This is a genomic window from Brevibacillus sp. SIMBA_040, from assembly GCF_046535075.1.
In the GTDB taxonomy this organism is placed as follows: Bacteria; Bacillota; Bacilli; order Brevibacillales; family Brevibacillaceae; genus Brevibacillus.
Genome location: NZ_JAWRXI010000017.1, coordinates 1 through 115,343, shown reverse-complemented (window position 1 = coordinate 115,343; position 115,343 = coordinate 1). Strand labels below are relative to the sequence as shown.

The window sequence follows — 115,343 nt, the reverse complement described above, 5'->3', positions numbered from 1 at the left end:
TAGAAGTGGCTGAGAAGCTGTGTGAACTGACTAATGACATTTGTTCATTGATACAGATGAAGGTCTTTTCCTCTCTCTATCAGTCCAAGCAAATACTACTTCCTCAGCTGCATAGGCGGGGATATGTGACTGCCTCATCAAGAATTCGACAACAATTACTAGCCAAGCACTTTAAAGACTTTCATGGAGACGAACTATTAGAGATACTAGACAGTGCTTTTTTGGAAAACCATGAATCATCGTGGCTTACGTTTTCTACTCGTAAAGAGCGGAGATCGATACATCCGATTCGACAGTTACTACTTATAAGGTTTCTTTACGGCTCTTTCCAATCTTTTGTTTCTCAGCCGGACAAAATATACTCTCCTTTTGGGAATGCTCTATGGCCATGTTTAAACAAAGCTGCTGATCATTTTAGGGAGCGTATTGTCCAGGAATGCCAAATAACGAGATGTTCAGTTACAGGGCGTCCAGTTGGAACATTCTTCTGTGATTGTGGTTTTATCTATTCAAGACGAGGACCGGATGCAAGTATTGAGGATAAGTATAAGAGAGGCAGGATAAAAGCATTCGGCCATGTTTGGTTTGAAAAATTACAGTGTTGTTTGCAAGAGGGGCTCTCCTACCGCGCGATTGCAAAAATTCTTGGAGTTGATACCCATACAGTAATAAAGTACGCCGGTTACACAACTCCTCACTCAAACGAATACGTTCGAGAGCCAAGAAAAAATGTGAAGAAGCAATCAAAACCGAGCGAAAATAAATCTGTCTTATACCAACGAGTAGATTGGGAAAAGCGTGATTTGCAACTTAGTTGGAACGTCGAGGAAGAATGTAGAAAACTTCTTGAGGAAAGCGATAAAAAGCCCATCAAAATTTGTGTTAGAACTATTGGTAAGTGTATAGGAAGGTTAGCTTGGTTGGAGAAATCCAAACAGAAGCTCCCTATAACGATGTCCATTTTAACCAAATACCTAGAGTCAGACGCTCAATTTCAAATTCGCAGAGTTAGATGGGCTGCGCAAATGATGAGAGACGAATGGCCACTTAAACGGTGGAAGATCGAAAAAATGGCTGGTCTCAATCCAGGTTACGGGAATGAAGTTCTGGATGAGATCAATCGATGCATCGCTCTAACCCCAATCACTGAACATCTATCTTCTCATGGGGAGGGTGAAGTATGGGTTCATTAACACTCCGATCATGGCCCTTTTCAAATAATGAGCCCGTAGAACTCGTATGGTTCGGCTCACCTTTTCTTGACTACCGCGGAAACTGGCGAATAAAAGTCGTTTTCCGTGATAGCCGCGGTGCTTTAAAAATTGAATCTTATCCATGGGGTACCCTGCCTTACTTACGCTTAGGGCAGGTTTATGTAAATGGTGAAACAGATCCAGTCAAACCTTTGAGTGGATCTGGGTATGTAGTTAAAGTGGATCAATTAAGCCAAGGTGTTAAAGGAATTGGATTTGATTTGCCTATAAGGCTAATTAGCTTCGATAAGAAACCGGATTTAGGCTTGCAAAAAATCATTAAATTCCAATCAGATGGTAAAGTCTTTTGTATACCCATTATGGAACTGATCCGTGCCTTGTTTATTAACTCTAGACACCTCGCTTACTATTTGATGCAGCCGCACGGGATTGATTTGTTAGTGGATAGATGTGAATACAGAGGAAAAACATTATGGTTTGATATGAGCCAGCGTGTTCCAGTTAAGATGGCTCATGAGAATAATGCAAGGCATTTGTCTTGGATATATTGCGATCCGGCAATCCGAACAATGTGGGATTCTGTATACCAATTGATGTTTGCTTCAGCCGTAAAGGATTCACCTCTTGATCCAACTGCTCGAATGAAAAGTGGTATTCCTCTCGATATTGAGTTGTCACATACAGGCCCAATTGAAATGTATGTCCGAGGAATTGCTTTCATGGACCATATACTCGTACAGGAGATCATTGGATTTAGTGGATTTCAACATCCTGCAAAGGAGATTAATTTTTGGCATCCTTCAAAGAAACGCCGTGAATCTGTGTACGCAGATAAAAAGGTTAGGGTTTCCACAAAGCCTGATAGTGATGAGTACATATTGAATGATCGTAGTGTCCAGGCCAAAGAAGATTCTCACCAAGATGTGATTGAAGCACCGCCTACCTATCTTCGTTTTTCTAACTCCCCAAAAGTAACGATAAGGCAGGAAGGGATTCAAAGGACCAATACAGGGGATGATCTCATCGTTAAGCCGGGCAAAGGTGGTAAAAACGTAGGAGCACCTGAGGAGGTCAGTACTCAGGACTCTGTTGTTGGTGGAGATACTCCCCCGATTGAATTCCAGACGATTGAGACGATACCCATTACAGAGGCAATCGGACTGGAGGCATTTTTTGAGATGATTCAATTCTTTAAGAGTGTCTTTGCAGGAGAAGTTCGGATGTCCCTGTTACGAGTTCCTCTTGGAAAAAGATTTTCTGTATGTTCAAATGGATCGCGTCGGACTTGCGCTATCGTCCAAACCATTATTGGTATCACCACAAACTATATTATTGAAGTTGCCAGGCCCGATGCTTGGTCCATATCGACTTTAATTCTTCAATCAGCTCAACAGACGTCAATAATAGCTATCGAACGTTACATCAACTTGCTTCTTGACGGATTGATCGAAAAAAGTGGTCATTGGGATCAAGACGTTTTAAACCGATGTATTGACCTTAAAGTTATCAAGGTTAAGCATTATCAAAGTGATTCGATAAGAGATTGGGCGTACCGAATTGTCGCGAAATTATCAAGCTAAAAGTTAGAATCAGTAGTGTATTCTGTTACCTTGTCAATTTTTGTTTTATTAGAATACCATTTGTTTTATCGGGGGAGGAATTAGGACTAGAGGCTCAGAACTATTAACTCAGTTGCATTTATTATTTTGCCAAAGTAATAAGGGTCCAACCTGATTGGAGGTTAATATGAACAAGAAAATGTTACCAAGACTAACATCGATTAAAGTAGAACACTACTCACTATATAAGCAATCCCCTACTTTTGAGTTCTCGTTTTTGGATGGGTTAAGCGCAATTATTGGTGGTAACGGAATAGGAAAAACAACGTTTGTTGAATTGGTTTTGTATTGTTTGTTAGGGCATCGGAAAATATACAAGGTTGCAGGTAAAAAGAAGGTCAAAACGAAAGAGAAGATTGTTGATCCAAACTTTTTCATATCGAGAATGGATGATTCTTATGAGCGTAATACGGAGGCTAGTGCATTTTTGGAATTTTTAATTTCTGGGAATAAGATTGTGGTTGGGCGGAATTTATATTTAAATAAAATAATTTACTTGAATGTAAATAACGAAGAGTTGACAGGAAACATTGGTGATGAGCATTATGAAAATCTTATCTTAAAATTTACTGGGTTTGGTAGTTTTCAGGCCTTTGACGATATTGTAAGAAAGTTCTTGTTCTTTGACGAGGGACGCAAAAATATTGCGTGGGATCCAGATATTCAAGATGAGCTTCTTAGAATCCTTTTTTTTGATGAGGAATACTTGAGCAAGTTTGATCATTTAGAAGAAGAAGTTGTCCATTTGGATACTAGTGGACGACATAAGAGTGAGGACAAACGTGTAGAAAAGGGATCTTTGGATGGGTTGATTGAGGAAAGGCGTAAGCTATATCAGGAGTTGATCCCAGATACAGAAATGGATGAGGGTGACGTAGTAAAAATTATTGAACAGAAAAGTGAAGTTGAGCAAGAACGTGATGAACTTCAGATTGAATTAGAGGAAACCATCGAAATGTTCGAAGAGATAAACAGGAATCTTAATAACGTAATTGGTGAAAAAAATGAACTATTAATGATTGTTGAAGCTATTAATAATGATATTGCCAAACTTGAGGCGAAACTTTTTTCAAGTATATATAATCGATTACCGGAATACTACCTTTCCTTAGAACGGGTTTTATCTGTCGAAGGGAAATGTTTAGCATGTGGATCAAAGAGCAAAGAAATTCGGGAAGTTGCACTAATGCACAAGCATAATAATGAGTGCATAATATGTTCTTCACAACTACAAGATGTTGGTGAATATGATCCAAATATTATTGATCAGGTAAATGCAGAATCTGCTAAAAGAACTGAACTTACGATCAAGGCAAAAAATAAAGAACTGCAGATCACTGAATTAACGGAAAGTCTTAATGCAATCAATAGCCGTATCCAATTAATTAGAGAACAACTCAATATAAAGCATAGAGAAATAATTTATATTGACTCTTTGCTAGCAAAAAACAACTTGGCTCATGGAGCCGATACATACTCACAAATCATTGAGGTGAAGCAAAAGAGGATTGAAGAATTAGGGAGGGAAGTTGAAGAAATTTATAGAATGAGGGATGCTAAAAAAGCTGAGCTAAAACGACTACATAATGAATTTGCAAATCTATTGGTTAGATTAAATAAGCACCTATCTCTGTATTTTAATAAATATGCAAGTACATTTCTGGGATTTGATTGTGAATTAGTTGTAGAATCAAGAACAATAAATAAGATACCTCACGTCCAATACTTGCCAAAGCTCAGAGGTAGTATTAGGGAAGGAATCACATCGGTCTCAGAGTCCCAACGTTTTTTTCTAGACCAAGCATTTAGAATGGCCATTATTGATTATCTTCAAGATAACATAGATGGATTTAGGACGTTTTTTATTACCGAAACACCAGAGGGTAGTTTGGATATAGTGTACGAAACCCAGGTAGCTGAAATGTTCAACTTGTTCGCGAAATCATCAAACAACATTATATTCACTTCAAACTTAAACAGTTCAAATTTTTTATTGAAGTTGTATGAAAAAATGAATCTGGCAGAGAGAAGGGCTAGAACATTAAATTTATTGGATAAAGGGAATCCAACTAAACTACAAAGGGAAAGTAAAGATCTTGCTAGACTACATGATCTCATATTAGGAAGTGAAATATAGAATGGCAGATACTAGTATAGTGATGAAAAATGATCTCCTGTTAATATCATACTTTATGGATGAAAATGGGTGGTCAGGCGCGAATAAATCAAGTTTTCAACGCGTGTTATATTTCTCAGCAGCTCTTTCACCAATTTTTTTAAGTCATGAACCTTGGGCGTATAGTTTTTCTAATACTTTATTTGGCCCATATAACAATGAAGTCAGTATACAAATAAACGATCTACATACAAGGGGCTTTTTGAGTCTAGAGGAACGAAAGGTATACGCAAATAGAATAGAAGAGAGATACTCTATCTCCGATGAAGGCAGAAGCATTTGTAAAGATAGATTGTTTTTAGTGAGTACATTAGAAAAGAAAATAATATGGTTTTCAATATTAGTCAAAGCATTGAGTATCTATGGAGAAGATTTCCTTTCTAAGTTGGTAAAAGAAGATCCGAATGTACATTATCAGAATGCTATGAATAAACGATCGAAGATAATCACTGACGAAAGTGCTGAGAATTTATCAAAGGAGTTTTTTAATTTCATAAAATCCAAGGGTAAGTCAGATTTAAATATTGAGTTATCAAGTGATCAAGATTATCTCCTTTTGTTTTTTGATGTGTTATACCAAAAATACAAAGGGGGTCGTGAATAGTGGATTTTGGTGATTATTCGCTAGAACTTACACAAGTATACCAAAAAAACCCCCTAGTAAAATTACAGGAGCTTTATGATAACGGAGAAATTACAATAGAGCCTAGGAAATTGTTTCAGTTGATTATATCCGTTCGTAAAAAGTGGGAGGAGTACAAACAATACGATGTGCAGTGTGGAATAATAATAAGTAACGATTTAAAAGGCGATCATAAGAGTAATATCCATGCGTACAACTATAAAACAGATTTTTCTAGAGTCATACAATCTAGAGATGAGAAATCTATCCTTTATTATGTGGACCAAGATGGCTCTATTATTAAGTCTGAATTTGTAACAGAACAATTGAACTATCTGTCCTTGGTTGAATACTCAAAACACAATAGTAGTGTTTGTTTATATTTGGGAATTCAAGGAATTGATGTGTTAATTAACGGTGTACCATTTGAGAGTGGGAATCGATTAGACAACTATTCGGATGTAATTAATGTTAAGACTTTAGTGGATATCTCGCATTACAAGGACTTATTAGAGCGATTCTTCAATGAGAAAGTACAATATGATACATTCAAACATTATTTTGTTTATAAGAATGAACTCCCGAAAAGTCTGTATGGCTTATTAGATAAGCACCCTAAGCTTTTGAAGGTCAAGCCAGAAGAAAGATTTCAACGAGAACTTGAGTACTTTCTACGGGAGAACTGTCGGGATCAAGTTTTAACTGAGGTTCGAAATAAGTTTGGAGAAAGATATGATGTATGGATCGCAACTAGAGACGATAAATTATATGTGTTTGAAATAAAGTGGTTAGGTAAGTCAATAACGGCTGAAGGGAATGTATTTAGAGAGTATGATGATCCGGAACGGGCAATCGAAGGCGCTTATCAATTGAAAAAATACGTCGACGATCGTGAATCATATTCAAAAATAATAGGTGGAGATTTCAGAATCTATTGTGGTGTCTTATTAATCTACGACGCTAGGGAAAATATGAGTACATTGACATCCCCTCCAGAGTTTGATCAATACCCACAAATAGACCTATCGCAGCATTATAAAATGGAAAAGGATAACATACCAGCCAGCCAGCACTATAGTCGAGTAATAAAGACTAAAACAATATAATAAAAATGGGGGTAAGGATAGATTAATTTAATATTAATCTACAGTCCTTACCCTTTTTCATTGACAAAACTAACTATTTATTGCAGCAGCTATTCCGGAATCTCTTCAGATTTGGTACAATCAATTAATAAGAGATTCTTTTAGGAAGGCGAGTGTAATGTTATCTTTCAATGCAGCAAAAATAGCAAATTGGTCTGAAGAATACTTAAATTTTGTTAACGCAAACAAAAATAAAAAAAAATCAGTCAATAGATGGTACCCAATACTTGAGGGTTTTTCACATAGTTTTGTTGAGTCAATTATTAAAGAACAAAAAGCTGGTCCCATTACTTGTTTGGATCCATTCTCAGGTGGGGGCACAACACCACTAACATCTCAAGAGTTGGGTTTGAGATGCCATTCATTTGAGATAAGTCCTTTTATGAGTCAAGTATGTAGGGCGAAATTAAGAAATGATTATTCGTCAATGGAGTTTATTGAGGTAGTGGAACTTATTCAACGATATTTGAAGGAAGGTATAAAACATAATTATCAAATTGGCCTTAAAACCATTAAAAAGAATAAAAAGCTAGAAAAATGGTTGTTTCATAAGGCAGCTTATGATGCATTACTTAATATTCGAGAAGCGATCGATGTAGCTTGCATACAATACCCTAAATATTACGATATACTTTATGTTGCTTTGGGTTCAATGATGTTACATTTTAGCAATGTAATTAGAGATGGTAAAGCATTAAAGTATAAACTTGGTTGGGAAAATAAATTTGTTAGAAAACAAAATGTATATAACACGTTTATAGAAAGATGTATCAAAAGCGTTCTCCCGGATATAATTCAAGTTGAAGGAAAGGAGAGAAAAGTAAATAATATTGATTTTTTTATGTCAGGTGATTGCAGAGAATTGGTGGATACTCTCGAGAACGATTCAATAGATATTGTAATTACTTCTCCCCCATATCTAAATTCTAGGGATTACACAGATTCCCATATGATTGAATTATGGATGTTAGGGCATGTACAAAGCTACGAAGATGTTAGGGAATTACGTAGAAGAACAATGAGATCGCATGTACAAGTGAAATGGGGAGAGATTCCCCTTCCTAGTAGTAAGATATTGGAGAATAGGATTGAAAAAGTTCTAAAATATGAAAAGCAGTTTTGGAACAAGGGCATTCCAAGCATGATAACGGGTTATTTTTGCGATCTTGAAGTACTACTCAGGAAGTTGAAAGCAAAAGTAAAGGTCGGTGGGAAATTATTCATTAATGTGGCGAATTCATCGTATTTTGGTGTAGTAATTGAAACGGATCGTATTATTGAGGAGATTTCAAATAATTTAGGATACAAAGTTCGTGAGATTCGATTAGCAAGAAAAATTAAAACAAGCAGCCAGCAATATGAAAAAGTTAAATGGTTAAGGGAAACAGTCGTTGTTTTAGAAGTTGTAGATTAATGCGATAAAAAATCCTGTTGACAAGAAAAGGAAAGTTATTAGAATATAAATTATAACATGGGAAGCGGTTTACTGTATGTCCTTGACGGGACAGAACAACCTACGCTGACTAGAAATGATCGTGAACAGTCATATCTTCGCCCTCTTTTGGGGCGATGTATGTATTGTCCGCACTTTCTACTTAGGTAGGAGTGCGGCTTTTTCATGTTGTAAATCAAAATTGGGGTGATTTACTTATGGAAAATCTAATGACTGGTAATGGACTATTGCTTTTAAGTCCAGATGTGCGAACAGTTGAAAAGGTTGGTTCAACTGGTTCAGGGAAAACTTACGTTGATCTACTTTTGACAACTACACCGGCCTTCAAAGTACTTTCTTTATCCGTAGGTGAGGGTAGCGCGACATTACGTGACCAAACTAAAGTGTTTACGGATAGGTTAAATGATCAGATTGTGGTAGCGGCTAAATTAAGTGAAGAAATATATACATGGGCTCAATTAATTGAAATGTATTTGAAAGTTTTGACTAAGGTTATAAAAGCGAATTATAAGGATAATCAAGTTGAAAAACTAGACCAGATTAAAGATGAGCTCATTAATGGATTTATTGAAGCTTTAAACAGCACAAGAAACACAGAAGCCCAGCCTCGGTTATTAAGTGAAGAGCAACGTTATGAAGTTGCGGTTAAAATTTCTGAGTATTCAATAGGGTTCCTTAAGGATAAATTGCAAACAGTTTATTATGAGGCGAAAAACTCGCTTAAAGACCTTGAAGCAAAACCAAATTCGCGTAAGTTAGATGAGGCAATTAGTCAGCGGTTACAAATTGCGATTGATTATGAGATGCCTATTGTAGAAAAACTTAAAGCTTCGCATGACAACATTAATGCAGCTCTAAAAGAGTGTTTCTTCCAATATTTTACTGAAAATCAAATATCGAATGACAACTATTATTATTATATTATCGACCTTAAGCAAATCGAAATGAGTGATTTTTTCATTGAAGCAATGTTCTCAAATAATAACCTAAGTAACGGTAAAAGACTTTCGATTGAAGTCTTATGCTCCGATGTTGTTATTTATGCACCAATGAACGGTGAGACTATACGTCTAATTCGAGAGAATCCAGGAATGGAAAGGGTTCTGCAAGGAATGGATGGGTCACTCTCTCTAGGCATCAGGGATACAAGAGGAATGTATCACGAAAGTGCAGACCAGAAAAAAGAGTTAGATCATTTACAGGAGTTAATATATGACCGATCTTACGATGCGTTAATGCTGGTTTGTCCCGTATTTGGCGACAATAATCAATCGAAATTGCGGGAAGATATAAAAATGGTGTTGAGAAATTACAGTAAGCAAACCCCGATTATTATCCTTAATAATAAAGTTGATCTGCTAATAGATGACCGTTTTAAGGAATCTAATCAATTGCTGGATTTGTTTGAACTGGATGGGGCTCGAAGTTCATTTGAAATCTCTTTTAATGAAATAGAAACTGAAGTAAATGATCGTGTAAGTAACATACACCGAGAGTTTCAAGAAGCACAACAGAAACGAAACGGCGGTGTACTTGTGACTATCCCATGTTACTTAAAACCTCCAAGTACAATGAAAATCACTCAAGGGATATATGAAGCTTATGGACCTAAAAAAGCACTTCAATTAATTCTGTCAACGCTTACTGATGCACTTGTATCCAAGAGTGAGAAAGTTGATTTCTCCCTAAGTGTTCCGCTGGAAGGGGCCTTGCCTTTTGACATTAATAAGCAAACTATACGTGAGTGCATTATTGCAGCATGGGTCAACCCCAACAATTCTAAAAAAGTACAGCAACCTGCGTTGAAAAATATTGAGGACAACTTGGGTAAAACACCTCACGGAAAAGGATATAATGCTCTAGGTTATAATTATCTTCCTAAAGGGGCTGGGTGGACATCAATTATTGATGAGAACTACTTTATTAACTGCGAATCGTTTTCTATAACATTTCCTGCTAATCTTAGGAATTTTGTGACACCTGAACTATTAGGAAATATTATTGACAAGGCGGTTTCTTATTCAAGCGGTGGTTTTAATACTATAGAAGGAGAAAATAAATTTAAGGAGATTGTACAGTCACGTACTTTTAGAAGCAATATGTTTGTAGCAAATGTCCTTTTTGAAGACGCCTTTAAAAAGGCGGAAAAAGCGGGTTTCAGTTATTACATTCGTTTCAATAAATTCCTCGATATTTGTAGGAATTATTTTAAGACACCTGAAAAGCTTGAGCAAAATACTGCTTTCGAAGTTTACACAGAAGCACTAGCCAGAGAGCTTGAATATGCTCTAAGTTTGGCTTTCCGACTACACGTGTATCTGAAGTAATCAGAATTCGGTATGGCCAGTTTGAACAACTGGCCTCTATATTTAATATGAGAGTAGAGTCTAAAACATTATTTTTCTAGATTTTTAGATAAGCGACTATTAATACCAGCTTAGTCTAAAACTTATTTATCAAAAGCTGACGATTTTGAAACTGAAAAACCGCGTCAAATCAACAATTACAGTCTAAAACATTATTTTCATCGAACACGAGTGTCTGTTGATAAAAAAGTGTGGAACTCCTAGAATAGTCCCGATGATGCTTTGTTAGGTCATCGGGACTTCTTTATAAAGAAGGAGCTGTAGCCAATGTTAGGAGAGCGAATTAGGGAAATTAGAAAGAGAAATCAAATGAACCAAACTGAGTTTTCACAATTTATAGGTGTATCTCAGGGAACTCTGAGTGAGCTAGAACAGAACAAATATAATCCTTCACTAGAGACTATTCTCGCAATTATCAGTGTGTTTAGAATTGATGCAACATTGTTCTTATTTGGAAATGAAGCAAACGAGGACGGTATTATTGAGATTAGCGGAGAAATTAATATGCTGGATAATTCCTTAATCAAAAAGTTTAGTATGTTGTCAACGCGTGACCAGATGGAAATTGTAGATATTATTGAGTTAAAAAACGCCAAGAAGAATGATTGAAATTGTACAGATATGCGTAGTTTTTATTAGAGTAAATGTTTTCTGACGGACTATAATGTTGGACACACAGAAGCAAGCTTGATGCTTGCACCTTTTGTACTCAAGTTGTGCTGACAAGCGTGTTGGTATGAGACCTCATTGATAAACGTTAGTCCCCTAGATATGAACTTGATATTATTTAGAATATAGCACTTTGGAGATCAAAAAATTAGAGGGGGATGTGGCTTGTCGAATAGCCAAGAAAGGAACGGGCGAGATCAATTATTATTGTTTAGAGAAAATGAGTCTTAGATTGAGAAAATGTTAGACTGTGGAAATAATGATTGATGGAAACGGCGAGGCATTACGCTAACGGGCAGGTTAATTTCAATATATGATAATTTATAGACTGTGGTAAAAAGTTAAATCCAGTTTAATAACATAGATCGGCAAAGGAGCGCTGTGACATGAGCCAATTTGTGAGATCCGACATCCTGGCGGGCCTAGATGCGGAGCGCCGGGCGATGGGCACGCCGTCTTCCAGCGGTGACGTATTCGTGGAGCGTACTGAGGACGGATCGGAGTGCAGGATCGTGTTCGCCAGTTGTCTAACGGAGGAGATTGATGAACTGATCCGCCGGGAGAGGGACGCCGCGGTAGCCGGCGGCTATAGTCTTGAGTGGAAGTACTACGGCCACGACACGCCCGTAGACCTGCCCGAGCGGCTCGTCGCCGCCGAGTTCGAGGCCGACGACGAGGAGGAAGTGCTGGTTCTGCCGCTGGACGAGGCATCGCTGGCCACTTTCGGTGACGTCGATAGGTACGATATCAGGATCGTCCGGGACGAGCGCGACCTGGCCCACTACGCCGAGGTGTCCCGCGAGATTGGCAGGCGAAATGTGGAGGAAGAGCGGCGCGCGCTGGCTCTGAAGTTGCAGGAGAGTCTGGACGAGATGAGCATCCACATCGCCTACGTGGACGGCGAGCCCGTCGCCTGTGGGCGAGTCTACTTCCGAACCGGCGGGTCATACGCCGAACTGACCGGGGGCCGCACCAAGACCACACACCGGCGACAAGGCCATTTTACCGCGCTGGTCGCCTCGAGGTTGCAGGAAGCCCGTGACCGCGGTCGGACGCATGCTTTCGTCGACGCGCTGCCGACTTCCGCGCCGATTCTGCGCAAGCAAGGCTTCCAGTTCGTGACGCGGACGCAGCCGTTCGTGTTGAAGCAACCGCCGAAGTGAGTGGAACTTTGTTGCGCTAACGTACGATAGCACAAAGACGCAAGGCTGCCAGCATGATCGGCAGCCTGTTCAGCTATCGGGCAGCTATGCTAAATAACCTAGGCATGCTACAATGAAAGATTTTGGAATATATTAGGCGATTAATGTAGTTATTAGGTAGCGAGTGAAATGAGGCTGATTTCAACGGGAAAAAGAATATTCGTCATTGGTATTGTATGTGTCATTGGTGGTTAACCTTTTCTACGCTAAGAGCAGTATAACGTAACATATTGCAACTTCTTGCGTTAATGTTATTAGAGGGGGTGATGTAATGAGGTGTATTTCTTTTATTTTCCTAATACTGTGTTTTCTTATAAGTGGATGTAGTGGTGGCACTCATATCGATAAAAGAAGTAAATCAATGCGCTATGAGTTCACTGAACCTTTTAGATTCCCATTTGAAGTTAATGATGTTCGGACAGAGATCGCAATTGATAATCCAGATTCACTCCAACAATACGTATTTCATTATAAAAACAAGCAGACTAAACAAGAAATAAATTACATTTTAAGCAAGGTTATTGATAAACCAGAAGAAATATCAAAACAAGGCAAGCAGCTAGTGAAACTTAAAAATGGAGAACAAGCGTATTACGAAGAAGACGAGACGAGCCAATTAATATGGTGGGACGGTGAAAATGGTTTTTTAGCTCGATTTGTTTATTACATCAACGGTAATCGCGAGCAATTAGGTAGTAATAAATTAGCTCAATCCGACCTAATAGACTTAATTAATCAGGTTCAACAGTAAGGTTGGTTCCCCTTAAATTATTCGGTCACAATTAAACTAACGGGCTCGATAGTTGAATCAGGCAGCGGCAGTCTAGGACTTCTTTTCTTGTCCTAGGCTGCCGTTGTCTCATTATTCAGGATCAGTTTAAAACTTTATTTTCTTCGAACCTCAGAATCAATTAAGTGTCTGTATCCCTTTTGAATAAACTCTACATGCATTCCGTCATCGTGGAGATGGAAGATGTCGTCATACGTGGTCACTTCTCGCCTTCATATTCCCCACATGCTCTTTGTCCCGCTTTTTCAGTTTGAGGTTTACCAGTGCAACACCTATGATAATTAGAATGAGTCCCACCACCATCTTGGCAGTGATCGTTTCTCCCAAAAAGATAACGCTGATCACGATCGAAATAAGCGGGACCAGAAAATTAAACGAACCGATTTTTCCAGCATCGCCCGATCTGACAATCAGAAAAAAAATGAGCCAAGTTAATGCCGTACAGAAGATCGCAATAACCGACATCGTCGAGATGAACGACTGGTTCCAGACGATATCCGTCCAGTTTTCAACGGTAGTACCCGCAACCAACAATACAATTCCCCCAAAGATCATCTGAAGAGTAGTTAACCAGATCGCATCGACTCTAGTTGAGGTTTTCTTCATATAGATAGTACCGAACGTCCAAGTAATCGTGCTAGCTAAACCAAGCAAGATGCCGGCGGTCGAAATATTCCCAGAGCCATCGTTAATGCTGACAACAGCGACTCCAATGAAGCCGAGAATCAAGCCGATTATTTTGAAACCAGTCATAGATTCACCCAACCACAACCAAGCTCCGATACCGAGTAGAACGGGCTGCATGAACACAATCGTCGAAAACAAACCGGCCGGCATCATATTCAGTCCGATAGTTTGAAAGTAGAAAAAGAGAATGATGTTCAGCAATGCGGAAATCAGGTAGATCTGCCAAGTATCCTTCATATTAAGTTGTTTATAGCGTGGTATAGCAATAATAAGCAAAATGAGACCTCCGATAAAGATCCTCAAGCCAGCGAAAAGCAACGGTGGTGCGAATTCGAGTGCATATTTGGAAAGCGGCCAGTTCACCCCCCACAACGTAACTAATAACGCTAAAAGGATAAAAGTAAGTGTTCGCGAAAGTTGCATGTATCTACAGCTCCTTTGTCTGATGGTGCTTACTATGGTACAATAGCTTACTAGATAAATAAAATGCATGTTTATTATAAAGGAGATACCATAATTGTTATGACACATTCGCAACTAATGTTGTTTGTGAAAATAGTCGAGACTGGTAGTTTCACTAAAGCCGGTGAGCAATTGAATATGACACAACCTGCCGTAAGCCGCGCCATCTCTGCGCTTGAATCGGAATTAGGAGTCACCCTCATGATACGGGATCGGAGAAGCGGGGTCATTCTCACTGATATTGGTTTGCGCTTGCTAGCCATATTCAGAGACATTTTGCACGGCTACAATAAGGTAGAGCAGGAGGTAACGGCTGAAAAAGGGTTTGAAGTCGGCACCGTTCGCGTCGGGGCCTTCCCAATTGTGTCCGCGCACTTCTTGCCGAAAATATTGCGGGTGATCGGGGAGAAGTTCCCGGGGCTGACATTCGAACTGTACGAAGGAACCATCGACGAGATTAAAAAATGGCTAGATTCCAGAATGATCGATGTCGGATGGATTATTCCGCCGAGCAACGAACTGGAAACGATTCCATTCTTCCGAGATGAATTATGTTTAGTCCTTCGGGATGATCATCCATTGCAAAGCCGCCCGACAATCCATATCACGGATCTGGATAATGAACCTATGATTGTGTGCAATGGTGGGTTTGTAACGCCGATTTACGAGCTGTTCCAGCAATTCGGAACCACTTTGCGGACCAAATATGATGGTCACAACATAAACACGGCGTTGAGCATGATTCAAGAAGGACTGGGAGTCTCGATCGTATCGAAAACTTCGTTGTCGTTATCGGCACTGCCGCCTAATGTCCGCATTAGGACAATTGATCCGCAGCTGTTTAGAGAGATTCATCTGGCGGTTCCTTCTTTGAAGGAGGCTCCACACGGAGTGAAACTGTTTCTGCAGACCGCAAAGGAGCTTTATTTGTCCCGAGACCGGAACCACTAAACTAACGGGTTCGAATAGTGTAATGAGTCGGTCTAAAACTTTATTATTCAGTTTAGATCCATGGATCGCTTCCTTCTAACGTCGAGTCTAAAACTAATTTTCAAAAATCTAGTGATATAGAAGACCGGAACTCCTTATACCATAATGGGTTCCGGTCTAATACTTTATTTTCACTGAACACTTGCTTTTAAGGATATTTAATAAATCAACGATTTTATACTATCTTGTATCCACTTTAACCATAGACTTTACTATTTTTGTTAATTGCTTTGGTGTTGTTCGTCCAGTGATAATGTACCACGTTTTTCCGTTATCATAAGACCAGCCAGCATCTGAACTGACTTCCTCATTTGTTTCAATAACTGTTATTTGTCCTTTTGTCGCACCATTAACAGGATTAGTTCCCTTTGGTATGGTTGCCATAACACGCTTTATGATATGAAAAGCATTGTTGGTATTCTTCGCCCACACTAAGTATTCCGGTCTTTACTAATTGGAAGCCACATATTACTATTGCAGACTACTTAGAAATCGATATTGAATTTATTGTGCTTTGTACATTTTTAAATGCTGGAACCTTGATGTTAACCCCAACTCCACCAAAACAGCTCATTGATCTACATATAGAGTATCTCGCTAGCTTTAGTGAATACTCAAATCCAGAATCGTTGTAGTTAACCAATATGTGGACACTACATTGCACGAATGCAAACAGATAGAGTCAAACTGGGCTTATTGAAGCATTTGTTTACTGTTCAAAACAGTATCTATAATCGGCAACGAAAGATTTTACTAAGGACAATAGTTCAACCAAAACAGGGAGCAGCTCCGCAACGGGCTGCTCCTAGTGCCGTATATTATTTTTTTGTGTTTATTCCTTACAACTTGTTCACCATCTCCTTAATCTGTTCCAGCCAATCAGCACGAGTTGCTTCTTCGGAACTCGGTACGGACTCGAAAATCACATGGTTCAGCACCTCTAGACCACAATATTCGAAAATGCCTATGTCGGAAGTTAGAATTAAAGCTTTGTCCATGCCACTTGCGGCATATTGGGCATGCGATTTTCCTTGCGTGTTGATAATTATGGCTTTTTTGCCTTTAAGCAGTCCCTTTTGTTCTCCATTTACGTAACGATACGCAAACCCATACGAAAATACTCGTTCAATGTAGCCTTTGACGATTGCCGGCAGTCCAGTCCACCATATCGGATAGATAAAGGTAATCACATCCGCCCATATTAGATATTCCTGCTCCTTTTCGATCTCTTCACCTACGCCGCCCAGAATCTCACTGCTGCTAATGACAGGCTGGAACTCCATCGCGTACAGATCGCGGACGTTGACCTCGTGTCCTTTTTGGCGGAGGCTTTGGACGGTGGTTTCCAATATGGCATGGTTAAAGCTTTCTTTTCTCGGATGGGCATACACGATTAAATGGTTCACAATAACTTCTCCTCTCGTTTTGCGGTATTCCTTCTAGTGACCAAGGCACGACTCCCTGATCATCAAAAAAGCCTCCAGTGGGACCGTCATTATTTATTGTGGCCAGCTTCACAACAATGGAAGCTCCTTGTTAGGCTGATATCGACTATCATTAATACTTTAGGAGCATGGGGAAAAGACTATAAACCTAAATATGACTATGGACAATGAGGAACGGCTGCTTTTTCGTGAAGCTACTGGGCCGTTTCACTGTTAAATGCTTGAATCATTCAACTTACCAAATAGGTTCTTGTTAGAAACAGGACAAGAACCTATTTGGTTAACCGTAGCAGTTATACATTATTAATCATGCATTGCATTAAAGAACAATTAGAAGATTTTAGCCGGATCAAGCTCCGGAGGAGGGAATGTTTCTTCAAAGCGGTCCTTATTCTCGTATAAATTATACCAAGCGTCTGCAATAACATCGGGGTCCCCTGCTGTTCCGGTTTGTATCAGAGTTCCGATAGAAAGATGTCCGATATATACGCCTTTTTCTTTCAACTCATTGTGCAGGTTTGTGGCATAATTGCGAATACCCGCCCCAACGATTCCGGCATTCCCGATCATAGGCAAAGGGAACATGGCGGATATGCCCGTTGTAAATAAAATGGCACCTGAACCGTTATTTATCATTTCGGGCAGAACTTCATTGACGGAAAGAATAGCAGGCAACAAATAGCCATTGATTTGTTCTAATACGCTTTGAGGCGTAGTTTCAATCACGTTTGTAAATGTATTCTCCTTGGCATAGGGGCTAAATTCCAACACATCAATCGAACCGAACTCTTTTTTTGCAGCTTGAATGGCTCGTTTCAAAGCGGCTAAGTCTGTAATATCCGCTACAAATGACTGTGTTTCAATATTTTGTTTTCTAAGCTCGCTTTCGATAATAGCTAATTTCTCAGGATTACGTGCAATCGGCACAACCCTAAAACCATTTTCTCCGAATTTTTTCGCTAGAGACAAACCTAATCCAAGACCTGCACCAATTATGACAATAGTTTTCATTATTCTATAGCTCCTTATCTGTGATATATTAAAAGAAACACATGTTGCTTTAATGAACACTATACAGCCAAAGGTATAACGCAACAATCAACAACCCAGTGCGAATGTTGCTAAAGGAACAAAAATAATAAATTGTTGGGTTACAGGTGAAGGAAATGGCAACAAAAGTAATGAATCTAAGAACAACGCAGACGAAACAATCATTGATTAATGCTTATTTTCATTTGGTTTCAAAAAAAGATTTCGAAAAAATTACGATTGCGGATATAACAAAGGGAGCACGAGTTAATCGGGCCACATTCTATGCTCACTTTAATGATAAATACGATTTAATGGACTATATTATGGGGGATTCAGCTTCGGCTTCAATTGAGAACCATACTTCAGGCATAGTGAAATTCGATCAGGACAGCATAAAACAGCTGGTGTTAGCGGTATGCGATTTTTATCAACAACCGAACATTGAATGTCGCAGTAGCTATGGTGGCTTGGTCCTACCGCAAATGAAAGAAAAAATGTTAAACGAATTAAAGGTTTTTTTGTCGAAAAGTTTGGAACATGTTTATACAGATAACGAGAAGAACATGTTTGTGCCCATTTTTGCACAAATCATTCATGAGGGTGCCTTGCAATGGGCCACTGGCAGCGTCACCACGAATAAAGAGGAAGTGGCCAAGAAGATTGCTCTATTTGTAGTGGACGGCTCTCAGTCTTTCGAAGGAAAAGTACGCTAACTGTGAATGATAGCACCATGATATGACGGCAGCCGGCTTCCCGATCGGCTGCTTTTGTTCGTTAAAGTTAACCAGATAATCATTTGGCTGAAAATGAAATGAAGATACTTAATATTTAAACGGATTAAGACCGTTTGCCTTAGCACTTTTGGAGTTTTTCGATCGGGGTCGAAAAAACTCTGCAAACTCCCATTAATGGAATTGTCGTATCAGAAAATTGAACATTTATCTTCGCAACTGGTGCATTGTTGTTGGGCCGCAATTTGCTGCTCAAATGATTACCATAGCTGCCGCGTCAATTGGTGATGTTGGGTAAGCTGCTAAATCCGCTTTCCGCCCAAAGATCCCCCAATTTTCTTCGGGGACTTCGTGAATAACGATATAGACGGGCATGAGATTAGAAGTACCGAGTTGTCGTCCGAAAATTGTGGTAGCTCCTTCGATCAGCCTTTTTTTGGCGTCGCTGTCTAAACCGCCCTCAATTACGAAGATCTGCACGCTGACAACATTCGTTGTCGCTTCTTCTTCTCCCATAAAAACGGTATCTCGATCGTAAAGATTAAAATAGGTCCAAACCGTACTTTTGATGAAGGGTGACTTTGGCAAGGTTTCGCATTCAAGCGCAAAATCTGTAAGTTCTCCGACAATTGCTCGCCGTGCCTTCAAATCGAATGCAGCTTCAGGTGCGTGAACAATAATCTTTGGCATTGTATTTTTCCTTTCCTTAGACATATTTTTGAGGTCGCCGCATCTCCACGCAGCGGCCTCTGACAACTAGAAGGAAGGTACTTTGGGGCCATTACTTGCGATCAGATGTTCTGACCACCCGAGACTTCGATTCTCTGAGCATTAACCCAGCGATTATCGTTTTCAAGTAGGCTGGCGACTGTGGGACCAATGTCCTCAGGTACCCCGACTCGACCAAGGGCAGTCATCGCGGCAAACGTGTCATTGTAAGCAGGTATGTCGCGTACAGAACCTCCTAGAAAATCGGTTTCGATTGCTCCAGGTGCAATGGTATTAGCGGTGATACCTCGGTGACCAAGTTCTTTGGCCATATAGAGGGTTAGAATCTCGACCGCTCCCTTCGCCGCAGAATAGGCGGAGAATCCGGGATAAGATACACGAGTGAGACCTGATGAGAAATTCACAATACGGCCACCATCTGCAAGAAGTGGCAGAAGGGTCTGAGTCAAGAAAAACACGCCCTTGACGTGCACATTAAACAGGCCGTCGAACTGAGCTTCTGTTGTTTCGGCGAAGTCTATCATTTCTCCGTGGCCGGCATTGTTCACCAGATGATTGAAAGTGGGGCTATCCCAAGTAGAATGCAAGGTCGAACGGACTGTCTTAGCAAAGGCCGCAAAGCTGGCGATGTTTCCAACATCGAGTTGTAGAGCGACTGCTTTACGCCCCAGAGCTTCGATTTCAGTAACAACAGACTTTGCTTCATCTACTTGGCTACGATAGGTCAGGATGACATCACCGCCATGACGCGCAATACTGATGGCAGTATTGCGTCCAAGTCCGCGGCTGCCGCCAGTGACGATTGAGATATTTGTCATTGTAACTTCATCCTCTCAAGAATCATTATTAATTTCATTGTTATCATAAAAGATAAAGTTCACTTTAAGTCAAGGCTTTTTTATATAATAATAAGTACATAATTGAACAGAGGATTTCTTTGTTTTAATCATATTTTTACCAATATTTATAGCAAAAACACGGTTAATTTAATTGGGCAAGTCAAGAAGGTGTTGAAGTTCACTTTAACAGAAGGGGTGAAGGTATATTTATGTTGACTATAAGAGAAGTAACTGAATTGACAGGAATGGCGGCTCCCACACTTCGATATTACGAAAAGGAGGGGCTGCTTCCACATGTGAAGAGAAATGAAAATGGGAAGCGGTTATATGACGAAGAAGATTTAAGCTGGATACACTTTGTTACTGCACTTCGAGCAACAGGAATGCCGATTGCCCAAATTCAGAAGTATGTATACTTGTATAAAGAAGGGGATTCGACTATTTCGGAACGGAAAAGGATGATGCTTCATCATAAAAAAGAAATTGAGAAGAGTATAGGGGAACTATATTTTAATTTGGACAAAATAAACTATAAACTTGCTCTATATGATGTATTAGAATCACAGATTGCACGGACTAGCATAAAAATTTGACTAAAGCCTGTTTCCGAAACGCATACGGTATAAACGTCAGTAGACCCAGGCTTATCATTGTACTGGGGCTGTTATAGATTTTATCACGTAGTCATCAGTGGAATAGACGAAGACAAAGGCAAAAACGGCTCCAGTAACTTCGGATCACGGGGAGCCTCGAGCTGCGGCAACTTCTCAAAAAGATGCATGAGGTACTTAAACGGATGCAGTCCATTCGAGTCTGTAAAATATTTTGTGTAAACTCTCAACCTCTAAACTACAATTAGGAGTAGAAAGATTGGGAGATTTTTATGATGTCAAAAGGAGCAGATCAAGCAGTGGATCAAAGAGAAAAACATGAAGTCAGTGGACGATGTACAGTCAGCGTTAAAGAATCTATTCCCAGACACAATACAAGAAATGTTGGAAGCTGAAATCGAGTCTTCTCTTGGATACGCCAAGCATGATATGAAAAACAAGCGGACAACCAACAGCCGCAATGGGTATAGCAAGAAAACCGTCCGTTCTGAGTACGGGGATGTTGACATCCAAGTCCCTCGAGATCGAGAGAGTGATTTTGAGCCTTACATTGTAAAGAAACATCAGTCCAATCCGACAGACCCCCTAAATCAATAAGCTCAGAGTGTTGTCAACTTGAGTAAGTTTTTTCTGACGGACTATAATGTTGGACACACAGAAGCAAAGTTGATGCTTGCACCTTTTGTACTCAAGTTGTGCTGACAAGCGTGTTGGTATGAGACCTCATCGATAATTAGTCCTCTAGATATGAACTTGATATTATTTAGAATAAAGCACTTTGGAGATCAAAAGATTAGAGGGGGACATGGCTTGTCGAACAACCATTTAATTTAGAAAGGAACGGGCGAGGCATTACGCTCCCTCAGATAATAAGATTTAACGAACCTTAAGTGGTTCGTTATTTTTTTCGGGAAATCAGCTACATGGCTTTGAATATTAATCTTCGTCTAAGTAGAAATTACTTTGGATGGATCTTATACAGGTTTCAAATATAGAAACAAAAGGGTCTTTTTTTGAAATCTAATTCTCGTGCAGTTAATATAGGCATTGTTGAAAGCGGGGTGAAGACAAATGAGTCAGTATGAAGTGGCCACTTTAAAAAAAGGACTCATGATCGTAGATGCTTTACTAATAGAAGAGAGCATGACATTAAGTGAATTAATGAGAAAATTTTCCTTAAACAAATCGACGACCTTTCGTTTACTCTACACTCTTGAATTAATGGGATATGTGAAGAAAGAAGATCAATCATATAGTGTAACAGATAAAGTTGCTGGTCGAACGAATCCTTATAATGCTAAATTGAGCTGGTTATCGGTTCCACCACTTTTTCAGGTAAGCTCTGAAATTGGGGAAACAGTCTATATAGGAATTTTAGACGGAACAGATATCGTAACAACACAAGTTGTAGATGGCACACATTCTGTTAGAAGTCATACGCAAGTTGGAGAGCGCTCTCCTGCTCATTTAAGTGCACTCGGCAAAGTCATATTGGCTTTCCTAGGTGAACAGGGAAGAGGTAAAGTGATCAATCAATTGAAGTTAACTCAAAAAACTGAAAACACATTTGTAGATCCTCACTTACTGAAGGAACATTTAAAAGTAATTCGTGAGCAAGGATATGCCGTAGATGATGAGGAAACGGAAATTGGCTTAAGATGTATTGCTGCGCCTATTTTGTTAAAAGATGAAATTATTGCTGCTGTAGCTTTATCAGGCCCAGCTGTACGTTTAAACAAAAAAATGGATCGATCCCTAAGTAAAAGACTAATTCAATGCAGTGAAGAGATTTCTAAGATGTTATAAGGTAGTAGGTTATTAAGAGAGAAGCTAGGGAGGGGCTTGAGAAAATGACGATTAAAGTATATATTGCATTACTTTCATTAGCTGTATGTGCATTTGCAATCGGAACAACAGAATTTGTTATCATCGGATTACTGCAAACTGTCGCAAATGATCTAAGTATTTCAGTTACAAAAGCTGGGACTTTAATTTCTGGATATGCCATTGCATTAGCTGTAGGTACACCAATAGTGACTGCTCTAACTGGGCGGATTCCCAAGAAGGGATATCTAATCATTTTAATGTTGATCTTTACTATGGGAAATCTAATTTCAGCGGTTGCTGGATCTTACGAGATCTTAATGCTATCACGTGTAATAACAGCCGTCTCACATGGTGTGTTTTTTGCGGTAGCTTCAATTGTTGCTACTGAGATCGTACCTGAAGGAAAAAAAGGAACGGCTATTTCCATTATGTTTACGGGGTTAACAGTTGCTACGATCGTGGGTGTACCATTAGGAACCTTTATTGGACAGAATCTTGGATGGCGTTCGACATTTGGAGTAGTTGCCATCTTAGGGTTTATCGGTTTGATCGTAAATATATTTGCGGTGGATAAATTTAAAACGCAAGGAAATCCACCAACTTTAAAAGATGTAGGGTTGCTTATTAAGAACTATCGCATTCTTCTTGCCTTGTTTATGACAGCATTAGGGTTTGGAGCAACATTCGTTTTGTTTACTTATCTGGCTCCAATTCTAGAAGAGATAAGTGGCTATTCTTCCGAGAATATTTCCTTTTTGCTTCTTTTATATGGGGTTGCAGTAGCAATTGGTAATATCATTGGGGGAAAAATGGCCAATAATCATCCCGTAAAAGCATTGCGTTTGATCTTCATCCTTGAAGGAATAGTCCTTTTACTTCAAATGTGGTTCTTGCCAAGCAAGTCACTGAGTATTGTAGGTCTTCTTTTACTAGGACTAGTCGCTTTTATGATGTCACCAGGTGTGCAAGCTTATATCCTCACTCTAGCTGAAAAGTTAGTCCCATCTGCAAAAAATATCGCTTCAGCTTTAAATGTATCTGCCTTTAATGTTGGAATTGCAGTCGGTTCAAGTCTAGGTGGGGTAGCTGTTGTTTACCTAAGTTATTTAGATACCGCTTGGATAGGCGCTATTATGGCAGCAGGCGCGTTTCTCCTCGCAGTAATAAATAATAAATTAGATCAAAAACATTAACAAATGGGAGGAATTATCAATGGATTTGAAACAACTTGAGCAATTAGAAAATGAACTTCAATTTGAGAAGTTTACCCATGAAGACGCTTTGAATCTTGGTTTGACACTGATCAATTATGCAAAAGAGAATGGAGTAGCAATTGCTATTCACATTGAACGCAATCGTGTCCCTGTCTTTACCCATTTAATGGAAGGAACTTCTGAAGAGAATTATACTTGGCTCTTCCGTAAGAAACGTGTATTGGATCACTACAATCGTAGCACTCAATTCATTGCAAAACGCTTCGAAGAAAGTGGATTGAGCCATGAAGTTAATTCACTCTTATCCCCAAGTGAGTTCCAAGCAGTTGGAGGATCATTTCCAATTCGGATTAAAGGGGTTGGAGTTATCGGTTCCGTTACGGTTGGAGGTCTAACAGGACAACTAGACCACGACTACGCTGTAGAAGGAGTCCGAAGATTATTAAAAGGGTAAAACTTACTAATTAATAGATTTTGAATAAATCAGTTTGTATAAAATGTCAACTGGATTGCTCACTCTTGTTATAAATATGTATTGTTTCATAAATAGAGTCCAGTCAACTCAAATTGCCCCTTAATTGTTAACCTTTTCTGATTAAATCTATCAAAATGAATTTAGTCCGTTGATCATTTCTCTGGAATGATTTCTTAGGGGGTGTGAATAATGATCAGAAGTGTGTTGCAAGGGAAGCTCGGTTATAGAAGTATATGGGCAGATCACAGTGCTGGAATCGCGCACTCGCTTGGTACATGTAGAAAAAGATGGAGTAACAAGGAAGATTCCTTTCTCGATATCATGAAGGTAAGTTATGGTTACAGTTCGTGAACCAAATTAGGATGTAACCTTTTAACATGTGCAGGTTGATTGAGTTTACACGAAATTTTTGACAGAACCTGTTGGTCACTTGGTTATTAGGCAGTCAGCTTCTTGTGGATAGCAATTTCACTTTGCCAAAGCCTAAACGTATTGCCTAAAGCTTAATATGTTTGCCCAAGAGCCGAGCAAATTTCAGGAATCGCTCCTGATTTTCCTCGGCTTTTTTCAAATCAAAACTCAAACCTCGTCTTTCTCTGCTCTTAACGGAAAACTTAGTTTGCCTTTTTGACCCCGATTTTCTCTGTTCTGGCTCTGTTTTTCCCCTGCTTTTCATGCAGATATATGTTACTTCAGGTGTTCCATCCCGCAAAGGTCCAACAACACCTAACACATACGGCAGAGATGCCGTTTTTTTATGTGTATTTGTGTTTACTTCATCAATACATGTGGAGTGCTGTTCACTGAATGCTGAGATTCGTTCGGTCAGTTCAGAATCTTTAGTGTGTAATACCTCTTCCATTCAAAGATAAAAATGGGACCTAACTAATGGAAAACAGTGCAAAATACAAGTCTACCTATTTTTTTTAACCCCTATAATATTCATGGTAGGAGAGTGATGATAGATGGAAATAATGGTTGTGTGGAAGGATTACCTTCGTCCGTACGATAGTTCAAATGATTATGTTAAAGAAATTATTAATGCAGGTCACCACTTAAGTCGTTCAGGAGCAGTCTATAATTATAGCCATGATGAAAAATCAATTCATGCTAGTGTTGCTGGTAAAAACGGTAAACAAGAGGTGAAAATTCAGGAGTTAACATACACTTGTACATGTTCTGTAGCGTCGTTTTGTGAACATATCACGGCTACCTTTTTCTACACAGAAAGTATGCAAAAACCCGGACAGCTAAGCGAACTATTTAGATATTGGAAGGCTATCGAAAAAAGAAGCATACCTTCAGATCGTTCGGAAAATCCATTGTATAGTGACCAATTAAAGGATATCAAAAAAAGAAAAACTCCTTTAAAGAAGACTGCAGAGCTAACCGGTACATTACGACAATATCAATTAGAGGGAGCTGAATGGTTAGTACATCTAAATAAACATAAAATGGGAGCTTTATTAGCAGATGATATGGGATTAGGTAAAACGATTCAAACAATTGCTTTCTTTAATGAAGTACGTCACAAACAAAAAATTTCATTGATTGTGGTACCGACTTCATTATTAGCTAATTGGGAAAAAGAAATCAGTAAATTCGCTCCCAATATTAAAGTTCACATTCACTATGGAACCAAACGGGAAAAAGGGAGTTTCAAAATGTATATAGGTAAATTCGATATTATCTTAACAACTTATAGCACACTTACAAATGATCAAATCCTCTTCAAGAACATGAATTGGCATATTATTTGTTTGGATGAAGCACAGCATATTAAAGATACCCAAACAAAAAGATCAAATGTTATACGCACTTTGAAGAGTGAGGGTAAAGTTGCCTTAAGTGGAACTCCTATTGAAAATCGCCTAATGGAGCTATGGTCACTTGTTGAATTTTTAAATCCAAAGTTTCTTGGTACACAAGCAGTATTTAAGCAACTATATGTCCAACCAATCGAACGTGAGCATAACCAAGAAAAGAAACAACAGTTACAACAGCTCATCCAGCCTTTCATTCTACGCAGAACAAAGAAGGAAGAAAAAATAAAAGGTGATTTACCCGAGAAATTAGAACAAAAGCAATACTGCACTTTAACTGATGAACAAGAAGAGTTATACAAAAAATTGGTACATGAAGTAAAAGAAGAAGCAAAAATGTTATCGAGGAAAAAACGGAAGCCATATATGATGACCATGATTGGTAAATTAAAGCAATTATGCAATCATCCGGGATTATACTTAAAAGAACAAAACATAACGAAAATCGCTGAACGTTCTAACAAAGTAGCACTCGTTGATGAACTAATTAGGACTATTCTTGAGGCAAATGAAAGTGTTATTGTTTTTACTCAGTATGTAAAAATGGGGGAACTATTACAACAACATTTAACTGAAAGATTTGGTGTCAATGTTCTATTCTTGAACGGTAGTACTTTACAACATGAACGGGCAAAGATGGTGGAGGATTTCCAAAGCAAAAAAACACCTATTTTTATCCTTTCTTTGAAAGCTGGAGGAACAGGTTTGAACCTAACAGCAGCTAACCATGTTATTCATTTTGATCGTTGGTGGAACCCAGCAGTTGAAAATCAAGCCACCGACCGTGTACACCGCATAGGTCAAGAAAACTTTGTACAAGTCCATAAAATAATTACTATTAATACATTAGAAGAAAAAATTGATAACGTCTTAAGTTATAAACAAGAATTGAGTGAATCCATGTTATCAACTTCTGGTACAAATTCGATCTTTGATGAAGATATTGATAATTTAATCTAATTTATCTGAATGAACATACAGAGGCGATTTTCATGTACCACATTGGAATCTGTAATGACGGAGAGGAGCAAAGGGAACAGGTCAAGCGAATGCTGCTCGCTTTATCCGTCAAGACCGGGATTGATTTTCAGGTCACCTTGTTTCAAGCGGGCTTAAAAGCCGTGGGTTTTATTGACCATTATGCATTTTTAGGAAAAAAACCAGGCTTTCTTGGCCAGAAACTTTGTTATTTGGATTTTTAGGCAAAATCCTGCTGCAGCCCCTCTTAATTCGGGGCTGGCCAACCTGGATCGTCTATCGAACATTACGATAGCCGAGGTCTAAGATAGCCGTTTTGACTGATTACAATTGGTGTTTTGGTACCATAAACGCGATAAAAAAAGCGGTGGAAGATGGTCTTAGCCCACTTTGTCGATACCGGGAATCGATTGGATAATCTCATATTCTTCAACTTCTTCAGCAAGAGCATCAATCTGGTCCTGTAAGCTGGAAAGATGCTCTTGAAACCCTTCTGCTTTGCGCCAACGGCGCTTATTTCAATCAATTGCTCAGGGGACGCAAGATATGTCACGCCGATGAGACTGCCAGCCGGCCGGTGTTGTCCCACGTATTCCTTGAACTGCCGGATGACCGGCTCGGTATGTTCTTGAGCGTTTGTCAAATAGATCTCCACATAAGCGAGGTTCGACCTCGTGACATCAAATCCCGCCAGTACGCGATCAAGATTTTCTAGCGTTTGTCGGGTCTGTGCCTCTATATCGCCTTCGCCAACGAACGTGCCCTCCGTGTCGTGAGAAAATTGTCCCAAGAAACACTATTACCCGTTTTGGAAGAGTTATGTGAATGGGGAGTAAAAAATCAAATATAAACTAACCGCTCCCCGGAATAGGAAAACAGTATACCAGTATATAAGACATTGTCTACACTAAAAGCTTGACAAACATTAGCTGGTTTTCTCTGAACAGCTGTTTAGTGATAAAAAAGTGTAGAACCAGTTAAAAAAGTCTGGAACCAGTAAAAAACTGTGGAACTCCTAAAACAGTCCCGATGATGCTTTGTTAGGTCATCGGGTCTGTTTATTATGAAGGGGCCGTTAGCCAGTGTTAGAGGAGCGAATTCACTAGTTATCAGAATGTTAACGACGGCCGCTTGCTATTACTTCGAGTATCCGATGAGGGCCGCTGTGTTTTCGTGCACGGAGAAGCGGGCTACATAAATACAAAAATATTGGTAGGATTGCTCGGTTTAATGCCACAGACGTTGACTGTATCCGATTTCTTAGGAACGTTTCTTTTCTGATGCAAAATATAGCAGGGCAAGGACAGGAAAAACAACTCCAATCCATAAGACTGCATTCCATCCCCCTACGGCGTAAGACCAACCACCAATAGCAGATCCAATAGCACCCCCGAAAAAGAATATCGCCATAAAGAGTCCGTTCAATCGACTGCGAATCTCTGGTCCCAGCGAGAATATCTCACGTTGTCCAAGCACAAGGTTCGCGGAAACACCGGCATCCAAAATAATGGCTGATACGACTAGGGCAGTGATCCCAACAATAGAACTGGACTGAAATAGAAGAGGCAACAAAACAGAGACGATGACGGCAATGATAGCAACCCCAGTTGCGGGTTTTGTCCAGCCACGATCCGCAATCCGTCCAGCTACTGGTGCAGCAAGTGATCCAGCTACTCCTACAAGTGCGAACAGCGCGATGGCTTTCTGCGAAAAATGAAATGCAGGACTAGACAAGAGCAAAGGGGCTGTAGTCCAAAAAAGGCTGAAGGTGGCAAATAAACAAGCATGGTAAGCGGCTCGGCGTCGTAGGATCGGTGTAGTGACCAGGAGCTGCCACATGGAACCAAGCAAGGCTATATAGGTTATGTCTGATTTCGGTTTTCGAGTAGGTAGCACCTTCCAAAGAACGATCGCTAAGATAAACACCGCTATTGCAGACAAGGCAAAAATGGCATGCCAGCCAAAAGCGTCCGCTACAAGGCTCGATATTGGGCGCGAGAGCATTATGCCCAACAACAAACCACTCATGACATTACCAACTATGCGGCCACGTGTAGCATCTGTTGAGAGATAGGATGCAAAAGGTACCAGAACTTGGGCAGCGACTGAGCCCAAACCTATAAAGAGGGAAACGATAAGAAATAGTGTCGCTTCTTTTGTCACAGCCGCAGCACCGAGAGATCCGGCTGTAAAAAGCAACGCTGTGAAAACCAGCTTTCGGTTTTCAAGTATATCCCCCAAGGGAACGATAAACAGCAAACCGACAACGTATCCGATTTGCGTTAGTGTCACGATGAAACCAGCGCTGCCAGCAGACAGCCCAATGGAAGAACGAATCAATCCAACTAAAGGCTGAGCATAATAAAGATTGGCTACAATAATGCCGCATGCTGTTGCTAGAAGTAAGGTCAGCCAAGTAGGGATACCCTTTTCAATAGCGTTATTTCTCGTAGGATTCATACTCTCACTCTTTTCTTTAAATAGTGGTGGGATTGTAGAGGACATCAAGCCTCCTATCCCATGAGAAGATACCATCTAAAAATAGAAACTAAACGTTTAGTTTTATTATTACAAACAAATAATATACTGAACGTTTAGTTTTGTAAATAGGCAAATAACGATTCCTTTTTCAACCGCAGTAAGTATACTAGACGTATAGTATATTTTAAGAGGAATGATGAATGTGCAAGGAAAAAGAGGGCGTCCGCGCAATGTAGAAACGCATAAGTCAATCCTTTCCGCATCCTACGAGCTCTTGTTGGAAGATGGCTTTAAAGCGGTCACCGTAGATAAAATTGCGGAGCGAGCGAAAGTTAGCAAGGCAACGATATACAAATGGTGGCCAAACAAAGCTGCTGTAATCATGGAAGGGTTTCTTTATGCTGCAACTGCGAGATTACCTGTTCCTGATACGGGCTCGACATTTCAAGATATTTTCATTCATGCGACCAGTTTAACGAGGTTTTTGACAAGTAGAGAGGGAAACATAATCAAAGAGTTAATAGGAGAAGGGCAGCTGGATTCCAATTTGGCGCTGGAATATCGAGAGCGGTTTTTCCAGCCCAGACGCATGCAGGCAAAAGAGCTTTTTGAGAAAGGAATACAGCGAGGAGATTTGAAAGAGAATCTGGATGTTGAATTATGTATCGACCTTGTTTATGGACCGATTTTTTATCGTCTGCTTGTAACCGGGGATGAGTTGAATGATTCCTATATGCATGATCTGGTAACAAACGCATTTGAAGGAATCCGATCGAAATGAGCGATACAAAGACAAAATGATGTGTTTTTGTTTCAAAGGACAGTGGTATCTAGGACTAATTATTGAATCCTAGATTGCCACTGTTTATTTATTAGATGGAGAGGGGGTGAACAGCTTTAGCGTCGGGATGACACCTCCCCCCCGGTTTCGGTCGTTCTACCCTGACTACCGTAATGGTAAGCACCCTTAAATGAAAGAGGTCACCAGGATAGTGTTACTACAATGTTGAATAACGGAGAAAACAATACCCCACTGTAGGGAGACAACGTAAAGAATAGTTCCTTTTTAAGTGTGAAAAAATCAATGTGACCATGCCTACGTTTTACCAGCGCGTAAAGGAATACGAGATGGAGACGAGGCTATGGCGAGGAGGAATTTCATTGCCAGCCGAATTGCGCATGATACGCAAACGGCGAAGAAATCAAGGATTTTGGGGAAATGCACGGAAATATTAAACTCAAATATAGTGAGGTTTCGCATAGCGGCCCAGTCCTGCTGGATCTTATTGATTCTCATAGCTAGCACCTTCCGCAGTTCACCCAATATTACCCAATCCGTGATATGATTTTAAAGACAAGCGAATAAGCTTTAATAGAAAGGGATATTAGGAGGGCGGCCAGTGGAATTCATTAAATTAAATTGTCCCAATTGTCAGGGGGACATTGAATATAAAGAAGGGAAGAAGTTCAAATGCCTGTATTGTGGAACTGAATTATTGTTGAAGGAGAATAACGTCTATTATGTTGACCAGACGATTAATAATTATTATGGAACCACTCCTGCACAAGCACGACCAAAATCGAACTCAACTATCCTTCTTTTGCCGCTCATCATCATTTGTATGGTAGTTGGATATTTCTTTTTGACCAACAATCAAACAGAGTACAGCATCGAAAACGAGGTGCCTGTTCGAACGATGCCTGAAAGCGAAGTTCTCCTATTTTTCCTAAAGGATATTTTTGATAAAGGGGCAGCGATGCCAACAGAAGAGGAAATCGCAACGATCCGCTATTTGTCTGCTTATCGTGATAACGATCAGTGGCACATCGGCTACAGCTTTGATGATCCGTTTACGAATGAGCGAACTGAAATCTCCAACTATGTGATTACGGATAAGCTATTGAATACACAAAGAATCGAACAAAAAGACTTTGAGGCATTTAGCGGGCTATCAGTGTTAAAACTGATGAATGAATACAACATTTCAAAAAATGACCGAGTTAGCTTTCGACATTTACAAGGGTTGAAAAGCTATACAGGCGGCTTTAACGAATCATTTAGTTCGTTTGCACATTATTTTGGCGATAAAGCTAATATCGTAGAACTTTCCACACAAATTCGAAGTAATGAGGAAATGGCTTTATTAGTACAGTTTCCGAATCTGCAGTCGCTTGAAATTTCGTATGTGGATGAGTCTGTTACCGACTTCCATATCCTGAATCAGCTGTCATCATTAAAATCATTGTCTTTAACAGGGATTAATGATTTGAAGTGGCTGTCTTCATTAACTGGATTAACGTCATTAACACTCGATAATAGTGATGCGACAGATTTCAGTTCATTTTATGCGCTAAGTCAATTGCAAAAGTTAAAGCTTACGTTGGTGAGAAATTTAAAAACACTTGATTTTGTACAAAATATGCCAAACCTGCAGTCGCTTGATCTTGAAAATGTTGACATAACGAATGTAGAACTCCTGAGAAATAAGCCATCACTGACGAAGCTGCGGTTAGCTTCTCTCTATCAAGTTGATTCTGTTGAGGTTGTGAATAGTCTGCCGTCACTAACCGAATTGTCAATAACGGGTTACGGTGGCATTGAATCACCAATCACAGCGCCAAATTTAAAGAAAGCGGAATTAAAAGACTCATTCTTACCAAAGTTAGAGGCGCCCGCTTTAAAATCTTTAACGGTTTACATACGCGGGTCGAGTGATAATCTGGATGGGGCAGCTTTAGTGAAATTTCCCCAGTTGGAACAGCTTTCAGTGATGGAGCATGGAGAATTTGTGGGGATTAGTTCTTTAAACCGTCTGCCGAATTTGCAAACATTGAATTTGGATGAGACGTCCTTTTACAGTGAAACGAATGCATTATTCAATTTGCAGCATGTAAAAACGTTAAATTGCAATAAATGTTCGTTTCAATTAAATAGTGACAAGCCTTTTACGAATCATACGCTGGAACATTTAACGTTGAATAACCCATCTTTTCGCATAGGCAATGGAGACTGGGTGCATGAAACAGATAAGATGATGCCTTACTTTGCTGATTTTACGGCTCTGCGTTCATTTACGATGCAAGACACCTCGCTTGGATTATTAAGTTTTATGAAAAATTGGCAGCAAATTGAGGAGCTTCATTTGGAAAATAACGCGATTTCCAATATAGAGCCTTTGCTGAAGCTGCCCAATTTAAAGAAGCTATATATTTTGGGGAATCAAGTGCAAAACAAATCTGTTCTTGGCAAGGGAGTTTTGATTTATTGAGGTAACGGGCTTATTAAAAACAAGACGCTAATGATTGCGCCATAGTTCCCCTGGCAAAAAGCTTAAGTTCAATATGGAGGCAGGGGAACTCAATCAGGTGGAGAATACCCTAACCACTAGATTCAGAACGTTGTCTACTCATGACCAGAGGTAAGAGGTCTCGGCCATATTATGAACGGAGGGAAGCTTGTTTAATGCTTAAGTGGGAGAGCGATATATGGGGAAAGCTTACGGGACCGTACAGTTCCGCAGACAACGTACCTATGTTATTGCAGCAATTAATGCGGCAATATAGCCAGGAAATTTTTGACGATCTCTTTCAGGAGCACTTGTATCACCAAAATACGATATATACAGCTACATATGCGGCAATGCCTTTTTTGGCACAAATAGCGTGTTCTACCTCTGATGCTGAAGTGCGCAAAGAGCTGTTTATAAATTGCGGAATAATCGAGGCAAGTCGGAACGAGCGCGATGAGGACCCATTCCCAGAATCTTGGGCTGAGCTGGTTGAAGAGGCAGGCAGCTCTGTTTGTACTGAATTGTATCGTGAGTACGTAGAGGCTATTGGGAAGCTCAAGACGCTTACAAAGGAAGTATTCTCCTATGCAGCTGATCCTTCCATTGATGAGACGGAGAAACGTTATATTTTTGTGGCGGATGCCGCTTACCGAGGCTCGCATAGTGTCGCCAATATGTTGATGACTTTTATGAACGGTGATGAGTATGTGGCAGTGTGTCCGGCCTGCGCAGCTGATGTATTCATCTGGCCACAAGAAGATAATTCTGCAGAAATCCTTCAAGCCTTTGAACACGACCCTGTCTTTCACACTGACCAGGCATCGCATGTAATCGTTCCGGTCACGTCATTTGCAGATGAAGAAATACGAACATTAGCGGAGCGGGCGGAAGCGATCGGGGAGCAAACATTGGCTAGGCATCTGTATTATTTAGCGGGGGAAACAGTATGTCCATCCTGCCACGAGAAAATTTCTGTTTGGCCGTCTTTGCTTAGCACATTTACAATGTAGAGCGCAAGTTAAGGGGGAACGGCGAAAAGGATCGGATCAAGAATGATATTGCAACTTGGAGTTGAATCATTTATTATGGACACTACAGGTCTGTAATAATGATAATGTTGAGAAGGGAGGAGGGGAGCTTGCAGTTCTCCAAAAGTACAGATTATGCCCTACACGCCTTACTTCATCTCGGAAACTCGGAGCGTTGCAACAATGTAGGGATCAAGGAATTAGCTTCCACACTTGGTGTTTCCGAAAGCTATTTATCCAAAATCATGTCCAAGCTAAGGCAGGATGGAATCGTACGTGCTGTGCCAGGGGTGAACGGCGGTTACGAGCTTGCCAGGTCGGCTGAACAGATTACGTTTCTTGATGTGATTCAAGTGATTGAAGGAAGACAGAAGTTGTTCGAATGCTCCAATACGAATTCGCAGCAGCATCGGTTGTTAGCGGAAGAGGAGACTGCCGGGCGGGATCAGGCTCAGGAGCGTTCAGGAAAGTGCGAATGCTTGGTCCAGAAGGTGATGGAGGGTGCGGAACAGCATCTGCACCAATACTTGCGGGAACACACAATCCAGTCGGTACTGGAAGAGGCTTTCAAGCATGGCAACCATGAGACAAACAAGAAGTGATACACTTCTTGCGTTTTAATTATGGATATCATAGATCTATAGAAGGGTGTGTTAGCGATGGAAAAACAACTTTTCGATGTAGCGATTATTGGAGGCGGACCGGCTGGGTTGAACGCCGCTCTGGTGCTTGGGAGAGCAAGGAAAAAGGTGGCGGTGATCGACGAGGGTCGTCCCCGCAATGCTGTGACTCGCGAGGTCCACGGGTTTCTTACCCGCGATGGAATCAGTCCGAGCGAGTTCCGGCGAATTGCAAAGGAAGAGATCAGCGCTTATCCCTCCGTATCATTCGTGGAGGATACGGCGGTGTCGATCGGGGGAACTGACGGCCGGTTTCAAATTGAGACTGAGCAAGGACAAATCTTTGCAAGCAAAAAAGTATTGTTTACCGTCGGCATGAAGGATCGGCCGTTGGACATTCCGGGATTGGCTGAGGTATACGGGAAAAGCGCTTTCGTCTGCCCGTATTGCGATGGCTGGGAGTTAAGGGATCAGCCGCTTGTCATCATTACGAAGGGGGCTGAGCTTATGCATTTCGCTCCGATCATATCGGGATGGACGAACCGTTTTACCGTCTGCACGAATGGCCCCGATGAACTGACGGATGCCGATCGCGAGGAGCTTCAGCGGAAACAAGTGCCTCTGTTTGACTCGCCGATCCGGCACATCGACTCCAGCCATGGGATCGTTCAGCAAGTCGTTCTTGAAGACGGGACGATTGTTTCATGCAGGGGGATCTTTTTCAAACCGGAGTTGGTTACGGGATCGGATTTGCCGCGAACTATTGGATGCCAGATCACGGAAGCGGGGGAGATCGTCGTCGATGACTTCGGAAAAACGAACGTTCCGGGTGTCTATAGCGCCGGGGATGCAACATCGCGAATGCATCAGGCCATAGCTGCGGCTTCGAGGGGCGCAGTCGTCTCCGCGATGATCAATAATGAGTTAAATACAGAGGCTTGGCGGAGAAACGGATAGATTTTATTCAGGTATAATGGGAGGTACTAGTGGGAAATACGGATAAGTTTGAAATGATAGCAAATATATACGACACTCCTGAAAGAATCCATATAGCAAAGGTATCAGCTGATGCCATTCGTGAATATGTAGTTGACGCTACGGGTAAGAACGCGATTGATTTTGGGTGTGGGACTGGTCTTGTCGGAATGAGCTTGCTAAACGATTTTCATTCTGTGCTTTTTCTAGATACTTCACAAAACATGATTAATCAAATAAGGCAAAAAATTTCCGATTTTGATATTCAGAATGTAGATACATTATGCTTTGATTTTGAAAAGGAAGCTCTATCAGATTTACATGTAGACTATATTTTTATGGCTCAGGTTCTACTCCACATTCATGATGTTGAATTGGTTTTATCAAGATTATTTAATGTGCTAAATGAAGGAGGACAATTACTAATCGTAGATTTTGATAAAAATGAAAAAGTAGTTTCAAATATCGTTCATAACGGATTTGATCAAGTAAAGCTAATGGAAATGATGACGAGAATAGGGTACAGGAATATTCAATCCAAAACTTTTTATAATGGAAGTAAAATATTCATGAGACATGATGCATCTATGTTTATTCTTGATTCTCAAAAATAAACGCAGCAGTTTATGACTGTTTATTATGCACGGTCCAGATGGAGTTGATTATCCCAACACCAACGTTTTTGTCGAGGTTGTTAAATCTGAGCGAATCGTCATCCAGCATGCTGTGTTTCCCCATTTTCTGGCGACAGCAACCTTTGAGGATTTGGATGGTAAGACCAAACTTACTTATAGCACCGTTTTTGAAGAAAATGCGGCTACATTCGATAAGGTAAAAGCATATGTCGTCCCAGGGGGAGAACAGACCATGGTTCGTCTTGGGGAGCATCTGACAAGTATGTCATAGATCTGCTTTTCCAACGAACAGTAGAATAGAGAAAAGCCTACTCTCTTCGAACGAGAAAGTAGGCTTTTTTCGTTGAACGGAATCTCCAATCGCAACCATTTGTTGCTTAGCCTGTAGTCGAGGTCGGGTTCTCTTCTTCCTCCGACCTATCAGTATTCAAATTGAAGCGTCGACAGGGAACGTGGTAAAATTTTTCATGGGATTGTATACCATTTTTCGGTTAATCAACAGGTGTGCTTAGCTACATAACGAATTGCATTGGAGTTGGGATAAGACTATGAAAAACGAGATCATGGATAGATTCATCTCTTACGCACAAGTGAACACACAGTCCGATGAGGATAGCGAAACCTGTCCTTCAACACCAGGGCAGCTAGTGCTTGCCCAAATGCTCGTAGACGAGCTGAAAGCTATAGGTATGCAGGACGTTACGATGGATTCGAACGGTTATGTAATGGCAACCCTTCCAGCCAATACTGATAAAGAGATTCCAACGATCGGTTTTCTTGCTCATATGGATACGGCTACTGATTTCACCGGCGCTGGTGTGAAACCGCAAATCGTAGAAAATTATAACGGACAAGTCATTGTCTTGAACGAAGCGCAGAATATTATGCTATCGCCAGTTGATTTTCCGGAGCTTGCTGGATACATAGGCCACACACTCATAACGACAGACGGTACCACATTACTTGGCGCTGACGATAAAGCCGGTATTGCCGAAATCATGACTGCTATGGCTTATCTGATTCGACACCCAGAACTGAAACACGGGAGAGTACGAGTAGCTTTCACCCCGGATGAAGAAATCGGCAGAGGCCCCGAAAAGTTTGATGTGTCCGCCTTCGACGCAGTGTATGCCTATACGATGGATGGTGGTCCTCTTGGTGGGATTGAGTACGAGAGCTTTAACGCTGCATCAGCCATCATTACTTGCAAAGGGACGAATGTCCACCCTGGTACAGCCAAAGGTAAAATGGTCAATGCTGCTAAAATAGCCATGGAGCTGCATGGCATGCTGCCGGCTGATGAGACTCCTGAGAAGACGGAAGGCTATGAAGGCTTCTATCATCTATCGTCTATTCATGGTGACGTCGAGCAAACCCAGCTTCGTTATTTGATCCGGGAGCACGATCGGAATCGGTTTTTGGAGAGAAAGTCCGAGCTGACTCGTATCGTAGAGGAATTACAGAAAAAATACGGTGATAAGCGAATTGAGCTCGAAATCAAAGACGAATATTTCAACATGAGGGAAAAGATTGAGCCTGTTATGGAAGTAGTGGACATCGCTAAACTAGCGCTAGAAAATCTCGGAATCGTGCCGATTATTGAGCCGATTCGCGGTGGTACGGATGGCTCTCAGCTATCCTACATGGGGTTGCCAACACCGAATATATTCACAGGCGGGGAAAATTACCACGGGCCGTTCGAATATGTTTCGGTTGATAACATGGTGCAGGCAGTGAACACTATCATCGAAATTGTTAAGCTGTATGAACAAAGATCTTAAGAGTGAGCAGTCGAGAAATTACAAAGCAGTTTTGAATAGGTTAAGAACCCTTGGGCTTTTTTGGACCAAGGGTTTTTTCTCTTAACGCAAAATAATATGGATTGCTTAAAACATGCATTTTTGGACGTTTCTATTCATTCCAATGGTTGATAAACTTACCAAATACATTATATACACATAGGAGTGATAACAATGGTTGGGGTACGTTACAAGATACGAGAAGTGTTGGACGAGAGCAAGATTGAGACGTTTTTGCAGCAAGCTCGCATTGGACATCTTGGGATGGTCGATGGTCATCTGCCGTATGTTGTTCCACTCAATTTTGTTTGGACAAATGGGAAGTTATATTTCCATGGCGCCACAGGCGGGAGACGAAATCAGGTTATGGATGCGAATCCAGAGGTTTGTTTTACGGTTTGTGAAGAATACGGAACGATTACCGATCCGGTGCCAGCCAAGACAGACACTGCATATATGAGTGTCATGATTTTTGGAAAAGCACAGCCCATCGCCGATCTGGACGAAGCTACACACATGCTGCAGGAAATGATAAATAAGTATGTACCTGGTTACTATAATCGGCCTTTACCCAAGCAGCACGTAGACAAATACCGATCAGCAGTATTTGGGGGTCCGGTTCAGGTGTACCGTATTGATCCATACCATGTCACCGCAAAAGAAAATCCGATTGAAGAAGAAAAAATGTTCGAACCAGGAAAAAACGTGTAAGAGGGGCAGGCCCTGCATCATCACCTCGTCAAAGAGAACAAGACCATGGATATTCTGGTGCAAATATGAAGAAAGCAAGTTTGGAGCTCCGCCGGAAGGGCCTCATGACGATTGGGAAACTGAATGCTACAAACGAAGAGACCCGGAATGAAAACGCACGCCAGGACGAATAGGGAAGAGGCAGGCGGAGATGCTTGTATCAGATAAGCATCTCCGCAAGACGAGAAATGCCTTCTTCAATGGCAGCTTCATCTACTTTCGCAAAACCTAGTACCCATCCCCTTCGATCGCTTTCCAAGCAATACTTGCTAAGCGGATAAACACGGATTCCTTTTTCAAGCGCTAGGTTCGTCACGGCTTCTTCGTCAAACGATTTATCAGCTTCCAGAAGCACATGCAGCCCTGTTTCGACGCCGCTTAATGTGAAGTGTTCGCTCAGACCCGTCGTGATGATGGCTTTGGTCATAGCTTCATGTCTGCGCCGATATACATTACGGACTCGTCTCATATGGCGCATGAAATGCCCATGCTCGATAAAATGAGTGAGTGTTAGTTGTTCCATAATCGGCAGATGGCGATAGGTCAATGCATGAACCCCAGCAAGCTGACGGATGGCCTCTTTGGGACCGATGATGGCTGATATCCGAATACCAGGAGCAATCATTTTGGAAAAACTCATCATATACAAAGTATTCTGAGGTCGCTGACTGAACAAGGTCGGAAGGGGGTCGCCGCGATAGCGGAATTCGCTGTCGTAATCATCCTCAACAATCCAAACGCGATGCTGGGCAGCCAAATGTAACAATTGTTGCCTGCGAGGCTCCGACATAATGACTCCAACCGCACACTGATGTGATGGTGTAACAAAGACAAGCTTGGAATCAGGGTGAATACGGTCTACACATAGCCCGTTCTCGTCGACCGGAACGGAGACAACTTGCATACGCTGATACTTCATCGCCATCCAGGCAGCAGGGAAGCCAGGATCTTCAACAGAAACGGTATCACCCTCATGTAAAAGGGCCTGGGCGATCAAATCTTAAAAGGATCTGATCGGTACCCACATGAACGCCCCGTTCAAGCGACAAATAACGTTGAATCTGTTCTCGCAGCGGCAGGAATCCATAGGCATCACCGTAAGCCCAACTGTCCAGATCTGTTTCTGTGGAAGCCCGTATAAACGATTGTCTCCAATTCTTTTGAAACTGTTCGTCCAAATAGGGTTCATGTGGACTGAAATCAATCTCAACTTTTCGATTTTCTTTGTCCCCAAACCAACTGTGCAAATGACCGATTGAAGCGTTTAATAAAGGCAATTCGGGGAGGACAGGTCCCTCCTGCCAAGCATCTTCTGAAGGGCGGGTTGCATAAGTCCATTCACTCACTCTTGTCCCGCCACGACGAGAGGTTACGGTATATCCGCGGCTGAATAACTCCTCGTAAACAATTTGTATAGTTGAACGGGAAACGCCAATTAATAGAGCGAGTTCGCGGGATGGGAGCAGCAATTCGCCGGGTGGCCATTTTCTGGTTGTAATATTATGGATAGCCTGGTCTAGCAGCTGCTGCCAGATAGGACGTTCGTCATCGCGGTTTACTTTTAGCATTCATTCACCTTCAGTGTTCTACTGATATTATGGATTGCTATAAACGTTGAGTCGTGACTATTAAATAACAATCCATTGGTTGGTATCCTATCATGACAAACATAGCTTTTACAACACGACATTTCTAGCGATGTGGGGGGTAGAGCTTACTAGATCGCATTCGTTGTAACTGCCTTATGTTAGTATGTGGAAGGAAAGATTCACTCTTCATCCTCACAACATAATAAGAAGAGATGCAAGGAGGATGGAATAGAGAAACTTTCTACACTTCTTGATTAGATAGGAGGAATGGAGAATGAGGAAGAGATTTTGGATTGCAGCGTTGGTGTTTGCTTTTATTTTTACATTCCATTTTGGAAGCGCTTACGCAGCGGAAGAGCATGGCGACTTTTCGGTTGAGGACGATCCGATTGCTCAATTCTTAAAGGAGAATCCTGACAGAGCCTCCCTGTATGTCATTCGCAATGGGGATAAGGTGATCGATTATCACTCGAACCGACAGATGACCCTCGCTAGTACCTCAAAATTGATCATTGCACTTGAGTTCGCCAAACAGGCGGCCAAAGGAAAGATCAATCCCTCGAAAAAGGTGTCGTTGGATGATTTGGCGCTGTTTTACGTGCCCGGGAGTGATGGCAATGCCCATGAAGCTTGGCTGCAGGATATTGAGACGCGTCAAGTGGTTCAGAACGGCAAAGTCAGCTTGCAGGAAGTTGCAAAAGGAATGATCAAGTATAGCTCCAATGCCAACTCAGAGTACTTGTTAATGCTTCTTGGTATTGATAAAGTCAACGATAACCTGGACGAGTTGAACTTTAACAAGCATGAGAAGTTTTTCCCTGCCTTTGCATCCATTGTCTTTGTACCCTACTCCATAATGTCTACTCTGGACCCTGACTTACCATTCGATGAGAGGGTCGATCTAGTCAAAACTCAGCTCAGTAATATGTCACAGAAAAATTTCAATGCCGAGTCGAGCAAAATATTCAAAATATTGCAAAAGTATAAATCTGGTCGTTATAAAGATCAGGTAGTTGAAGATCTATATCCGTGGTACGATTCGGAAATTAACGATTTGATTGTGTCACGTCTACCCAAGGGAACAACGAAAGAGTATGCGACCTTGATGAACAAAATCAACAGCAGAAGCTACCTTTCTGCAAAGGTTCAGAAGGAATTAGATGCGGTCATTGAGAACCCGTTGAAACCCGATAGTCCATTTACTCACGTTGGCTCAAAAGGTGGAAGTACAGCAAAAGTAATTACTATGTCATTTTACTCGACTGATAAAAATGGGAACAAGATAGAGCTGGCCCTTTTTACCAATGGGCTAACGAAAGCAGAGTTTCAGCAAATTTACCAGAATTTGGGTGCGTTTTTGATAGAACGGGTTCAGGATGAGGAGTATTTAGATGATCTGAAGCAATATTTGCAGTAGAAAAATTAGTGAGCAAGCAACCCTACACATAGATAAAGGGGAGAGCGAGTTGAGCTCGGCGTGACCAGTGCGGAACATATTAAAGAATTGGGCATTCGGCAAGGCGATCCGATCGTCCCGATTTGTCCCTTTACAGTGATGGTCAACGACCAGATATATATGGGCAAAGCCTTTGACAATCGCGGAGGTTGTTTGGCGGCGAATACAAAATTGCGCAACTTGTTGTTTGATACTGCGGAAGAAGAAGGAATTCCTTATCCGTTCGGAGCAGCTCCTGGTGTGGGGACAGATGCTGGCGCCGCTCATCTGATCGGCACAGACGATTGGATCAAAACGTAACCAACATACCTCTTTAAGGAAGTGGAGGAACCACCGAAGGATGAAAATTCCAGTGCGGTGGTTCTTTTTTTCTCTCATCTTCCATGCCATCATTATGGAGGGGGCGATGAAGGATGTTCCAGGATTTCAAGCTCGTCGGTGACCGGCCGGTCGCGATACAAGTGAAAGAATACGTCAAACGTTTAATTATAAAAGGGGCTCTTCAGGCAGATCAGAAGCTGCCCTCTACACGTGAAATGAGTGGTCTATTAAAGGTGAGCCGCAATACGGTCATTGCAGCCTATGAGGGCTTGGAGGATGACGGATTTACGTATGCGATTCCCGGCAAAGGCAGCTATGTAGCGGCTATGGTAAACCATTTGGCTGCAGATAACGGAGGAGCTGATGGCTCCGCCACTTGGCAGATCGACTGGAAGGCAAGAATGAACGATTATGCTGTATCGGCTGTTGAGCTGGATATGATGAAGCAAGGCATTCGCGCCAAAAAAGGAACCATCTCGTTCACAAGCATCGCTCCGGATGAGCAGCTGTTTGATCTCGGGGATGTAAGGCGAGCTTTTTTGGACCGGATGGCAATCGAAGGGCAGATGCTGCTTAACTACGGGTATGCAAAGGGCTACAAGCCGCTAATCGATTATCTGATGCGTTATATGGAGAATAAGGGTGTCGATATAAGCGGCAAGGATATGCTGATTACAAGCGGGTTTACTGAAGGCTTTGACATAGTTCTGTCGGCACTGCGTCCTGCTGCACGCCACGGGTCAGCCATTTGTGAAAATCCGACCCACCATACAGCGATTAAAAATTTGAAGCTGCAAGGATTTGAGATTACCGGTATTCCGATGGAGCGTGACGGTATTGATGTGGAGCAGCTGGAGGCGGTATTGAAGAGGCAGACGAACAGCTTTGATCTTGCCTATTTGACACCCTCCTATCACAATCCTACCGGCATCGTCATGTCGCCAGAGAAGCGCAGCGCCGTTATGAAACTAATGATGCGCCATCAGATTCCGGTGATCGAGGATGGATTCAATGAGGAGCTGCGGTATTCGGGAGCGCATGTTGCCCCTTTAATAGCGACAGCAGGGCGAGGGAACGGAGTTATCTATATTGGCAGCTTCTCGAAAGTCCTTTTCCCCGGGTTGAGAGTAGGCTGGGTGCTTGGAGACCGAGCGCTGATCAACACTCTGGAAAGTATTAAGCGTGCCCGTACCATTCATACCTCAACAATCGATCAATCGATTTTGTATCAATATTTACTAAATGGAAATTTCGATAAGTATGTTAAGAAAGCACGTTCAGAGTATAAGCGCAAATATGAGCTGACAAAAGCATGCTGTGAGGCGTATCTTCCAGAGGCGCAGCTGTCTGGTGACGGGGGATTGCATATGTTCCTCACCTTTCCAAAGGGAGTAAATACACGCCTACTGCTCGAAGCTTGCACAAAACAGGGCGTTATTTTTACACCGGGAGACAAGTTTTTTATTCAGGAAGGCGAAGGGACGAATACGTTGCGGCTCGGTTTTTCACGCGTCACGGATGAAAATATCGAGCGGGGTATTCAAATCATCGGCAAACAGGCGCGTAGTTTTCTGTAGGTATAAAAGAAAAAATGAGGTGTCATGATGAGAGTAGGCGTTATTATGGGCGGTATTTCCTCTGAACGTGAGGTTTCTCTGTGGACAGGTCAAGAGATGGTCAAACATCTGGATCGCAGTCGCTACGATGTGGTTCCGATCGTGATCGAGCGGCGAGCTGATTTAATCGCACAGGTTCAGCAGGCAGGCATCGACTTCGCACTACTTGCGCTGCATGGTCAATATGGCGAGGACGGCACAGTGCAGGGAGTGCTGGAGACACTGGACATTCCCTATTCAGGAAGCGGAGTTCTGGCAAGCAGTCTTTGCATGAATAAGCAGCTGTCCAAGATTCTCCTAAAGGCAGTGGGCGTGCATACACCTGCAGGTTTTTGCTGGCAGGGGATGGACGACTATAATCCGCAGGCGGTAGAGCAACTTGGCTACCCGGTTATTGTGAAGCCGAATACAGGGGGATCGAGTATCGGCGTTCAGCCCGTGCAAAATGAAATGGAGCTGCTGCCCGCTGTTCAGGAAGCTTTCGGCTTGGGTCAGGCAATTTTGATTGAGCCCTATATAAAAGGGACGGAGCTGACTTGCCCGATCATGGATGGCGAGGTACTGCCGATTATCGGTATTCGCTCCGCGCATTCGGAGTGGTTTGATTTCAAAGCGAAATACGAGGTGGGTGGGGCTGAGGAGAAAGTCATCCAGCTTCCTCCCGTTATAGAGCAGCGTGTGCGTGAGGCGGCGTTAGCCAGCTATCAGCAGCTACAGTGCAAGGTCTATGCCAGGGTCGATATCATCTTGTCTCAGGATACGCCTTATGTGCTGGAGGTAAATACCTTGCCGGGAATGACCGTAGGCAGCCTTTTTCCGAAGAGTGCAGCAGCAGCGGGGATGACCTATACACAGCTGCTGGACCGTATTATTGCTATCTCGCTTGATGAGCGGAACCAGGAATGGGGGACAGATCGTCATGTATCGTGAAGCGGGTACAGGACAATTTTTGTCCTCGCGTGTACGGGATATCCGACCATCGGGAATTCGCGCTTTTTTGATCTGAATGCAGCGGGTAAAGATACAATCATTCAGGCATTGCGTGAAGGGCGGACGAAAATATACTTCAAATGCCGGTTTGATGAGCCGATCACGTATATGCTGTTTGTTACATGCTAACGGAGTACGAAAGTTTAAAAAACAGAGGCAGTCCAGGACTTTCTTTTCTCGTCCAGGACTGCCTCTGTTTCGCATGTTGGGCCTCTTGTTTTACTCCTATCATCAAACAACGGAATGAGCCTCCCGATTAGACAATAACCCTCCTACCAAGATCTGAAGCTCGCCAGCTCGCGGGTGCTCAACGATGTAGTCACCTAACAGGTTAAAGGATACAAAAGCTGTCACGCTGCTGCTCGCTTTTTTATCGAGCTTAGAATCGCCAAAAACATGCAGGAAGAATGGATCTCTGGCAAATGACTTGCTCATGAGCGATACGAATAAAGTTTTTTCCGACTGACCCATGATAAATATGACATAAGCTGACATGTTTTAAACCGTACAATAAGGGGGAGATCAGCGAAAGGAGCGACAAATCATGAAACCTTTAGAGGGAAAAGTAGCTTTGGTAGCAGGTGCAACACGAGGAGCGGGTAGAGGAATCGCAATTGAATTAGGAGCGGCTGGGGCAACGGTATATGTGACGGGGCGCACGACAAGGGCACAACGCTCCGAGTACAATCGTCCTGAAACGATTGAAGAAACCGCCGAGCTAGTAACGAACGCGGGTGGACGAGGGATAGCTGTTCAAGTAGATCATCTGCAGCCCGAGCAGGTACAGGCGCTCGTCGCGCGGATTGAGGAAGAACAGGGCAGATTGGACATCCTGGTCAACGATGTGTGGGGTGGCGAATATTTGACACAGTGGAACGTGCCCGTCTGGGAGCACTCCCTTGAGCGCGGGTTTCGCCAGCTTCGGTTAGCGATTGACACACATATTATTACAAGCCACTACGCGCTACCTTTGTTAATACGCAACGAGAACGGTCTGGTTGTGGAGATAACAGATGGAACGGCAGAATACAACGACAACCACTATCGTTTATCGCTGTTCTACGATCTGGCAAAGTCGTCTGTCATTCGCATGGCGAAGTCTTTAGCCCATGAGCTTTCTCCCTATAAATGCACGGCTGTAGCATTGACTCCGGGATGGATGCGGTCGGAAATCATGCTTGAGCATTTTGGTGTTGAGGAGAAAAACTGGCGAGACGCTACTGCTCAGGAGCCTCATTTTGTCATTTCTGAATCCACGCATTTTGTTGGACGCGCTGTCGCTGCACTGGCAAAAGATCCGGAGGTCGGGCGATGGAACGGACACTCTGTTTCCAGCGGTCAGCTCGCGCAAGTGTATGGTTTTTATGACCTTGACGGCTCACAGCCTGATAGCTGGCGGTATATCGTAGAAGTGCAGGAAGCAGGAAAGCCGGCGGATGCTTCTGGATATCGTTAAGCGCAAATAAAATAACCCAAATTCAAACGACTTGTAGAGCTTACCAGGTGGTAGCGTCAGTCTAAGACTTCATTTTTCGGTCTGTGGCTGCCGCTGCCTGGCTGCGAAGAAAATAGTGTGTAGAATTTTCTTGCAATTAAGTTTTTAGCATGATATATTCTACAACAACGGTTAAACGTTTAACCTACCAGTGGCAAGGAGGGGCAAATGGCTACTTTAAAAGACATTGCAAAGCATGCTAACGTAAGCGTTTGTACCGTTTCCAGATATTTAAGCTCCGATATGACCGTGAAAAAAGAAACCGAGGAAAGAATACAGTTTGCCATCAAAGAGCTTGGATATGTACGAAATGTGGTGGCAAAAGCACTGAAACGGAAGGAAACCTATAATATAGCTGTTATCCTGCCGAAGATTAACAACCTATATTATTCCGAGATCACGTCTGGCATCAGTCAAACATTAGGGAAGCACCATTATAATCTCTACATATACGAAGTTGATAATCTGAATTTGAGTGAAGACGAAATCCTTCAGCTAATGCGTGAAAATATGATCGCAGGCATTATTTTTATTGGCCTATTTTCTGATACCTCTTTTCAGGAAAGCATTCACAGCGCTTTGGAATGGGAAATTCCCGTTGTATATGCCAACAGATGCATTCCGTACGACGGATATCCACTGTTGTACCCCGATTTAATTCAAGCAAGCAAGCTGGGTGTCGAGTATTTGTACTCAAAAGGCAAGAATCGGATCGCTCTCGTTCATAAGCAATTGCCTGACCATCTGCTTGCCTACTTTTTAGATGGTTTCGATGCGTCGAGCAAAAGCGAGGAGAAGCCCCTGTTGATGGAAATCACAGACGGGATGGACTTGCCAAAAGACTTGGTTCCAGCTCTTCAAGAAAACCAGATTGATGGCGTATTTGTCCTGAATGAATTGAGTGCCGTTTATTTGACCAAGGCATTGGTGGAAGCGAATATTCGTATACCTGAGGATATGGCTGTATTGAGCTTGGGGAATTCACTCATCTCGCAAATTTCTACCCCAGAGCTTACTTGTGTAGACTTGCAAAACAGAGAATTAGGGATCAGAAGTGCGGAGATTATTTTAAGCCAGATTCGAAAACAAGAGTTTGAACCGATCACTGTATTGGAACCGTTTATTGTAGAGCGGAGATCGGCATAGATAGCATAAGACCAACGATTTTAAAAAAGAAGAAGAGGACAAAGTAAGTTTTTTATACACCTTTAGTTAAACGTTTAACTCTTTTCTAACAGCTTCCTTCGATAAGTCCAGAGCTTAGCTCTACTTATATATCAAAACTGTTATCGGCTTTTTTTGTAGGAGACCGAACATTTGTGCTACAATCATAGGAAACTACTTCCAAAGGAGGTGATTTCCATCCTCGTTCACAAAGCCTTTCGCTTTCGCATCTATCCTTCACCTGAACAAGCTGCACTCATCCATAAGAATATGGGATGCTCTCGCTTTGTTTTTAATCACTTCGTAGCAAAATGGAACGAAACCTTTCAAGAGACAGGTAAAGGCTTGTCGTATCATTCTTGTGCGATCCAAATCCCCACCTTGAAGAAACACTTTCCGTGGCTAACAGAAGCAGAGAGTACCGCGTTGCAATCGGCTGTGCGAAACGTTTCAGATGCTTTCGAACGCTTCTTTCGTAAACAAAACGACAAGCCTCGTTTAAAAAGTCGAAAAAATCCTGTACAATCCTACACGACCAAACACACAAATGGTAATATTGCTATCGCAGGCAATCAACTCAAATTGCCCAAGCTCGGATGGATTCATTTTGCTAAATCACGTAATATCGAAGGGCGCATCCTCTCCGTTACCGTTAGGCGAAATGCCACAGACAAATACTTCGTCGCCATCCTTTGTGAATGCGATGTTCAGCCTCTTCCCCAAAAAGACAATGCGATCGGCATAGATCTGGGTCTGAAGGAGTTTGCGGTCTGTTCCAACGGCGAAGTCATTGCCAATCCGAAACATCTGAAGAAACGAGAAAAACAACTGGCACGCTGGCAACGTATCTTGGCTCGTCGGAAGCAAGGTGGTTCCAATTGGCATCGTGCCAAGAAAAAAGTTGCCTTGATCCATGAGAAGATTGCCCATTCGCGGCAAGACTTCTTGCACCAAATTACCTCGAAGTGGATTCGTGAAAACCAAACCATCTGCCTCGAAGATTTGCAAGTCGTCCATATGGTAAAGAATCACAAACTGGCAAAAGCAATCTCAGAAGTATCATGGGCAACGTGTCGCACGATGCTGGCGTACAAAGCGAAATGGTATGGTCGCACGATCAGTGTTGTGGCGAAAAACTACCCATCCAGTCAGCTTTGCTCAGTATGTGGGTATCGCAACACAGATGTGAAGAATCTGTCGTTACGAGAATGGGAGTGTCCATCCTGCGGAAGGTATCATGACCGTGACCACAACGCAAGTATGAACATTCAGCAAGAAGGCTTACGCTTGTTGGCAATCGTCAACTAAACTGTCGGAACGGCAGGGATCGCTTGCTAATAAAGAGGGGATACACCTCTGTTCGCAAGAATCCCCCACCATAGGCGCTTACAACGTAGGTGGTGGGAATGTTCAATTAGTTGGTATTTATATTTTGACTCTTGGCATTAGCTTGGCGATCCGGGCAGGCATTGGTATCTCTCCTCAGAGCAGTTTGACGAGGACGATGACGGTGATTTTTCCTGAGTTTTCGCAAGGAACGTACTCTTTTCTTCTGGAGCTCCTCATGCTGTTTCTCGCTTATGTAGTGATGCCCAAGGACTTTAAATTAAAGTACTTTGCTGGATTGATTCCGGCCTTGGCGCTCAGCTTGTTTTTGGACCTGAACCTACTTATCACCAGCTTTATCAAGCTGGATGTATATGCTGCAAAGGTTATGCTTCTCGTCGTAGCTGATGCAGCGTTAGCGTTTGGATTATTCCTGATGATTCAGGCGAACCTCGTTCTGATCCCTGTTGATTTGTTTGTGAATACGCTGTTTAAGAAAACGAAGAAAAAATGGGGAAATATAAAAACAGCTTTCGATTGTTCCTTGCTTGTCGTATCAGCATGTATCGGACTGATTTTCTTGAGTGAAATTATGTTCATTCGTGAGGGTACCATCATTAATGCTATTTTGGTTGGGCAATATATCAAATTGTATACCTATCTCTTTAAGAAAGCGAAGACTGGCAATACATTTGATGATGTAAACATTATTAAGAAGTAGCAGGAGAAGAGCTTGCCAAACTAGCCGACCTAATAAGGTCGGTCTTTTTCATGCACCCAGTATAATGGAGCGGGTAAGAACAAAATCACCCACAAACCCTGCTGGATATAATGTGTAAGAATCGTTAGAAATTGTGTAAAATGACGTGAACGCTTGCTACAAGTGACGTTTCACGTTTTTTTAGGTTGGCATAGCATTTGCAAAAGGTAAGGATAGAGGAGGTGCAATAAAATAGTGAGTTTGTCAGAATATATTGGTAAGGACCATATCCGCATATTTGAAGAATCAGTGGACCAAGCGGAAGTGTTGCATCAATTGGGAGACATGTTGATTCAGACGGGTGCAATTAGTATCGAGTATATGGAAGCAGTGCGTAAACGCGAACAAGCATTTCCCACCGGATTATACACGGGAGAAGTGAATGTCGCGATCCCGCATGCGGATCCTGAGAACTACGTCAAGCAACCCGCAATTGCACTTGGTGTGGCACGAAAAGGAGTAGCGTTTCGTAACATGGCTGACCCAACAGACGATATTTCGGTACAATTGGTGTTTTTACTTGCACCGGAACGGGGAGAAACACAGCTGGTCATTCTGGAACAGATCATGAATCTGATACAAGATCAGGCAAATATGCGACAAATTATGGATGCACAGGGAACAGAAGACGTCTGGAACGTACTGGGCCAACTGGTGCAAGTGGAGGAGAAACTATGAACAAGAAAAAAGTACTTGTGATTTGTGGGACAGGAGTAGCAACATCGACGATAGTGATGCAAAAATTGAAAGCGTTTTTACGGGACAAAAGCATCGAAGCAACGTTGGAACAATCCAAGGTCAGTGACGTTTTGAACAAAGCGGGTCAATATGATCTGATTATTTCCACAACAGCAGTACCCCCTTCCATGGTCGATAAAGTTATCAATGCTGTGCCTTTGTTAACGGGGATCGGGAAAGAGCAAGTATATGATGAAATAGAAGCAAGACTAAAAATGTAATGTGACTATCTGCCTTTCAGAGGAGGTTCACTATGGACGTTATCAAATACCTCGTTGACCTTGGCCCTTCGGTTGTTTTACCGGTTCTCATCTTCTTGTTTGGGATTATCCTGAAAACGAAGCCAGGTGAAGCCTTCCGTGCTGGCCTTACAGTAGGGATTGGCTTCATTGGGATCAACCTTGTGATCGGCTTGCTAATGGGTAGCTTGGGGCCTGCCGCACAGGATATGGTGAAAAATTTGGGAATCCAGCTTACGATTATTGATGTGGGCTGGCCAGCTACATCGGCGATTGCATTCGGCTCGGCAGTAGGCGCACTTGCGATTCCGATCGGACTTGCTGTCAATCTCGGGATGCTTGTATTAGGCTTGACCCGAACGCTCAATATCGATTTGTGGAATCTGTGGCATATCGCTTTTACGGGTTCATTGGTTGCTGTCATGTCCAACAACATTACGCTTGGCATCCTGACTTCAATCGCTCACGCAATCATCCTGCTCGTCCTGGCGGATCTGACGTCCAAGCATGTCTCCAGCTACTATGGATATGCGAACATTTCGTTTACACACGGAACTGCGACGCCATACTACTTGATCGCATTGCCACTGGAAAAATTGTTTAACCGTATTCCGGGCTTCCGCAACCTGAAAGCTGACCCTGAGACCATTCAAAAACGCCTAGGGCTTCTAGGGGAATCGACAGTTCTTGGACTCATTTTAGGCTTTATTATCGCCCTTTTGGCAGGTTGGGACTTGCCCAAGGTTCTTGACTTAGGTGTAAAAACAGCAGCGGTTATGCTCATTCTCCCGCGGATGGTAAGTATTTTGATGGAAGGTCTGATGCCGATCTCGGAGGCTGCTGGCGATTTTGTCCGTAAGCGCTTTCCTGGGCGAGAAGTCCACATCGGAATGGATGCAGCATTGGCGGTTGGGCATCCGGCTACCATTGCTGCTTCGCTAGTAATGATTCCGATTGTGCTGGGGTTGGCCGTTTTGATGCCAGGCAACAAAGTGCTTCCTTTCGGTGATCTGGCGACCATTCCATTCATCGTCTGCCTCATGGTGCCGATTTTCAAAGGGAATGTGATCCGGACAGTAATCGGTGCGACCATCTCACTTGCATTCGGTTTGCTGTTAGCGACTTACATTTCACCGCTGTTCACAAAAGCAGCACAGAACGCAGGCTTCAAATTCCCGGATGGCGCCAGTGCGATTTCATCACTCGTGGACGGTGCTGTTCCGACTACCGCGATCTTCCTTTTTGGCGCAAAGTTAGGCTATGTGGGTATTATTGGAATAGCCATTATCGGTTTGATCGTCGCTTACCTGGTACAGCGCAAACATCGAATAGCCGCTGCTAATACGGTTAACAAAGCAATATAACGCGCACTTCAAAAACACCCTGTACGTTGCCTTTGCGCACGTGCAGGGTGTTTCGTTTTGGTATGGCAAGCTGACGAAAAACAGCAGCAGCGATGGACTTTCTTACAAGCCCACGGCTACTGCTGTCTATCCCGTTATTTACTATGAACGACCATCTGTTTAATCTCTTGCTTCATTTTAGGAATAGACGAAGGAGTCATGCTTAATTCGTCAACACCGAGTGCGACCAGCTCTTTGGCATAGTTAGGATCACCGGCCATTTCGCCACAAACTCCGACCCATTTGCCTTGTGCGTGCGCATCCTGTACCACTTTGCCGATCAAACGGAGGATCGCGGGATGACCAGGGTTGTACAGATAGCCTACCTTTTGATTCATGCGGTCAGCAGCAAAGGTATATTGGATCAAGTCATTGGAGCCGATGCTGAAAAAGTCAACATGTGGCGCCAGTTGATCGACAATCAGCGCAGCAGAGGGGACTTCAATCATAATCCCTGTCTCGATTTGTTCAGCGAAAGAAGCTTGTCTTGCTGCTAGCTGCTCTTTGGCCAGCTCCCATAACGCTTTTGCCTCTAGAAGCTCCTCGACAGTCGCGATCATCGGGAACATGACTTTTACATTCCCGAAAAGGGAGGCGCGAAGAATTGCTCGCAGCTGCGTCAAAAACATCTCTTTTTCAGAAAGACACAAGCGGATGGCTCGAAACCCGAGAAACGGATTCTCTTCAGGCTCCATCTGCAGGTACGGTAATTGTTTGTCTCCTCCAATGTCCATGGTGCGAATAATGACTGGGCGTCCCGCCATTTCACGGGCAACTGCCGCGTATGCCTCAAATTGCTCGTCCTCACTGGGCATTTGTTCCCGCTCCAGAAATAAAAACTCCGATCGAAATAAGCCAATCCCGTCTCCGCCGTTTGCAAGTACGGCTTTGCAATCCTCTGGAGTTCCGATGTTGCCCGCCACTTCAATCAACTTGCCGTCTGACGTGTGAGCAGGTGCGTGTGCAGCATCTCGCAGGACTGCTAGTTCTTCTACATATTCCCGCTGCAAGCGCTGGTACCTATTGATTTGCTCGGCATCTGGATTGAGTTGCAGCTCTCCCGTATTCCCATCCAGGGCAAGCGTCGTATCATTTGTGATGTAATCTAAAATGCTGCCACACCCCACAACGGCGGGGATTTGCAGCGTGCGTGCCAAAATGGCGGAGTGACTGGTGGTGCCGCCAATCTCTGTAACAATCCCTTTGACCCATTCCGGTTTCAATCGCGCTGTTTGAGAAGGGGTCAAGTCGTGTGTAATCAGGATGACGGGGCGCTCGATCTGATCTAGCGAAGAATCTGCGATGCCAAGCATTTTCCGCGCAATTTTATCTCGCAGGTCTTTGAAGTCAGCTGCCCGTTCCCGCAAATATTCATCATCCAGTTGTTCAAAAAATGCGATATGTCCTGAAAAGACGTGATAAGCTGCCCAGACTGCATTCTTGTTTTCGCCGCTGATTTCCTTGTCCATCTCTTGTACGAGGGTTGGATCATCCAAAATCATGAGATGGGAGTCGAAGATCGCGCACTCATGCTCACCTATACGCTGTCTCACAGTCTCCCGCGTGACAGCGATTTCAATTTTCACTTGCTCAAGAACCTCACGAAGCTTTTGTTGTTCTAGATCTGCCTGGGCGGCAGCAATCATCTCGCTGGGAATAACCAGCTCCGCCTCTTTCAGTACAAAAACACGTTCTGCTGCATAACCGGGTGAGGCTGCAATTCCTTTTATCATCGTATCCCTCCAGTGCAAAATGGCAAAAAGCATGCAAAAAAGGCCAGGGAAGTACCTCCCTGACCCATGATCCAAAGGATTTGAATACATGTATCATATATTTTCTGACAATGGTCGTCAATGGAAAGGAATAAATTGTGGGAAAAACCTCACAAAAACTACCACAGAATATTCTGGTTTGCTTTCGTATTTGTGGTACGGTAGAAAATGTAGACCGGATTAAAAGGTATTTTACGACTTGAACGGACTGGTATGATACTTGCTTGTAATAGATTGTGGGGGGATGTTATGGAGGAACGCATCAAGCAGATTATTGATCAAGAGGATAAAAAAGTTCCGTATACCGATGAGCAGATTGCGCGTCAGATGGGAATTCGTCGAGATGAGGTAACGCTGCTTCGCCATAAACTCCAGGTTCCCGACTCACGCAAAAGAAGGCAGCCTCTCTTGCTCAAGGATATGGAGAAACTTTTACATTCTTCACCGAACATGACGAGCCGAGAGCTAACGAGCCGTTTGAACGAACAAGGCTTTGATGTATCTCGTTTCATGGTTCATCAATTACGAAGCAAAATGGAAGCGTTCTCAGGTGAAACTCCAAACATAGATGACCATGCTCGCCAAAAAACGCGGAAGGCCAGCCAGGCGGTTACCTTCGCCAGTCTGATAGGAGCAAAGAGTACGCTGAAAGCGGCTATTCAACAAGCGCAAGCAGCAGTTCTCTATCCACCACACGGACTTCATACTCTCTTTTTTGGAGCGACAGGTGTGGGCAAGAGCCGAATGGCGGAAGCGATGTACCAATTTGCAATCGAGCAGCAGGTGATGAAGAAAAACGCACCATTTGTTATTTTTAACTGCGCCGATTATGCCAAAAATCCGCAGCTGTTGCTTTCCCAGCTATTCGGGTATGTAAAGGGAGCGTTTACTGGTGCCCAGCAAGATAAGCCCGGGTTAGTGGACCAGGCAGACGGTGGAATTCTGTTTTTGGATGAAATTCATCGATTGCCGCCGGAAGGGCAGGAAAATCTCTTTTATCTGATCGACAAAGGCGTATATCGACGTTTGGGAGAGGTCCAGTTCCAGCAAAAGGCGACCATACTGATCGTCGGTGCGACGACAGAGGCCCCCGAATCAAGCCTGTTGTTGACGTTGCGTAGACGGATTCCCATGACGATAGAGCTACCCTCTCTCTCCGAATGGACACAACAGGAGCGTCTATCTCTGATTTTCCATTATTTGAATGAAGAGACAGACCGTATTGGCAGAGAGGTTGTCGTCCAAAAGGATGTGATCGCCTCCCTTTTGACCTATGATTGTCCTGCAAATATGGGGCAGCTGCACAGTGATATTCGTGTCTTGTTGGCGAAAGCCTTTTTGAAAACGATTCATCAGGTCGAAAAGGCGGCTGTTCAGGTCGATCGATATGATTTGCCTATGCACGTCGCCAGTCACCAGCAATCAGCCGAGCTGGCACCAGAGCTGCCAATGCTAAAAAAAGACCAGTTCCTATTTGTCCCCGGCCAACGCTCCGATCTGGTGGGAGCAGAGATAGTCGAGGATTCTCCCCAGCATCTCTATGATTGGGTGGTAGAGCGCTATCAAAATCTCAAAAATCAAGGTCAAAGCGAAGAATTGATCGAGCTCATCGTAAACAAGGAACTGGATACACGGATGGAGCCATTCACAGGCGAAGAAGAAAAACGCTCGCTGCGCTTGCAGCAGCTGGTCAAACTAGTCGGGGATCAGGTTGTTCAAGCTGTGGAACAAATGCTCTGGATCGCGGAGCGCCACATTACCCTGGATTACCAACGGATCTCCTATGCTCTCGCCATTCATTTGCATGGACTGTTGGAGAGATGGCCGGATACGAAAGAAATGGATAGCTGGATCGAAACTGATCAGGAGTCGATGGAGTTCAAAGTAGCGCTGGAAATGGCAAAGGTGATCCAAACCAGCTATGGAATATCATTGCCTGTAAAAGAAGTGTCTGTTCTCGCCATGTACGTCAAGCAGTGCTCGATCTATACAGAGCCGAAGCCAATGATTGGTGTAATCATCACTTCGTATGGACTGGTAGCCAAAAGCATGGTCGACGTCGCTTCCCGCCTGTTTGAACGAAAGCATGCACAGGCAGTCGAGCTGTATTGGAACGATGATCTGGCTGTGTCAGTCGAGCGAATCAGTACAATGATCCAGCAAGCGGATCAAGGAGAAGGGGTCATTTTGCTGGCAGATATGGGGAGCAATCTGCTGAGTGAAGAGGAATGGAATAGGCGAAGCGGTGTACGAGTAAAGGTCCTGCCCAATGTGACGACTACTCTCGTGATCGAGGTCATCAGAAAATGTCTCTACTCCAGTGAATCGCTTGAGCAAATCGTGGACCAGAGCCAACACTTGCCTGTCAAATCTCTTCATTCGATCCAGTCGCTCGCCCCCAAGCCAGTAGCGATTGTTACCATTTGCATCACGGGTAAAGGTGCCGCAAAAAGATTGGATCAGCTTTTACAAGAAAAGCTGGAGACTGCTGTGGAGCAGGTCACCATTTTACAGGCAAGCTCGCTTTCGATTCGAAAGCAGTATAAGGAATGGTTGGAGAAGTATCACATCTTTGCTGTTGTCGGTACGGTGAATCCCATGCTGGATGGCATTCCGTTTATTTCGATAAAAGAGATTGTGGACGAGTCCGGCATCAGCTTTATCAAACGATTGTTGCTCGTGGCCAATCGGACACTCCAGCCAGCATTGGTCCCCCGCTCACATGGATTGCGCGATCTACTCTACCCGGAATTGGTCTGTGATGATTTGGAGCTGTCTACGAAGCAGCAGGTGATCACTGTCCTTGCGCAACGGCTGAGAGAGCACGGTTTCGTTGAGGCAGGCTTCGAGGGCAAAGTGTGGGAACGCGAAAAAATAGGGAACACATGCCTGTTTGGAACAGCGATCCCACATGCCGATACGACACAAACGATCAGACCGGGTATCGCGATTGCCAATCTCGCACAGCCAATTGAATGGGAAGCGGGATACTTTGTACGTCAAGTGTTCATGCTTGCCATCACGGAGACATGCCAACTAGCCGTAGAGGAGCTGTACCAATTTTTACACGAGCACGAAGAAGCGAATGTGCCACCTGATTTACAGACCTTCATGAAGCTTGAACAGTAATCGAGGAGGATTTCCATGGAAAAACAAGTGACGATTCTAAATAAAACAGGACTTCACGCTCGTCCCGCATCTGAGTTTGTCAAACTGGCTGCCCGTTTCGAGTCAGAGATCACGATCTTGGTGGGGACAAAAGTCGCGAATGCGAAGAGTATCATCAACGTTTTATCGCTGGCGGCAACGATGGGTACCGTTTTTACTCTGAGAGCGATAGGTCCAGATGAAGCTGAAGCAATCGATGCTCTCACCTCTTTAATTGAGAGAAAGTTTGGGGAAGAATAAACATTTGACCCTTGACTACGTAATCAGAATATTTATAATGAATTACAAATGTAACCATAAGGAACAAATGTAAAAATATCCGGAGGTGACGTGCATGAAGCCGATTGAAAAGATAACTCCCGGAGCAAAGGTATACAAACTGTTTGAACACGAAAAGCTGGTTTGCGAAGGAAAAGACGAGGTTTTCATTATCTCGATCACCAAGATGTCGCGCGAGGAATACGAGCGGGACCTGAAGCAGGCAGCTGTTAACCAATAAACTCTATACGCACTACGACGCTTGGACCACGGGTCAGGTGGGGGAATCAAACCTCCATCTGGTCCGTTTTTTCTTCATACAAGCCTGTTGAGACTGGCATATCCGAGGAGGAGAGGACTTTGATTACTAACATAAACGTTCCACCCATGATTACCGAGAAAAAGCTGGTGGAGCTGTATCATCAAATGTGGCTGATCCGCTTTTTCGACGAGAAGGTAGATGAGTTTTTTGCCAAAGGACTGATCCATGGAACGACTCACCTGTGTGTGGGACAGGAAGCGTCCGCAGCAGGTGCCATTGCGGTTTTAGAAGACCGGGACAAGATCACTAGCACGCACCGTGGACATGGTCATTGCATCGCCAAGGGTGCAGAAGCCAATCGAATGATGGCAGAGCTATTCGGCCGAGAAACGGGATATTGCCGTGGTAAAGGCGGATCGATGCACATAGCGGATGTGGATAAAGGCAATTTGGGAGCAAACGGCATTGTTGGCGGGGGGATTCCGATCGCTGTCGGATCAGCTCTTACTTCCCAGATGAAAAAGCTGGGCTATGTGACCGTGTGCTTTTTCGGAGATGGCGCTACCAATGAAGGCAGCTTTCACGAAGCGGTCAATATGGCGGCGATCTGGAACCTTCCTGTCGTCTTTGTTTGTGAAAATAATCAATACGGGATGTCAGGCCCGGTCAAGGACATGGTGAAAGTCGCGAACATCGCGGATCGTGCAGCAGCGTATGGCATTCCTGGCAAAGTGGTAGACGGCAATGACATTTTTGCCATGATGAAAGTGACTCATGAAGCAGTGGAACGAGCACGGCGAGGAGAAGGTCCAACGCTGATCGAAGCCAAGACCTATCGCTGGAAAGGCCACTCCAAGAGCGATGCGAAAAAATATCGTACACGTGAAGAGGAAATGGATTGGCGCAACAACCGTGATCCGATTGAGCGGATGAAGCGTGTTCTGATCAGTGAAGGGATCGTAAGCGAGCAGGAAGCAGCACAGCTGGAAGCAGATGCAAGACAAGAAATTGAAAACGCGGTCAAGTTTGCTGAGGAAAGCCCGATGCCGCCGCTCGAAATTCTAGAAGAAGACGTCTACGCATAGGCGAGGGAGGGATATAAAGTGTCAACGATGAGAGAGCTTACTTATTTGGAAGCGGTACGCGAATGCATGAGTCAGGAAATGCGCGTAAATGAAGACGTATTTATCATGGGTGAAGATATTGGTTTGTATGGAGGGGCGTTTGGGGTCACTCGCGGGATGCTCGAAGAATTTGGCAAAGAACGCGTTCGAAATACGCCGATCTCGGAAGCAGCAATCGCTGGTGCTGCGGTTGGAGCAGCCATGACAGGTATGCGGCCCATCGTGGAGCTGCAGTTCTCCGATTTCATCACGATTGCGACTGATCAAATCGTAAACCAGGCTGCGAAGAACCGCTATATGTTTGGTGGCAAAGGAAAAGTGCCGCTCGTACTGCGGACACCATCCGGTTCAGGTACAGGAGCAGCTGCCCAGCACTCGCAGAGCCTGGAAGCCTGGATGGCACATATTCCGGGGTTAAAAGTTATCCAGCCGTCTACCGCCTATGATGCAAAAGGGTTGCTGAAAGCTGCAATCGATGACGACAATCCTGTAATCTTTTACGAGCACAAGCTCCTTTACCGGACAAAAGGTCATGTGCCTGAGGAGACGTACAGCTTGCCAATCGGGAAAGCAGATATCAAGCGTTCCGGTACGGATGTGACCATCGTGGCTACCGCGATTATGGTTCATAAGGCATTACAGGCAGCAGTCGAATTGGAAAAAGACGGGATCAACGTAGAGATCATCGATCCACGTACGCTCGTTCCTCTGGACATCGAGACAATCGTGGAATCGGTGAAAAAGACCGGGCGACTTGTTGTCGTTCATGAGGCGGTAAAGCGTGGCGGGTTTGGTGGGGAAATCGCAAGCTTGATCGCTGAGAGCGAAGCCTTTGATTATTTGGATGCGCCAATCAAGCGTTTAGGGGGCAAATCGGTGCCAATTCCGTACAATCCTATCCTCGAAAAAGCAGCCATACCACAAGAACTTGATATCATCCAAGCGGTAAAAGAGACAGTTTTCCGCCGCTGACATAGGAGGGGTCGAACATCATGGCAACTGCCGTATTTATGCCAAAACTGAGTATGACAATGGAAACCGGAACAGTCATCCAATGGTTCAAGCAAGAAGGGGACCAGGTTCGTGAAGGTGACGTCCTGCTGGAAGTTTTGACGGATAAAATCAACATCGAAGTAGAATCGTACACGACCGGAACACTCCTGAAAATTTACTATGGCGCGGACCAAGTCGTTCCAGTGAATCAAGTGATCGGATACGTAGGAGAAGCAAACGAAAATGTACCGAATACACCTCCTCCGTTAGAATTTAGTGCGGGTCAGGAAGAGGCAGAAGCCCCGGACGCTCAACCGTCCAAGGAAGAAACACAAGCTAATGAAGTCCTAGACAAGAAAATCAGGGCAACTCCTGTCGCTCGCCGAATGGCACGGGAGAACGGAATCGATCTGGGACAAGTGAATGGTTCCGGTCCAAATGGCCGCGTCCAAAAGGCAGATATCGAACATACTCTTTCTGCGAACTCTGCCAAATCAGCTTCCACAAGTACGGGATCAGTGACAAGCTTGCCAGGTCAACAAGTGAAAGTGGAAGGCATGCGCAAGGTTATTGCAGAGCGTATGGTAGCGAGTGCGTACACCGCTCCTCACGTGACTCTCTCAACGGAAGCAGAGATGAGCCAGGTAATCGAAGTACGTTCTACTTTGCTGCCTACGATCGAGAAATTGACCGGACATCGCTTGTCCTACACGGAAATTATTATAAAAGCTGTCGCCATGGCATTAGCTCGCCATCCGAAAGTAAATGCATCACTCAAAGGTGATGTGATCCAGCTTCATGAGACCATCAATATCGGTGTGGCTGTCGCGGTGACAGACGGATTGCTCGTACCCGTAATCAAACAGGCGGATCAAAAAGGGCTCGCACATTTGACTACTGAGACAAAGCGGCTCGCTGGATTGGCTCGTGATGGTCGTCTGCTTCCGGATGATATGCGCGGTGGCACGTTTACGATCAGCAACCTTGGGATGTATGCAATTGATGTGTTTACACCGATAATCAATCAGCCAGAGAGTGCCATTCTTGGAGTGGGAAGAATCCATGAGAAGCCAGTGGGTGTAAATGGACAGATCGTACTACGACCGATGATGTCTCTTTCCCTGTCATTTGACCATCGTGTTATGGACGGGGCACCTGCGGCTGCATTTTTGCAAGAGATCAAAGAATTGCTGGAATCACCCTATCATCTGCTGGCGTAAAAGGAGGAGCAAACAACCATGCAAACATACGATATCGCAGTTATAGGTGGAGGGCCAGCAGGGTATGTGGCTGCCATCCGAGCTTCCAAGGAAGGGAAGCGGGTCGCGCTGATTGAAGCAGACTTCGTGGGAGGGACTTGCCTGAACCGGGGCTGCATTCCGTCGAAGACGCTGCTGCATAGTGCAGGTGTCATCGATCAAATTCGCAAGGCTTCCAGCTGGGGAATCGAGACAGGCGAAGTCACTTTTTCCATGGAGAAAATGATGGCTCGTAAAAATCAGGTCATCATGCGCCTAAGAACAGGGATCACGTCCTTGCTAAAGGCAGGAAAAATTGATTTGCTCCAAGGCTTTGGCGAGGTGAACGCAGATAAAAGCATCCGCGTTCGGATCGGAGAAGAAGTCCAAACGATCCAGGCTAGCTCTATCATTCTCGCTACTGGCTCTACACCAGCGGTTCCGCCCATTCCGGGATTAGCGGATGTGCCTTTCTATACAAGCGATACAATATTTGATATCGAGCAGGTGCCAGAGTCCATCGCCATTCTCGGCGGTGGTTTTATAGGGGTGGAATTTGCCTGCATTTTTGCCAGCTTAGGTGCGAAAGTGACGATTGTCGAAATGGCAGATCGTCTTATCCCTCTGGAGGATGCAGATGCATCGAGCGTATTGTCCAAATCTCTGCGCAGCAAAGGCGTCACCCTGGGGACTGGATTGAAGGTCACCTCGGTAACCCAAACAAGCAAGGGAATTCAAGTAACTGCCGAGAATACAAGTGGTGACACACAAACGGTTTCGTGTGAAGCTTTGCTCGTAGCAGTGGGACGTAAACCGAATCTATCTGCTTTTAGCCAGTTGAACCTGGAGCTTAGTGGTCCATTTGTCAAAGTAAATGAATATCTGGAAACAAGCATCCCAGGAATTTTTGCTGCAGGTGATGTGATCGGTGGATGGCAGCTCGCGCATGCTGCGAGTGCAGAAGGGCAGATAGCCGCTATCAATGCAGCAGGTGGTAGAGAAAAAGTGAATGATAGAGCGGTCCCTCGCTGCATTTATACTCATCCTGAGATTTCGAGCGTAGGCTTGAGTGAGGAAGAGGCGAAAGCGCGTGGCTATACTGTGAAAACGAGTGTCTATCAACACAGCGGAAACGGCAAGGCGTTGGCTTCTGATGAAAATGGCGGCTTTACCAAGCTCATTGCGGAAGAGACTTACGGCGAAGTACTGGGAATCGTGATGGTTGGCCCTCATGTCACGGAAATGATTGCGGCTGGCACGGCGTTCTTGAGCTTGGAAGCAACTGTTGACGATGTAGCAGAAATGATTTACCCACATCCAACCGTCTCCGAGAGTCTCATGGAGGTTGCAGCAAAATGGTTGGGAAAAGGAATCCACTCCTAAAAAAAGATTACATTTGACATGAAAACGGTTTCAATTTACAATTGTAACTATTAAGAACATTTGTAAAGAGAGGTGGTCACTTGGCTTCTTGGGGATACGTTGTTCTGCTGTTTGCGGGGCTTTGGATATTACAGGTCGTCTTCACTCAGCTGCAATCCCGCCACTACTACCGGGAGTTACGCGAGATGCAACGGCAACCAAGCGGGTACCTGGGAGTTGGGGTGAACAAACGCCGTTTTGGAGTAGGTGCCGTCATCATTTTGGTAACGGATGTGCAGGGAAACGTAACGAATTGCAAGCGAATGTCTGGCATTAGCGTATTTTCCCGCTTTCGTCCGTACAATGAGCCGATTGGAAAACCGATCGACAGCTTGTATGAAAGTGCGTCACAGTATCAAAAGCATCCTGTGCAAACGGCACTTCGAATGGCGATTGACCAAATCTGGGCCGCGCAGGCCAAACAGCAGCAAGACAATCAACCACAAATTGGATAAAAATGTTGGGCCGCGGGCCAGATGGATGACCATCTGGTTTTTTTGCATCATTTTCTAGGGGAGGTATGGGTAAATGGACTTTTTTGTTCATCTTGCAGAGGGATTCATCGGCATGTTTCAAGAGGGGGGCAAGACCTTCATAGGGCTGGTGACAGGCATCATCCCTACGTTGATTTGCTTGATCACAGCTGTAAACGCCTTCATCAAATTTGTGGGAGAAGAACGCATCGAACGGTTTGCTTCTAAATGCACCGGCAACATTATTTTGCGCTATACCCTCTTTCCGGTCTTATCCATGTTTTTCCTGACTAATCCAATGGCTTATACATTCGGCAAGTTCTTGCCTGAACACCAGAAGCCAGCCTTCTACGATTCGGCTGTATCGTTCTGCCATCCGATCACGGGATTGTTCCCACATGCGAATGCGTCTGAGCTGTTCGTGTATATGGGCATCGCCACCGGAATCACTCAGCTTGGTCTGTCTCTTGGACCACTCGCTATTCGCTACTTCTTGGTTGCGATCGTCATCATCTTGATTCGCGGTATCGTAACGGAATATATCACCAAAATGATGATGAAGCGCCGCGAGATGCAGGCAGCGGCATAGAAGCGGAAAGGGGAGACACAGGATGAGCAACTATCGTGCGGTGCAAGTAACAAAAGCGTCCAGCGGTTGGGGAGGACCACTTACGATCCTGCCTACGGATGAGAAACCATATATTGCTTCGATTACAGGTGGTGGCATTCACCCTGTAGCGGCGCGAATTGCTGAGCTGACAGGCGGTATTGCAGTAGATGGCTTTACTAACAAAGTAGAGCCTGATGAAATGGCATGCGTCATCATTGACTGCGGTGGAACGGCTCGAATTGGTGTTTATCCTAAGCTGGGAGTCTTGACAGTCGACGTAATGGCATCGTCACCATCCGGACCGTTGATTAACTTTATTAAGGAAACCAACTTTGTTTCTGGCGTAAAAGTGAACAACGTCGAACTGACGAATGAAGTAGCTTCGGCTGCTGTCAGCACAGCTGGCGATCAACAAAAGAAATCGGCACAGGAGCTGAAAGCCGAAGCGCGTGCCAAAGTAGCGAGCATGCAAAGCAATCAGCCGCCAAGAAAAACCGGCTTCATCGAAAAAGTCGGTCGTTTGATGGGTGGGGTAGTCAGCACCTTTTATCAGGCCGGGCGCGACACAGTCGATCAAGTATTGCGCAATATTTTGCCGTTCATGGCTTTTGTAAGTACACTGATCGGGATCATCCTGTTCACCGGAATTGGGGATGTCATGGCAAATATTATTAAACCACTGGCTGGGAATTTGATCGGTCTTTTGATCATCTCCATCGTTTGCGCACTTCCCTTCTTGTCTCCGTTGCTTGGGCCGGGGGCGGTTATTGCACAAGTCGTAGGCGTGCTGGTAGGGGTGGAAATCGGACGTGGTACAATCCCGCCGCAACTGGCGCTGCCGGCTCTGTTCGCCATCAATCCTCAGGTTGGATGCGACTTTGTTCCGGTGGGACTGACACTGGGAGAAGCAAAACCAGAGACGATCGAAGTGGGGGTGCCCGCCGTTCTCATGTCTCGCCAAATTACGGGACCGATCGCAGTAGTTATCGCTTACGTGGCAAGCTTTGGGCTTTATACCGAGTAATCCATAATCAGGAGGGTACACATGAACACCTTGTTTACCAGCACGATCGTTTCCATCGGAGATTTGGTTCCAGATTTCCTTAAAGAGAATACAGTTATTCTTTTCAATGAAGATGCTCCAGATGAGCTGCGCGATATTGCCGTGCTGCACACCAAATCCGATCAATTCGCAAGCATCGAGCCAGGCGATATTTTCCAGATTGGTGACCTGCATCTGCGTGTTACTTCAGTCGGAGAAAAAGCAAACGAAACCTTACAAACCATTGGTCATTGCACTGTAAAAGCGGATGGAAGTGCTGCCCCGCAGCTGCCTGGGATGATTCATGTCGAAGACGCTACCCTTCCTTCTTTAGTGATTGGGGTCAAGGTTGCCTTTTTCCGTCCGTAAATCACAACACCTACTATAGAAAAGAGAGGGAGAGACACCATGTTGGGATTCAATAGACGACTGGCAGCATTAGAGAAAGAGGGAGGCTGCATTCGCGTCGGTCTGGTCGGCGCCGGCCAAATGGGTCGCGGACTGATCTCACAAATCGAAGGAATGAAAGGGATGTCCGTGGTGATCACGGCTGATTTGTTCCCTGAGAATATAAAAGCCGCCTATCGCAAGGCAGGAGTATCTGAAAGCCGAATCACGGAGACGCAAGACCTCGACAAAGCGGATAAGGCGATTGCTTCCGGACATTCGGTCGTAACGACGGATGCAGAGCTGATTCCTCAGCTAGCGAATGTCGATGTGATTGTCGATGCGACTGGGATGCCGGAGATTGGTGCCAAGGTCGCATGGGAAGCGATCCGACATAAGAAGCATATTGTTATGCTGAACGTCGAAGCAGATATCACCATCGGACCACTCCTGAAGCAGCAGGCAGATGAAGCAGGTGTTATCTATACAGGCTCGGCAGGGGATGAGCCTGGCGCGATTATGGAGCTCCATGACTTCGCAGACGCATTGGGTTTCGAGATTATCGCGTTGGGAAAAGGAAAAAACAATGCCTTGAACGTCCACGCCAATCCAGACACAGCTCGTGCAGAAGCCGCTCTAAAAGGATCGAGTCCCAAGATGCTCGCATCGTTTCAGGACGGTACCAAAACGATGGTGGAAATGACAGCAGTAGCCAATGCCACGGGATTTGTTCCTGACATTCCCGGTATGCATGGGCGAAAAGCTCGATTAGAAGAGCTGCCAGGCCTCTTCTCACTTGCTGAACAGGGCGGTATGCTTGGTCGCACAAAGATTGTCGATTATGTGGACGGCGTTGCCCCAGGCGTGTTTGCGATCATTTCATCCGCGATGCAAGAAGTGCACGACACCATGAAATATCTGAAGATGGGCGCAGGTCCAAATTACGTCTTGTATCGCCCGTATCATTTGACTAGCCTGGAAACTCCTTTGTCTATTGCACGCGCATATCTACAGAAGGAGGCGACGATCGCGCCTTACTACGGCATGGTAGCAGAGACTGTAGCGGTAGCAAAGAAACAGCTGAAAGCCGGGGAAGCGATGGACGGCATCGGCGGATTCTCCGCTTATGGCAAGATTGTGTCAGCAGCAGACAAGCGTGAGCAGAACGCACTGCCAATCGGCTTGATTGGGCCACACATTCGCTTGAAAAAAGAAGTGGAACAAGGGACCATTATTACTCTGGATGATATTGAATTTACCGAGCAAACCACTATTCTGCGACTGCGTGAGCAAATGGATAATGGGAATTAAATAGGTAGAGGGGAAGGAAGGCATAAATATGTCTTCCTCTTTCCTTTCTATAAAGAGGAACAAATCTGTTATAATATGTAACGTAGAAGAGCATAGTAACGTTTTTAATGAGGGATACGTATGGATAACTGGACAGAAAAACGCGAAATGGTACGAGTCGCAAAATTATACTATTTGACAGGACTCACACAAGCAGAAATTGCTAAAAAGCTGGGCGTTTCCCGTCCGGTGATTTCCAAGATGCTGCAGCGTGCCAAAGATACCGGCATCGTAGAAATTTATATCCGTGATGAAACGATGAGCATGGTGGAGCTGGAGCAGCAGCTGGAAGCAGCACTACGTCTGGATGAAGTCATTGTAGTCCCGTCATATGGGAACAAAAATGAAGAAGTGATCAAACAACAAGTAGCCAAAGCAGCTGCCCAGTACCTGCCCAAGTGGATTCGCAACAAACGGAGGATCGGAATCTCTTGGGGGACAACACTGTACCACCTCGTTAATGAATACCCGTTCGAGAGACACCATAAGATGAAAGTATACCCTCTGGTAGGCGGGATCGGCCGTCATCGAATCGAAATTCACTCTAATCAGCTCGCCTATGAATTTTCAAAAAAACTTGGTGCAAGCTGTGAGTTTCTTTATGCTCCAGCTATCGCAGATTCCATGGAGCTAAAAAGACAGCTGGTAGACTCTCCGGACGTTCGCTCGATTTTGGAGGAGGCTCGACAAGTAGAGCTTGCCATCGTCGGGATTGGCAATCCGTATGAATCGACCATGACAGAAATGGGATATCTTAAGGAAGAGGATCTTTGTCAATTACAGGAAGGCAAAGCGGTTGGGGATATCAGTTCACGCTTTATCGATAAAACCGGTAAACCCATCCATAACGATTTGAATAATCGCGTCATCGGGATTGAGCTGGACGAACTGAAGCATATTCCAACCGTCGTGGGAGTCGTTTCCGGAAGCAATAAGCTGGACGCGGTTTGGGCCAGTTTGCAAGGCAATTATTTCGACAAGTTGATCATAGACGAATATTTGGCAGAAGTGTTGCTGGAAAAGGCGAAGGAGGTGAGCATAAGTGAAAGAGGATAAAATGAGAACGACTCTGTTTTGTGACACTTGTATGGATGATACTGAACATGAAGTAACCTATGTAGATAAAATCCTGTATCAGATTCGTTGTGTGGAATGTGAAAAATCACATTCGCGCGGATCAGAAATACAAAGAGAGCTTTACTTGAATTATATGGAACGAGTCTTTAGCAAGCCAAAACGCTTCAAAAACGAGGCTGGGGAAAACTTACCTCATTTCCTGTTTTCACTCCCTTATCGTGTGATGAGCAAGCCTTTTCGTACCTACAAGGAAATTAAAAACATGTTTAATTATAAACGGAAAATATAAAGACAAAAAGCGCTAAAAGAGGCTGTCCAGAAAGTCGGATTATCTGACCTTCTGGAGCCTTTTTTTTCGAATGCCCCGGCTCGTTTTTTTGAGAAGAACAAAGCGATCATGCAAGGGTAACAAAACGAAAGCACAGTATTCGACGAGCTTCCCACTCGTTTGGATGCTGTGCTTTTGCTTGTTTGCCGTGTAAATCATTCCGAACTACTCAAGTGACGCAAGCATTTTGTCAGGAGTTCAAAATTTCTCATCATGAGGGGCAAGCTCGACCATGGTCATGGTATTAATACACAAGCATCCACAGCTGAGACTTCCAGCATACTCTTCATCTACCACCTCTTCAAAAAATGCAATCCCTTCTCCCAAAAGAGCTGCATTGCTGCGTCTACTACTTTTTCTGCTTCAAACTCGCGTGTTCTTGCCATGATGAATACCTCTTCAGGGGAAGAATGGAAACCGGGCGATTTTGAAAACTACAAAGAAACGATGGCTTCAGCCGTACTGTCCGGAAAAGGCGTGGACATTGTGGAAGCAGGCAGCTTGCCAATCGGAGAATTTGTGGGTAAGCAGCTGCTCGTCAATCTGGATGAATACATAAGTAAGGACAGTGAGCTAAAGAAGGATGATTTGCAGCTGAATGCACTCGAAGCCTTCAAGCACAATGGCGGTATGTACGCCATGCCTGAGGGATACTTTATAAGAGCCTTTATCGGTGATGGCGACATATTGGGGGAGGAAAGTCTAGACGATCGCAATTGGACGTGGATGAAGTGGCGACGCCTTCCTCATACATTTTTTTGACGTTCTGCATCATCTCTATGAATTCGGGTTTGTCAAAAGCTGCTTTTTTCCCTGCGCGATCTACCCAATCTGAATAGCTATCTACCACCATCTCTTGAAGAATGACTACTGGCGGATCATTCGCTAAGGCATACCTTTAGAGCCAGCGGATCTTGGTGAGCAACTGTTTTATTCTACCGTTTTACGTTCGCCGAGCGATTTTATTGAAGTCCCACATACTTTTTTCTCGAATCCCCAGCTGCTGAACAAGCCGCATAACGGGAAGGCTGGGGGAATGAGGATCATTCCTGCCTCACAGCTCGCAATTTCGACAAAGTCTTCTGTAAAGGAGGAGGCATGGAGGTTTATCGCTTTCCTACATTCGGAAGAGGTGCAGGCCAGGAGCGACAAGGCTTCTCGTTTCTTAAATCTGTAAACGAAAAGCAACTCGCTGATATATGGCAGCAAGTAAACAACAGTTCGTACAAGCTGTCATCTGGAAAAGCTGTCAAGGTATCTGAGGGTGATTTGGCGGAGTTCAAGGAGATCGTGCAAAAAGACGGCCAGTTTGTTGAGCTGGACGGTCAAATCTTGAACATCGTGGGAGAAGTATCTACATTATTCTTCGAGGGCCAAAAGTCAGCGGAGGAAGCAGCCAAGATAATACAGGAACGGACAATTGCTTATTTGAATGGGTAAAGGCTTGGATATTGCCAACGAAAGCAAAAAAGTGATATGCTTTCGTTAGGAAAAACATAATAAGCTGCTCACCGTAATCTTGGGAGTCTGATGATTGATGCTGGGAAACCGCATCATGATCAGGCTCCTTTATGCTTTTATTAGGGCCATTTGCCTTACGAAATCATAAGGAGTGACGATGGTGGGAGAAGTTTTTAAGAATCGAAATTTTCGCAGGCTGTTCTTTTCTAATTTGTTTTCGGGGTTTGGTCAGGGGATGACCATGATTGGGATATCGTGGTATCTGGTAGAGTCGACTGGCTCAGCAAGTCTACTTGGCTCTACAATGCTTTTTTCCTCCATATTGACGCTGCTCGTGGGACCCTATTCGGGTACGTTGATTGACCGTTTTTCTCGCAAGACGATTCTACAAATGGAACAGCTGGGGGGCTTTGTGGTACTGGCGCTCTTGGCCGTTTGGGGATTTTGGGGGAGTTATCACGAGTGGATGCTGGTTTTGCTTTATATGGCGACGTTATTCATGTTTCAGATTCATGAGCCAGCACAGGCTGCCTTTGTACAGGAGACATTCGCTCCCAAGCATTACAAGGCGATCAACTCTTCACTGGAGATTGAGAATCAAACGGCATTGGTTTTAGCAGGAGGATTCGCGGGAATTATTTTGGGTAAATTTGGACTGCATGTGGTACTGCTGTTCAATGCGTTAACGTACTTGCTTGCTTTTATCATGCTGTCAGGAATCGACTACGTTTTTACGCTGGGCAAGCAAACGGAGAAATCCCCGCGAACGTCTTGGGTAGAGCAATTTTATCAAAGCTGGGTCTATATCAGGGAGAGAAGAGGATTTATGATCTTCGGGGTGTCCGCGTTGGTGCCATTCATAGCCGTTATGCTGGCGAATCTGTTGAATCCGATTTTTGTGAGTCAGGTTTTGCGAGAAGATGTGAAGATTTATTCGCTTGGTGAGGTGACGTATTCGATTGGAGCCGTGGCAGCTGGCATCATGCTTGCCTGGTTTAGTCTAAAGCTCGGGGCTTTTTCGTACATGGTGCTTAATTACGTGTTCATGGCGATCGTGCTTGTTTTGACTGTCGCGATACCAAACGGGTGGGTGTTTGTACTGCTCTCTGCTTTTATCGGGTGGTGCAACGTTTCAACCCGGCTGATTCGACAGACCTTGTACATGGAGCTGCTGCCCAATCGTTTTATGGGAAGGGTTATGAGCTTTTTCAAATCCATCGGGACGCTGATGAGACTTTTGCTGTTGGCTATGTTCACAGTCATGCTTGACTCTACAGGAGCGCAGGTAGGATACGTTGTGCTCGCCAGCTTTTTAATCATGGCGGCTCTCGGGATTCTTTTTTCCATGCGCTTGCTGATGAGACAGGTAGACAAAGCCGAGACGGTGACAGGCCAAGGGTCTGCAGAGTAAGGGGAAAGGTGGGAGTTTATCCACGATAGAATAGCTCCTCTCCAGGGGGGTTCTTTTAGGCAAAAAGCGCATCGATAGGCGCCTTTTATCTAGTGCATTATTTTCGTGGCATTAGCCAGAAACTAGGTACATTAATTTGGCCCCAACCTGCTTTGCCACTGGCGGCGACAGTCGTTCCTTTGCAAAACACGGGGAAGTCCAGCTGCTTGATTCCGATGATATCGAGGATGACTCCGTCGACTACGATTCCCTGAATACCGAGCGTTTTGGCGAGGCCAACAATAAAATCTCCAGCAATCGCCCGATAGGTGTCGCCCTTTGCATCGATCACAAGAACATCGCCAGGCTGAGCTTCCCGGATAGCCTGCAGTACCGTTAGATTATCACCAATCGGCATTTGCACAGTGAATGCTCGTCCGGCAATTCGGTACTCTTCTTTTATCGGCTTGATGCTGCTATCCATGTTGGTCAGCCCCTGCAGCGCATCTGATATGCACGTTGTAGGGACGTTTTGGTATTGGGAAACGATAGTGGACATAAAGAATCCTCCTTTATTTGAAAAGTTTGGAATTCTGGTTATATCCATTATACGATACGCTGAATTTCATAGAGGCAACAAAAAAAGCCAGGGGTTGGTTCCCTGGCTTTACTCCATTGAGCGTTACTGTTTCGGACTTACCAAAATTTTCACCTGATTTTTCTCTTTCAGCAAGGCTTCAAATCCATGCTCCACGATATCGTCCAGCTTGATTCGTTGGGTGACCAGCTTGTCCGCGGGGAAGAAGCCTTTTTCCATCAGGCTGATAACAGCTGGGAAAACATCGCGATAACCGATGATGCCTGTCATGTTGCGTTCTTTCATGACGATGTGGTTTGGTTTGATTGGCGCTTCTCTTTCGAAGATGCTGACGATCATGATTTGTCCTGCAATTTTGGTTGATTCGATTGCTTGGGTAAGGACTGGTGGTACACCGGTTACCTCAAAAGCGATGTCGGCACCGCCGTTTGTGCGGTTGTGGATTTCTTGAACGACATCGTATTCTTTTGGATCGATGACGATAGCGCCCAGCTCTGCTGCTTTTAGTTTACGCTCTGGAGAGAGCTCAACAGCATAAATTTCTGCGGCACCGGAAGCTTTCAATGCTTCGATGACGAGCAAGCCGATTGGACCTGCACCAAATACAACTGCTTTATCGCCGACTTTCAGCTGACTGGAGCGAACGGCATAAAGAGCGACGGCAGATGGCTCGACGAGAGCACCTTGCTCATAGGAGAGGCTGTCCGGAATTTTGTGGACCATATGCTCATCAGCAGCCACATATTCCGAGAAGCCGCCGCCGCCTCCTGCCAGACCGAGGAAGCCCATTTTTTCGCAAAGATTGTATTTGTCTTGTTTGCACGCTGGGCATGTGCCGCATGCGAAAACCGGTTCTACAACGACGCGATCGCCAACCTTGATCGAAGTTACACCTTCCCCGATCTCTACGACTTGTCCGGAAAATTCATGTCCCATTACGATCGGAGCTTTTTCGCCTGTCAGTGGATGAGCAGTGCCACCAGGAATGAAAATCGGGCCAGCCACGTATTCATGCAGGTCACTTCCGCAAATACCGCACCATTCCACTCTGATTTTTACTTTTCCTTTAAGAGCTTGAGGCTCCGTAATCGTTTCCAAACGTAGGTCTTTCAAACCATGCCATCGCAACGCTTTCATAACGGTCATCTCCTTGTTAGGCTTGAGGATTATATATGAAATTCAGCAAGAGAAATAGGAAACGTTTCCGAAAATAAATATGTCATAACTTTGACATATTGTCAAATCGATATATGTGTGGAAAAAGTCAAAAAGTGTGTTGCTCGCGGATGCTTTGTAGACGTGCAGCCAGCTTTGCGATCAGGTCATGGAGATATGGTATAATCATGTATAGAAAGATTACTTTGGATCGGAAAAACAGAAAACGATTCCGAGACGGAAAGGATCTCTACAATACCATGAAAAATAAAGTAACGATTGAAGATGTAGCAAAACGGGCGGGCGTAGGGATCGCAACTGTCTCTCGTGCCATTAATGATAGTGGGGGAATCAGCCCCAAGACAAAAGCACTGATTTTGGAGGTCATTGAGGAGCTTGGCTTTACTCCGAATACTTCTGCGCAAAGTCTGAAAATACGTCAAACGTATCAAATTGCACTTGCTGTGCCAGACATTCGCAACGCGATTATTCCGGAAATCTCCTGGTCTGTAGAGCAGGCAGCCAAGCAGCATGGCTATCGGGTCGTGCAAATCAACACGTCTGGGAATGCCCGGACCGAGCTTGAGACTGTGCGCGAGGTCAAAAAGCTGCATGTGGATGGGCTCATTATCATGCCGCTTGCTTATCCGAAAACGTTGGTTGATTTGATTAATAAAGCCACTGTTCCTGTTTCCATTATCAATTATGGAAAAAAGCTGGATGATCATGTGAAAGCAGATGTGGTCAGTCTCGCTCGTCAGGAAGGTCGCCTAGTCATGGAGCATTTGATTAAAATCGGGCGAACACGGATTGCCTATGCAGGCGCACCCAAGGACAAGATTGAAGAACGATACTTTGCCTACGAAGGGTCTTTGGCGCATGTCGATCCATCCCTGATTTATTTCGGTGAGGACTTTTCATTTGAAACGGGCTTGCGTGCTGCTGATTACTTTTTCAGCTTGAAAAATATGCCGGACGCCATTTATGCGGTCAATGACATGGTGGCGATCGGGATCGTGAATCGGTTCAAGGAGCTGGGAGTCCGTGTCCCTGAGGATGTAGCTGTAGTAGGCATCGATAACAATTTATGGACGACGATCACCACTCCGCAAATCAGCTCGGTTTCGATTATGGGGGATGAAGTAGCTCGTTTGGCTACTGAGCTTTTGTTGAAGCGGATTCGTGAGCAAGGGTCAGGGGCTTATGAGCGCGTTCAGTTCGAACCACGACTGATTGTAAGGGAGTCGAGTGTGGCGGTTATTCGTAAATCGCCATTGGAGATGTAAAGAATGCTAGATTGCATAGGGTGCTGGCTGTCGATCATGTCGACGGCCTTTTTTATGTGCCTGACTTCTCCAAATGACATTGATCCAGATAATCCCAGGTGTATATAATGAGGGTAATTTACATGAGAGTGAGTGATGATCATGAGAACAGCTGTCATTATGGTCCATGTCCATTTTGCGAAAGGGCAGGGGAGATGACTGCTTTTTAGGCTCTCTTCCATGCCACTAGGAATTACGTGGGAGGGATTTTTGTGAGTACGACTGAACATTCATTTGATCAACAGCTATCAGGGCCACCTACTTTTTCGTCTCTGCAGGAATATATAGCACGCAAGGATGACATTCACTTCTGGTGGTCGTATGTGACTACTATCCTCAAACGTCATGGTCTGGAGAAAAAGGGTCAGGGGCTTCTAGCAGGGCTCGGCGGGACGTATCCGACCTTCCTCCATGGGGAGGTAGTCATTAAACTGTTTGGCTATATACGATCAAGCGAAAAGTCATACGAAGCGGAACGGGCTGCGCAGCTGTTGCTCGCTACTGACCCGGAAATTGCGGTGCCTCGATTGGTCGCAGAAGGCCGACTTTTTGAAGACCAGGGCTATTGCAAACAGCTCGCTACCTGCCCATCTGGTTGCGCAGGTGGATGAATACCTTGCTGGGCTTGGTCCGTTCGATCCTGTCTTTGTCCACGGAGATGTGATGTTTCGCCACGTTTTCGTTGAGGATGGACGTCTCTCGGGAATTATCGACTGGGGCGATGCGATGGTGACCGATCGGCACTATGAGTTCGCCAAGCTCCATCTCGATCTGTTCAATTGCGACAAGTCGCTGCTGCGAGCGTTTCTTGAGGCAAGCGACTGGCCAATGACCAAGAATTTTGCTAAAAAGGCGATGGGAATGGCGCTCTACCGTCAGGCACATGGTCTCGTCCAGCATTATTCTATGGATGTCTTTTATACCTTGCCGGCTCTGCTCCCGTTGCAAGACATCGCGACGCTGGATGAGCTGGCGAACGAACTCTTTGCGGTGTAGCGGCTAGGCTGGCAAACGAACCAAGAGGACTCTTTAGTATTTGGCCGGGAATCAAAAGACCCTGATGAAGGACCTTTTCAATGGTTTCCAACATCAGGGTCTCGTTAATCAATTGTTTAAGTTCTTTCTAGTAGAACTTTTAGTGTAGAATCAATGAAAATCGCATCGGTCGGATTCAGTCCAAAACCAGCTAAGTGTCCCCAGATCGATTCAATTGGCTGAAAAGTAGCATTAGGTATGAGGCTAGTCTCGTATTGGCTGTCTTCCGGGGTGAAATATAGATCAGTCCTCACAGGCATCACGACGGTTCGTGCCTTTATGCTGTTCAAGGCGAGGGAAAAGTCTCCTTTGTACAGAGGATTTCTGCTTAAATCAGCATGCTGCCATGTCCACATCATAGCAAGCAAATCATTCGCATCTGACTGGAGGAAGCTCTCCTCCCAAAACTTCGAAATAAAATCAGAAAGAGAGACGTAGCCCAGTTCTTTGAAGCATTCTTCCCGGTAAAAGGCCTGTGAAAATCCCCAGCTCGCATAAACGCGCCCCAATGTACGCAAGCCAAGCTCAGGTGGTGCTGTGTACATGCCTTTATTCCACGCAGCATCTGCTTGCAGTGCAGCTCTTATGCCCTCGATCATGACCGAGTTGTGAGGCCAGGTCTTGGCAGTTCCCGCAAACGGAGCCAATCGCACTACCATATCTGGATAGCTTGCTCCCCATTGAAAGGCCTGAATCGCCCCCATCGACCATCCGGTTGCCAATGCCACTTTCTTGACTCCAAACCTCTCTGTCAGCAGCCGATGCTGCAAAGCGACATTATCAAAGATTGTGACGTTCGGAAAATTCGCTTTGTCAAAAGGACTTGCAGTGTTGCTTGGAGAGGAAGATAATCCATTCCCGAGCATATTTGGAATCACGATAAAATATTTCTCCGGGTTTAGCGCCTTATTTATACCGATCGCGGATCAATTACTTACACTCAATCGCATTCTTCTATATAAAGACTTGGGATTTACTCTGCAACAAATTCATCAGTTGCTACGTGAAGATATTTCAACGGAGAACGTTCGAGGAATGCTTCAGAGAAAAGAAAGTGAAATTCAACAACTGCTTGAAGTGGAGCGGGAGCGACTTAGGCAAACAAAAAAGACAGCTGCTCCCACAGATGGTTATGTGGAAAGAATCGGAGAGTAACGAGGCGGAATTCGAATTGGAGGTAGCCTATTCGCTCAAGCAGGAGATTGCCGTTTCCTCTGACATCCTGAATGTGCGCATGCTGCCTGAGGAGCCGATGATGGCAACGTTATTACAACGGGTAGACCCATTCGTTCCTTCTACGACCTGCATTGATTTAGCCAAGTGGCTGGAGGACAATCACTATCGAATAAAAAAGGACCAGCCTGGAAGAGAAGTGTATGTACAATCACTCGAAGAGAATGGCGATACTTTCGTAGAGGTTCAAATTCCGATTGAATCCAAGAGCTGAAATGAATTTCCCAAAAACGGGTAATTACCGAAATAGACCACAGATTTACGGGTGACGAATATCACGACGAGCAATTCAATCCGTCCTACGCAGAAGGAACCCTTTGGCATGTGTTTTGCAAAGTTTTATTCCTGACTAGCAAAATCCACGTTAAAGGAGATATTCGCATGCTAAAACCAGAGTATACGATTCTACCCGATTACGCGCCATTGTATCCGCAGGTTCCCTATCACTATAAAAATTACGAGAAAATCAGTGTTTACTGTAGGGGAAATCGTGAGGCGATCGAGCGGTTTTTGCCAAAGGACTTTGAATTTGTATCGGATATTTTCGAGATTTTTGTGCTGAAAAACGAAGTCATTGAGGGACTCGTTCCGTATTCCGAGGGTGGGATCGTGATCCCTTGCAAATATAAAGATATCGTTGGGGCGTACATGGCTTATGAGTACGTCGATACCGACGAAGCGCTTTGTGCAGGAAGAGAAATTTGGGGATATCCCAAGAAGCTGGCTGAGGTAGAATTCAACCGCGAACAAGGCATTGCACAAGGGAGAATCACCCGCAAGGGCAAAACCATCATCGATATTGCACTCACCTTTGAGGACGTAGAAGTAAATCCGCCGAATCTGTTTCCACGACTCCAGGTCAAACGGATGCCACGTGCTGACAAGTATGGAATGGATATGGATCAGGTTATTTTAAATGAATTTGTCGACTCGGTCATCCATACGCGACAAACTGGAACGGCCAAAGTGAACTGGGAGTATTCCAGCTATGATCCCATCGCGGAGCTGGGGCCTGTCGAAGTATTGGGCGGTGTTTTTGCCATAGGTGACTTTACGTTGACGTATGGAAAAATCATTGAGGACAAGGTGCAAGCAGTCGCAAAATAAGCGGATAGGGTGGACGGCCATGGAATTGCGAGATAAGGTCGCTATCATTACGGGTGCGTATGGCGTGGATGGTGGCAGATTGGCCAGATAAAACGTTAAATCCCGTTAACTCAGCTCCACAAAAAAGTAGCGACAGAATGAGGACTTGGACGAAACCCTCAGACTGCCTCTGCTTTTTTTGTGGCTAGCGAACGTTTTCAAGCCAATACTCATACTCGCTGTCGATGGCTTGTCCCATGTGGAAGTAGTTATCCCAGTTGTCTTCTACATGATAGATACTGGGATCACAATCGAACTGCTCCATGAAGTGATACAAATATTCACCGTACTCGCCACTCTGCAGGTTACGGTAATAATAGTTGGCGAATTTGTTTCCTTCTTCATTTAGCAAATCTGTAGCCAGCACGCCTCCCAGCTGACGATATAGCTGTGAGCTTGTCAGCTTTCTTTGTTTGAAATCTTCGATGTGACCGGAATAGTGGTGGAGAGCATCATCGCTGTACATTTCGCGATCTACGATCCAGCCAAGAAAAAATCCTGCAAAAACATATGCTTGTTCCCGTGGCAAATCCGTTGGGAAATCGCCCTCGTAATGATACTTTGCCTTGTCGTACACGGTGCTACTGGAAAGGGTATCGCTCATCCGTCTTCTCCTTACGTGGTTAATAGGTGGAAATGCTTCGATTGCTTTCCGTATTGTTACATTCCATTATGATTGGTTTTTTCCTTCAAGATCTGGCTCCTTCCGTAAGTGATTGCTGCTTATGGGATGGGGCCATCGTTTTTTTCCCGACCTTTTTGCCGGATTGGTGTGGCTGTATATCTCCTATTTATAGTGACGATGAAATGTTTATAATATTAGTAATTATGCGATTATAGTGTTTCGCATGCCAAAAGACGAGAGGTGATAAACAGCATGGAAGAACTGAGAGCGCAATCAAAGCAATGGGAGCAAATTTTTTCGGTTATTCGCGAGGGGGTCTTGGTTGTTGATTTGGATTTACGGGTCACCTATGTGAATGAAGCCGTGCAAAATATTGGGATTTACCCGGAGAAAGTGATTGGCGAAAACATTTTTCAAGTCTTTCCAAATCTGAAGCAGGAGCACAGCCACTTTGTGAAAGTATTGGCTACTGGTCAGCCGATTACAGACAAGGTGCTTACCTTTGTTACCTATCGAGGTGAACGCAAGACGACGCTCACCTCTACTTTTCCTCTCTATGAGAATGGGGTGTTGACCGGTGCTTTTGAAGTATTTCAGGACATTTCCGCGATAGACGAGCTATCCAAAAAAATCGTGTTTTATCAAAATAAAGAACGCCGGGTCGTTCCTCAAAACAAGAAGCATGCCGTGAGTTCTATGTATACCGTTGATTCCATCATTGGAAATAGCCATGCGATAGATTCGCTAAAGGACAAAGTTTCCTTGATTGCGGACAGCTTCTCTCCAGTACTGATTTATGGCGAGACAGGAACGGGAAAAGAACTGATTGCTCAATCCATCCACACCGCTTCTGCAAAGAAAACCGCTCCGTTTATCGCCCAAAACTGCGCAGCCATCCCTGAAAGCCTGCTGGAAGGCATCCTGTTTGGTACAGAAAAAGGAGGGTTTACAGGAGCGGATAACCGACCCGGACTTTTTGAGCTTGCGAATGGCGGGATTTTATTTTTGGACGAGATTAATTCGATGCCGCTTTCCCTGCAGGCCAAACTACTGCGTGTCATTCAGGAGAAGAAAGTGAGACGGGTCGGCGGGCAAAAAGAAATCGATATCGATTTTCGTATTGTAGCGGCAACCAATGTGAATCCAGAGGTGATTTTGCAAACGGGTGAAATGCGCTCCGATCTATTCTACCGCCTCAATGTCATTTATCTGGAGCTGCCGCCTTTGCGGAACAGAAGGGAAGACATCCCGCTGCTCATCGATCACTATATCTCTTACTACAACGAGCAATTTAACAAAAAGGTGCTGGGTGTCAATCAAGAGGCGATGAGCTTTTTTATGGAGTACACATGGCCCGGGAATATCCGTGAATTGCGCAACATGATAGAGAGAGCCATGAACATGCAGGAGGGAGAGGTCATTCAACTAGAGGATGTGAACCTGGGAGCGCTGTTCGGTGTTTCCTCCATGTCGCCCGCCACCATGCCTGCTGAAAGCCGCAAGCAGCAAGGCTCACTGAAAGATGCGCTGAAGGAAGTAGAAGTGGAAATGATTAAGCAAGCACTTCTGGACGCGAACGGGAATGTCTCAAAAGCTGCGCGCAAATTAGATATTCCACAGCAGACGATAAACCACAAAATCGATAAATACACACTGAGACCGTTCATTTATCAGATTAAGCTAAACGCTACTCAAAAATGAGTAATTACCGAATATTTTGCTAGATAAATAGGTAATTCTAGCGTAAGTTCCCCTATGCATTTTGTGAAATCAGGGGCTTGGGGTTGGCATGACTGTTGCTTTATTTCTCCTGTAAGAAGGGAGGAGCTGAGAAGAGCAGTCTACCTGTCAAAAGAATGGTGACTCATGTAAAGGATGCGGGGGTGTAGGAATGAATAGTTCTCTTCCTTTTGTCGGTTGGTTTTTGTATGTGATTGTTCCAGTCTCTACCTTGATCATCACTGCGGTGATTTTACTCATGATTAAAAAGAGGGAGGAGCCCACGAAATGATCGCTACCTTTGTTGTTTATCTTGCTCTCGTGTTCCTTATTGGCTTGTTTGCGGAACGCTATATTTCCAAGAGCGAAGAAGGATATTATCTTGGCGATCGCAACTTCGGGCCAGTAGCGACTGCGATCAGTGCGGGGGCGACAGATACGAGCGGCTGGATTTTTATCGGAGCAGCCGGTTACTCGTATGTTGCGGGAATCTCGACGATGTGGATGCTGCCCGGATTTGTCGTCGGCTATTTTATTAACTGGTTTGTGGTCGCGCCACGTTTGCGCAGGCTGGGGAGCGAATACAATTGCCTGAGTATCCCCGACTTTTTTGAAAAACGTTACGGCTCCAATTTATTGAAAATTACGTCAAGTGTCATCATCGCCATCTTTTTTATCGCCTATATGGGCTCGCAATTAACAGCAGCAGGCAAAGCTTTTCATACAATTATTGATATTGATTACAATACAGGGCTGATTTTCAGTGCGTTTTTTGTACTTGCCTATACCGTTTTTGGCGGGTATCGCGCAGTCGTGTGGACGGATGTGATTCAAGGCTTCATCATGATCATGGTTTTGGTTACCTTTCCGATCTATATGATTATCAAGCTAGGGGGATGGGAATCGTTTTTTGCCCAGCTCGGACAGCTTGACCCGGTGCTGTTGACGCCTGCCGGAGGATCAGTTGGCGCTGCGGCTTTTGGTATCATTGTTGGGCTCGTAGGCTTTGGACTGGGGGAACCGGGACAGCCACATATTATTCAACGCTTTCTCTCTGCCAAGGATGACAAGAGCATCCGTGAGGGCACCTTTATTGCCATGGTATGGGTCATTATTGTGATGATGGGCTCCAATCTGCTCGGTCTCATCGGACGGATTCTGACTCCGAGTCTGACGGATCCCGAGTATGTATTTCCACAGCTTGTCATGGAGACGATGCATCCAATACTAATCGGAGTAGTCTTAGGTGCCATTTTTGCAGCGATTCAATCAACTTTTTCCTCCCAGCTGATGGTGGCTACGCAGTCACTCGCCAGTGATCTTTTGCGCAGCATTTCCAAACGTGAGTATAGCAATAAACAGGTTATTACGATCAGCAGAATCACCATGGTCATTCTATCGATACTCGCAACGGGACTTGCTCTAATGGATATCCAAGCGGTGTTTACCCTCGTGCTGTATGCCTGGGCAGGATTGGGAGCCAGCTTTGGTCCGTTGATTATACTAGCGCTCTATTCCAACGCAGTTACGAAGTGGGGAGCTTTCTGGGGAATGATCTCTGGAACTGTAACCGTTGTCATTTGGAAAAGCACACCTTATTCGGTGTATCTCTATGAAATCATTCCGGGCATGCTCGTCTCTACCATCGTGATTCTGACTGTCAGCAAATGGACGTCAGCTGCGAAGCGTGAGTCGATTCCAGACGAGGCCAAGACCGGCATGATAAATCGATAAGAAGGGGGATGAGAGAATGAGTACCTATGTAAAAGTGCATGGAAACAATATTCCGATTCAAGCGCCGTTAATTCCAGATCCGTTTGTTCCATATACGTGCAAAGGATATCGTTCCGTTTTCGCTTTATGTGAGGCAGATGAATCCATCATTCGCAAATATTTGGAGCCTACACCATTTGAATATGTAGTCAACCAGTTCATCGTGAGTGTGAGTGACTTTAGCAATTGCGACAAAGTGGCTTTTATGGATTGTGCGATTGTTATTCCCGTGAAGCATAAAGATCGCTATGGCGGCTATTACCTGTTCGAGTATGAAAATGACGATTCAGCTATTGCAGCAGGTAGAGATTTGTGGGGGTATCCGAAGAAATATGCTGACATCTCCTTGCGAGAAGAAGATGGAAAAGTGAGAGGCCAGGCAATTCGAAAGGGAAAGGTCATCGTAGATATTGAGTGTGATCTGGCAGCAACCATACCGAATTTCGTCCAACCGCAGACGTATCCGCATCTAAATTTGCATGTTGTGCCGAAGCCAGATGGCAAGGGGATCGCTTCGATGAAGATCATCTCCAGAGATACGTCACCGGATTTTCAGCTCATGAGTGAGAAGCTGGGGGAAACAACGGTGCATCTGCAAGGTCTGCCTACTGATCCGCTGAATGAGCTTCAGCCAGTAAAGGTACTTGGTGGAGGGCTGATCGTCGGAGACTTTTACGCGACAGAAGAGAACGGCTGGGGACATGTGATCGAAACGTTGATATAGAGACTTTGCTGCAAATGAGGTGAATGTAGTGGGACGACTACAGGATCGTGTCGCTGTCATAACAGGCGGAGCCTTGGGAATTGGACGTGCAGTGGCTCTGCTGTTTGCCTCGGAAGGAGCGATGAGTCCTCTTTTGTGACAGGAATCAATTTATTTGCAGATGGTGGTTATACGGCGCAATAAAAGGAGCTGCCCCGCTATTCATGAGGGGCAGCTCCTTTATGTACAGAGCGATTCAACTACTTCACAAATTCAACCGTGTAGCCTTTTTGCTTCAACTGGTCGATGACCATATCCTTCATGACAAAGTGTCCGGCGCCTACCACAACGAAATAGGTGGACTTGCCTTCTTTGTCGAGCAAGGCAGCTATTTTTGTCGCCATGTTTTTGTCGCGTTCGCCAAACAATCGTTTTGCACTGTCGCTTTCTACGAAATCCTGAGAGGAAGTAAAGGATTGGGTAAAACCTTCTACATCACCTTTTGCCCATTGCTGCTGCCATTTGGTAAATTCACCAGCGTTATTTTGCTGCGCAACCGTAGGATTCAAAATGGCATCAAGCGCGTCGTTCAATTCCTTTTCTTGAATGTTCATCGGAACGTTGTTGAATACGTCTGATTGAAGCTTCAGGCCTTCGAGTTCTTCGATCGGTTTATCGGTAAGCATTGCGCTTTGCAGGAAATACATATCGACCCCCAGCGTAGCGGCTTGGTTCATATCTTCTGGTGAGCTAACCAGAGAGGACATGGACAGACTGGTGGTGATCGCCCACGGCTTCAACGTTTCGAAAGCTTGCATCGGAAGATCCAGCTTGTCCGACACCTTCTGAAGCTTATCATTGGTTTCTTTGGAAATATGCTCTTTCAAGGTCGTGCCATCCGTCAGCATCATGGAGTCTGTAAAATATTTCATGTCTTCTGGTTTAGGGGATGCCAGGTTCACTTCGACAAACAAGGAATCGGATGCTGCAAATGCGTCCCTGACCTCTTTGTGCAGCGGGTACATGTCGGAAATCCCCAAGTGAATGGAGCCGAGCAAATAGAGCGTATTTTCGCCCTTGGTCGCCTTCCAGAGAAGTCCTTTTGCTCCGGCCTGGGCTGTATCATACGCATAGGAGACGAGTCTGCTTGAGAGTACAGCAGCTTGTTCTGTGGTGCTTGGCTGATCCAGCTCAAGGCCGCTAGGGGTCCCCTGAACGATGCCTTTCTTTTGGAGGTACTCGTTTGCCGAGTATTTATCAATCTCAAAAGCTTGCGGCAATTCGTACTGCGTAAGGATAGCGTATAAAGTGCGGGTGACCGTTTCTCTCGTAATCGTTCCTGTTGCTCGTGACGCGGGAAGGGTTCCCTTTTTCTTCAATCCCAAGGCATCCAGCTTCTTCGTTGTATCTGCAATTAACGCTTGGAACTTGTCTTTTGTAATCGGCTTTTGAAAAGTCCCGTCATAATACCAGGAAAGTGGGAATATGCCGTATTTTTCGCCTTCGTGTAAGGTTGGAATCGACCACTGGCTAATCGAAGGAGCTGCAGGGACCTCGTTTGCTTGTACTGTATAGACGCTTCCTAGTATCGTCGTTAGACCGAGGACACCACAGGCAATCAGGCGACTAAGGCTGCTCCGTTTTCTAAGTTTCATGCAGAAATCTCCTCTCTTGTAAAAATCCCACTCATTATAGCTTACTCTTGAGTTTATAACAAACAGATATAGGAAAAGACGGAATTCTACGATGAAAGGAAGAGTGGCCATTTTAGGCATGAAAAAGCGCCAACAGGATTGCTGGCGCATATCTACTACACTTTAAATTTGGCGACGAGTGTCTGCATTTCTTCGGCCACTTTTGAGAGGGAAGCCGCAGAAGCAGCGATTTCTTCCATAGAAGCCAGCTGCTCTTCTCCAGATGCTGCCACACTTTGCGAATGGCTCGAAGATATTTTGGCAATCTGATTGACTTCCTCCATCGATGACGTGATTTGCCTACTGTTAGCGGACAAATCGAGAGTCGTATTGGAAACATCCTGAATTTGCTCAGCAACCTCGCGTAGTGTGAGCAGAATCGTTCCGAATTTTTCCTCGGTAGAATGAACGATTGCCAAACCTACACGGACCTCATCCTGCACCTGATTCATCGATGAAGTGGAATTGTTCGTGTCCGCTTGAATCTCGATGATGAGATCCGAAATTTGCTGGGCTGATCGCGTCGATTGCTCCGCCAGCTTGCGGACTTCATCGGCTACCACTGCAAATCCACGTCCATGCTCTCCCGCACGTGCGGCTTCAATCGCTGCATTGAGGGCTAGTAGATTCGTCTGATCCGCGATTCCGCGAATGACATCAATGATTTGACCAATTTGCTCGGAGCGTTCATTTAGTTTAGTAATGAGTGTGCTGGAATTTTCGACGGTTTCCTGTATTCGTTCCATTTGTCCAACCACCTGCTGCAACGATTGGTTGCCTTCTTCGGCTTGGGCAGAGGAGGTTTGGGCTGACGCGGATACTTCCGCACAGTGATTGGCGATGGTTTGGATCGATTGCTCCATTGTTTTTGTGGTGTGTACGGCCTCCTCGGAGTGTGCGGTTTGTGACTCGGAGCCACTTGCTACCTCTTGGATGGCAATGACGATGTGCTCAGTTGCTTTAGAGCTTTGCTCCGCACTGGCAAAAAGCTGTTCGGATGAAGAGGCTACTTGATGGGAAGTAGCAGAAATTTGCCCAAGCAGCTGACGGATGCTGCTTACCATCTGGTCGAAGCCTTTGACCAAGCTGCCGATTTCATCCCGATTTTTTACCGTAATAGGGTCTACCTGCAAGTCACCTTGGGCAATTTGTTCGGTTTGTTTGGCTAACAGACCAAGCGGACGCGTGATGCTTCTCGTAAATAAAATAATGATCGTTCCGCCTGCGATAATGGAAGCACAGAGCGTAATGATCAGACTGCGCAACACATCCTGTGCCGGTGAGTTGAAGTCCATGTAATACGTAGTAGCGGTAATGGCCCAACCCCATGTCGAGTCAAACTCGGTGTAGGCGATTTTCGGAAGCATCTTGGTTTCGTCATCAGGCGCGTACCATTCCGTGTCCATAAAGGCTCCACCTGTTTTGCTCAGCTCAATATTTTCCTGGATCAGATAACGTCCAGAACTATCTTGTAGATTCCAAAGATTCTCTCCCTCACCGTCTGGAGAAGCAACCTGGTTTCCTTTTTCATCATAAATGTAAATGTAACCGTATTGGCCCAAGTTCACATTTTGATTAACCGGGCGCGTCCCGTCGGCATTTTTTTCTCCCAGGATTGCTACTTTGACTCTTTCCTGAGCTTCTGCCATGTCGAGTTTGCCAGCCTTCACTTCCTTATCCAACTGGTGAATCAATTCAATCGTCGTGCGTACGGAGTTTTTGAGAGTGGTTTTACCCAATTCTTCCATAGATGCCTTACCTTGTGAATACCCCATAACTCCAATGATCAAACTAGGAATTAATAAAATCAGAAAACAGATGGTAAGCAGTTTACTGCGCAAATTCATATAATCCCTTCCCCGTAATTTTGTCGTTACTTTCCATTTCCCCGTGTAAAAAGAATCGAAACCATCGCATTTGGGGGATGCAAGGAAAAGGATGCACTAAACGCTGGGGTGTTTGATTGAGGGGGAAGGGATCTATTTCTTTTCTTTTACCTCATGGGTATTGGTAATGATAACCTTGACGCCACGGCTCTCTATTTCCTCCATAGCCTCTATACTTGCTTCATTACTCGTTATCAGTAGATCGATAGCGGTGATTGGCACTACTTTTACAAAGGAATCTATTCCTAGCTTTTCATGTGACGCTAGACAAATCGTATTTCTGGATATTTCGACTACTGCACTGCCAAGCGAAGCGACTTCGGGAGTAGAAGTACTTACACCATTTTTCGAGATGCCGCCTCCTGTAATAAAGCATTTGTCCAAAGTAAACTGCTTCATGAATGTGTAGGCGAGTGCGTCAGTAATGTTCCCTGATTTTTTTACTTTGCCACCTATTAGGTACACATCGATTGATTCTCGGTCTTTTAGAGTGTCCGCTACTTTTAGCGAATTGGTGACAACGGTAAAGGGCAAGTCGGGAAGAAACGGGATCATGGCGTGATGAATAGACGCACTTCCGATATAGACAGTATCCTTTTCCTGAATGAGAGAGGCTGCGTATTTGGCGATGGCTTGTTGCTGAAGAGAAGGCTCTTGGTAGCGCAAAGCAGAAGGGAGAGGAGCAGTTCTGACTTTTGTTGCGGGAATGGCTCCTCCATGAGTGCGTTTTAGCAACCCTTTTTCCTCCATAATGGTCAAGTCTCTGCGGATGGAGTCAATCGACATGTCAAAGAGGTCAGCCAAATCTCTCGCCAGAACGCGTCCGTCCTTTTGGAGAAGCTCGAGGATTTTATCCCGTCGTTCATCTGTGAACAAAAAAATCGCCTCCTTAAAGAAATGTATCACCAATGATGATACCATTTTGTTCGGTTATATTCCGCTTTGTCAATTTTTTTAATCGGTTATATTCGTTTTTGTTACGCTTTGTTCTTTTTTTGTGTGGATAAAAGTGTGAAATTACATATATTTCAAAACATTCATTTTTGTGGCATTTATGATAAAGTAAAAAGAAAGGTGTTATAAATATTTCAGGAGAGTGATGATTATGCCGGTTAACAGCCGACTTGTGGCATTGCTTATTTCTAGCTCCCTACTATTATCGGCTTCCCCTGTGATCGCAGCTGAGAAAAATAATAGCAGTAAAGAAGTAACGTACTACAGTATTGGGTTTCTAGATAGTTTGGTAGAATTGTTCCCGGAATTAAAGGGGTACCATCTTACGACCATAACGATGGGAACGGATACGTTTCAAAATGATGTCATCTATATTGGTATTGGAAAAAGTGATAAAAAGAAGGATCAAGCCCAGCTAACGATTGATCGAAATACAGGTGAGATTGTTGAATACTTGGGGTATCATGAAGCTGGTGACATTTCTAATAGCACGGCAATAAAAAGGGTAAACGCATTCATGAAAAAGCTAGTAAAAAAGGAACACGAAAAATATGTGATCACAGACACTGCTCAGGGAATGGTGTATTATAGCAAGCTTGTAAACGATATCCCTTTCGTTAGTGCAGGCTACTCAATTTTGCTTGATTCAAAGGGCATAGTCACTAGTTTCCATAAAGCTCGGATTGGAGAAGGATTTAAAGAAAAAGACTTCGCCAAACCGTCTAAAGCGATGACTATAACAAAAGCGAAAAAATATCTCCCAGAGGAATGGAAAAAGTATGACCTTAGATTAGTTTACATGGTTACACAAAACAAAGAACTCAAATTGGTCTATCAAACGGTAAGCGGGTTTAGATATGCTGTCGTTGATGCTATAACAGGAGATTTGTTAGAGTATTAAGTAAAAACGAAATTGGTGAGCGGAACAGTTGTCTATAGAAGGCAGCTGTTTTTTTATGGAACAACATTATATAAATAGGATAGCGCTACTATTATCAGAAAAAATAATAAATAAACTCAATTTGGACAAATTGTAAAGATGCTGAAAATAGACGTAAAGATTATGCAAACCAATCACGGCAATATCCTTGATAATAAATAGGATAGAGTCGGAAGATGCAAAAAGAGAGGATGGATCATGGATGAGCGATGCTTATTGGTTAACCAATGTTCGCTTGGAAACGGGGTATCATCGGGAAAACGGTGTTGTTACCGGGACAGAAACAGCTTTCTTTCACCTTTTGATTAAAGCGGGAAAGTTTGCGTCCATTGTTCCTGCCGCCGAAATTTTGACAGATGGTCTTGAGCAGAGGGATGCAAAAGGAAGATTGGCGATCCCTTCTCTGATCGAAAAGCATGTCCATCTGGATAAAACGCTGCTGGGAGAAGAATGGCGAGCGGTCATTCCGGCGGCAAATGTCATTGAGCGATGTGAAATCGAAAAGCGCATCCTGCCAGGGCTGGCGACATCAACAAAGGAGCGCGCTGAAAATTTCCTCGCCCTCTTGCTCTCTTACGGTTCCACACATGTTCGGACGCATGTAGATATTTATCCCGAAGTCGCCATCTCCAATCTGCATGGGGTCAAAGAGGCTCTCGCTACCTTTGAAGGTCGCCTGACTCACGAAATCGTTGCGTTTCCACAGCATGGCTTGCTACGAACCAAAGCAAAGGAGCTGGTACGGGAAGCACTGCGCCAAGGTGCTACACATGTAGGTGGCGTAGACCCTGCAACCGTGGACGAGGATATTGAGGAATCGTTGTACCAGATGGTCGATATGGCTGTAGAGGCCAAAGCAGGCATCGATCTTCACCTGCACGATATGGGACACTTGGGTACTTTTACGATGAAGCGATTGGCTGCTATGACAGTCGACGCTGGCTTGCAGGGCAAGGTGGCGATTAGTCACGCGTTTGCCTTAGGCGATATTCCCGTGAATGAAGCAGAAGAAATGGCAGCGATTTTGCGCGAGGCGGGCATTAGCATTATTACGAGCGTGCCTTATTTTAGAGTGATTCCGCCGGTTCCGGTGCTGCACAAAGATGGCGTAGAGGTAGCGGTCGGATGTGACTGCGTGTTTGATTCCTGGCAGCCTTACGGGAACGGGGACGTGCTGGAACGTCTATGGCGCCTGGCGGAGCGCTCTCGCTGGCTGGACGAGCTTTCTCTATCGCAATCGCTGCAATTTATTACTGGTGGCAAAACAACGCTGGATGTGGAAGGCAGGCAGCTGTGGCCAGCGCCTGAGGATGAAGCGAGCCTACTGCTCGTTGAGGCAACCTGCACAGCAGAAGCCATAGCCCGCAGAGCAAAGCGGAGCGCGGTATTTTTCAAAGGTAGCCTGGTTTCTGGACAAGTGTAGTCCTCGAAAACGTTGGAAAACCATAGAACGGCTCCAGTTATTTTCATAGAGAAAGGGTGTACGAAATAGATGTCTACAGCCTATTGGATTACAAACGTCCGCTTAGAGAGCGGCTATCGTGTGGAAAATGAAAAAGTGGTGGCTACGAATACAGAAACCGCTCAATTGTTGATCGAGGATGGTCGTATCGCCCAAATCGTATATGGAGACATGCCACAGACCGAGCTGCCAACACAGAATGCAGGTGGGCTATTGGCCCTGCCAGCCTTTCGCGATATGCATATTCACATCGACAAAACGTATTATGGTGGCCCATGGAAGGCGGTTACTCCGGTTAAAAATTTGCTGGGACGTCTGGAAGAAGAGAGCAAGCTGATGCCGAAGCTGTTGCCAACGGCGCAGGAACGTGCGGAAAAAATGCTGGATTTGCTGTTGTCGGCGGGCTCCACGCAGATTCGCACTCATTGCAATATCGATCCTTATATCGGATTGAAAAACCTGGAGGCAACACTTGCTGCTATGGAAACGTTTAGCGGCAAGCTCCAGTGTGAGGTAGTGGCGTTCCCGCAGCAAGGTCTTCTGCGCAGCAATCAGGTGGAGAACATTCGCCAAGCTTTGAAAATGGGAGCTACTTTTGTAGGCGGGGTTGATCCGGCAACTGTAGATCAAAACATTGAAAAGTCGCTGGCGACGATTTTTGAGCTGGCTGTAGAGGCGGATGCGCCGATCGATGTTCATTTGCATGATCCGGATCAACTGGGAATTTTCACCTTCAAACGACTCGCGAAAATGACGGAGGAAGCAGGCTGGCAAGGACGCGTAACGATCAGCCATGCGCTCGCTTTGGCAGACATCAGCTTGGCAGAAGCAGGAGAAGTAGCTGAAATGCTGGCTGGTCTCGGTATTTCAGTTACCTCGACGGTTCCGGTGAACCGAGCGACGATCCCGATACCGCTTTTGCGTGACAAGGGTGTATCGGTATCGCTTGGTGATGACAGCATCACTGATCACTGGTCCCCGTTTGGTCGCGGAGACAGCCTTGAAAAAGCGGGAGTCTTGGCGGAGCGTTTCCGTATGCAGGACGAGCGCTCCCTGTCACAGGCGCTTGGATTCATCACGGGTGGAAAAACACCGCTCGATAAAGAGGGGAACCGCATGTGGCCAAATGTGGGGGACGAGGCGGATATCGTCTTCGTCCATGCTACATCTTCAGCAGAGGCAGTGGCACGCAGAGCGAAGCGTCAGGCAATTATGTTCCGTGGAAATGTCGTGTCTGGCGAGCTGTAAGACCACAAAAATGGATAGGAGAAGAGGAGGCGAGAAACCACCTGGGTTTTAGCCTCCTTTTTCTTGTGTTCAGGACTGCTCAATCATGATCGGCAAGCTGGTGAGAGTAAATCCGTGCTTCAGGAGATGTTCCTCCGGTCGAAAGTCTGGTGCAAAACGGATGCTGGGGAATTTGCGTATGAAGGAGCTGAGCGCAATCTGTGTCTCCAATCGTGCTAATGGAGCGCCGAGACAGAAGTGCTCTCCATTCCCGAAAGTCAGATGATCGCGGCTATTCTTCCGGGTGATATCAAACTGATCGGCATTTGTGAAATGCCCCTCATCCCGGTTAGCCGAGGAAATCCAAGCAATAATGTTGTCGCCTTTTTTCATCAGTGGCCCAAATATGTCCGTATCTTCTGTTACTGTGCGATCCATACTGGCTGTAAAGCGATAGCGAAGAACTTCTTCAGCAGCCCCGGGAATCAGACTGGGATCTTCGCGCAACTTGGGGTAGACCCTCTCGTCGATAAAATTGTAGAAAGCATTTGTTAACCAAGTCGTAGTCGTTTCGTTTCCGGCACCTAACAGTCCGATCCCTGTATAAACAATCTCTTCGTCTTTTAGTCGTTCGCCATCGTATTCAGCTTGTGTCAGGTCAGAGAGGATATCATTTTGGGGATTTTTGCGCTTATGCTGGACCAACGGCAATAGATACTCTGCGAAGGTCTGCATCGTTTGCCCCTTGAGCTTTGTCGTTTCTTCGATTCCTTCCGCATGATGCGGCATGAAAAGAATGTCTGACCATTCCTTGATTTTTGCCCAGTCCTGATTTGGCACTCCAAGCAGAGCGGCGATTATCGTAACCGGGATGGGCACAGCAAAATCTTTCATCATATCAATGGGCTTTGACGTATCCTCACTCGCGATTTTGTCGATTAGCATGTCCGCAACTGCTTGAATACGCGGCTTCCAAGATTCGAGACTGCGCGGGGTGAAGGCCTTGGCAAGCAAGCCCCGGCGCTTTCGATGTACAGGTGGATCGGAGAAGGAAAGATTGATCCCGTTATCCTTGACCGGAACCGGAATCAAACTGCGTTTGCGTTCGCTTGAAAAGGTTGTGAAATCAGAGAGGACACGTTTGACATCATCGTATCGAAAGACATTCCAAACGCGCTGCCCTTCATCGTAGAAAACAGGATGATGGTCTCGCATCTCTTTGTACCAGGGGTAAGGATTCCAGCGTTCTGCATTTGATGAAAGCTTCGAGATTTCGTTTAAAAAAATGATATCCAAGGTGGCCATTCTACAGTCCTCCTGCTTTTACTTGATGAACCTAATTGCTTTGGCAGTCAATGATTGTCACCAGTAATCTGCCCGCCATGGGCAAAGCTTACCCGGTTAAAGGAGAATTCAAATGAACTTTGTTGACCAGCTGATAAATAAAAAAATAAGTTCCGCCCCATACCAAGGGCGGATATCTATGGCACATGTTTCGTTATAATAGTAGGGAGCGTTTGGACCACTTACGAAACGGGATGGTGTGAACCGTACTTTTGCCGTCAATCCCGCTAACATAAACACAATGGAAAGGACGGGAAAAGAGATGCAGATTAAACTGACGAGCGTTTTTGTGGATGATCAGGATAAAGCCCACAAATTTTATACTGAGGTGTTAGGGTTTGTCACCAAAAGAGACATTCCTATTGGAGGGGCCAAATGGCTAACAGTCGTTTCTCCTGAAGAGCCGGATGGAGTGGAGCTACTGTTGGAGCCAAACGGGAACCCTACCGCCACCGCCTATCAGAAAGCGATTTTTGACCAAGGAATTCCTGCCACAGCTTTTCTCGTAGATGACGTCCAAAAAGAGTTTGAGAGACTGAAGGGACTGGGTGTCGCATTTAAGAGGGAGCCAACGATGGCAGGAGAGGTCACACTTGCGATTTTTAACGATACATGCGGAAACCTGATCCAAATTTATCAGGTTCATGCAACATAGCGGATAAAGCAAAGCCTGATTGCACAGGAATACGTGTGATCAGGCTTTTGGGTTTTCTAGGTAAAAACGGGTTGCTTTTGATAGCCCCGAATGATCGAGGTAAGCAGACCTTTGTTCATCTTCAGCTCGCTGCGGTTTACCTTGCGTAATAGATCTCTTGTATTATCAGTTGGGAAGTGGAGTGTACGAGTGAAATACTCTTTAAAAATGCCCATGGATGCGTGAAACACTTTTTCCTCTTCTGATAGTGGCTCGCTCGATTCATAGGGGATCGCCTGCAAATTAGGAAAATCCAGAACCTCCTTGATACACTCGATGACCAATTCCTGAGTGGGCGGAGCCGGATTGGAAGCGTGGTAGATTGTCTTGTTTTGGGCGTGTGTGAGCGCTGCTACCAAAACAGAAGTGACATAATCAACGGGAACGAGATTCGTCTGGACGTTTACATCCAACCGCATTCGGTATGTTTGGTTTTGCCAACCCGCTGTCCGGGAGGCTCTTCTTTTGAGGACACATAGACCTTTTAACAATCCATACAAACCAAAATTCGTATCAGCTTCGCCCGTTCGTGAATCACCGATGATGATGGACGGTCTGACGATGACAACCTCCATTTTATCGCTATGGGAGAAAACGAGGTGTTCTGCCAGGCACTTTGATTCTTCGTAATGATTTACAAAAGATCGTTCCAGGTTGTACAGTGCTTCCTGTCCCGCCACTTCTTTCCCTACCGTATAAGCCGTACTTACATAGATAAAACGGCTTGCCCCGATTCCTTCAGCAAATAGCAGTGTGTTTTTCGTCCCGTCTACATTGACCGTAAACGTTTGCGATTTATGGGCTGGATCAAAAGAGAGGAAGGCAGCCAGATGATACACAGCATCTATTTTGTGCTGGACGCGCTGCAGGTCCTGCTGAACGAAACCTAGCCCTGGAAGCGAGACATCGCCCATCACCATATGTATTCTTGATTTGTCCTTATCGGCAAAGCTTTGCAGCAATTGGCTCGCTTTCTGTTCATTTCGTGCAAGCAGGAAAAGGGTGTGACCCTCATTTACTAAATCCTGTGATAGCTTTTTTCCGAGAAAACCAGTTGCTCCTGTTACGAGGATGTTCATTTGAATTAACCAGCTCCGTACTCTTTCGATATAGGGTGAACCTTTCAAGGTGTAGTGAGAAGATATAAACATATCATTATTCAATTATATCTAATGAGAGCGGATGTGACGGAAAAGGTTGGAACGATCTGGTGAACAATGAACCTTATTGGCTGGAAAAGCAAGCTTCACTGACCGTAGTTGTCAGGTAAGCGGAGTTATCATAAAGCTACCGATGAATTCCTATAGTGAACAGAGGGAAAAGAAAGGGGCTATTGATAATGACAATGACTGAGCATGTAAAATCGATGTACGACTTCCATACGTGGGCAAATCAAACATTGTTGAACCGGCTGAGGGAGCTTCCAGAAGAGGTATACACACAAGAAGTACAGAGTGTGTTCCCGACCGTGGCAAAAGTAATGAATCACATTTACATGGTAGACCAAAGCTGGCTCACCATCATGAGTGGCGTGGACATGCGCGAGGTGATGAGTGGTGCAGGGGAATTGGAGAAACAACTGGAGACAAAGAATGTTGTAGAACTGCAAGCCATGTACAGAGAGCTGGCTGAGCGATTTACAGCCTTTTTCAATCAAGAGTCTGACTTGGAAAGAAAGCTTGTCCTCGACAATCCATATACTAGTATCAGGGATACCAGCCTGGCAGAAATGGTGCTGCAAGTGGTGAATCACGGCACCTATCATCGCGGAAATGTAACAGCCATGCTACGTCAGATGGGCCACGCCTCTGTCATGACGGAGTATGCAGCTTACTGGTATTGGGGCTAGTGCGGGAATAGATTTGGGCCGGGAGAATTTTTCTTCCGGCCCGACTTGTTGACAAATGGAAAAATCCGTCCTATAATTATCTTAAATTAAAGATAATCACTTTTAAAACAATTAGAATTCGCCATCTTACTTCCCCAGGCTCGGTTGATCAATAATCGTAAAAAGATCGAGGAACAGAAAGATCCATTTACTTAATATCTTAAATTTGAGATATAATTTTGCAATAAAAAACTTGGATGAGAAACATATGAGGAGGAAATCCCATGAGTGAATTCACAACATTGGTGAAAAACCGTCGGTCTGCAAATAAATTTTTGGAGAACGTTCCGATTACACGAGAAGAGCTGGAAGAAATCATGAGCCTGGTCAAATTTGCGCCGTCCGCGTTTAACTTGCAGCATGCTCACTACGTTGTCGTGCTTGATCCGGAAACAAAGGATCGAGTATACGAAGCAGCATCGAGGCAGTATAAGGTAAAAACAGCGTCCGCTGTCATTATGGTTTTAGGTGACAAAGAAGCTCAGCAAAATGTAGGACGGATTCATGAGGGACTTCTTCATTTAGGCGTGATGGATCAGCGTGAATTTGATCATACGGTTTCCTCCGTCCAAGCTTTTTATGAAGCTGGCGGTGATTCCTTCAAACGAGACGAGGCGATTCGTAATGCCAGCCTGTCCGCCATGCTGTTTATGATGGTTGCAAAGGACAAGGGCTGGGACACATGTCCGATGATTGGCTTTGACCCAAAGGCAGTACAGCAAATCCTGAACTTCCCGGATCAATATGTGCCAGCGATGATGATCACCATTGGGAAAGAGGATAATTCCAGCCAACGAGTAAGAGGCTATCGCAAGCCTGTTGGCGAGTTCGTCAGCTACGATACGTTTTGAGCATGATCTACTCGATTAATAAAACGATAATGAAACGATAAACAGGAGGGTACTCAAATGACACAACATACAGCAGGTATTCACCATATCACGGCTTTTGTCAAAAATGCACAGGATAACGTCGACTTTTACGCAGGGATTCTGGGACTGCGTCTCGTGAAAAAAACAATTAACTTTGATGCTCCAGAGGTCTATCATCTCTACTTCGGCAATGAAGTAGGAAGTCCGGGAACAGCCATTACCTTCTTTCCATGGGAAACTTCTCGCTCGGGGCGCATTGGCGGTGGTCAGGTAGGCTATACGACCTTCCTCGTTCCGGTTGGCTCGCTGTCCTTTTGGGAAGAGCGTCTGACGAAATTCGCGGTAGCGTATAAACGTGTGGAGCGTTTTAACGAAACGTATTTGCAGTTCACCGATAAAGACGGTTTGCAGCTGGAGATCGTCGAGCGTGAGGGAGGACCTGCGAGCAAGTGGAGCTTTGGCGGCGTACCGGCAGATAAAGCGATCAAAGGCTTTGGCGGAGCCATTTTATACAGTGTAGCACCAACCTATACAATGGCTGTTCTGGAAAAGCTGATGGGACTGGAAAAGGTAGGCGAAGAAAACGGACTGGTTCGCTTCAAAGCGAGCGGAGATTTGGGCAATATCATCGACATCAATGCAGAGCCAATGCCTAGGGGCGCGGGTGGTGCGGGAACCGTCCATCATATCGCTTGGCGTGCCAGTGACGATCAATATCATCGCATGTGGCAGGAGCGTGTGGCGCAGTCGGGCTTGCACCCTACCGATATCATCGACAGGCAATACTTCAATGCGATCTACTTCCGCGAGCCAGGTGAAATCTTGTTTGAGATCGCGACCGATCCTCCAGGCTTCGAACGTGATGAACCATTCGAGACGCTGGGTGAAAAGCTGATGCTTCCGGAGTGGTATGAACCGCGTCGTGCTCAGATCGAGCAAGGCTTGACGCCGATTACTGTACGTGTTTTGGAGGGAGACAAATAATGAAGCACATTTTTCGCAAAGGAACAGATTCTGCTGCACCAACCTTGCTGCTTCTCCATGGGACAGGAGGCGATGAGAACGACTTGCTTCCTCTCGCTGACCGTATCCACCCTGGTGCCTCTGTCTTGAGCGTGCGCGGCAACGTACTCGAAAATGGCATGCCTAGATTTTTTCGTCGCCTGGCTGAGGGTGTCTTTGACGAAGAGGATCTCGTATTCCGTACGCAGGAGCTGAATGAATTTTTGGATCAAGCGTCTGTCGAGTATAAATTTGAGCGCGACAACATCATCGCTGTCGGCTATTCCAATGGGGCGAACATCGCCGGAAGTCTGTTGTTCCATTATCCAGATGTGTTAAAAGGGGCGATTTTGTATCACCCAATGGTTCCAAGGCGCGGAATTCCTTTGCCGGATATGTCGCAGGTACCGGTGTTTATCGGTGCGGGTACGAACGATCCGATTTGCTCGCCGCTGGAAACGAAAGAATTGCAGCAGCTGCTGTCAGAAGCAGGTGCTTCGGTTACGCTGCACTGGGAATCGTACGGCCATCAGCTTACTGGCAGGGAAGTAGATGCTTCCGCCCAGTGGTTTAAAGAGACGTTTTTGTGAGTAATTCCTTCTTGTAACGAAACGAAAAAGAGCAGCAGGATCAAGTCGATTCTGTTGCTCTTTTCGTTTTTGACCCGGTAAAACGGCGGAAATCTATCCATTTAATCAACTGTTTAAGACGGTTTTTACTGCTTCCGCGGTCATTGACAGTACCATTCATTAACGTTACACTACTCATAGTTGATATAGCAACTGTTTGGCGGTGAGCATAGTTGAAATCAAAGATGGATGACATTATTGGACTTTATATACACAGACTTGATTTGAAAATCACAAGCTTGCTGCGCAGCAAGCTGGAGCCATTCCAGCTAGCACCTGAGCAGCATCTCATCCTGATGCTTTTGCAGGAACGGGATGGACTGACCCAAAACGAGATTGCGCAAGAGCTGGATAAGGATAAAACCAATATTACGCGCATGGTGTCCAGTCTCGAAAAAAAGGCTTTTATCAAACGGGTGAACAGCCTGGAGGACCGTCGCTTCGTCAGTGTCCATCTAACCGATACTGGGAGAGACCTGTGCGAGCGAATCAAGCCTATTTTGGAAGAAGTGAATGGGCAGATCATAGAGGATGTATCAAGCGAAGAGCTCGTTACGCTTAGGAAAATTCTGCAGAAAATAGATAAAAACGTGGAGTGAAATCCACTTTTTCCTACGATAGTTGGTATATCAACTAATAAGAAAACGATGGAGGCGTTTCTTATGAATAAGCGCTACGAGCCTGTTTTATTCTCAGTTCTGATGTCTGTTTTTATGACCGTACCGATGTCATTCGTGATGACGCTTGTTAACGTGGGGTGGTCAGCGAGCTTTTTCATCCAGGCGTTTTTGATGAGTACGCTGATCGGGGTTGTGGTTTCAATTCCCGTCGCCTTTGTGGCGTTTCCTTTGGCCACCAAAATTGTCCGTTTGATTGTCAAAAAAGAAGCGAATGAAGTCATTCGTTAACATGGGAGCTGGCACCGTAATCGACGATGCCAGCTTTTTTTATTGTGGGTAGCCCGTCCCCATTTCGTCAAGGTTTGTTCATCAGTCGTTCATATTGAGCCTCTATAGTGATCTACGAAGCCTGATCCGCCTGCATGCGGTGGATGAGAAAAGGGAGCAAAAGGAGGCAATAAGCGAGTGCAGTGGCTGACCCGATTATCGTTAAAAAATCCTGCGATGGTGGTAATCCTATCGCTGCTTGTTGCGCTGGGAGGGATCTTTTCCTTTACCGTCATCAATATAGAAAGTGAACCGCAAGCACAGCTGGGGATGCTTACGGTTTCGACAGCCTATCCAAATGCCTCTTCGGAGGATGTGTTAGAGGACGTAACCAAGCCATTGGAAAAGGCAATCGATGCAGTCAGTGGGGTAAAGACGTATATTTCCAGCTCAGAGGAAAACCATTCACTGATCACGGTCTCCATCGAGTCTGCGGCTGACATGGAAAAAGTGGAGGCAGAGGTGGAAAAAAGCGTCGCCAATGCAAAGCTGCCCAATACAGCAGGCAGACCCAAAGTAAAGCTCAGTGTGGTAGGTTCTGAGCCCATGTATTTCCTCGCGATAAGCAATAAAGAACAGCTGCGTTCGGATGATGCCTTTTATCAACTAGTGAAGGACACTATCGTTGAAGACCTGCAAGCAATCGGCGGGGTGGAGTCCGCTGACGTGATCGGACTGGCAACGAGGCTCGTTCGTATCAAGCCCCGGCAGGATGACCTGCACTACTATGGCATGACTGCGTCCGATCTCAGGCAGGCGATTACTGGACAGCATTTGGCGACTTCAGTCGGGAGTGTCACAGACGCTGGTCAGGATTACATCGCCCGGTTCACGAACGAGTATAAAAGTCTGGAAGAGCTGAGGAAAACGAGGGTCCGTATGCCGGCTTCCGAGAACGCCATACAAGGCTACCTACAACTCAGTGATTTGGCAGATGTGGGTTGGGAGACGGAGCGCAGCTCGATCAGCAGGTTGAATGGAAAGCCTGCTGTCGCTGTGCAAATTGCCAAAACAGCTGAGGGAAACATCGTGGAGATCAGTGATACTATCCACGAAAAGCTGGAAGGCTATCGCGTGAAGTACCCGGAGTTAAATTTTGAGATGGTCTCGGACCGCTCTGATTTTGTGAAAAGCTCGATTGGCGGGATGGCGAAAGAGGGAGCGATGGGGATCGTGATGGCGATTGCGGTCATCTATTTGTTCCTTCGCAGCGTGAAAACTACACTCATCGTTGTCGTGTCGATTCCGCTTTGCGTGCTAGTTAGTGTCATGCTCATGCAGTTTAACGGCATGACAATCAATCTGATGAGTCTGTTCGGGATGACAGTGGCGATCGGGCGAGTCGTTGATGACAGTATTGTCGTGATCGAAAATATTTTCCGGCGCCTCCTGACAGAGCCGCGCACCCAATCGACGATTATCAAGGCGGTGGGTGAGGTGGGAAGTGCCATTACCTCCTCGACGCTCACAACAGTGGCAGTCTTTTTGCCGATTGCCTTTGTCAGCGGAATGCTTGGGGACTTCTTCAAACCGTTCGCTGCGGCGGTTACGTGGTCGCTCTTGGCATCGCTCATCGTTGCGGTCACCGTTGTTCCGCTGTTAGCGAGTATAACCATGCGTCATGAAAAGCCCAAACAACACCACACTGGAAACATTTCCGGGCTGTATACACGTCTGCTTCGCCGAGCGCTTGAGAATAAAGGCAAAGTCGCTGTACTCACGGCTGTTTTGTTTGTCGGAAGCATCGGGCTGGCTGTCAAGCTGCCGACAGGATTTTTACCCGAGTTAAATATGAATCTTCTCTATATAAAAGTCAGCATGCCAACAGGCACATCCCTTGAAAAAACGAGCGCGACAGCAAGTGCAGTGGAAGCAGCTGTTCTGCAAGAACCGCAAGTCATGTACATCCAAAGCAAGATAGGCGCAAGTGACGATGCCGCCAAACGCTCTCATATAGCTGACATGACAATCAAGCTAGAGCCGGGTGCTGATGAAAATACAGTACTAACTCAAATACGCGAGCGAGTAAATCCCTTGATCCCGGCAAGCGCACAAGTCACCTTTAGCAAGCCCGCAGCCGGAGGACAGGGAGGCTACCAGCTTGTGCTGTACGGTGCCGATTTGACTACCTTAAAGGAAGCGGTAGTAGCAGTCAAAGCGCAATTAAAACAAAATCCGTTATTGGCAAATATCAAAGACAACGTATCCGATACACGCGGGCAGCTATCGATCCAGGTAGATCGTGATCGCGCTCTGCAATGGGGGCTGACTCCTGAGCAAGTCTCAAAAGAGGTTGGTGCAGCGATCGGCACGACCAGCTTGCAGAATCTCGTGTTCAATGGCGAGGAATACGCACTAGCTTTTGGTAGCGGTGAAAAAGTAGCGCTGGAGCAATTGCCTGGCGTGTGGGTGAAGACCCCGTCAGGGCAGCAAGTATCGCTCGCAGAGATTGCCTCCCTGCATAAGGATGAGGTGACACCACAGCTATTGCGCAAAGACGGAAAAGCGTACATCCAGATAAACGCGGATATTCTTGGTGCGGATAAAGGTGGGATCGCTGCTGAGCAGACCCGACTTCTACAGCAATTGAAGCTGCCGCCAGGGGTTTCCATGAGTGCGGAGGGCATTTCACAAGACTTGCAAAAAGGCTTTACAGAAATGCTCGCTGCGATGGGAGCCGCGATTTTACTGGTACTGCTTGTAATGGTTGCTGCGTTTGGCAATCTGTTGTCACCAGTGGCTGTTCTGTTGTCACTTCCTCTTGCTTCCATCGGAGGCTTGCTTTCGCTGTGGCTGGTGGGTGGAGTGCTGGATATGACGGTCATGATTGGCTTTTTGATGCTGATCGGAATCGTCGTCACCAATGCAATCGTGCTGATCGACAGGGTGCAGCAGCATAGAGCGGCAGGCTTACCCGTCCGTGAGGCTCTGGTCGAAGCAGGCAGGACGCGTCTTCGCCCCATCATGATGACCGCTGTAGCTACGATTGCAGCCATGCTGCCCTTGGCACTCGGCTTTTCAGATGGAAGCCTGTTGTCCAAAGGCTTGTCTGTAGTCGTAATTGGCGGGTTGCTGTCGTCCACCTTGATGACACTGATCGTCGTACCGGTTGGCTATGAAAGCCTGCATAATTTCGCTCACCGCAAGCAAAATCGCAAAAGACTGCAAACTGCACACGAGCAGATGTGAGGAGGGGAAGAGATGAAAAAGCGGCTGAAGAGTGCAATCGCTGCGAGTCTCATGCTCACAATGGGACTCGTGCTGGCGGGTTGCACCGATGGGCAGGTGAAAAAGGAAGAAGAATCACCTGTTTCTGTAAGAATCCCGGTTGCTGTCCTGACTGTGAAAGAGAAGATACTGTCCAATGAACGAGCGTATATTGGCAGCATCAGCGCAGAGGATTCGAGTACAGTGGTTACTCAAGCATCTGGAACGCTCACCAAGCTTTATGTGAAAAAGGGCGATACGGTCAAAAAGGGACAACTGATTGGAGAAATAGACAGCACCAGGCAACAGCTGGATGTAGAAGAGCAAGGAAGCAAGCTCGCCGCCGCAATCGCAAGACTCGCACAGGCAAAAGCGAGCCAGACCGCAGATACGAAAGAGGTGTCGTCAGCGAAAGACCTTGCCAAGCAAGCGCTGGACAATGCCAAAGAAAGCTATGACCGTGTGAAAGCTTTGGTAGAGGCCGGTGCATTGCCAGCAGCGCAGCTGAATGCGGCGGAGGATGAATGGGTGCGGGCTCAAAGCAGCTATCGCACAAGTACCCAGTCAGAAGCAAAGGATTTGGCAGGAATCCAGGTTTCGGCGGCCGATGTGGAAGCAGCCAAGCTGGCGGTCGAGAAAGCCAAACGGGCGCTGGCAGATACCAAAATAAAGGCTCCGATGGACGGAGTGATTAATCAGCTGACTGTGTCCGTTGGCGACCTGATTACAAACCAAGGCACAGTGGCTGAAATCGTGTCCCTCGATCATGTCATGGTTACGATTCAGGTAGCAGAGGATGCCCTTTCCTCGTTAAAGAAAGGAATGTCCATGCAGCTGTCTATTCCGGTGTTTGGTACGAAAACCGAGGGAGAGATCGCGTTTATTGGCTTGAGTGCTGCCCCTGACACGAAGCTGTTTCCGGTGGAAATTCGCCTCACGAATCGCGACTTGGCTTTTCGGCCCGGAATGCGGGCTGACGTGACCATAACAGACCCCGAAGAACAACAAGGAATCGTGCTGCCGATCGAGGCTTTGCTGGCGCTGGATGGCAAACAGTACGTGTTTGTGGTCAAAGGCGACCGCGCCTATAAGCAGGTGGTAGAGAAAATAGAGAGCGACACAAAGGCGGCTGTCATCGGCCAGGGGCTTGTTCCCGGTGATCGGGTCGTGGTGGCAGGACAATCAGATTTGCAGGACGGCAGTCAAGTGAGCATCACCGAAACCGATGAAAAAGGAGAATGATCATGTACGCAGGAATGTATTTTACACATATTATCAGTTTGGCTGTCTGGTTTGGGGCATTAGTCATCGTCATGCTGCTGCTTGGCAGCTACAAGGCTCATACTGAACAAGGTCAGGTGGCAACAGCCCTGGCGAACAAAACAGTCTGGTCAACCCTGCAGGCGGCAGCATTTGCAGTCCTGCTCTCGGGAGTAGGCATGCTTGTCCACGCGGGAATGATCGGACAAAAAAAGCCCCTCTGGCTCAAGCTGATGGAAGAAGGCGGAGGACTGGTCATTCTCCTGTTCATTATTTTCGTAACCTTGTGGACAAGAAATTTGCGTAAGGCACTGAAACAAGGAGATGCTACCCGTTATACTCAAATGAGTAAAAGATTTTTTGGCTTGTCGTTGTCTTTTGTGATAGCGATCGCAGCCGTCGTTCTCGTCGTCAGCCTGAGACTGGCGTAACAAGGAGGAATCCTGATGAAGGTTACCATATTAATCGCGGATGATGATCCACATATACGGGAGCTGCTGCGGTTTTACTTAGCCAAAGAGGGCTATCACGTCATAGCCGCGCCTGATGGAGAGCAGGCTGCTCTTCTCCTGGAGAAAGAAGCGATTCATCTCGCCATCGTGGACATTATGATGCCTGGTAAAGACGGCTTGGAGCTATGCCGCCAAATAAGAGAAGCATACGATATTCCCGTGATGATGCTCACCGCCAAAGGCGAGGTGAGAGACAAGGAAAAAGGCTTTCGGGCGGGAACAGATGACTATCTCACCAAGCCATTTGAGCCTACCGAGCTGTTGTACCGGATCAAGGCGCTGCTCAGGCGCTACCAGATGGTCAGTAAACAAGTCATCGTCATGAACAAAACGGTCATCGACCGGCTTAGCCATGTCGTAAAGGTAGGGGACGAGGTAATTCATCTACCGCTCAAGGAGTTTGAATTGCTTGTACAGTTAGCCAGCTTTCCGGATCGGACGTTTACGAGAGATCAGCTGCTTGAGCTTGTGTGGGGCGGCAACAATGAAAGCGAAAGTCGAACCATCGATGTCCACATCAAGCGGCTGAGGGAAAAATTCACGGATAAGACGGATGACTTTGTCATTTCCACGGTTCGTGGCCTGGGGTACAAGCTGGAGGTACGAAGCTCGTGAAGTCCCTTTATGTACGACTTGTTCTCACATTTATTGCGATCGTCATTATTAGTGGAACGCTCGGCTTTTTGCTCGCCAACGAGTATTATCAGCGCAATTTGCGAGCGTACAATGAAGAGAAAATTACTCGGATCGGACAGCAAATCGTCGACATGTACGAGCATAATGACTCACTGGATTTATCCGGCTTCATGACGCATATCGCCAATCTGAACTTTCAGCTTTACCTCGTGGATGAAAACGGTGTGAAAAGCGAATTTGGCGCTCCGTTTCGGGAAGAAAAGGTCGAGCCAGAAGTAGTTAAGAAAGTACTTGCCGGTGAGATTTATCGAGGAATCACGGAAGAGCGGCACGGCTTGTTTGTAACCGGATTTTTTGAGAACACACTAAAAAACAGTATCGGTCTGCCACTAGAAGCAAATGGCAAAAGGTATGCGCTTTTTGTGCGGCCGAACATCGAGCAGCAATTTGGTGAGGTGCATATTCTGTTTGCCTTCTTGCTTGCAGCGATGTTTATACTCAGCCTGGTATTGATTCTGATTTTTACCCGTTATCTCGTGAAGCCGCTCCAGACTTTAACCAAAGCGACGAAAAAGCTGGCAGAGGGTCAGTACGATATTCCGCTGGATATATCACGGCGTGACGAGATCGGTGATTTGGCAGCGAATTTCACCCAAATGACGCAATCTCTCAAGCAGCTGGATGAGATGAGACAGGAATTCGTCTCCAATGTGTCTCACGAAATCCAATCGCCCCTTACTTCCATCCAGGGATTTTCGCAGGCGATCAGAAGCGGGGGAGTCACCCGTCAGCAGCAGGAAACGTATTTAGCCATCATCGAGGAGGAAAGTCGCCGCCTTTCTTCTTTGAGCAAGCAATTACTCACGCTGGCCTCGCTGGATAAAGAAACGGGCCATTATGAGCCTTCCGTCTTTCGCCTGGATGAGCAAATCCGTCAAGTCGTGCTCATGCTGGAGCATCAGTGGCAGCAAAAGAAGCTGCATATCGAGCTGGAGCTGCCAGAAGTAACAATCACCTCAGACAAGCATTTGCTAAGCCAGGTGTGGGTCAATCTGATATCCAACAGCATCAAGTTTACTCCGCCTGCTGGTACGATTACGATCAAGCTGGAAGGGGGAGCACAGCACGTCGTGACCATTGCGGACAATGGCATCGGGATATCGGAGGAAGAGCTGAAGCATATTTTCGACCGTTTTTACAAAGGCGACAAGGCTCGCAACCGGGAAGCAACAGGCAGTGGTTTGGGCCTGTCCATCGTCAGGAAAATCGTCCAGGTAGCAGGAGGCACCATCGAGATTCACAGCAAAGAAAAAGTGGGAACGACAATTGCCGTCCGTCTCCCCAAGAATGAACAAACCCCCTGAGCAAAACGCTTTCGGGGGTTTGCTGCGTGCGCAGATCTAGGCATAAAAGCAGGCTGGCATCATTAATGTAGGAAAAGGGATCACATGACAGACGAAAGAGGGACAATGCGATGAGTGCTGCTCTGCACGATTACGGGTTAATCTTTTTGACAGGGCTGCTGGGCGCCCCGCATTGTATCGGCATGTGTGGGGGCATCATGTCAGCTATGACCTTTCAGTCCAAGACATCGCTTATGCAAACAATCCTGGCTTACAATTTTGGCAGAATCTTGACGTATATGGGTGTGGGAGCCTTCATGGGTTTTATCGGGTCATTCGTCAATGCAGCAGGAACGATCGTAGGTCTGCAGGGTATTGCGAACATTCTCGGAGGGCTGTTTATCATTTTGTGGATCGGAAAAAAAGTGGCACTGCCGTTGGACAAATGGAGTCCGCTGAAGCTGCCTGCCATTCAACAGTTGCTGGAAAAGTTAAAAACGCGACCGGGGGCAGCACCAGTCTTTATCAGTGGATTATTGCTCGGTTTTTTACCTTGTGGTCTTACGTATACCATGCATATGAAAGCGGCTGCTTCAGGAAGTGCCTTGCAAGGTGTATTTACGCTGCTGTTTTTTGGTGTTGGTACACTGCCAGCACTGATCTTTATTGGGATATGCTCCTTTGTGCTGTCGAGGGCCCTCCGATCAAAGGTGATGCTGATCGGAAATACGCTCGCTCTCGTCATAGGAGTGATTACGATTATGCGAGGCATGGTCATCAACGGCTGGATTCCGCATATCAATCCATGGCTGTGGTGACGATCAGGGCTCAAGGCACAGCTTCAAAGGGGTATGTAGCAGTGGCAGATTTTCCATCTACTTCAATCGTAATCGTAGCCAGCCACCCTCCAACCATGGTCGGGACGATAGCTGCAACAAACTCCCCCTCCTTTGTTGAGACTGCCTCGAAGCTCACGTCCCCATGATCCATGCTGGGCATGGTGAGGGTGACGGATACCTTTGCCTGCTTCAGCTTGTCGAGGTGCTCACTAGGTACAAGAATGCGCAGCTGGTTCTCTTTTAAAATCCGGGCATCTGCGGGATCAAGCTCAACCTGCAAGGGAATGGACACATTCTGTATAACCAGAGTGGGGGATGTGGTCGCAGCGGCTGTAGCTGCCCCGTGCTGAGAATGCTCTTGTTCGTTTGGCGTAGAGCAGGCAGGGAGCAATAGAAAAACGAGAGACAAAACTATCAACACGTAAGTCGATCTCCTCAGAACACTCACCACTTTCTCTCTGAATCCAAGCACCATATCGTATTCAGGTTTTCAGCATTTCATTCTTCATCGTCTATAAATTTGCCTGTCCGCATAGTGATTACTAGGGGACATGTTTGGAAGATGAAGGGGAGTTAAGTGATGATGACCGTGCAAATTTATCAGGTAACGGGAATGACATGTGCTGCCTGCGCCAATCGCATAGAGAAAAGATTGCAAAAAACGGAGGGTGTAATCGAGGTTCAGGTCAATTTGACTACGAACAACGCACGGGTAACCTTTGATGGCACGCAACTTAACGATCAGGCAATTATAGAAAAGATTGAAAAATTAGGTTTTCAGGCAGCCTTACAAACAGAAGAAGAGCCTCATGCGGAAAAAAATGTCTTGCGGCAACGGTTCATTTTGTCCGCAATCCTGACGCTTCCCCTGCTGTGGGCCATGGCTGCGCATTTTTCCTTGACCTCGTTTATTTGGGTGCCAGAGCTGTTTATGAATCCCTTTTTCCAGCTTGCACTTGCTCTGCCAATTCAGCTTTTTATCGGACAATCCTTTTACATAGGGGCGTGGAATGCGCTTAGAAGCAGGACGGCAAACATGGATGTGCTGGTTGTTCTGAGCACGTCCGCCGCCTTTTTGTACAGTCATTACCTGACCTTCAGGACGATCGGACAGTCTGTTCAGCATGTGACGCTGTACTACGAGTCTTGTGCGGTCATCTTTACTTTTTTGCTACTCGGCAAATATTTGGAAGCGATGGCCAAGGACAGGACGAAAAATGCGATCAGGCAGCTTCATCAGCTCCAGCCTGAGGTCGCCAATGTTCTGCGCGGAAAGGAGCTCTGCCAGATTCCTGTGCGAGAGCTTGTTGTGGGCGATATTTTTATCGTCAAGGCAGGGGAGCGGATTCCGACAGATGGGGTTGTCCTCGAAGGACATGCGAGCATTGATCAGTCGATATTCACAGGGGAGAGTCTTCCTGTCGGAAAATGGCGAGGGCATTCGGTCATCGGGGCGACAGTGAACCAAAGCGGTTGGCTCAAAGTACAAACAACCAAAGTCGGTATGGATACGGCTTTGACACAGGTGATAAAGACGGTGGAGGAAGCACAGCTTTCAAAAGCGCCCATCCAGCGGCTGGCAGATGAAATTACCGATATTTTTGTCCCGATCATCATCAAGATTGCGCTCATTACTTTTGCTGCCTGGTACTATTTTTTTACTGCACAAGTATTTGGCGAATCGCTGGAAAAGGCGATCGCTGTCCTCATCATTGCCTGTCCGTGTGCACTTGGTCTTGCCACGCCGATGTCCATTCTGGTCGTTTCCGGACGGGCAGCTCAGCTCGGAATACTATTCAAGCAAGGAAAGTACTTGGAGACGCTGCAAAAGGTAGACACGGTGATTTTTGATAAGACGGGTACGTTGACTCTCGGCAAGCATGAGGTCGTGGATATGGAGATACATGGGTGGAAAAAGGAAACGTTTCTGCGATTGGTGGCAGGGGCAGAGATGACCTCTGAACATCCGTTGGCGGCTGCCGTCGTAGCTTATGTCAAAGCAAGTGGAATCAGCATACCGACAGCTTCATCCTTTACGTCCTATCCTGGTTATGGGGTTCATGCAACAGTGGAGGGGTATTCGCTCCTGATCGGCTCACCCACATTTTTGAGCGGCAAAAACGTAGATATCGCGCTTGTTACGGGAACGATAGAGGCTCATGCGGCAGAAGGGAAAATGATTACACTCGTATCGATAAACGAACAGTTAGCTGGCTATATTGTGTTGTCCGACACGCTAAAAGAGGATGCCAGGTCTTCTGTACAACGGTTAATTCGAATGGGAAAGCAAACGATCATGATTACCGGAGACAATCCGTTCACCGCCCGCAGCATTGCCAGACAAGCAGGGATTGAGCAGGTCTATGCAGGGATTTTGCCCTCAAAAAAGGCAGAATTAATCAGGAGCTTGCAAGCAAAAGGGAAGAAGGTTGCCATGGTTGGTGACGGTGTAAACGATGCACCTGCGCTAATGGCGTCCAATATCGGAATTGCATTGGGGACGGGGGCAGAAATCTCCAAGGATTCTGCTGACATTTTGATCATGCATGGGGATGTAAAAGGAGTCGTGCATGCTTTTGCGTTAAGTCAAAAAGCAATGAAAAATATTAAGCAAAATCTGTTTTGGGCGCTATTTTATAATACGGTTGCGATACCAGCCACCATGCTTGGCTTTCTGGAGCCGTGGCTTGCAGGGGTAGCAATGGCATTCAGCTCTGTCTCGGTGGTGCTGAATGCACTTCGACTGCGTAACAGCAGGATGGAGTGACTACGCAAAAAGAAAAAACCGAGCTATCAGGTAGCTCGGATCGGCGTTCGTTGTTCTTTGGCGTGCTCGACTCCTGCCGTAATCAGATGGCGAACATGGTCATCATCCAGCGAGTAGAATACGAGCTTTCCTTCTTTGCGATACTTGGCGAGCCCCATATTGCGCAACAACCGCAAATGGTGGGAGGTGTTGGCGATCGAGCTGCCGATAATGTTGGCAATATCGCACACACAAAGCTCATCCTCCATGGACAGGATGTGAATGATTTTGGCGCGGGTATCGTCAGCCAACGCCTTGAAGATTTTCGCTACGCCCTCGGATTCGGCTGCGAACGGCTTTAACCGGTTTACTTTTTCATCATCAAAACACTGAACTTCACAGACATCATCCCGCTGTTTTGGAGACACCAGAAAATCACCTCTTGCTTACGCACAATGTCCTACTATTATAGTCATTCCCATGAAAAGTGGAAAGGAAAAAAGACATTTTGGTGGCAGTGTAGTGTCTCTCCTGCTTTTCGTGTAAGATGGATTTGACAAGCCTCGCTGAGCGGGTGAGTAATGAGTAGGGAGAGAGAGCAATGAATGTACAGGACAAATGCGCCAAGTGTCGTTCCACCAAAGTAGATTTTACTGAAATGATCAATCGCCGTTTATATATCATTATTTACGCAGCTGTCCTCCTGGTGATGGCCTTGTTCGGCATATCGCTACAAGGAACACCTGTGATCTACCTGTTCCTCGGGCTGGCAGGTGCATTTGTACTCTTTGCGGTACGTCTGTCATTAGAGAAGCGAAAAGTAATCAAATGCGTTTGTCTGGATTGCGGGGAAAGCTGGCAAACGGCTCCAAATGTCGTAACCAAATAAAAAGTGCAGTTATTTGCAGGAGACTCTCGGTGTATGGGAGTCTCTTTTTTCGTTTTCACATCGACAATGTTCTAAAAAATAGGCAAAATACTCCAAATGATTGTTGAACGCAAAAGAGAGTTAGGATAATATAATAATTAAATATTCGTTTGAATGTTCATAAGATGGATGGTACTTGGATAAAATAGATGTTTGGAAAATAGGTGATTGCAAATGTCAGATGAACAAAAGAAGGACGCTTGCTGCTCAGATCATCATCATTGTAGTTCAGAACATGGTAGCTCTGGTAAAATTTTGCCGGTTCTCGGCAATGTCGCTGTGGCCGGGGATGGAGCAACCCTGATCTCCTCGCAGGCAGTCGTGTACCGGGTTCATGGGATGGATTGCAGCTCGTGTGCCAAATCGTTAGAAAAGCACATGAAATCATTACCCGCGGTAAAGGATGTCGTCGTCAATTTTTCGACCGGGAAAATGCAGCTCGTACAAGAAGGGCTGGAAGACGAGGCAATCGTGAAGGAAGTAGCCAAGGCCGGCTATACAGCGATGCCGCTTTCAAAGCGGGCAAATAAGCAGGCACAACCCTCTGATCGGACAGGAGAGCGTCTGACGATCATTTCAGGTGTGCTGCTGGTATTAGGCTTTCTCGGCTCGTATACAAGCGTATCTCCTGTGTTCATTACGATCTTGTATGCACTTGCCATCATCACTGGTGGCTACAGACCGGCTCGCAGTGCGTTTTACGCGATCAAGAGCAGATCACTCGACATGAACGTACTGATGTCAGTCGCTGCGATTGGAGCGGCATTGATTGGCGAGTGGCTGGAAGGAGCAACCGTTGTCTGGCTGTTCTCAATCGGGAATTTGCTGCAAACCAAATCGATTGAGAAGACACGGGACTCTATCCGCAACCTGATGGATTTGGCACCTCCTGAGGCATGGGTGAAGCAGGGCGAGTCACTTTCACGGGTACCTGTTGAGGACATCGGTCTGGGGGCAGTGGTCGTAGTCAAGCCAGGTGAGAAAATTCCTTTGGACGGAATCATTGTCCAAGGGACGGGAAGTGTCAATCAAGCTCCGATTACAGGTGAATCCATCCCTGTAGATAAACTTGTCGGCGATTCAGTTTTTGCGGGAAGCGTCAACGAAAACGGCTCACTGGAAATCAAGGTCACCAAGCTGGTAGAAGATACAGCGATTGCGCGGATCATTCATCTTGTGGAGGAAGCACAGGAGAAAAAAGCGCCTACACAAGCCTTTGTCGATAAATTTGCTGCGATCTATACCCCGGTCGTTTTGATTATGGCATTAGCAGTCATTGTCATTCCGCCGCTCTTTGCCTGGGGGACATGGGGAGAATGGTTCTACAAAGGCTTGGAGCTTCTCGTGGTTGCCTGCCCATGTGCTTTGGTGATTTCGACTCCGGTAGCAATCGTATCCGCTATCGGCAATGCCGCACGAAACGGCGTATTGATCAAGGGCGGTACATTTTTGGAGCGCGCAGGCGTCATCAGCGCTATTGCTTTTGACAAAACAGGTACGCTCACCGAAGGCAAGCCGCAGGTCGCACAGGTCATCGAGGTGCAAGGAAGCGAGGCAGAGGTGCTGGCCATTGCCAAAACGATTGAAGAGCGCTCCAGTCATCCGATCGCACAGGCAATTATCAAATTCGCGGATGCCAAAAGCATTGCAGCCCTTGCAGGAGAAGACTTTCATGCGATCGTAGGAAAAGGAGCAGAGGCTACGATCAACAGCCAAAAATACTTTGCAGGTAAGCCCGCTTTGTTCGAAGAGCTGGGGGTAGACTTAACCGCGTATAAAGAACAGATTCAAGCACTGCAAAGCGAAGGAAACACCCTGGTCATAGTGGGGACAGCGCGGGGCATCCTCGGAATGATTGCGGTGGCCGATACGATCAGGGAAATTACCATCAGTGCTATCAGCAAGATAAAGGCTTCGGGGATCGACGAGATCGTCATGCTGACTGGTGATAATAGCGGTACTGCCGAAAAGGTGGCGAAACAAACTGGAGTCAGCCGCTATTTTGCCGAGCTGATGCCGCAGGACAAGGTAGAGGCGGTCAAGGCCCTCCAACAGGAGGGCAAGATCGTAGCGATGGTGGGCGACGGAATTAATGACGCGCCGGCATTGGCGACTGCTGACCTGGGAATTGCCATGGGAGGAGCAGGTACCGATACGGCGATGGAGACTGCTGACATCGTACTGATGGCAGACAATCTGGAGAAGCTGCCGCATACGGTAAACATCAGCCGCAAAGCGCTGCAAATTATTAAGCAAAATATCTGGTTCTCGATCATTATCAAGCTGGTGGCGCTCGTCCTGATTTTTCCGGGCTGGCTCACCTTGTGGCTGGCGGTGTTGAGTGATACCGGAGCAGCGTTGATCGTGATAGTAAACAGCATGCGTCTATTGCGAATGAAGCCATAATGACAGATGAAAAGTATGAGGAGCCGAGGGCATGTCCCTGCGGCTCTTTTTTTTCAAGCAGAGAACGGTATTTTCTCACATTTCAAAATTACCTGTAGCTATTTGACGAGGTGGACTATATAATAATTTTCACGACCGTTATTAGTCCGTAAATGAAAGCATACAGTTCATGGATGCAATCAACGGTTTTTGACAAAGGTGTAAGCGCATTCAGGTTCTTCGAGTCATAGTGGTTTAGACAATCATGAATGGGGGATTGCGTGTGGAAGCTGCAGGAGTACTGGGAAAAAAGAAATACTTGTTGTTCGCGCTGCTTTTTATGGGATGGATCATTGATTCGCTAGGGCTGTTTGGCATGAATATTGTCATCATCCCGATCAGCAAGGAGCTCAATTTAAATGAATCGCAAACGGGCATGATTTTGAGCAGCTTCTTTTTGAGTAGTGCGCTCATGACGCTGGTTGCGGGATGGGTGTCCGATCGTTTCGGCTCCAGAAAAATTGTCATTGCCTCGATTTTTATTTTCTCGTTATTTTCTCTGTTCACAGGAATGATCTGGTCGTTCGCTTCGTTGATTCTCGCTCGTCTATTGGTGGGGCTTGCCGATGGCTGCTTACCGACCGCGAGTGCAGTAGCGATTACTGAGATTTTTCCGAAACAAGAGAGAGCACGAGCTAAAGCGTTCTTGCTGTCTGCCCAAATGATCGGCGCTACTCTGGCATCCATCATCGCAGCAGCCATTGCTGTTTATATGGGCTGGAGAGGCATTTTCTATATCACAGGTGGTGTCGGGATTGTCGTAGCCCTGCTGCTCGGCATTTACTATCGTCCACCGAGTAATACAGCGAGTGCAAAAGAGAAGCAGGCAGGCACGAAGCTAGCACTTGGCAGCTTGTTTTCCAACAGACTGCTGTGGACTCTCGTGATCATTTACTTTGGAGCCAGTCTCGTTAACTGGGGCTCCTCCTCATGGATTCCGTCTTATCTGGAAAAGGTTCGTCATTTGGATCTGATCTCACTCGGAACGCTCTCTATGATTCCAAATACGTGCGGGCTTCTTGCATCGCTTTTTACGGGCTGGATGCTAGACAAGAAGTGGTCAGGGTGTGAAAAACAGGTGATTATTGGCGGGGCTATCTTAGCTGGCATCTGCTTGTACCTGATGTTCAACGCTCCAACGATTACGACAATGGTTACGTACCAGGCTATGTTTTCGATTGGTATCATGTCCGCCATTATGGCTATCCTGACACTGCCGCTCAAAGTAGTTGCACCTGATATCGTCGGCTCTTTTATGGGGATTCTGTATTTTCTGGGGGCAATTGCGGGGACACTTGCACCTACGATCATGGGCTTTCTGATCACCATGTTTGGAGGCTCGTACGCAGCAGCCTTCTGGTTCCTCATTGCCATGCTGATCCTCCCGATTGTCGGAGCCATTACCCTCAAAGCGACAGACAAATCGAAAACGGTTGCACAGTAACATCAAATAGAGAGGAGACTTGGACATGATAGGGATCGACAAGCTCGCAGAAATTATTGAACAGAAGAGAGATTTGCTTATTTCGGTAAGCGACCAAATTTGGGACTATGCCGAAACTGGCTTTGAAGAATACCGATCCGCTGATTTGCTTTGCGCTACATTAGAAAAGGAAGGCTTCACTGTAGAAAAAGGAGTAGGTGGCATTCAGACGGCATTCATCGGTAGTTATGGCAGCGGTTCACCTGTCGTTGCGATCATGGGAGAGTTCGATGCGCTTTCAGGCATGAGCCAGCTAGGTGGCGTGGCTAGTCCGACTCCACTGGAAAAAGAAGGAAACGGACATGGATGCGGTCATAACCTACTCGGTACAGGTGCTCTTGCGGCGGCGATTGCACTGCGCAATCAGATGATAGAACACAATCTGGCAGGAACGATTCGCTACTATGGATGTCCGGGTGAAGAGATTGGTTCAGGGAAAACATTCATGGTACGGGCCGGATTGTTTGATGATGTGGATTTTGCGCTCTGCTGGCACCCGTCGACGCAAAACTCGGTCATGTCTACGAGCTCCCTGGCTTGCTATGAAGTGACCTTCAAGTTCACCGGGAAAAGCTCACATGCCGCTGCGAGTCCGCATTTGGGACGGAGCGCATTGGATGCAGTCGAATTGATGAATGTCGGGGTCAACTATTTGCGAGAGCATATTATTCAGGATGCGCGTGTGCACTACGCGGTTACGAATACGGGCGGAATATCCCCAAATGTTGTACAGGCAACAGGTGAAGTACTGTACCTGATTCGTGCTCCACTCGTTTCACAAACGGAGGAAATTTATCAGCGCATTTGTAATGTTGCTAGAGGAGCGGCATTGATGACAGGAACAGAGGTAGAGATTCAATTTATTTCGGCTCTGTCAAATCTCGTTCCGAATACAGCGCTGGAGATGATCATGCACAAAAACTTCACGCAGCTCGGTGTTCCGGTGCATGATGAGCAGGAAAAGCAGTTTGCCAGTCAAATCCGTGAGACACTTTCTCCCGAGGACAAGGCAGAGGACATTCGTTATGACAAAGAGCTGACGGGAAAAGAGCTGTCAGACAAGCTGAATCCGTATCGTGAATCGTCTGTCATCCTGCCTGGGTCTACCGATGTCGGTGACGTGAGCTGGGTCGTGCCTACAGCACAGTGCATGACTGCCTGCGAAGCGTTAGGCACACCGTTCCACTCCTGGCAGATGGTCGCTCAGGGTACGACTTCTATTGCTCACAAAGGAATGCTGCATGCTGGAAAAGTAATGGCCGCTACTGCGTGGGAAGTGATGCAGAAACCCGAGATTATCGCCGAGGCGAAGGCTGAATTAAAAGAGAGGCTGAACGGGGAAGTGTATCGTTGTCCGATTCCACCAGAAGTCACGCATTATGAGGTCGTCAAGAAAAACTAGCTACTCCTGAAGCAGCGTCCAACGACGTTGCTTTTTGACGTTTTTGAAAAAAGCGGGATAGATACACTGCTGTTGAAGGCGGGGGATAAACATGATTAAATGAGAGAACTGACACTAGTTGATTGCGAAAGGGGAGGGCGGTCTTGAACATGAAACTCGGATTGTTAGGTCCCCATGATTCCATGCAGGTCATACAGACTGCATTGGCAAAATACCCGGAGTTTCACTGTACGCCGATTGAGTGTCTCACCGAGCAAGATCTGGATGAGCGGGTGCTCCCGATCAAAGAAGAATTCGATATGTGGCTTTGTTCTGGCCCGATTACATATTTGATTGTTTCACAATGGGGCGAAATTCATGCTCCCATTTTTTGCGTTCCTTATAATGGCTCCAGTCTGTACAAAACCTTATTGCAAGTCATCTATGAGCAAAAGGTAGAGATTGCCGAAATCAGCTTTGACTCGTACAAGGAAGTCGAATCGGAAGCAGTACCAGGTGTAGAGGAAGCCCTGCTTGAAGCCGGAATCACGGACAAGCCGCACTACATCATGAACGAGACGTACGAGATGGACGAGGTGAAGCACTACCACACAGATTTGTGGGAAAAAGGCCTGATTAAAGCGACTATCACAGCTCATCCGATCGATACCGAGCTTCGTCAGCTAGGCCTGCCTACGTATCGCATATTGCCTGCTACGATGGCGATTGCGGCCGTAGCAAGCCAAATGCTGCGAACCTTTGAGATGCTGTATTTCAAAAATACGCAAATTGCCATTCAGATGATTGATACGGAGCTGCACGATGGCTTGACCTCAGAAACGCTGTCCTCGGATGACCTGACGAAAATGGAGATTGGTTATACGGACAAGCTGCTTACCTATGCGAAAAAGGTTCATGGCTCTTTAAAATCAGTCGGAAGAGGACGCTATGCAATCTTCACCACAAGAGGCTTGCTGCAAGAGATTACGCACGATTTCCAAATGGCTCCCGAAATCCAGGGTATCGACCAGCAGGGACGCAAAGGTATGACCTGTGGTATCGGCATTGGACAAACGGCGTACGAGGCCGAAATTAATGCGACGAATGCACTGCTACATGCCAAAAAATGCGGTACGGGCTCGTGGGTCGTATGCTTTGACGATAAGAAAATTGCGGGTCCATTAGGAAAACCAGAGCAAATCACGTATTCGTATGCATCAGAAGAATTGCATGCCATCAGCAAGGTAACATCACTTGGTGTCTCCACTCTGCAAAAATTAAAATCGGTCCTGCGCAAGCTCTCCAGTGAAGTAATCAGCTCACAGGAGCTCGCCCAGTATATGCAAATCACACAAAGAAGTGCCCGCCGGATACTGACAGAGCTGGAGGAGAAGGGGTTTGCCGAAATCGTCGCAGAAGAAAAACCGTACATGCGAGGCAGACCACGCAAAGTTTATAAAATACTACTTGAGCAAAAGGTGTAAAGAAAAAAGGAGCGGGCACGGCGTAAAATGTACCCTATAGAGTAGACACGTTAAAAAAGTCTACCTATAGGGTACTTTTTTGTATACTTGAGAAAAACA

101 protein-coding genes and 9 pseudogenes (1 of these 110 running past the window's edge) are annotated in these 115,343 nt (G+C 45.4%); 88 read left to right on the top strand and 22 right to left on the bottom strand.

Annotation, left to right across the window (positions count from 1 at the left end):
- The 10 genes from SB752_RS24525 to SB752_RS24480 form a co-directional block, all read left to right on the top strand.
- Positions 1-1,193: the 3' portion of a TnsD family Tn7-like transposition protein gene (locus tag SB752_RS24525; RefSeq protein WP_410718127.1), read on the top strand. The gene continues 577 nt to the left of window position 1, outside the view; only the last 1,193 of its 1,770 coding nucleotides appear in the window; its start codon lies off the left edge, out of view; the stop codon is at positions 1,191-1,193.
- Positions 1,181-2,794, top strand: a complete 1,614-nt coding sequence (locus tag SB752_RS24520; protein WP_410718126.1) for a Tn7-like element transposition protein TnsE — start codon at positions 1,181-1,183, stop codon at positions 2,792-2,794. The genes SB752_RS24525 and SB752_RS24520 overlap by 13 nt, the downstream gene beginning before the upstream one ends.
- A 166-nt stretch (positions 2,795-2,960) precedes the next feature.
- Positions 2,961-4,970, top strand: a complete 2,010-nt coding sequence (locus SB752_RS24515) for an AAA family ATPase (protein ID WP_410718125.1) — start codon at positions 2,961-2,963, stop codon at positions 4,968-4,970.
- A 1-nt stretch (position 4,971) separates the two neighbouring features.
- Complete coding sequence (locus SB752_RS24510; protein ID WP_410718124.1) at positions 4,972-5,613, top strand: hypothetical protein; 642 nt, start codon at positions 4,972-4,974, stop codon at positions 5,611-5,613.
- Positions 5,613-6,737 (top strand): hypothetical protein, encoded by a 1,125-nt coding sequence (locus SB752_RS24505; protein ID WP_410718123.1) that lies wholly within the window; start codon positions 5,613-5,615, stop codon positions 6,735-6,737. Before SB752_RS24510 ends, SB752_RS24505 begins: the two co-directional genes overlap by 1 nt.
- A gap of 157 nt (positions 6,738-6,894) precedes the next feature.
- Positions 6,895-8,190: a hypothetical protein gene (locus SB752_RS24500; RefSeq protein ID WP_410718122.1), complete on the top strand. Its 1,296-nt coding sequence runs from the start codon at positions 6,895-6,897 to the stop codon at positions 8,188-8,190.
- Positions 8,191-8,426: 236 nt separating this feature from the next.
- Positions 8,427-10,556, top strand: a complete 2,130-nt coding sequence (locus SB752_RS24495) for a P-loop NTPase family protein (protein WP_410718121.1) — start codon at positions 8,427-8,429, stop codon at positions 10,554-10,556.
- 306 nt (positions 10,557-10,862) lie between these two features.
- The gene (locus SB752_RS24490; protein ID WP_410718120.1) at positions 10,863-11,204 is read left to right on the top strand and encodes a helix-turn-helix domain-containing protein; all 342 of its coding nucleotides are present in this window, start codon (positions 10,863-10,865) and stop codon (positions 11,202-11,204) included.
- A gap of 446 nt (positions 11,205-11,650) precedes the next feature.
- Entirely contained in the window at positions 11,651-12,427 is a 777-nt protein-coding gene (locus tag SB752_RS24485; protein WP_410718119.1) for a GNAT family N-acetyltransferase, read from the top strand.
- A gap of 310 nt (positions 12,428-12,737) precedes the next feature.
- The gene (locus SB752_RS24480) at positions 12,738-13,217 is read left to right on the top strand and encodes a hypothetical protein (RefSeq protein WP_410718118.1); all 480 of its coding nucleotides are present in this window, start codon (positions 12,738-12,740) and stop codon (positions 13,215-13,217) included.
- A gap of 228 nt (positions 13,218-13,445) precedes the next feature.
- Here the strand turns inward: SB752_RS24480 and SB752_RS24475 are convergent, their stop codons facing one another.
- Complete coding sequence (locus tag SB752_RS24475) at positions 13,446-14,366, bottom strand: DMT family transporter (RefSeq protein WP_410718117.1); 921 nt, start codon at positions 14,364-14,366, stop codon at positions 13,446-13,448.
- Positions 14,367-14,465: 99 nt separating this feature from the next.
- On the opposite strand from SB752_RS24475, the gene SB752_RS24470 reads away from it, so the two are divergent.
- A complete protein-coding gene (locus SB752_RS24470; RefSeq protein ID WP_410718116.1) occupies positions 14,466-15,356 on the top strand; it encodes a LysR family transcriptional regulator in 891 nt (296 codons plus the stop codon).
- 878 nt (positions 15,357-16,234) lie between these two features.
- Here the strand turns inward: SB752_RS24470 and SB752_RS24465 are convergent.
- Together SB752_RS24465 and SB752_RS24460 are read right to left on the bottom strand one after the other, a co-directional pair.
- Positions 16,235-16,801 carry an NAD(P)H-dependent oxidoreductase gene (locus SB752_RS24465; protein ID WP_410718115.1) on the bottom strand — a complete coding sequence of 189 codons (567 nt, stop codon included), beginning with the start codon at positions 16,799-16,801 and terminating at the stop codon, positions 16,235-16,237.
- A gap of 369 nt (positions 16,802-17,170) precedes the next feature.
- Positions 17,171-17,851, bottom strand: coding sequence for an SDR family NAD(P)-dependent oxidoreductase (locus tag SB752_RS24460; RefSeq protein ID WP_410718114.1), 681 nt, complete (start codon positions 17,849-17,851; stop codon positions 17,171-17,173).
- A gap of 155 nt (positions 17,852-18,006) precedes the next feature.
- Here SB752_RS24460 and SB752_RS24455 point away from each other — a divergent pair, with 155 nt between their 5' ends.
- The gene (locus tag SB752_RS24455; protein ID WP_410718113.1) at positions 18,007-18,585 is read left to right on the top strand and encodes a TetR/AcrR family transcriptional regulator; all 579 of its coding nucleotides are present in this window, start codon (positions 18,007-18,009) and stop codon (positions 18,583-18,585) included.
- Between the two features lie 270 nt (positions 18,586-18,855).
- Here the strand turns inward: SB752_RS24455 and SB752_RS24450 are convergent, their stop codons facing one another.
- Positions 18,856-19,293: a tautomerase family protein gene (locus SB752_RS24450; protein ID WP_410718112.1), complete on the bottom strand. Its 438-nt coding sequence runs from the start codon at positions 19,291-19,293 to the stop codon at positions 18,856-18,858.
- Between the two features lie 101 nt (positions 19,294-19,394).
- Positions 19,395-20,150: an SDR family NAD(P)-dependent oxidoreductase gene (locus SB752_RS24445; protein ID WP_410718111.1), complete on the bottom strand. Its 756-nt coding sequence runs from the start codon at positions 20,148-20,150 to the stop codon at positions 19,395-19,397.
- Positions 20,151-20,380: 230 nt separating this feature from the next.
- Between SB752_RS24445 and SB752_RS24440 the strand changes: the two genes are divergently transcribed.
- From SB752_RS24440 to SB752_RS24415, 6 genes and pseudogenes are all read left to right on the top strand, one after another.
- On the top strand, positions 20,381-20,764 hold the full coding sequence (locus SB752_RS24440; protein WP_410718110.1) for a MerR family transcriptional regulator: 384 nt from the start codon (positions 20,381-20,383) through the stop codon (positions 20,762-20,764).
- A gap of 309 nt (positions 20,765-21,073) precedes the next feature.
- Positions 21,074-21,349 (top strand): annotated as a pseudogene (locus SB752_RS24435) (transposase); the annotation flags it as partial.
- Positions 21,350-21,853: 504 nt separating this feature from the next.
- Positions 21,854-22,588 (top strand): IclR family transcriptional regulator, encoded by a 735-nt coding sequence (locus SB752_RS24430; protein WP_410718109.1) that lies wholly within the window; start codon positions 21,854-21,856, stop codon positions 22,586-22,588.
- 44 nt (positions 22,589-22,632) lie between these two features.
- A complete protein-coding gene (locus SB752_RS24425; protein ID WP_410718108.1) occupies positions 22,633-23,802 on the top strand; it encodes an MFS transporter in 1,170 nt (389 codons plus the stop codon).
- A gap of 19 nt (positions 23,803-23,821) precedes the next feature.
- Positions 23,822-24,277, top strand: coding sequence for a heme-binding protein (locus SB752_RS24420; RefSeq protein WP_410718107.1), 456 nt, complete (start codon positions 23,822-23,824; stop codon positions 24,275-24,277).
- A gap of 986 nt (positions 24,278-25,263) precedes the next feature.
- Positions 25,264-27,081, top strand: coding sequence for a DEAD/DEAH box helicase (locus tag SB752_RS24415; RefSeq protein WP_410718106.1), 1,818 nt, complete (start codon positions 25,264-25,266; stop codon positions 27,079-27,081).
- A gap of 523 nt (positions 27,082-27,604) precedes the next feature.
- On the opposite strand, the pseudogene SB752_RS24410 reads toward SB752_RS24415, so the two are convergent.
- Positions 27,605-27,886 (bottom strand): annotated as a pseudogene (locus SB752_RS24410) (RidA family protein); the annotation flags it as partial.
- Between the two features lie 473 nt (positions 27,887-28,359).
- Positions 28,360-29,559 carry an MFS transporter gene (locus SB752_RS24405; RefSeq protein WP_410718142.1) on the bottom strand — a complete coding sequence of 400 codons (1,200 nt, stop codon included), beginning with the start codon at positions 29,557-29,559 and terminating at the stop codon, positions 28,360-28,362.
- A 214-nt stretch (positions 29,560-29,773) separates the two neighbouring features.
- Between SB752_RS24405 and SB752_RS24400 the strand changes: the two genes are divergently transcribed.
- The 10 genes and pseudogenes from SB752_RS24400 to SB752_RS24355 all read left to right on the top strand — a co-directional run.
- Positions 29,774-30,361, top strand: a complete 588-nt coding sequence (locus SB752_RS24400) for a TetR/AcrR family transcriptional regulator (protein WP_327982927.1) — start codon at positions 29,774-29,776, stop codon at positions 30,359-30,361.
- 619 nt (positions 30,362-30,980) lie between these two features.
- Complete coding sequence (locus tag SB752_RS24395) at positions 30,981-32,849, top strand: leucine-rich repeat domain-containing protein (RefSeq protein WP_410718105.1); 1,869 nt, start codon at positions 30,981-30,983, stop codon at positions 32,847-32,849.
- Positions 32,850-33,043: 194 nt separating this feature from the next.
- A complete protein-coding gene (locus SB752_RS24390; protein ID WP_410718104.1) occupies positions 33,044-33,880 on the top strand; it encodes a hypothetical protein in 837 nt (278 codons plus the stop codon).
- A 128-nt stretch (positions 33,881-34,008) separates the two neighbouring features.
- A complete protein-coding gene (locus tag SB752_RS24385) occupies positions 34,009-34,500 on the top strand; it encodes an RrF2 family transcriptional regulator (protein WP_410718103.1) in 492 nt (163 codons plus the stop codon).
- Between the two features lie 57 nt (positions 34,501-34,557).
- Complete coding sequence (locus SB752_RS24380) at positions 34,558-35,475, top strand: NAD(P)/FAD-dependent oxidoreductase (protein ID WP_410718102.1); 918 nt, start codon at positions 34,558-34,560, stop codon at positions 35,473-35,475.
- A gap of 29 nt (positions 35,476-35,504) precedes the next feature.
- Positions 35,505-36,107, top strand: coding sequence for a class I SAM-dependent methyltransferase (locus SB752_RS24375; protein WP_410718101.1), 603 nt, complete (start codon positions 35,505-35,507; stop codon positions 36,105-36,107).
- Positions 36,108-36,126: 19 nt separating this feature from the next.
- A pseudogene (locus tag SB752_RS24370) lies at positions 36,127-36,399 on the top strand (SRPBCC domain-containing protein); the annotation flags it as partial.
- 277 nt (positions 36,400-36,676) lie between these two features.
- Entirely contained in the window at positions 36,677-37,909 is a 1,233-nt protein-coding gene (gene pepT, locus SB752_RS24365; RefSeq protein WP_410718100.1) for a peptidase T, read from the top strand.
- A 192-nt stretch (positions 37,910-38,101) separates the two neighbouring features.
- On the top strand, positions 38,102-38,638 hold the full coding sequence (locus SB752_RS24360) for a pyridoxamine 5'-phosphate oxidase family protein (protein ID WP_410718099.1): 537 nt from the start codon (positions 38,102-38,104) through the stop codon (positions 38,636-38,638).
- 3 nt (positions 38,639-38,641) lie between these two features.
- A pseudogene (locus SB752_RS24355) lies at positions 38,642-38,787 on the top strand (YggS family pyridoxal phosphate-dependent enzyme); the annotation flags it as partial.
- 50 nt (positions 38,788-38,837) lie between these two features.
- Here the strand turns inward: SB752_RS24355 and pdxR are convergent.
- A pseudogene (gene pdxR / locus SB752_RS24350) lies at positions 38,838-40,245 on the bottom strand (MocR-like pyridoxine biosynthesis transcription factor PdxR).
- A 295-nt stretch (positions 40,246-40,540) separates the two neighbouring features.
- On the opposite strand from pdxR, the gene SB752_RS24345 reads away from it, so the two are divergent.
- The 5 genes and pseudogenes from SB752_RS24345 (at position 40,541) to SB752_RS24325 (ending at position 44,589) form a co-directional block, all read left to right on the top strand.
- A complete protein-coding gene (locus SB752_RS24345; protein WP_410718098.1) occupies positions 40,541-41,683 on the top strand; it encodes a serine hydrolase in 1,143 nt (380 codons plus the stop codon).
- A 57-nt stretch (positions 41,684-41,740) separates the two neighbouring features.
- A pseudogene (locus SB752_RS24340) lies at positions 41,741-41,890 on the top strand (peptidase M28); the annotation flags it as partial.
- A complete protein-coding gene (locus tag SB752_RS24335; RefSeq protein ID WP_410718141.1) occupies positions 41,876-42,022 on the top strand; it encodes a hypothetical protein in 147 nt (48 codons plus the stop codon). The pseudogene SB752_RS24340 and the gene SB752_RS24335, both read left to right, overlap by 15 nt.
- Before the next feature lie 113 nt (positions 42,023-42,135).
- Positions 42,136-43,620, top strand: coding sequence for an aminotransferase-like domain-containing protein (locus SB752_RS24330; protein WP_410718097.1), 1,485 nt, complete (start codon positions 42,136-42,138; stop codon positions 43,618-43,620).
- 27 nt (positions 43,621-43,647) lie between these two features.
- On the top strand, positions 43,648-44,589 hold the full coding sequence (locus SB752_RS24325; RefSeq protein WP_410718140.1) for a D-alanine--D-alanine ligase: 942 nt from the start codon (positions 43,648-43,650) through the stop codon (positions 44,587-44,589).
- A gap of 291 nt (positions 44,590-44,880) precedes the next feature.
- Here the strand turns inward: SB752_RS24325 and SB752_RS24320 are convergent, their stop codons facing one another.
- A complete protein-coding gene (locus tag SB752_RS24320; RefSeq protein WP_410718096.1) occupies positions 44,881-45,144 on the bottom strand; it encodes a hypothetical protein in 264 nt (87 codons plus the stop codon).
- Between the two features lie 49 nt (positions 45,145-45,193).
- On the opposite strand from SB752_RS24320, the gene SB752_RS24315 reads away from it, so the two are divergent.
- The 7 genes from SB752_RS24315 to SB752_RS24285 all read left to right on the top strand — a co-directional run bounded on the left by SB752_RS24315 (position 45,194) and on the right by SB752_RS24285 (position 51,735).
- Entirely contained in the window at positions 45,194-46,105 is a 912-nt protein-coding gene (locus SB752_RS24315) for an SDR family oxidoreductase (protein ID WP_410718095.1), read from the top strand.
- Positions 46,106-46,312: 207 nt separating this feature from the next.
- A complete protein-coding gene (locus tag SB752_RS24310) occupies positions 46,313-47,290 on the top strand; it encodes a LacI family DNA-binding transcriptional regulator (protein WP_410718094.1) in 978 nt (325 codons plus the stop codon).
- A gap of 216 nt (positions 47,291-47,506) precedes the next feature.
- Positions 47,507-48,616 carry an IS200/IS605 family element RNA-guided endonuclease TnpB gene (gene tnpB / locus SB752_RS24305; protein WP_410718139.1) on the top strand — a complete coding sequence of 370 codons (1,110 nt, stop codon included), beginning with the start codon at positions 47,507-47,509 and terminating at the stop codon, positions 48,614-48,616.
- Position 48,617: 1 nt separating this feature from the next.
- Entirely contained in the window at positions 48,618-49,355 is a 738-nt protein-coding gene (locus SB752_RS24300) for a YczE/YyaS/YitT family protein (RefSeq protein ID WP_410718138.1), read from the top strand.
- Between the two features lie 234 nt (positions 49,356-49,589).
- Positions 49,590-50,072, top strand: a complete 483-nt coding sequence (locus tag SB752_RS24295) for a PTS sugar transporter subunit IIA (RefSeq protein WP_410718093.1) — start codon at positions 49,590-49,592, stop codon at positions 50,070-50,072.
- On the top strand, positions 50,069-50,353 hold the full coding sequence (locus SB752_RS24290) for a PTS sugar transporter subunit IIB (RefSeq protein WP_103109282.1): 285 nt from the start codon (positions 50,069-50,071) through the stop codon (positions 50,351-50,353). The genes SB752_RS24295 and SB752_RS24290 overlap by 4 nt, the downstream gene beginning before the upstream one ends.
- A gap of 32 nt (positions 50,354-50,385) precedes the next feature.
- Entirely contained in the window at positions 50,386-51,735 is a 1,350-nt protein-coding gene (locus SB752_RS24285; RefSeq protein ID WP_410718092.1) for a PTS galactitol transporter subunit IIC, read from the top strand.
- A 134-nt stretch (positions 51,736-51,869) separates the two neighbouring features.
- Here the strand turns inward: SB752_RS24285 and ptsP are convergent, their stop codons facing one another.
- Complete coding sequence (gene ptsP, locus SB752_RS24280) at positions 51,870-53,507, bottom strand: phosphoenolpyruvate--protein phosphotransferase (protein WP_410718091.1); 1,638 nt, start codon at positions 53,505-53,507, stop codon at positions 51,870-51,872.
- A gap of 288 nt (positions 53,508-53,795) precedes the next feature.
- On the opposite strand from ptsP, the gene SB752_RS24275 reads away from it, so the two are divergent.
- From SB752_RS24275 to SB752_RS24210, 14 genes are all read left to right on the top strand, one after another.
- Positions 53,796-56,675 (top strand): sigma 54-interacting transcriptional regulator, encoded by a 2,880-nt coding sequence (locus SB752_RS24275; protein ID WP_410718090.1) that lies wholly within the window; start codon positions 53,796-53,798, stop codon positions 56,673-56,675.
- Positions 56,676-56,690: 15 nt separating this feature from the next.
- Positions 56,691-56,954, top strand: coding sequence for an HPr family phosphocarrier protein (locus SB752_RS24270; protein ID WP_410718089.1), 264 nt, complete (start codon positions 56,691-56,693; stop codon positions 56,952-56,954).
- Positions 56,955-57,048: 94 nt separating this feature from the next.
- On the top strand, positions 57,049-57,213 hold the full coding sequence (locus SB752_RS24265) for a hypothetical protein (RefSeq protein WP_164684932.1): 165 nt from the start codon (positions 57,049-57,051) through the stop codon (positions 57,211-57,213).
- Between the two features lie 119 nt (positions 57,214-57,332).
- Positions 57,333-58,319 carry a thiamine pyrophosphate-dependent dehydrogenase E1 component subunit alpha gene (locus SB752_RS24260; protein ID WP_410718088.1) on the top strand — a complete coding sequence of 329 codons (987 nt, stop codon included), beginning with the start codon at positions 57,333-57,335 and terminating at the stop codon, positions 58,317-58,319.
- A gap of 27 nt (positions 58,320-58,346) precedes the next feature.
- On the top strand, positions 58,347-59,330 hold the full coding sequence (locus SB752_RS24255; protein ID WP_410718137.1) for an alpha-ketoacid dehydrogenase subunit beta: 984 nt from the start codon (positions 58,347-58,349) through the stop codon (positions 59,328-59,330).
- A gap of 20 nt (positions 59,331-59,350) precedes the next feature.
- Positions 59,351-60,571 (top strand): dihydrolipoamide acetyltransferase family protein, encoded by a 1,221-nt coding sequence (locus tag SB752_RS24250; protein ID WP_410718087.1) that lies wholly within the window; start codon positions 59,351-59,353, stop codon positions 60,569-60,571.
- 18 nt (positions 60,572-60,589) lie between these two features.
- Complete coding sequence (gene lpdA / locus SB752_RS24245) at positions 60,590-61,972, top strand: dihydrolipoyl dehydrogenase (RefSeq protein ID WP_410718086.1); 1,383 nt, start codon at positions 60,590-60,592, stop codon at positions 61,970-61,972.
- An 80-nt stretch (positions 61,973-62,052) separates the two neighbouring features.
- The gene (locus tag SB752_RS24240; RefSeq protein ID WP_410718085.1) at positions 62,053-62,466 is read left to right on the top strand and encodes a transcriptional regulator GutM; all 414 of its coding nucleotides are present in this window, start codon (positions 62,053-62,055) and stop codon (positions 62,464-62,466) included.
- 73 nt (positions 62,467-62,539) lie between these two features.
- Positions 62,540-63,073 (top strand): PTS glucitol/sorbitol transporter subunit IIC, encoded by a 534-nt coding sequence (gene srlA / locus SB752_RS24235; protein WP_103109290.1) that lies wholly within the window; start codon positions 62,540-62,542, stop codon positions 63,071-63,073.
- A 22-nt stretch (positions 63,074-63,095) separates the two neighbouring features.
- Positions 63,096-64,118 (top strand): PTS glucitol/sorbitol transporter subunit IIB, encoded by a 1,023-nt coding sequence (gene srlE, locus SB752_RS24230; RefSeq protein WP_410718084.1) that lies wholly within the window; start codon positions 63,096-63,098, stop codon positions 64,116-64,118.
- Positions 64,119-64,139: 21 nt separating this feature from the next.
- Entirely contained in the window at positions 64,140-64,505 is a 366-nt protein-coding gene (locus tag SB752_RS24225) for a PTS glucitol/sorbitol transporter subunit IIA (protein WP_410718083.1), read from the top strand.
- Between the two features lie 39 nt (positions 64,506-64,544).
- Complete coding sequence (locus tag SB752_RS24220) at positions 64,545-65,834, top strand: NAD(P)H-dependent oxidoreductase (RefSeq protein WP_410718082.1); 1,290 nt, start codon at positions 64,545-64,547, stop codon at positions 65,832-65,834.
- Between the two features lie 120 nt (positions 65,835-65,954).
- Positions 65,955-66,929, top strand: a complete 975-nt coding sequence (locus SB752_RS24215; protein ID WP_410718081.1) for a sugar-binding transcriptional regulator — start codon at positions 65,955-65,957, stop codon at positions 66,927-66,929.
- The gene (locus SB752_RS24210) at positions 66,916-67,239 is read left to right on the top strand and encodes a hypothetical protein (protein ID WP_103109295.1); all 324 of its coding nucleotides are present in this window, start codon (positions 66,916-66,918) and stop codon (positions 67,237-67,239) included. Before SB752_RS24215 ends, SB752_RS24210 begins: the two co-directional genes overlap by 14 nt.
- A gap of 240 nt (positions 67,240-67,479) precedes the next feature.
- On the opposite strand, the pseudogene SB752_RS24205 reads toward SB752_RS24210, so the two are convergent.
- Positions 67,480-67,664, bottom strand: a pseudogene (locus SB752_RS24205) (TetR/AcrR family transcriptional regulator); the annotation flags it as partial.
- On the opposite strand from SB752_RS24205, the gene SB752_RS24200 reads away from it, so the two are divergent.
- The 3 genes from SB752_RS24200 to SB752_RS24190 all read left to right on the top strand — a co-directional run bounded on the left by SB752_RS24200 (position 67,663) and on the right by SB752_RS24190 (position 70,150).
- Positions 67,663-68,040, top strand: coding sequence for a hypothetical protein (locus SB752_RS24200; RefSeq protein WP_410718080.1), 378 nt, complete (start codon positions 67,663-67,665; stop codon positions 68,038-68,040). The pseudogene SB752_RS24205 and the gene SB752_RS24200 overlap by 2 nt on opposite strands.
- Before the next feature lie 336 nt (positions 68,041-68,376).
- Positions 68,377-68,718 carry a hypothetical protein gene (locus SB752_RS24195; protein WP_410718079.1) on the top strand — a complete coding sequence of 114 codons (342 nt, stop codon included), beginning with the start codon at positions 68,377-68,379 and terminating at the stop codon, positions 68,716-68,718.
- A gap of 181 nt (positions 68,719-68,899) precedes the next feature.
- A complete protein-coding gene (locus SB752_RS24190) occupies positions 68,900-70,150 on the top strand; it encodes an MFS transporter (protein WP_410718078.1) in 1,251 nt (416 codons plus the stop codon).
- 124 nt (positions 70,151-70,274) lie between these two features.
- On the opposite strand, the pseudogene SB752_RS24185 reads toward SB752_RS24190, so the two are convergent.
- Together SB752_RS24185 and SB752_RS24180 are read right to left on the bottom strand one after the other, a co-directional pair.
- Positions 70,275-70,688 (bottom strand): annotated as a pseudogene (locus SB752_RS24185) (RraA family protein); the annotation flags it as partial.
- 123 nt (positions 70,689-70,811) lie between these two features.
- Positions 70,812-71,864: a 2,3-butanediol dehydrogenase gene (locus SB752_RS24180; RefSeq protein WP_410718077.1), complete on the bottom strand. Its 1,053-nt coding sequence runs from the start codon at positions 71,862-71,864 to the stop codon at positions 70,812-70,814.
- A gap of 278 nt (positions 71,865-72,142) precedes the next feature.
- Between SB752_RS24180 and SB752_RS24175 the strand changes: the two genes are divergently transcribed.
- The 3 genes from SB752_RS24175 to SB752_RS24165 all read left to right on the top strand — a co-directional run bounded on the left by SB752_RS24175 (position 72,143) and on the right by SB752_RS24165 (position 74,203).
- Entirely contained in the window at positions 72,143-73,168 is a 1,026-nt protein-coding gene (locus SB752_RS24175) for a LacI family DNA-binding transcriptional regulator (protein WP_410718076.1), read from the top strand.
- A 251-nt stretch (positions 73,169-73,419) separates the two neighbouring features.
- Entirely contained in the window at positions 73,420-73,818 is a 399-nt protein-coding gene (locus SB752_RS24170; protein ID WP_410718075.1) for a hypothetical protein, read from the top strand.
- Positions 73,757-74,203, top strand: coding sequence for an aminoglycoside phosphotransferase family protein (locus SB752_RS24165; RefSeq protein WP_410718074.1), 447 nt, complete (start codon positions 73,757-73,759; stop codon positions 74,201-74,203). Before SB752_RS24170 ends, SB752_RS24165 begins: the two co-directional genes overlap by 62 nt.
- Before the next feature lie 116 nt (positions 74,204-74,319).
- Here the strand turns inward: SB752_RS24165 and SB752_RS24160 are convergent, their stop codons facing one another.
- Positions 74,320-75,156, bottom strand: a complete 837-nt coding sequence (locus SB752_RS24160) for an alpha/beta fold hydrolase (RefSeq protein WP_410718136.1) — start codon at positions 75,154-75,156, stop codon at positions 74,320-74,322.
- A gap of 140 nt (positions 75,157-75,296) precedes the next feature.
- Between SB752_RS24160 and SB752_RS24155 the strand changes: the two genes are divergently transcribed.
- Together SB752_RS24155 and SB752_RS24150 are read left to right on the top strand one after the other, a co-directional pair.
- Positions 75,297-75,689 carry a GyrI-like domain-containing protein gene (locus SB752_RS24155; protein WP_410718073.1) on the top strand — a complete coding sequence of 131 codons (393 nt, stop codon included), beginning with the start codon at positions 75,297-75,299 and terminating at the stop codon, positions 75,687-75,689.
- A gap of 167 nt (positions 75,690-75,856) precedes the next feature.
- A complete protein-coding gene (locus SB752_RS24150; protein WP_410718072.1) occupies positions 75,857-76,582 on the top strand; it encodes an acetoacetate decarboxylase family protein in 726 nt (241 codons plus the stop codon).
- 184 nt (positions 76,583-76,766) lie between these two features.
- On the opposite strand, the gene SB752_RS24145 is transcribed toward SB752_RS24150, so the two are convergent.
- Entirely contained in the window at positions 76,767-77,225 is a 459-nt protein-coding gene (locus SB752_RS24145) for a DUF7832 domain-containing protein (RefSeq protein WP_410718071.1), read from the bottom strand.
- Between the two features lie 273 nt (positions 77,226-77,498).
- Here SB752_RS24145 and SB752_RS24140 point away from each other — a divergent pair, with 273 nt between their 5' ends.
- The 4 genes and pseudogenes from SB752_RS24140 to SB752_RS24125 form a co-directional block, all read left to right on the top strand.
- On the top strand, positions 77,499-78,947 hold the full coding sequence (locus tag SB752_RS24140; RefSeq protein WP_410718070.1) for a sigma-54 interaction domain-containing protein: 1,449 nt from the start codon (positions 77,499-77,501) through the stop codon (positions 78,945-78,947).
- A gap of 306 nt (positions 78,948-79,253) precedes the next feature.
- Positions 79,254-80,699: a sodium/proline symporter gene (locus SB752_RS24135; protein WP_410718069.1), complete on the top strand. Its 1,446-nt coding sequence runs from the start codon at positions 79,254-79,256 to the stop codon at positions 80,697-80,699.
- 16 nt (positions 80,700-80,715) lie between these two features.
- Positions 80,716-81,462 carry an acetoacetate decarboxylase family protein gene (locus SB752_RS24130; protein WP_410718068.1) on the top strand — a complete coding sequence of 249 codons (747 nt, stop codon included), beginning with the start codon at positions 80,716-80,718 and terminating at the stop codon, positions 81,460-81,462.
- A 19-nt stretch (positions 81,463-81,481) separates the two neighbouring features.
- Positions 81,482-81,583: pseudogene (locus SB752_RS24125) on the top strand (2,5-dichloro-2,5-cyclohexadiene-1,4-diol dehydrogenase LinX); the annotation flags it as partial.
- Positions 81,584-81,701: 118 nt separating this feature from the next.
- On the opposite strand, the gene SB752_RS24120 reads toward SB752_RS24125, so the two are convergent.
- The 3 genes from SB752_RS24120 to SB752_RS24110 all read right to left on the bottom strand — a co-directional run bounded on the left by SB752_RS24120 (position 81,702) and on the right by SB752_RS24110 (position 85,897).
- Entirely contained in the window at positions 81,702-83,096 is a 1,395-nt protein-coding gene (locus SB752_RS24120; protein ID WP_410718067.1) for a TraB/GumN family protein, read from the bottom strand.
- A gap of 155 nt (positions 83,097-83,251) precedes the next feature.
- The gene (locus tag SB752_RS24115) at positions 83,252-84,982 is read right to left on the bottom strand and encodes a methyl-accepting chemotaxis protein (protein ID WP_410718066.1); all 1,731 of its coding nucleotides are present in this window, start codon (positions 84,980-84,982) and stop codon (positions 83,252-83,254) included.
- Positions 84,983-85,114: 132 nt separating this feature from the next.
- Complete coding sequence (locus SB752_RS24110; RefSeq protein ID WP_410718065.1) at positions 85,115-85,897, bottom strand: DeoR/GlpR family DNA-binding transcription regulator; 783 nt, start codon at positions 85,895-85,897, stop codon at positions 85,115-85,117.
- Between the two features lie 229 nt (positions 85,898-86,126).
- On the opposite strand from SB752_RS24110, the gene SB752_RS24105 reads away from it, so the two are divergent.
- From SB752_RS24105 to SB752_RS24095, 3 genes are all read left to right on the top strand, one after another.
- Complete coding sequence (locus SB752_RS24105; protein WP_410718064.1) at positions 86,127-86,876, top strand: YcdB/YcdC domain-containing protein; 750 nt, start codon at positions 86,127-86,129, stop codon at positions 86,874-86,876.
- Between the two features lie 241 nt (positions 86,877-87,117).
- The gene (locus tag SB752_RS24100; RefSeq protein ID WP_410718063.1) at positions 87,118-88,338 is read left to right on the top strand and encodes an amidohydrolase; all 1,221 of its coding nucleotides are present in this window, start codon (positions 87,118-87,120) and stop codon (positions 88,336-88,338) included.
- 69 nt (positions 88,339-88,407) lie between these two features.
- Positions 88,408-89,625 (top strand): amidohydrolase family protein, encoded by a 1,218-nt coding sequence (locus SB752_RS24095; protein WP_410718062.1) that lies wholly within the window; start codon positions 88,408-88,410, stop codon positions 89,623-89,625.
- A gap of 69 nt (positions 89,626-89,694) precedes the next feature.
- Here the strand turns inward: SB752_RS24095 and SB752_RS24090 are convergent, their stop codons facing one another.
- Positions 89,695-90,909: a cytochrome P450 gene (locus SB752_RS24090; protein ID WP_410718061.1), complete on the bottom strand. Its 1,215-nt coding sequence runs from the start codon at positions 90,907-90,909 to the stop codon at positions 89,695-89,697.
- A 301-nt stretch (positions 90,910-91,210) separates the two neighbouring features.
- On the opposite strand from SB752_RS24090, the gene SB752_RS24085 reads away from it, so the two are divergent.
- Complete coding sequence (locus SB752_RS24085) at positions 91,211-91,603, top strand: VOC family protein (RefSeq protein ID WP_410718060.1); 393 nt, start codon at positions 91,211-91,213, stop codon at positions 91,601-91,603.
- A 56-nt stretch (positions 91,604-91,659) separates the two neighbouring features.
- Here SB752_RS24085 and SB752_RS24080 read toward each other — a convergent pair whose 3' ends face one another.
- Positions 91,660-92,721 (bottom strand): SDR family oxidoreductase, encoded by a 1,062-nt coding sequence (locus tag SB752_RS24080; RefSeq protein ID WP_410718059.1) that lies wholly within the window; start codon positions 92,719-92,721, stop codon positions 91,660-91,662.
- A 266-nt stretch (positions 92,722-92,987) separates the two neighbouring features.
- On the opposite strand from SB752_RS24080, the gene SB752_RS24075 reads away from it, so the two are divergent.
- The 12 genes from SB752_RS24075 (at position 92,988) to SB752_RS24020 (ending at position 104,756) form a co-directional block, all read left to right on the top strand.
- Positions 92,988-93,491: a DinB family protein gene (locus SB752_RS24075; RefSeq protein ID WP_410718135.1), complete on the top strand. Its 504-nt coding sequence runs from the start codon at positions 92,988-92,990 to the stop codon at positions 93,489-93,491.
- Between the two features lie 263 nt (positions 93,492-93,754).
- The gene (locus SB752_RS24070; protein WP_410718058.1) at positions 93,755-94,381 is read left to right on the top strand and encodes a nitroreductase family protein; all 627 of its coding nucleotides are present in this window, start codon (positions 93,755-93,757) and stop codon (positions 94,379-94,381) included.
- A 57-nt stretch (positions 94,382-94,438) separates the two neighbouring features.
- Positions 94,439-95,386, top strand: coding sequence for a ring-cleaving dioxygenase (locus SB752_RS24065; protein ID WP_410718057.1), 948 nt, complete (start codon positions 94,439-94,441; stop codon positions 95,384-95,386).
- Positions 95,386-95,994: an alpha/beta hydrolase gene (locus tag SB752_RS24060; protein ID WP_410718056.1), complete on the top strand. Its 609-nt coding sequence runs from the start codon at positions 95,386-95,388 to the stop codon at positions 95,992-95,994. Before SB752_RS24065 ends, SB752_RS24060 begins: the two co-directional genes overlap by 1 nt.
- 212 nt (positions 95,995-96,206) lie before the next feature.
- On the top strand, positions 96,207-96,632 hold the full coding sequence (locus tag SB752_RS24055; protein WP_410718055.1) for a MarR family winged helix-turn-helix transcriptional regulator: 426 nt from the start codon (positions 96,207-96,209) through the stop codon (positions 96,630-96,632).
- Between the two features lie 63 nt (positions 96,633-96,695).
- Entirely contained in the window at positions 96,696-96,941 is a 246-nt protein-coding gene (locus SB752_RS24050; protein WP_410718054.1) for a DUF2798 domain-containing protein, read from the top strand.
- 177 nt (positions 96,942-97,118) lie between these two features.
- A complete protein-coding gene (locus SB752_RS24045; protein ID WP_410718053.1) occupies positions 97,119-100,169 on the top strand; it encodes an efflux RND transporter permease subunit in 3,051 nt (1,016 codons plus the stop codon).
- A gap of 12 nt (positions 100,170-100,181) precedes the next feature.
- On the top strand, positions 100,182-101,429 hold the full coding sequence (locus tag SB752_RS24040; RefSeq protein WP_410718052.1) for an efflux RND transporter periplasmic adaptor subunit: 1,248 nt from the start codon (positions 100,182-100,184) through the stop codon (positions 101,427-101,429).
- A 2-nt stretch (positions 101,430-101,431) separates the two neighbouring features.
- The gene (locus tag SB752_RS24035) at positions 101,432-101,878 is read left to right on the top strand and encodes a hypothetical protein (RefSeq protein ID WP_410718051.1); all 447 of its coding nucleotides are present in this window, start codon (positions 101,432-101,434) and stop codon (positions 101,876-101,878) included.
- A 15-nt stretch (positions 101,879-101,893) separates the two neighbouring features.
- Positions 101,894-102,574 carry a response regulator transcription factor gene (locus tag SB752_RS24030; RefSeq protein WP_289140339.1) on the top strand — a complete coding sequence of 227 codons (681 nt, stop codon included), beginning with the start codon at positions 101,894-101,896 and terminating at the stop codon, positions 102,572-102,574.
- Positions 102,571-103,959, top strand: a complete 1,389-nt coding sequence (locus SB752_RS24025) for a sensor histidine kinase (RefSeq protein WP_410718050.1) — start codon at positions 102,571-102,573, stop codon at positions 103,957-103,959. The genes SB752_RS24030 and SB752_RS24025 overlap by 4 nt, the downstream gene beginning before the upstream one ends.
- A 110-nt stretch (positions 103,960-104,069) precedes the next feature.
- Positions 104,070-104,756 carry a sulfite exporter TauE/SafE family protein gene (locus tag SB752_RS24020; protein WP_410718049.1) on the top strand — a complete coding sequence of 229 codons (687 nt, stop codon included), beginning with the start codon at positions 104,070-104,072 and terminating at the stop codon, positions 104,754-104,756.
- Between the two features lie 10 nt (positions 104,757-104,766).
- Here SB752_RS24020 and SB752_RS24015 read toward each other — a convergent pair whose 3' ends face one another.
- A complete protein-coding gene (locus SB752_RS24015) occupies positions 104,767-105,198 on the bottom strand; it encodes a hypothetical protein (RefSeq protein WP_410718048.1) in 432 nt (143 codons plus the stop codon).
- Positions 105,199-105,357: 159 nt separating this feature from the next.
- On the opposite strand from SB752_RS24015, the gene SB752_RS24010 reads away from it, so the two are divergent.
- Positions 105,358-107,544, top strand: a complete 2,187-nt coding sequence (locus tag SB752_RS24010; protein ID WP_410718047.1) for a heavy metal translocating P-type ATPase — start codon at positions 105,358-105,360, stop codon at positions 107,542-107,544.
- A 26-nt stretch (positions 107,545-107,570) separates the two neighbouring features.
- Here SB752_RS24010 and SB752_RS24005 read toward each other — a convergent pair whose 3' ends face one another.
- Positions 107,571-107,951: an ArsR/SmtB family transcription factor gene (locus tag SB752_RS24005; protein ID WP_084765527.1), complete on the bottom strand. Its 381-nt coding sequence runs from the start codon at positions 107,949-107,951 to the stop codon at positions 107,571-107,573.
- A gap of 173 nt (positions 107,952-108,124) precedes the next feature.
- On the opposite strand from SB752_RS24005, the gene SB752_RS24000 reads away from it, so the two are divergent.
- The 5 genes from SB752_RS24000 to SB752_RS23980 all read left to right on the top strand — a co-directional run bounded on the left by SB752_RS24000 (position 108,125) and on the right by SB752_RS23980 (position 115,244).
- Entirely contained in the window at positions 108,125-108,412 is a 288-nt protein-coding gene (locus tag SB752_RS24000; RefSeq protein WP_410718046.1) for a hypothetical protein, read from the top strand.
- Positions 108,413-108,625: 213 nt separating this feature from the next.
- Positions 108,626-110,857, top strand: coding sequence for a heavy metal translocating P-type ATPase (locus SB752_RS23995; RefSeq protein WP_410718045.1), 2,232 nt, complete (start codon positions 108,626-108,628; stop codon positions 110,855-110,857).
- A gap of 262 nt (positions 110,858-111,119) precedes the next feature.
- Positions 111,120-112,340 (top strand): MFS transporter, encoded by a 1,221-nt coding sequence (locus SB752_RS23990; RefSeq protein ID WP_410718044.1) that lies wholly within the window; start codon positions 111,120-111,122, stop codon positions 112,338-112,340.
- 25 nt (positions 112,341-112,365) lie between these two features.
- A complete protein-coding gene (locus SB752_RS23985) occupies positions 112,366-113,781 on the top strand; it encodes a M20 family metallopeptidase (protein ID WP_410718043.1) in 1,416 nt (471 codons plus the stop codon).
- Positions 113,782-113,930: 149 nt separating this feature from the next.
- Positions 113,931-115,244: a helix-turn-helix domain-containing protein gene (locus tag SB752_RS23980; protein WP_410718134.1), complete on the top strand. Its 1,314-nt coding sequence runs from the start codon at positions 113,931-113,933 to the stop codon at positions 115,242-115,244.
- The last annotated feature ends 99 nt before the right edge of the window (positions 115,245-115,343 follow it).

Excerpts from the sequence above, each read along its gene's own strand:
- SB752_RS24520 (WP_410718126.1), top strand. The coding sequence starts at position 1,181 with ATGGGTTCATTAACACTCCGATCATGGCCCTTTTCAAATAATGAGCCC.
- SB752_RS24515 (WP_410718125.1), top strand. The coding sequence starts at position 2,961 with ATGAACAAGAAAATGTTACCAAGACTAACATCGATTAAAGTAGAACAC.
- SB752_RS24510 (WP_410718124.1), top strand. The coding sequence starts at position 4,972 with ATGGCAGATACTAGTATAGTGATGAAAAATGATCTCCTGTTAATATCA.
- SB752_RS24500 (WP_410718122.1), top strand. The coding sequence starts at position 6,895 with ATGTTATCTTTCAATGCAGCAAAAATAGCAAATTGGTCTGAAGAATAC.
- SB752_RS24495 (WP_410718121.1), top strand. The coding sequence starts at position 8,427 with ATGGAAAATCTAATGACTGGTAATGGACTATTGCTTTTAAGTCCAGAT.
- SB752_RS24490 (WP_410718120.1), top strand. The coding sequence starts at position 10,863 with ATGTTAGGAGAGCGAATTAGGGAAATTAGAAAGAGAAATCAAATGAAC.
- SB752_RS24485 (WP_410718119.1), top strand. The coding sequence starts at position 11,651 with ATGAGCCAATTTGTGAGATCCGACATCCTGGCGGGCCTAGATGCGGAG.
- SB752_RS24480 (WP_410718118.1), top strand. The coding sequence starts at position 12,738 with ATGAGGTGTATTTCTTTTATTTTCCTAATACTGTGTTTTCTTATAAGT.
- SB752_RS24475 (WP_410718117.1), bottom strand. The coding sequence starts at position 14,366 with ATGCAACTTTCGCGAACACTTACTTTTATCCTTTTAGCGTTATTAGTT.
- SB752_RS24470 (WP_410718116.1), top strand. The coding sequence starts at position 14,466 with ATGACACATTCGCAACTAATGTTGTTTGTGAAAATAGTCGAGACTGGT.
- SB752_RS24460 (WP_410718114.1), bottom strand. The coding sequence starts at position 17,851 with ATGAAAACTATTGTCATAATTGGTGCAGGTCTTGGATTAGGTTTGTCT.
- SB752_RS24455 (WP_410718113.1), top strand. The coding sequence starts at position 18,007 with ATGGCAACAAAAGTAATGAATCTAAGAACAACGCAGACGAAACAATCA.
- SB752_RS24450 (WP_410718112.1), bottom strand. The coding sequence starts at position 19,293 with ATGCCAAAGATTATTGTTCACGCACCTGAAGCTGCATTCGATTTGAAG.
- SB752_RS24445 (WP_410718111.1), bottom strand. The coding sequence starts at position 20,150 with ATGACAAATATCTCAATCGTCACTGGCGGCAGCCGCGGACTTGGACGC.
- SB752_RS24440 (WP_410718110.1), top strand. The coding sequence starts at position 20,381 with ATGTTGACTATAAGAGAAGTAACTGAATTGACAGGAATGGCGGCTCCC.
- SB752_RS24430 (WP_410718109.1), top strand. The coding sequence starts at position 21,854 with ATGAGTCAGTATGAAGTGGCCACTTTAAAAAAAGGACTCATGATCGTA.
- SB752_RS24425 (WP_410718108.1), top strand. The coding sequence starts at position 22,633 with ATGACGATTAAAGTATATATTGCATTACTTTCATTAGCTGTATGTGCA.
- SB752_RS24420 (WP_410718107.1), top strand. The coding sequence starts at position 23,822 with ATGGATTTGAAACAACTTGAGCAATTAGAAAATGAACTTCAATTTGAG.
- SB752_RS24415 (WP_410718106.1), top strand. The coding sequence starts at position 25,264 with ATGGAAATAATGGTTGTGTGGAAGGATTACCTTCGTCCGTACGATAGT.
- SB752_RS24405 (WP_410718142.1), bottom strand. The coding sequence starts at position 29,559 with ATGAATCCTACGAGAAATAACGCTATTGAAAAGGGTATCCCTACTTGG.
- SB752_RS24400 (WP_327982927.1), top strand. The coding sequence starts at position 29,774 with ATGATGAATGTGCAAGGAAAAAGAGGGCGTCCGCGCAATGTAGAAACG.
- SB752_RS24390 (WP_410718104.1), top strand. The coding sequence starts at position 33,044 with ATGCTTAAGTGGGAGAGCGATATATGGGGAAAGCTTACGGGACCGTAC.
- SB752_RS24380 (WP_410718102.1), top strand. The coding sequence starts at position 34,558 with ATGGAAAAACAACTTTTCGATGTAGCGATTATTGGAGGCGGACCGGCT.
- pepT (WP_410718100.1), top strand. The coding sequence starts at position 36,677 with ATGAAAAACGAGATCATGGATAGATTCATCTCTTACGCACAAGTGAAC.
- SB752_RS24360 (WP_410718099.1), top strand. The coding sequence starts at position 38,102 with ATGGTTGGGGTACGTTACAAGATACGAGAAGTGTTGGACGAGAGCAAG.
- SB752_RS24345 (WP_410718098.1), top strand. The coding sequence starts at position 40,541 with ATGAGGAAGAGATTTTGGATTGCAGCGTTGGTGTTTGCTTTTATTTTT.
- SB752_RS24330 (WP_410718097.1), top strand. The coding sequence starts at position 42,136 with ATGTTCCAGGATTTCAAGCTCGTCGGTGACCGGCCGGTCGCGATACAA.
- SB752_RS24325 (WP_410718140.1), top strand. The coding sequence starts at position 43,648 with ATGAGAGTAGGCGTTATTATGGGCGGTATTTCCTCTGAACGTGAGGTT.
- SB752_RS24320 (WP_410718096.1), bottom strand. The coding sequence starts at position 45,144 with ATGTCAGCTTATGTCATATTTATCATGGGTCAGTCGGAAAAAACTTTA.
- SB752_RS24315 (WP_410718095.1), top strand. The coding sequence starts at position 45,194 with ATGAAACCTTTAGAGGGAAAAGTAGCTTTGGTAGCAGGTGCAACACGA.
- SB752_RS24310 (WP_410718094.1), top strand. The coding sequence starts at position 46,313 with ATGGCTACTTTAAAAGACATTGCAAAGCATGCTAACGTAAGCGTTTGT.
- SB752_RS24290 (WP_103109282.1), top strand. The coding sequence starts at position 50,069 with ATGAACAAGAAAAAAGTACTTGTGATTTGTGGGACAGGAGTAGCAACA.
- SB752_RS24285 (WP_410718092.1), top strand. The coding sequence starts at position 50,386 with ATGGACGTTATCAAATACCTCGTTGACCTTGGCCCTTCGGTTGTTTTA.
- ptsP (WP_410718091.1), bottom strand. The coding sequence starts at position 53,507 with ATGATAAAAGGAATTGCAGCCTCACCCGGTTATGCAGCAGAACGTGTT.
- SB752_RS24275 (WP_410718090.1), top strand. The coding sequence starts at position 53,796 with ATGGAGGAACGCATCAAGCAGATTATTGATCAAGAGGATAAAAAAGTT.
- SB752_RS24270 (WP_410718089.1), top strand. The coding sequence starts at position 56,691 with ATGGAAAAACAAGTGACGATTCTAAATAAAACAGGACTTCACGCTCGT.
- SB752_RS24265 (WP_164684932.1), top strand. The coding sequence starts at position 57,049 with ATGAAGCCGATTGAAAAGATAACTCCCGGAGCAAAGGTATACAAACTG.
- SB752_RS24255 (WP_410718137.1), top strand. The coding sequence starts at position 58,347 with ATGAGAGAGCTTACTTATTTGGAAGCGGTACGCGAATGCATGAGTCAG.
- SB752_RS24250 (WP_410718087.1), top strand. The coding sequence starts at position 59,351 with ATGGCAACTGCCGTATTTATGCCAAAACTGAGTATGACAATGGAAACC.
- lpdA (WP_410718086.1), top strand. The coding sequence starts at position 60,590 with ATGCAAACATACGATATCGCAGTTATAGGTGGAGGGCCAGCAGGGTAT.
- srlA (WP_103109290.1), top strand. The coding sequence starts at position 62,540 with ATGGACTTTTTTGTTCATCTTGCAGAGGGATTCATCGGCATGTTTCAA.
- srlE (WP_410718084.1), top strand. The coding sequence starts at position 63,096 with ATGAGCAACTATCGTGCGGTGCAAGTAACAAAAGCGTCCAGCGGTTGG.
- SB752_RS24225 (WP_410718083.1), top strand. The coding sequence starts at position 64,140 with ATGAACACCTTGTTTACCAGCACGATCGTTTCCATCGGAGATTTGGTT.
- SB752_RS24220 (WP_410718082.1), top strand. The coding sequence starts at position 64,545 with ATGTTGGGATTCAATAGACGACTGGCAGCATTAGAGAAAGAGGGAGGC.
- SB752_RS24215 (WP_410718081.1), top strand. The coding sequence starts at position 65,955 with ATGGATAACTGGACAGAAAAACGCGAAATGGTACGAGTCGCAAAATTA.
- SB752_RS24200 (WP_410718080.1), top strand. The coding sequence starts at position 67,663 with ATGATGAATACCTCTTCAGGGGAAGAATGGAAACCGGGCGATTTTGAA.
- SB752_RS24195 (WP_410718079.1), top strand. The coding sequence starts at position 68,377 with ATGGAGGTTTATCGCTTTCCTACATTCGGAAGAGGTGCAGGCCAGGAG.
- SB752_RS24180 (WP_410718077.1), bottom strand. The coding sequence starts at position 71,864 with ATGAAAGCGTTGCGATGGCATGGTTTGAAAGACCTACGTTTGGAAACG.
- SB752_RS24175 (WP_410718076.1), top strand. The coding sequence starts at position 72,143 with ATGAAAAATAAAGTAACGATTGAAGATGTAGCAAAACGGGCGGGCGTA.
- SB752_RS24150 (WP_410718072.1), top strand. The coding sequence starts at position 75,857 with ATGCTAAAACCAGAGTATACGATTCTACCCGATTACGCGCCATTGTAT.
- SB752_RS24145 (WP_410718071.1), bottom strand. The coding sequence starts at position 77,225 with ATGAGCGATACCCTTTCCAGTAGCACCGTGTACGACAAGGCAAAGTAT.
- SB752_RS24140 (WP_410718070.1), top strand. The coding sequence starts at position 77,499 with ATGGAAGAACTGAGAGCGCAATCAAAGCAATGGGAGCAAATTTTTTCG.
- SB752_RS24135 (WP_410718069.1), top strand. The coding sequence starts at position 79,254 with ATGATCGCTACCTTTGTTGTTTATCTTGCTCTCGTGTTCCTTATTGGC.
- SB752_RS24130 (WP_410718068.1), top strand. The coding sequence starts at position 80,716 with ATGAGTACCTATGTAAAAGTGCATGGAAACAATATTCCGATTCAAGCG.
- SB752_RS24120 (WP_410718067.1), bottom strand. The coding sequence starts at position 83,096 with ATGAAACTTAGAAAACGGAGCAGCCTTAGTCGCCTGATTGCCTGTGGT.
- SB752_RS24115 (WP_410718066.1), bottom strand. The coding sequence starts at position 84,982 with ATGAATTTGCGCAGTAAACTGCTTACCATCTGTTTTCTGATTTTATTA.
- SB752_RS24105 (WP_410718064.1), top strand. The coding sequence starts at position 86,127 with ATGCCGGTTAACAGCCGACTTGTGGCATTGCTTATTTCTAGCTCCCTA.
- SB752_RS24100 (WP_410718063.1), top strand. The coding sequence starts at position 87,118 with ATGAGCGATGCTTATTGGTTAACCAATGTTCGCTTGGAAACGGGGTAT.
- SB752_RS24095 (WP_410718062.1), top strand. The coding sequence starts at position 88,408 with ATGTCTACAGCCTATTGGATTACAAACGTCCGCTTAGAGAGCGGCTAT.
- SB752_RS24090 (WP_410718061.1), bottom strand. The coding sequence starts at position 90,909 with ATGGCCACCTTGGATATCATTTTTTTAAACGAAATCTCGAAGCTTTCA.
- SB752_RS24085 (WP_410718060.1), top strand. The coding sequence starts at position 91,211 with ATGCAGATTAAACTGACGAGCGTTTTTGTGGATGATCAGGATAAAGCC.
- SB752_RS24080 (WP_410718059.1), bottom strand. The coding sequence starts at position 92,721 with ATGAACATCCTCGTAACAGGAGCAACTGGTTTTCTCGGAAAAAAGCTA.
- SB752_RS24075 (WP_410718135.1), top strand. The coding sequence starts at position 92,988 with ATGACTGAGCATGTAAAATCGATGTACGACTTCCATACGTGGGCAAAT.
- SB752_RS24070 (WP_410718058.1), top strand. The coding sequence starts at position 93,755 with ATGAGTGAATTCACAACATTGGTGAAAAACCGTCGGTCTGCAAATAAA.
- SB752_RS24065 (WP_410718057.1), top strand. The coding sequence starts at position 94,439 with ATGACACAACATACAGCAGGTATTCACCATATCACGGCTTTTGTCAAA.
- SB752_RS24060 (WP_410718056.1), top strand. The coding sequence starts at position 95,386 with ATGAAGCACATTTTTCGCAAAGGAACAGATTCTGCTGCACCAACCTTG.
- SB752_RS24050 (WP_410718054.1), top strand. The coding sequence starts at position 96,696 with ATGAATAAGCGCTACGAGCCTGTTTTATTCTCAGTTCTGATGTCTGTT.
- SB752_RS24040 (WP_410718052.1), top strand. The coding sequence starts at position 100,182 with ATGAAAAAGCGGCTGAAGAGTGCAATCGCTGCGAGTCTCATGCTCACA.
- SB752_RS24035 (WP_410718051.1), top strand. The coding sequence starts at position 101,432 with ATGTACGCAGGAATGTATTTTACACATATTATCAGTTTGGCTGTCTGG.
- SB752_RS24030 (WP_289140339.1), top strand. The coding sequence starts at position 101,894 with ATGAAGGTTACCATATTAATCGCGGATGATGATCCACATATACGGGAG.
- SB752_RS24020 (WP_410718049.1), top strand. The coding sequence starts at position 104,070 with ATGAGTGCTGCTCTGCACGATTACGGGTTAATCTTTTTGACAGGGCTG.
- SB752_RS24010 (WP_410718047.1), top strand. The coding sequence starts at position 105,358 with ATGATGACCGTGCAAATTTATCAGGTAACGGGAATGACATGTGCTGCC.
- SB752_RS24000 (WP_410718046.1), top strand. The coding sequence starts at position 108,125 with ATGAATGTACAGGACAAATGCGCCAAGTGTCGTTCCACCAAAGTAGAT.
- SB752_RS23995 (WP_410718045.1), top strand. The coding sequence starts at position 108,626 with ATGTCAGATGAACAAAAGAAGGACGCTTGCTGCTCAGATCATCATCAT.
- SB752_RS23985 (WP_410718043.1), top strand. The coding sequence starts at position 112,366 with ATGATAGGGATCGACAAGCTCGCAGAAATTATTGAACAGAAGAGAGAT.
- SB752_RS23980 (WP_410718134.1), top strand. The coding sequence starts at position 113,931 with ATGAAACTCGGATTGTTAGGTCCCCATGATTCCATGCAGGTCATACAG.